The 111519-nt window shown below is 69.9% G+C and carries 116 protein-coding genes, 3 tRNA genes and 1 pseudogene (2 of these 120 running past the window's edge); 35 read left to right on the top strand and 85 right to left on the bottom strand.

Annotation, left to right across the window (positions count from 1 at the left end; translation table 11 throughout):
- The 27 genes from secY to ABD714_RS01095 form a co-directional block, all read right to left on the bottom strand.
- Window positions 1-1240 carry the 5' portion of a preprotein translocase subunit SecY gene (secY, locus tag ABD714_RS01225; RefSeq protein ID WP_344810442.1) on the bottom strand. It extends 68 nt beyond the left edge of the window, so 1240 of the gene's 1308 nt are visible here — the first part of the coding sequence; its start codon is at window positions 1238-1240; its stop codon lies off the left edge, out of view.
- 198 nt (window positions 1241-1438) lie between these two features.
- On the bottom strand, window positions 1439-1879 hold the full coding sequence (rplO, locus tag ABD714_RS01220) for a 50S ribosomal protein L15 (protein ID WP_344810441.1): 441 nt from the start codon (window positions 1877-1879) through the stop codon (window positions 1439-1441).
- A 1-nt stretch (window position 1880) separates the two neighbouring features.
- Window positions 1881-2063 carry a 50S ribosomal protein L30 gene (rpmD, locus tag ABD714_RS01215; protein WP_344810440.1) on the bottom strand — a complete coding sequence of 61 codons (183 nt, stop codon included), beginning with the start codon at window positions 2061-2063 and terminating at the stop codon, window positions 1881-1883.
- Entirely contained in the window at window positions 2063-2662 is a 600-nt protein-coding gene (rpsE, locus tag ABD714_RS01210; protein WP_344810439.1) for a 30S ribosomal protein S5, read from the bottom strand. Before rpsE ends, rpmD begins: the two co-directional genes overlap by 1 nt.
- Window positions 2663-2682: 20 nt before the next feature.
- Window positions 2683-3066 (bottom strand): 50S ribosomal protein L18, encoded by a 384-nt coding sequence (gene rplR, locus ABD714_RS01205; RefSeq protein WP_344810438.1) that lies wholly within the window; start codon window positions 3064-3066, stop codon window positions 2683-2685.
- Between the two features lie 2 nt (window positions 3067-3068).
- Window positions 3069-3611: a 50S ribosomal protein L6 gene (gene rplF / locus ABD714_RS01200; protein WP_344810437.1), complete on the bottom strand. Its 543-nt coding sequence runs from the start codon at window positions 3609-3611 to the stop codon at window positions 3069-3071.
- Between the two features lie 27 nt (window positions 3612-3638).
- The gene (gene rpsH, locus ABD714_RS01195; protein WP_344810436.1) at window positions 3639-4046 is read right to left on the bottom strand and encodes a 30S ribosomal protein S8; all 408 of its coding nucleotides are present in this window, start codon (window positions 4044-4046) and stop codon (window positions 3639-3641) included.
- 254 nt (window positions 4047-4300) lie between these two features.
- Complete coding sequence (locus ABD714_RS01190) at window positions 4301-4486, bottom strand: type Z 30S ribosomal protein S14 (RefSeq protein ID WP_344810435.1); 186 nt, start codon at window positions 4484-4486, stop codon at window positions 4301-4303.
- A 19-nt stretch (window positions 4487-4505) separates the two neighbouring features.
- A complete protein-coding gene (gene rplE, locus ABD714_RS01185) occupies window positions 4506-5132 on the bottom strand; it encodes a 50S ribosomal protein L5 (RefSeq protein ID WP_344810434.1) in 627 nt (208 codons plus the stop codon).
- Window positions 5132-5515, bottom strand: coding sequence for a 50S ribosomal protein L24 (rplX, locus tag ABD714_RS01180; protein WP_344810433.1), 384 nt, complete (start codon window positions 5513-5515; stop codon window positions 5132-5134). The genes rplE and rplX overlap by 1 nt, the downstream gene beginning before the upstream one ends.
- Window positions 5516-5884: a 50S ribosomal protein L14 gene (rplN, locus tag ABD714_RS01175; RefSeq protein ID WP_344810432.1), complete on the bottom strand. Its 369-nt coding sequence runs from the start codon at window positions 5882-5884 to the stop codon at window positions 5516-5518.
- Between the two features lie 56 nt (window positions 5885-5940).
- Complete coding sequence (rpsQ, locus tag ABD714_RS01170; protein WP_344810431.1) at window positions 5941-6234, bottom strand: 30S ribosomal protein S17; 294 nt, start codon at window positions 6232-6234, stop codon at window positions 5941-5943.
- Between the two features lies 1 nt (window position 6235).
- Window positions 6236-6493, bottom strand: a complete 258-nt coding sequence (gene rpmC / locus ABD714_RS01165; RefSeq protein WP_344810430.1) for a 50S ribosomal protein L29 — start codon at window positions 6491-6493, stop codon at window positions 6236-6238.
- The gene (rplP, locus tag ABD714_RS01160; protein WP_344810429.1) at window positions 6493-6912 is read right to left on the bottom strand and encodes a 50S ribosomal protein L16; all 420 of its coding nucleotides are present in this window, start codon (window positions 6910-6912) and stop codon (window positions 6493-6495) included. The genes rpmC and rplP overlap by 1 nt, the downstream gene beginning before the upstream one ends.
- A 3-nt stretch (window positions 6913-6915) precedes the next feature.
- Window positions 6916-7746, bottom strand: a complete 831-nt coding sequence (gene rpsC / locus ABD714_RS01155; protein WP_344810428.1) for a 30S ribosomal protein S3 — start codon at window positions 7744-7746, stop codon at window positions 6916-6918.
- A 2-nt stretch (window positions 7747-7748) separates the two neighbouring features.
- Complete coding sequence (gene rplV / locus ABD714_RS01150) at window positions 7749-8147, bottom strand: 50S ribosomal protein L22 (RefSeq protein ID WP_344810427.1); 399 nt, start codon at window positions 8145-8147, stop codon at window positions 7749-7751.
- 35 nt (window positions 8148-8182) lie between these two features.
- Entirely contained in the window at window positions 8183-8464 is a 282-nt protein-coding gene (gene rpsS / locus ABD714_RS01145; protein ID WP_344810426.1) for a 30S ribosomal protein S19, read from the bottom strand.
- A 17-nt stretch (window positions 8465-8481) separates the two neighbouring features.
- A complete protein-coding gene (rplB, locus tag ABD714_RS01140) occupies window positions 8482-9318 on the bottom strand; it encodes a 50S ribosomal protein L2 (protein WP_344810425.1) in 837 nt (278 codons plus the stop codon).
- 34 nt (window positions 9319-9352) lie between these two features.
- Window positions 9353-9664, bottom strand: coding sequence for a 50S ribosomal protein L23 (gene rplW, locus ABD714_RS01135; protein ID WP_344810424.1), 312 nt, complete (start codon window positions 9662-9664; stop codon window positions 9353-9355).
- Window positions 9661-10392, bottom strand: a complete 732-nt coding sequence (gene rplD / locus ABD714_RS01130) for a 50S ribosomal protein L4 (protein WP_344810423.1) — start codon at window positions 10390-10392, stop codon at window positions 9661-9663. The genes rplW and rplD overlap by 4 nt, the downstream gene beginning before the upstream one ends.
- The gene (rplC, locus tag ABD714_RS01125) at window positions 10389-11048 is read right to left on the bottom strand and encodes a 50S ribosomal protein L3 (RefSeq protein WP_344810422.1); all 660 of its coding nucleotides are present in this window, start codon (window positions 11046-11048) and stop codon (window positions 10389-10391) included. The genes rplD and rplC overlap by 4 nt, the downstream gene beginning before the upstream one ends.
- Window positions 11049-11062: 14 nt before the next feature.
- Window positions 11063-11371, bottom strand: coding sequence for a 30S ribosomal protein S10 (gene rpsJ, locus ABD714_RS01120; RefSeq protein WP_013861994.1), 309 nt, complete (start codon window positions 11369-11371; stop codon window positions 11063-11065).
- Window positions 11372-11703: 332 nt separating this feature from the next.
- Window positions 11704-12471 carry a CDP-alcohol phosphatidyltransferase family protein gene (locus ABD714_RS01115; protein ID WP_344810421.1) on the bottom strand — a complete coding sequence of 256 codons (768 nt, stop codon included), beginning with the start codon at window positions 12469-12471 and terminating at the stop codon, window positions 11704-11706.
- 41 nt (window positions 12472-12512) lie between these two features.
- Window positions 12513-13154, bottom strand: a complete 642-nt coding sequence (locus ABD714_RS01110; protein WP_344810420.1) for a response regulator — start codon at window positions 13152-13154, stop codon at window positions 12513-12515.
- Window positions 13151-14401 (bottom strand): sensor histidine kinase, encoded by a 1251-nt coding sequence (locus tag ABD714_RS01105; protein WP_344810419.1) that lies wholly within the window; start codon window positions 14399-14401, stop codon window positions 13151-13153. Before ABD714_RS01105 ends, ABD714_RS01110 begins: the two co-directional genes overlap by 4 nt.
- A gap of 32 nt (window positions 14402-14433) precedes the next feature.
- Window positions 14434-15237 (bottom strand): ABC transporter permease, encoded by an 804-nt coding sequence (locus ABD714_RS01100; RefSeq protein WP_344810418.1) that lies wholly within the window; start codon window positions 15235-15237, stop codon window positions 14434-14436.
- Window positions 15234-16193 (bottom strand): ABC transporter ATP-binding protein, encoded by a 960-nt coding sequence (locus ABD714_RS01095; protein WP_344810417.1) that lies wholly within the window; start codon window positions 16191-16193, stop codon window positions 15234-15236. Before ABD714_RS01095 ends, ABD714_RS01100 begins: the two co-directional genes overlap by 4 nt.
- 272 nt (window positions 16194-16465) lie before the next feature.
- Here ABD714_RS01095 and ABD714_RS01090 point away from each other — a divergent pair, with 272 nt between their 5' ends.
- Together ABD714_RS01090 and treY are read left to right on the top strand one after the other, a co-directional pair.
- Window positions 16466-17908 carry a gamma-glutamyltransferase gene (locus ABD714_RS01090; RefSeq protein ID WP_344810416.1) on the top strand — a complete coding sequence of 481 codons (1443 nt, stop codon included), beginning with the start codon at window positions 16466-16468 and terminating at the stop codon, window positions 17906-17908.
- Between the two features lie 9 nt (window positions 17909-17917).
- On the top strand, window positions 17918-20164 hold the full coding sequence (gene treY, locus ABD714_RS01085) for a malto-oligosyltrehalose synthase (RefSeq protein WP_344810415.1): 2247 nt from the start codon (window positions 17918-17920) through the stop codon (window positions 20162-20164).
- 41 nt (window positions 20165-20205) lie between these two features.
- Here treY and ABD714_RS01080 read toward each other — a convergent pair whose 3' ends face one another.
- From ABD714_RS01080 to rpsL, 5 genes are all read right to left on the bottom strand, one after another.
- Entirely contained in the window at window positions 20206-20898 is a 693-nt protein-coding gene (locus ABD714_RS01080; RefSeq protein WP_344810414.1) for a GNAT family N-acetyltransferase, read from the bottom strand.
- Window positions 20899-21079: 181 nt separating this feature from the next.
- On the bottom strand, window positions 21080-22273 hold the full coding sequence (tuf, locus tag ABD714_RS01075; RefSeq protein ID WP_344810413.1) for an elongation factor Tu: 1194 nt from the start codon (window positions 22271-22273) through the stop codon (window positions 21080-21082).
- A 147-nt stretch (window positions 22274-22420) separates the two neighbouring features.
- The gene (gene fusA / locus ABD714_RS01070) at window positions 22421-24520 is read right to left on the bottom strand and encodes an elongation factor G (protein WP_344810412.1); all 2100 of its coding nucleotides are present in this window, start codon (window positions 24518-24520) and stop codon (window positions 22421-22423) included.
- Between the two features lie 98 nt (window positions 24521-24618).
- Entirely contained in the window at window positions 24619-25089 is a 471-nt protein-coding gene (rpsG, locus tag ABD714_RS01065) for a 30S ribosomal protein S7 (RefSeq protein ID WP_344810411.1), read from the bottom strand.
- Window positions 25089-25460: a 30S ribosomal protein S12 gene (rpsL, locus tag ABD714_RS01060; RefSeq protein WP_344810410.1), complete on the bottom strand. Its 372-nt coding sequence runs from the start codon at window positions 25458-25460 to the stop codon at window positions 25089-25091. The genes rpsG and rpsL overlap by 1 nt, the downstream gene beginning before the upstream one ends.
- A 325-nt stretch (window positions 25461-25785) precedes the next feature.
- On the opposite strand from rpsL, the gene ABD714_RS01055 reads away from it, so the two are divergent.
- Window positions 25786-26817, top strand: coding sequence for an MsnO8 family LLM class oxidoreductase (locus tag ABD714_RS01055; RefSeq protein WP_344810409.1), 1032 nt, complete (start codon window positions 25786-25788; stop codon window positions 26815-26817).
- A gap of 101 nt (window positions 26818-26918) precedes the next feature.
- Here ABD714_RS01055 and ABD714_RS01050 read toward each other — a convergent pair whose 3' ends face one another.
- Window positions 26919-27782: an aldo/keto reductase gene (locus tag ABD714_RS01050; RefSeq protein ID WP_344810408.1), complete on the bottom strand. Its 864-nt coding sequence runs from the start codon at window positions 27780-27782 to the stop codon at window positions 26919-26921.
- Between the two features lie 112 nt (window positions 27783-27894).
- Between ABD714_RS01050 and ABD714_RS01045 the strand changes: the two genes are divergently transcribed.
- Entirely contained in the window at window positions 27895-29289 is a 1395-nt protein-coding gene (locus ABD714_RS01045) for an ankyrin repeat domain-containing protein (protein ID WP_344810407.1), read from the top strand.
- 1 nt (window position 29290) lies between these two features.
- Here ABD714_RS01045 and ABD714_RS01040 read toward each other — a convergent pair whose 3' ends face one another.
- Window positions 29291-29947, bottom strand: coding sequence for an MOSC domain-containing protein (locus tag ABD714_RS01040; RefSeq protein ID WP_344810406.1), 657 nt, complete (start codon window positions 29945-29947; stop codon window positions 29291-29293).
- An 83-nt stretch (window positions 29948-30030) separates the two neighbouring features.
- Here ABD714_RS01040 and ABD714_RS01035 point away from each other — a divergent pair, with 83 nt between their 5' ends.
- Window positions 30031-30564, top strand: coding sequence for an AAA family ATPase (locus ABD714_RS01035; protein ID WP_344810405.1), 534 nt, complete (start codon window positions 30031-30033; stop codon window positions 30562-30564).
- Between the two features lie 30 nt (window positions 30565-30594).
- On the opposite strand, the gene ABD714_RS01030 is transcribed toward ABD714_RS01035, so the two are convergent.
- The 3 genes from ABD714_RS01030 to rpoB all read right to left on the bottom strand — a co-directional run bounded on the left by ABD714_RS01030 (window position 30595) and on the right by rpoB (window position 38695).
- Window positions 30595-31038, bottom strand: coding sequence for a DUF1579 domain-containing protein (locus ABD714_RS01030; protein ID WP_344810404.1), 444 nt, complete (start codon window positions 31036-31038; stop codon window positions 30595-30597).
- 177 nt (window positions 31039-31215) lie between these two features.
- Window positions 31216-35070 (bottom strand): DNA-directed RNA polymerase subunit beta', encoded by a 3855-nt coding sequence (locus ABD714_RS01025; RefSeq protein ID WP_344810403.1) that lies wholly within the window; start codon window positions 35068-35070, stop codon window positions 31216-31218.
- A gap of 145 nt (window positions 35071-35215) precedes the next feature.
- The gene (gene rpoB, locus ABD714_RS01020; RefSeq protein ID WP_344810402.1) at window positions 35216-38695 is read right to left on the bottom strand and encodes a DNA-directed RNA polymerase subunit beta; all 3480 of its coding nucleotides are present in this window, start codon (window positions 38693-38695) and stop codon (window positions 35216-35218) included.
- A gap of 336 nt (window positions 38696-39031) precedes the next feature.
- On the opposite strand from rpoB, the gene ABD714_RS01015 reads away from it, so the two are divergent.
- The gene (locus ABD714_RS01015; RefSeq protein WP_344810401.1) at window positions 39032-39379 is read left to right on the top strand and encodes an L-rhamnose mutarotase; all 348 of its coding nucleotides are present in this window, start codon (window positions 39032-39034) and stop codon (window positions 39377-39379) included.
- A gap of 176 nt (window positions 39380-39555) precedes the next feature.
- On the opposite strand, the gene rplL is transcribed toward ABD714_RS01015, so the two are convergent.
- On the bottom strand, window positions 39556-39945 hold the full coding sequence (rplL, locus tag ABD714_RS01010; protein ID WP_344810400.1) for a 50S ribosomal protein L7/L12: 390 nt from the start codon (window positions 39943-39945) through the stop codon (window positions 39556-39558).
- 43 nt (window positions 39946-39988) lie between these two features.
- Entirely contained in the window at window positions 39989-40654 is a 666-nt protein-coding gene (rplJ, locus tag ABD714_RS01005) for a 50S ribosomal protein L10 (protein ID WP_344811254.1), read from the bottom strand.
- Window positions 40655-41150: 496 nt separating this feature from the next.
- Here rplJ and ABD714_RS01000 point away from each other — a divergent pair, with 496 nt between their 5' ends.
- The gene (locus ABD714_RS01000; protein ID WP_344810399.1) at window positions 41151-41717 is read left to right on the top strand and encodes a C40 family peptidase; all 567 of its coding nucleotides are present in this window, start codon (window positions 41151-41153) and stop codon (window positions 41715-41717) included.
- A gap of 164 nt (window positions 41718-41881) precedes the next feature.
- On the top strand, window positions 41882-42385 hold the full coding sequence (locus ABD714_RS00995; RefSeq protein WP_344810398.1) for a GNAT family N-acetyltransferase: 504 nt from the start codon (window positions 41882-41884) through the stop codon (window positions 42383-42385).
- A gap of 16 nt (window positions 42386-42401) precedes the next feature.
- On the opposite strand, the gene ABD714_RS00990 is transcribed toward ABD714_RS00995, so the two are convergent.
- From ABD714_RS00990 to ABD714_RS00960, 7 genes are all read right to left on the bottom strand, one after another.
- Window positions 42402-43214 carry a hypothetical protein gene (locus tag ABD714_RS00990; RefSeq protein WP_344810397.1) on the bottom strand — a complete coding sequence of 271 codons (813 nt, stop codon included), beginning with the start codon at window positions 43212-43214 and terminating at the stop codon, window positions 42402-42404.
- Window positions 43215-43272: 58 nt separating this feature from the next.
- Complete coding sequence (rplA, locus tag ABD714_RS00985) at window positions 43273-43974, bottom strand: 50S ribosomal protein L1 (protein WP_344810396.1); 702 nt, start codon at window positions 43972-43974, stop codon at window positions 43273-43275.
- Window positions 43975-44164: 190 nt separating this feature from the next.
- On the bottom strand, window positions 44165-44596 hold the full coding sequence (gene rplK / locus ABD714_RS00980) for a 50S ribosomal protein L11 (RefSeq protein ID WP_344810395.1): 432 nt from the start codon (window positions 44594-44596) through the stop codon (window positions 44165-44167).
- Between the two features lie 142 nt (window positions 44597-44738).
- On the bottom strand, window positions 44739-45659 hold the full coding sequence (nusG, locus tag ABD714_RS00975; RefSeq protein ID WP_344810394.1) for a transcription termination/antitermination protein NusG: 921 nt from the start codon (window positions 45657-45659) through the stop codon (window positions 44739-44741).
- Window positions 45660-45701: 42 nt separating this feature from the next.
- On the bottom strand, window positions 45702-46175 hold the full coding sequence (gene secE, locus ABD714_RS00970) for a preprotein translocase subunit SecE (RefSeq protein ID WP_344810393.1): 474 nt from the start codon (window positions 46173-46175) through the stop codon (window positions 45702-45704).
- 75 nt (window positions 46176-46250) lie between these two features.
- Window positions 46251-46323, bottom strand: a tRNA-Trp gene (locus tag ABD714_RS00965).
- 165 nt (window positions 46324-46488) lie between these two features.
- The gene (locus ABD714_RS00960) at window positions 46489-47766 is read right to left on the bottom strand and encodes an aspartate aminotransferase type Ic (RefSeq protein WP_344810392.1); all 1278 of its coding nucleotides are present in this window, start codon (window positions 47764-47766) and stop codon (window positions 46489-46491) included.
- A 396-nt stretch (window positions 47767-48162) separates the two neighbouring features.
- On the opposite strand from ABD714_RS00960, the gene ABD714_RS00955 reads away from it, so the two are divergent.
- On the top strand, window positions 48163-49662 hold the full coding sequence (locus tag ABD714_RS00955; RefSeq protein ID WP_344810391.1) for a long-chain-fatty-acid--CoA ligase: 1500 nt from the start codon (window positions 48163-48165) through the stop codon (window positions 49660-49662).
- Between the two features lie 114 nt (window positions 49663-49776).
- Here ABD714_RS00955 and ABD714_RS00950 read toward each other — a convergent pair whose 3' ends face one another.
- The 9 genes from ABD714_RS00950 to ABD714_RS00910 form a co-directional block, all read right to left on the bottom strand.
- Window positions 49777-50004, bottom strand: coding sequence for a hypothetical protein (locus tag ABD714_RS00950; protein WP_344810390.1), 228 nt, complete (start codon window positions 50002-50004; stop codon window positions 49777-49779).
- 300 nt (window positions 50005-50304) lie between these two features.
- On the bottom strand, window positions 50305-52077 hold the full coding sequence (treZ, locus tag ABD714_RS00945) for a malto-oligosyltrehalose trehalohydrolase (protein WP_344810389.1): 1773 nt from the start codon (window positions 52075-52077) through the stop codon (window positions 50305-50307).
- Window positions 52074-53144 carry a UDP-N-acetylmuramate dehydrogenase gene (locus tag ABD714_RS00940; RefSeq protein ID WP_344811253.1) on the bottom strand — a complete coding sequence of 357 codons (1071 nt, stop codon included), beginning with the start codon at window positions 53142-53144 and terminating at the stop codon, window positions 52074-52076. The genes treZ and ABD714_RS00940 overlap by 4 nt, the downstream gene beginning before the upstream one ends.
- A gap of 71 nt (window positions 53145-53215) precedes the next feature.
- Window positions 53216-53641 (bottom strand): MaoC/PaaZ C-terminal domain-containing protein, encoded by a 426-nt coding sequence (locus ABD714_RS00935; RefSeq protein ID WP_344810388.1) that lies wholly within the window; start codon window positions 53639-53641, stop codon window positions 53216-53218.
- Window positions 53638-54063 (bottom strand): FAS1-like dehydratase domain-containing protein, encoded by a 426-nt coding sequence (locus ABD714_RS00930; RefSeq protein WP_344810387.1) that lies wholly within the window; start codon window positions 54061-54063, stop codon window positions 53638-53640. Before ABD714_RS00930 ends, ABD714_RS00935 begins: the two co-directional genes overlap by 4 nt.
- Before the next feature lie 266 nt (window positions 54064-54329).
- Window positions 54330-55076, bottom strand: a complete 747-nt coding sequence (locus ABD714_RS00925) for a sirohydrochlorin chelatase (RefSeq protein WP_344810386.1) — start codon at window positions 55074-55076, stop codon at window positions 54330-54332.
- Between the two features lie 52 nt (window positions 55077-55128).
- Window positions 55129-55296, bottom strand: coding sequence for a 50S ribosomal protein L33 (gene rpmG, locus ABD714_RS00920; RefSeq protein WP_344810385.1), 168 nt, complete (start codon window positions 55294-55296; stop codon window positions 55129-55131).
- 31 nt (window positions 55297-55327) lie between these two features.
- Window positions 55328-55403: transfer RNA gene (locus tag ABD714_RS00915), tRNA-Met, on the bottom strand.
- Window positions 55404-55524: 121 nt separating this feature from the next.
- Window positions 55525-55597, bottom strand: a tRNA-Thr gene (locus ABD714_RS00910).
- A gap of 140 nt (window positions 55598-55737) precedes the next feature.
- Between ABD714_RS00910 and ABD714_RS00905 the strand changes: the two genes are divergently transcribed.
- Both ABD714_RS00905 and ABD714_RS00900 read left to right on the top strand, forming a co-directional pair.
- Entirely contained in the window at window positions 55738-55902 is a 165-nt protein-coding gene (locus ABD714_RS00905) for a hypothetical protein (protein ID WP_344810384.1), read from the top strand.
- 41 nt (window positions 55903-55943) lie between these two features.
- On the top strand, window positions 55944-56666 hold the full coding sequence (locus ABD714_RS00900) for a TIGR00266 family protein (protein ID WP_344810383.1): 723 nt from the start codon (window positions 55944-55946) through the stop codon (window positions 56664-56666).
- Window positions 56667-56690: 24 nt separating this feature from the next.
- Here the strand turns inward: ABD714_RS00900 and ABD714_RS00895 are convergent, their stop codons facing one another.
- The 4 genes from ABD714_RS00895 to ABD714_RS00880 all read right to left on the bottom strand — a co-directional run bounded on the left by ABD714_RS00895 (window position 56691) and on the right by ABD714_RS00880 (window position 60578).
- The gene (locus ABD714_RS00895) at window positions 56691-57752 is read right to left on the bottom strand and encodes a glycoside hydrolase family 172 protein (RefSeq protein WP_344810382.1); all 1062 of its coding nucleotides are present in this window, start codon (window positions 57750-57752) and stop codon (window positions 56691-56693) included.
- Window positions 57753-57785: 33 nt separating this feature from the next.
- Window positions 57786-58652, bottom strand: coding sequence for a PrsW family intramembrane metalloprotease (locus ABD714_RS00890; RefSeq protein ID WP_344810381.1), 867 nt, complete (start codon window positions 58650-58652; stop codon window positions 57786-57788).
- Window positions 58653-58741: 89 nt separating this feature from the next.
- Complete coding sequence (locus ABD714_RS00885; protein ID WP_344810380.1) at window positions 58742-59578, bottom strand: alpha/beta hydrolase; 837 nt, start codon at window positions 59576-59578, stop codon at window positions 58742-58744.
- A gap of 139 nt (window positions 59579-59717) precedes the next feature.
- Window positions 59718-60578, bottom strand: coding sequence for an SDR family NAD(P)-dependent oxidoreductase (locus ABD714_RS00880; RefSeq protein WP_344810379.1), 861 nt, complete (start codon window positions 60576-60578; stop codon window positions 59718-59720).
- 134 nt (window positions 60579-60712) lie between these two features.
- Between ABD714_RS00880 and ABD714_RS00875 the strand changes: the two genes are divergently transcribed.
- Window positions 60713-61675: a LysR family transcriptional regulator gene (locus ABD714_RS00875; protein ID WP_344810378.1), complete on the top strand. Its 963-nt coding sequence runs from the start codon at window positions 60713-60715 to the stop codon at window positions 61673-61675.
- A gap of 81 nt (window positions 61676-61756) precedes the next feature.
- Window positions 61757-62770, top strand: a complete 1014-nt coding sequence (locus ABD714_RS00870; protein ID WP_344810377.1) for a TerC family protein — start codon at window positions 61757-61759, stop codon at window positions 62768-62770.
- A gap of 189 nt (window positions 62771-62959) precedes the next feature.
- Here the strand turns inward: ABD714_RS00870 and ABD714_RS00865 are convergent, their stop codons facing one another.
- Both ABD714_RS00865 and ABD714_RS00860 read right to left on the bottom strand, forming a co-directional pair.
- The gene (locus ABD714_RS00865) at window positions 62960-63766 is read right to left on the bottom strand and encodes a hypothetical protein (RefSeq protein ID WP_344810376.1); all 807 of its coding nucleotides are present in this window, start codon (window positions 63764-63766) and stop codon (window positions 62960-62962) included.
- Complete coding sequence (locus ABD714_RS00860; protein WP_344810375.1) at window positions 63763-64266, bottom strand: PPOX class F420-dependent oxidoreductase; 504 nt, start codon at window positions 64264-64266, stop codon at window positions 63763-63765. The genes ABD714_RS00865 and ABD714_RS00860 overlap by 4 nt, the downstream gene beginning before the upstream one ends.
- A 58-nt stretch (window positions 64267-64324) precedes the next feature.
- Here ABD714_RS00860 and ABD714_RS00855 point away from each other — a divergent pair, with 58 nt between their 5' ends.
- Together ABD714_RS00855 and ABD714_RS00850 are read left to right on the top strand one after the other, a co-directional pair.
- Window positions 64325-64795 carry a MarR family transcriptional regulator gene (locus tag ABD714_RS00855; protein ID WP_344810374.1) on the top strand — a complete coding sequence of 157 codons (471 nt, stop codon included), beginning with the start codon at window positions 64325-64327 and terminating at the stop codon, window positions 64793-64795.
- Between the two features lie 43 nt (window positions 64796-64838).
- Window positions 64839-65099 (top strand): hypothetical protein, encoded by a 261-nt coding sequence (locus tag ABD714_RS00850; RefSeq protein WP_344810373.1) that lies wholly within the window; start codon window positions 64839-64841, stop codon window positions 65097-65099.
- Between the two features lie 45 nt (window positions 65100-65144).
- On the opposite strand, the gene ABD714_RS00845 is transcribed toward ABD714_RS00850, so the two are convergent.
- From ABD714_RS00845 to ABD714_RS00820, 6 genes are all read right to left on the bottom strand, one after another.
- Window positions 65145-66044: a TolB family protein gene (locus ABD714_RS00845; protein ID WP_344810372.1), complete on the bottom strand. Its 900-nt coding sequence runs from the start codon at window positions 66042-66044 to the stop codon at window positions 65145-65147.
- A gap of 232 nt (window positions 66045-66276) precedes the next feature.
- On the bottom strand, window positions 66277-67248 hold the full coding sequence (locus tag ABD714_RS00840; protein WP_344810371.1) for a hypothetical protein: 972 nt from the start codon (window positions 67246-67248) through the stop codon (window positions 66277-66279).
- Between the two features lie 117 nt (window positions 67249-67365).
- The gene (locus ABD714_RS00835) at window positions 67366-69693 is read right to left on the bottom strand and encodes a beta-xylosidase/alpha-l-arabinosidase (protein WP_344810370.1); all 2328 of its coding nucleotides are present in this window, start codon (window positions 69691-69693) and stop codon (window positions 67366-67368) included.
- Window positions 69694-69823: 130 nt separating this feature from the next.
- On the bottom strand, window positions 69824-70705 hold the full coding sequence (locus tag ABD714_RS00830; RefSeq protein WP_344810369.1) for a carbohydrate ABC transporter permease: 882 nt from the start codon (window positions 70703-70705) through the stop codon (window positions 69824-69826).
- On the bottom strand, window positions 70705-71601 hold the full coding sequence (locus ABD714_RS00825; protein ID WP_344810368.1) for a carbohydrate ABC transporter permease: 897 nt from the start codon (window positions 71599-71601) through the stop codon (window positions 70705-70707). Before ABD714_RS00825 ends, ABD714_RS00830 begins: the two co-directional genes overlap by 1 nt.
- Before the next feature lie 37 nt (window positions 71602-71638).
- Window positions 71639-72988 (bottom strand): extracellular solute-binding protein, encoded by a 1350-nt coding sequence (locus ABD714_RS00820; protein ID WP_344810367.1) that lies wholly within the window; start codon window positions 72986-72988, stop codon window positions 71639-71641.
- Window positions 72989-73184: 196 nt separating this feature from the next.
- Here ABD714_RS00820 and ABD714_RS00815 point away from each other — a divergent pair, with 196 nt between their 5' ends.
- The 3 genes from ABD714_RS00815 (at window position 73185) to ABD714_RS00805 (ending at window position 76517) form a co-directional block, all read left to right on the top strand.
- A complete protein-coding gene (locus tag ABD714_RS00815; RefSeq protein ID WP_344810366.1) occupies window positions 73185-74213 on the top strand; it encodes a LacI family DNA-binding transcriptional regulator in 1029 nt (342 codons plus the stop codon).
- Window positions 74214-74868: 655 nt separating this feature from the next.
- A complete protein-coding gene (locus ABD714_RS00810) occupies window positions 74869-76074 on the top strand; it encodes a molybdopterin-dependent oxidoreductase (RefSeq protein ID WP_344810365.1) in 1206 nt (401 codons plus the stop codon).
- Window positions 76071-76517 carry a hypothetical protein gene (locus ABD714_RS00805; RefSeq protein ID WP_344810364.1) on the top strand — a complete coding sequence of 149 codons (447 nt, stop codon included), beginning with the start codon at window positions 76071-76073 and terminating at the stop codon, window positions 76515-76517. The genes ABD714_RS00810 and ABD714_RS00805 overlap by 4 nt, the downstream gene beginning before the upstream one ends.
- Here ABD714_RS00805 and ABD714_RS00800 read toward each other — a convergent pair.
- From ABD714_RS00800 to ABD714_RS00790, 3 genes are read right to left on the bottom strand one after another with little or no spacing between them, the layout of a single operon-like run.
- Entirely contained in the window at window positions 76453-77763 is a 1311-nt protein-coding gene (locus ABD714_RS00800; protein WP_344810363.1) for a glycosyltransferase family 87 protein, read from the bottom strand. The genes ABD714_RS00805 and ABD714_RS00800 overlap by 65 nt on opposite strands.
- Window positions 77760-79064, bottom strand: coding sequence for a DUF2064 domain-containing protein (locus tag ABD714_RS00795; RefSeq protein WP_344810362.1), 1305 nt, complete (start codon window positions 79062-79064; stop codon window positions 77760-77762). The genes ABD714_RS00800 and ABD714_RS00795 overlap by 4 nt, the downstream gene beginning before the upstream one ends.
- Before the next feature lie 5 nt (window positions 79065-79069).
- Window positions 79070-79741, bottom strand: a complete 672-nt coding sequence (locus tag ABD714_RS00790) for a glycosyltransferase family 2 protein (RefSeq protein WP_344810361.1) — start codon at window positions 79739-79741, stop codon at window positions 79070-79072.
- A gap of 115 nt (window positions 79742-79856) precedes the next feature.
- Between ABD714_RS00790 and ABD714_RS00785 the strand changes: the two genes are divergently transcribed.
- The 4 genes from ABD714_RS00785 to ABD714_RS00770 all read left to right on the top strand — a co-directional run bounded on the left by ABD714_RS00785 (window position 79857) and on the right by ABD714_RS00770 (window position 83321).
- The gene (locus ABD714_RS00785) at window positions 79857-80561 is read left to right on the top strand and encodes a response regulator transcription factor (protein WP_344810359.1); all 705 of its coding nucleotides are present in this window, start codon (window positions 79857-79859) and stop codon (window positions 80559-80561) included.
- Window positions 80558-81742, top strand: coding sequence for a sensor histidine kinase (locus ABD714_RS00780; RefSeq protein ID WP_344810358.1), 1185 nt, complete (start codon window positions 80558-80560; stop codon window positions 81740-81742). Before ABD714_RS00785 ends, ABD714_RS00780 begins: the two co-directional genes overlap by 4 nt.
- Window positions 81739-82716: an NAD-dependent epimerase/dehydratase family protein gene (locus tag ABD714_RS00775; RefSeq protein ID WP_344810357.1), complete on the top strand. Its 978-nt coding sequence runs from the start codon at window positions 81739-81741 to the stop codon at window positions 82714-82716. The genes ABD714_RS00780 and ABD714_RS00775 overlap by 4 nt, the downstream gene beginning before the upstream one ends.
- Before the next feature lie 65 nt (window positions 82717-82781).
- Window positions 82782-83321, top strand: coding sequence for a dihydrofolate reductase family protein (locus ABD714_RS00770; protein WP_344810356.1), 540 nt, complete (start codon window positions 82782-82784; stop codon window positions 83319-83321).
- 148 nt (window positions 83322-83469) lie between these two features.
- On the opposite strand, the gene ABD714_RS00765 is transcribed toward ABD714_RS00770, so the two are convergent.
- The 4 genes from ABD714_RS00765 to ABD714_RS00750 form a co-directional block, all read right to left on the bottom strand.
- Complete coding sequence (locus tag ABD714_RS00765) at window positions 83470-84363, bottom strand: DUF4352 domain-containing protein (protein ID WP_344810355.1); 894 nt, start codon at window positions 84361-84363, stop codon at window positions 83470-83472.
- A gap of 177 nt (window positions 84364-84540) precedes the next feature.
- The gene (gene denD / locus ABD714_RS00760) at window positions 84541-85518 is read right to left on the bottom strand and encodes a D-erythronate dehydrogenase (protein WP_344810354.1); all 978 of its coding nucleotides are present in this window, start codon (window positions 85516-85518) and stop codon (window positions 84541-84543) included.
- Window positions 85515-87572 carry an NAD(+) synthase gene (locus ABD714_RS00755; RefSeq protein WP_344810353.1) on the bottom strand — a complete coding sequence of 686 codons (2058 nt, stop codon included), beginning with the start codon at window positions 87570-87572 and terminating at the stop codon, window positions 85515-85517. The genes denD and ABD714_RS00755 overlap by 4 nt, the downstream gene beginning before the upstream one ends.
- A gap of 23 nt (window positions 87573-87595) precedes the next feature.
- A complete protein-coding gene (locus ABD714_RS00750) occupies window positions 87596-88015 on the bottom strand; it encodes a prolipoprotein diacylglyceryl transferase (RefSeq protein WP_344810352.1) in 420 nt (139 codons plus the stop codon).
- A 58-nt stretch (window positions 88016-88073) separates the two neighbouring features.
- Between ABD714_RS00750 and ABD714_RS00745 the strand changes: the two genes are divergently transcribed.
- Window positions 88074-88565 carry a metallophosphoesterase family protein gene (locus tag ABD714_RS00745; RefSeq protein WP_344810351.1) on the top strand — a complete coding sequence of 164 codons (492 nt, stop codon included), beginning with the start codon at window positions 88074-88076 and terminating at the stop codon, window positions 88563-88565.
- An 80-nt stretch (window positions 88566-88645) separates the two neighbouring features.
- Here the strand turns inward: ABD714_RS00745 and ABD714_RS00740 are convergent, their stop codons facing one another.
- Entirely contained in the window at window positions 88646-89209 is a 564-nt protein-coding gene (locus ABD714_RS00740; protein ID WP_344810350.1) for a TetR/AcrR family transcriptional regulator, read from the bottom strand.
- A 59-nt stretch (window positions 89210-89268) separates the two neighbouring features.
- On the opposite strand from ABD714_RS00740, the gene ABD714_RS00735 reads away from it, so the two are divergent.
- Complete coding sequence (locus ABD714_RS00735) at window positions 89269-90312, top strand: hypothetical protein (protein ID WP_344810349.1); 1044 nt, start codon at window positions 89269-89271, stop codon at window positions 90310-90312.
- 23 nt (window positions 90313-90335) lie between these two features.
- The gene (locus ABD714_RS00730) at window positions 90336-91793 is read left to right on the top strand and encodes a protein adenylyltransferase SelO (RefSeq protein ID WP_344810348.1); all 1458 of its coding nucleotides are present in this window, start codon (window positions 90336-90338) and stop codon (window positions 91791-91793) included.
- A gap of 40 nt (window positions 91794-91833) precedes the next feature.
- Here ABD714_RS00730 and ABD714_RS00725 read toward each other — a convergent pair whose 3' ends face one another.
- The 3 genes from ABD714_RS00725 to ABD714_RS00715 form a co-directional block, all read right to left on the bottom strand.
- Window positions 91834-92073: a zinc-ribbon domain-containing protein gene (locus ABD714_RS00725; protein WP_344810347.1), complete on the bottom strand. Its 240-nt coding sequence runs from the start codon at window positions 92071-92073 to the stop codon at window positions 91834-91836.
- A gap of 95 nt (window positions 92074-92168) precedes the next feature.
- Window positions 92169-93389, bottom strand: coding sequence for an aminotransferase-like domain-containing protein (locus ABD714_RS00720; RefSeq protein ID WP_344810346.1), 1221 nt, complete (start codon window positions 93387-93389; stop codon window positions 92169-92171).
- Window positions 93386-94048 carry an RraA family protein gene (locus tag ABD714_RS00715; protein WP_344810345.1) on the bottom strand — a complete coding sequence of 221 codons (663 nt, stop codon included), beginning with the start codon at window positions 94046-94048 and terminating at the stop codon, window positions 93386-93388. The genes ABD714_RS00720 and ABD714_RS00715 overlap by 4 nt, the downstream gene beginning before the upstream one ends.
- A 74-nt stretch (window positions 94049-94122) precedes the next feature.
- Between ABD714_RS00715 and ABD714_RS00710 the strand changes: the two genes are divergently transcribed.
- Complete coding sequence (locus ABD714_RS00710) at window positions 94123-94668, top strand: dihydrofolate reductase family protein (protein ID WP_344810344.1); 546 nt, start codon at window positions 94123-94125, stop codon at window positions 94666-94668.
- Between the two features lie 16 nt (window positions 94669-94684).
- On the opposite strand, the gene ABD714_RS00705 is transcribed toward ABD714_RS00710, so the two are convergent.
- The 4 genes from ABD714_RS00705 to ABD714_RS00690 form a co-directional block, all read right to left on the bottom strand.
- Window positions 94685-95389, bottom strand: coding sequence for an Ntn hydrolase family protein (locus ABD714_RS00705; protein WP_344810343.1), 705 nt, complete (start codon window positions 95387-95389; stop codon window positions 94685-94687).
- A gap of 52 nt (window positions 95390-95441) precedes the next feature.
- The gene (locus ABD714_RS00700; RefSeq protein WP_344810342.1) at window positions 95442-96350 is read right to left on the bottom strand and encodes a carbohydrate ABC transporter permease; all 909 of its coding nucleotides are present in this window, start codon (window positions 96348-96350) and stop codon (window positions 95442-95444) included.
- Complete coding sequence (locus ABD714_RS00695) at window positions 96347-97240, bottom strand: carbohydrate ABC transporter permease (RefSeq protein WP_344810341.1); 894 nt, start codon at window positions 97238-97240, stop codon at window positions 96347-96349. The genes ABD714_RS00700 and ABD714_RS00695 overlap by 4 nt, the downstream gene beginning before the upstream one ends.
- 70 nt (window positions 97241-97310) lie before the next feature.
- A complete protein-coding gene (locus ABD714_RS00690) occupies window positions 97311-98618 on the bottom strand; it encodes an ABC transporter substrate-binding protein (RefSeq protein WP_344810340.1) in 1308 nt (435 codons plus the stop codon).
- A gap of 336 nt (window positions 98619-98954) precedes the next feature.
- On the opposite strand from ABD714_RS00690, the gene ABD714_RS00685 reads away from it, so the two are divergent.
- The 6 genes and pseudogenes from ABD714_RS00685 (at window position 98955) to ABD714_RS00660 (ending at window position 104530) form a co-directional block, all read left to right on the top strand.
- Window positions 98955-99410 carry a MarR family winged helix-turn-helix transcriptional regulator gene (locus ABD714_RS00685; protein ID WP_344810339.1) on the top strand — a complete coding sequence of 152 codons (456 nt, stop codon included), beginning with the start codon at window positions 98955-98957 and terminating at the stop codon, window positions 99408-99410.
- Window positions 99411-100152: 742 nt separating this feature from the next.
- Window positions 100153-101031: an HNH endonuclease gene (locus ABD714_RS00680; RefSeq protein WP_344810338.1), complete on the top strand. Its 879-nt coding sequence runs from the start codon at window positions 100153-100155 to the stop codon at window positions 101029-101031.
- A 436-nt stretch (window positions 101032-101467) separates the two neighbouring features.
- Window positions 101468-103123 (top strand): annotated as a pseudogene (locus ABD714_RS00675) (DNA/RNA helicase domain-containing protein).
- Window positions 103120-103473, top strand: coding sequence for a nucleotide pyrophosphohydrolase (locus ABD714_RS00670; protein ID WP_344810337.1), 354 nt, complete (start codon window positions 103120-103122; stop codon window positions 103471-103473). The pseudogene ABD714_RS00675 and the gene ABD714_RS00670 overlap by 4 nt, the downstream one beginning before the upstream one ends.
- Before the next feature lie 212 nt (window positions 103474-103685).
- Complete coding sequence (locus ABD714_RS00665) at window positions 103686-104063, top strand: cupin domain-containing protein (protein WP_344810336.1); 378 nt, start codon at window positions 103686-103688, stop codon at window positions 104061-104063.
- Complete coding sequence (locus tag ABD714_RS00660) at window positions 104060-104530, top strand: MarR family winged helix-turn-helix transcriptional regulator (RefSeq protein WP_344810335.1); 471 nt, start codon at window positions 104060-104062, stop codon at window positions 104528-104530. The genes ABD714_RS00665 and ABD714_RS00660 overlap by 4 nt, the downstream gene beginning before the upstream one ends.
- A 73-nt stretch (window positions 104531-104603) precedes the next feature.
- Here the strand turns inward: ABD714_RS00660 and ABD714_RS00655 are convergent, their stop codons facing one another.
- Window positions 104604-105695, bottom strand: a complete 1092-nt coding sequence (locus ABD714_RS00655) for a mandelate racemase/muconate lactonizing enzyme family protein (protein WP_344810334.1) — start codon at window positions 105693-105695, stop codon at window positions 104604-104606.
- Between the two features lie 88 nt (window positions 105696-105783).
- Window positions 105784-106062: a hypothetical protein gene (locus tag ABD714_RS00650; protein ID WP_344810333.1), complete on the bottom strand. Its 279-nt coding sequence runs from the start codon at window positions 106060-106062 to the stop codon at window positions 105784-105786.
- 42 nt (window positions 106063-106104) lie between these two features.
- On the opposite strand from ABD714_RS00650, the gene ABD714_RS00645 reads away from it, so the two are divergent.
- Window positions 106105-106488, top strand: a complete 384-nt coding sequence (locus ABD714_RS00645) for a hypothetical protein (protein WP_344810332.1) — start codon at window positions 106105-106107, stop codon at window positions 106486-106488.
- Entirely contained in the window at window positions 106485-107387 is a 903-nt protein-coding gene (locus ABD714_RS00640) for an FkbM family methyltransferase (RefSeq protein WP_344810331.1), read from the top strand. The genes ABD714_RS00645 and ABD714_RS00640 overlap by 4 nt, the downstream gene beginning before the upstream one ends.
- Here the strand turns inward: ABD714_RS00640 and ABD714_RS00635 are convergent.
- Window positions 107282-107755, bottom strand: a complete 474-nt coding sequence (locus ABD714_RS00635; protein ID WP_344810330.1) for a DUF309 domain-containing protein — start codon at window positions 107753-107755, stop codon at window positions 107282-107284. The two genes, ABD714_RS00640 and ABD714_RS00635, sit on opposite strands and share 106 nt — an antisense overlap.
- Before the next feature lie 206 nt (window positions 107756-107961).
- Between ABD714_RS00635 and ABD714_RS00630 the strand changes: the two genes are divergently transcribed.
- On the top strand, window positions 107962-111519 hold the 5' portion of the coding sequence (locus ABD714_RS00630; protein WP_344810329.1) for an ATP-binding protein. The gene runs 1980 nt beyond the window's last position; only the first 3558 of its 5538 coding nucleotides appear in the window; its start codon is at window positions 107962-107964; its stop codon lies off the right edge, out of view.

The raw sequence follows: 111519 nt of genomic DNA, 5'->3' as shown, positions 1-111519 counted from the left end.
CCACACCGACGATGATGAGGATAGAGGTTCCGCCGAACGGGAAGTTCTGGTTGGCGTTGAGGAAGATGAAGGCCACCGACGGTAGCAGCGCGATCAGACCCAGGTAGAGCGAACCGGGGAACGTCAACCGCGACAGCACGTACCCGAGGTAGTCCTCGGTCGGCTTCCCGGCCCGAATACCGGGGATGAACCCGCCGTACTTCTTCATGTTGTCCGCGACTTCCTGCGGGTTGAACGTGATCGCCACGTAGAAGTAGCAGAAGAAGACGATCAGCAGGAAGAACGTGATCATGTAGAGCGGGTGGTCACCGCGGACGAAGTAGGTCTGGATCCAGGTGGCCACCTGCGACTCGGGCCGGAACTGCGCGTACAGGGCCGGGATGTAGAGCAGCGAGCTGGCGAAGATGACCGGGATGACGCCGGCCTGGTTGACCTTGATGGGGATGTACGTCGTCGAGCCGCCGAACACCCGCTGGCCGACCATCCGCTTGGCGTACTGCACCGGGATCCGCCGCTGCGACTGCTCGACGAAGATGACACCGGCCATCACGACCAGACCCAGGGCGATCACCAGCAGGAACACGATCCAGCCGTTGGCGCCCGGGCGGGCCACCCGCAGACCCCACAGGGCGCTCGGGAAGGTGGCGGCGATCTGGGTGAAGATCAGCACCGACATGCCGTTGCCGACGCCGCGCTCGGTGATCAGCTCACCGAGCCACATGATGACGCTCGTGCCGGCGGTCATGGTCAGGATCATCACGATGATCGGGAAGATGCTTGTGTCGTGCACCAGGCCGGGACACCCGACGAACAGCTGGTCGTTGACCGCCAGGGTGACGAAGGCCGTGGAGTTGAGCAGGGCCAGCACCAGGGTCAGGTAGCGCGTGTACTGGGTGATCTTCGTCTGACCGGACTGGCCCTCCTTCTTCAGGGCCTCGAGCCGGGGGATCACCACCGTCAGCAGCTGCAGGATGATGCTCGCGGTGATGTAGGGCATGATGCCCAGCGCGAAGATGGCGAGCTGGAGCAGCGCCCCACCGGAGAACAGGTTGATCAGGGAGTACAGACCCTGCTGGTCACCTGACGCGGCCTGGGTCAGACAGAAGTTGACCTGCTGCACGTTGACGTTCGGGGTGGGGATGATCGACCCCAACCGGAACACGGCCAGGATGGCCAGGGTGAAGAAGATCTTCTTCCGCAGGTCCGGAGACCGGAATGCATTGGCGAACGCGGCGAGCACTCCTGCCCTCCCTTTCCTTCAGCTGGTGACCTGACCTGGGCCGCTCGGCGGCGACTGACCGCCTCGTGCGGCTCACGCGCAAGACCGCCTGACTCTATCAAGGGATGTGACGGAATCCGGCATCCCCCGAGAGGGCGAGAGGGCCGCCCGGTCTCCCGGACGGCCCTCTCGGACGCTCAAACGTGCTGCTTCAGACGATCACAGCTCGGTGGTGGACCCACCGGCGGCGGCGATCTTCTCCTTGGCGCTGGCGGAGAACGCGTTCGCGCTCACCTGCACGGCCACGGTGATCTCACCGTTGCCCAGCACCTTGACGGGCTGGCCGCTGCGGACCGCGCCCTTCTCGACCAGATCGGCGACGCCGACGGCGCCACCCTCGGGGAACAGCGCCGAGATCTTGTCCAGGTTCACGATCTGGAACTCGACCCGGAACGGGTTCTTGAAGCCGCGCAGCTTGGGCACCCGCATGTGCAGGGGCATCTGCCCGCCCTCGAAGTTCTCACCGATGTTGTTACGGGCCTTGGAGCCCTTGGTGCCACGACCAGCGGTCTTGCCCTTGGAGCCCTCACCGCGACCCACCCGGGTCTTGGCGGTCTTGGCGCCCGGAGCCGGACGGAGGTGATGAACCTTCAGCGCCATGTCACTCCACCTCCTCGACGGCGACCAGATGGGACACCGTGGAAATCATGCCCCGGATCTCGGGGCGGTCTTCGTGCGCGGCCACGTCGCCGATCCTCTTCAGACCGAGGGTACGGAGCGTGTCGCGCTGGTTCTGCTTGGTGCCGATGCCGGACTTGACCTGGCTGACCTTCAAGCGCGCCATCAGTGCACCGCCTCCTTGCGAGCCCGCAGCAGGGCGGCCGGGGTGACGTCCTCGACGGACTTGCCACGGCGTCCGGCGACCTGCTCCGGCGTCTCGAGGGACTGCAGCGCCACCACCGTGGCGTGCACCACGTTGATCGCGTTCGCCGAGCCCAACGACTTGGCCAGCACGTCGTGCACACCGGCGCACTCCAGCACCGCGCGCGCCGAACCACCGGCGATGACACCGGTACCCGGCGACGCCGGCCGCAGCATGACCACACCGGCCGCCTTCTCGCCCTGCACCGGATGCGGGATCGTTCCCTGGATCCGCGGCACGACGAAGAAGTTCTTCTTGGCCTCCTCGACACCCTTGGCGATCGCCGCGGGCACCTCCTTGGCCTTGCCGTAGCCGACACCCACGGTGCCGTCGCCGTCGCCCACCACGACCAACGCGGTGAAGCTGAACCGACGACCACCCTTCACGACCTTGGCCACCCGGTTGATGGCGACCACCCGCTCGATGTACTGGCTCTTGTCTCCGCCGCCCTGGCCACGACGATCGCCCTGGCCGCGACGGTCGCCACCTGCACCGCCACCGCGGCGCTGGCTTCCACTCATATCGCTCTACCTATCTCTCGTCAGAATCCGAGGCCGCCTTCGCGAGCGCCGTCTGCCAGCGCCGCGATCCGACCGTGGTACTTGTGACCCGCTCGGTCGAAGACGACCTGCTCGACCCCGGCAGCTTTCGCCCGGTTCGCCAGCTCGACACCGACCTGCTTGGCCTTGGCGCTCTTGTCGCCCTCGGCGGCGCGGAGATCTGCCTCCATGGTCGACGCCGAGGCGAGCGTGCGGCCCGCCACGTCGTCGATCACCTGGGCGAAGATGTGCTTCGCCGACTTGGAGACCACCAACCGCGGCCGCTCCGGCGAACCGGAGACCTTCTTGCGAACCCGGACCTGCCGACGCAGCCGTGAGGCCGTCTTGGTTGCCGTGTGCTTCGACTTGGACAGTGAAACGCCCATCGTCACTTACCAGCCTTTCCGACCTTGCGGCGGACGTGCTCGCCCGCGTACCTCACGCCCTTGCCCTTGTAGGGCTCGGGCTTGCGCAGCTTGCGGATGTTGGCCGCAACCTCGCCGACCTGCTGCTTGTCGATCCCCTGGACCGAGAACCGGGTGGGTGCCTCCACGGCGAAGGTGATGCCCTCGGGGGCGTTCACCTTGACCGGGTGCGAGAAGCCCAGCGCGAACTCGAGCTCGGTCGGGCCCTTGGAGATGACGCGGTAACCGACGCCGACGATCTCCAGCTTCTTCTCGTAGCCGGCGGTGACGCCGGTGACCATGTTGGAGACCAGCGTCCGGGTCAGCCCGTGCAGCGACTTGCTCTCCCGCTCGTCGTCCGGACGGTTCACCTGGAGCTCGCCGCTCTCGGCGCGCTCCACGGTGATCGGCTCGGCGACGCGGTGCGACAGGGTGCCCTTGGGGCCCTTCACCGACACCTGCTGGCCCTCGAGGGTGACCTCGACACCGGACGGAACGGCGATCGGCATCTTGCCAATGCGTGACATGTTCTTTCCTCTCTGGTGTCTAGTGCCTCACCAGACGTAGGCGAGGACTTCCCCGCCCACCTTCTGGCCGTGGGCCTGCTTGTCGGTCATCAGACCGGTCGACGTGGAGATGATCGCGATACCGAGACCACCGAGCACCTTGGGCAGGTTGGTCGACTTCGCGTACACCCGCAGACCGGGCTTGGAGATGCGCCGGATGCCGGCGAGCGAGCGCTCGCGGTTCTGCCCGTACTTGAGCGTGATGGACAGCGTCTTGCCGACCTCACCCTCGGCCGGGTCCTTGACGTCCCAGCCGGCGATGTAGCCCTCGGACGTCAGGATCTCGGCGATCCCCACCTTGATCTTGCTGTGCGGCATCACCGCGGTGTCGTGGTACGCCTGGGAGGCGTTCCGCACCCGCGTCAGCATGTCCGCGATCGGATCGGTCATCGTCATTGCTTGATTACTTCTTTCTCGAGCGGTTTCCCTGGGGTTTCATTCCCACGGACCTGCACCGGTTTGAGTCTTGTAGGGCTTCGAGCTGAGGACGGCACCACGGCGTTCGGGTGACCACCCGGCCTGTCGGCGCCGGTCCTCCCCGCCCTGCGAAGGGACGTGGATGGGACTGGCCGTCGGCCGGAGCCTGCGGAGGCCGACCGGTTGTCCCGAGCAGGGCTGGGAGGACCGGCGACGACCCGCAGACGAGAGGGTCACCAGGACGACTTGGTGATGCCCGGCAGCTCGCCCTTGTGCGCCATGTCGCGGAGGCAGATCCGGCAGAGACCGAACTTGCGGTACACCGCCTTGGGCCGGCCGCACTTCTGGCACCGGGTGTAGGCACGGACGCCGAACTTCGGCTTACGGGCCTGCTTGACCTTGAGGGCTGTCTTCGCCATCTATCTCACTTCTCCCGAATCAGTTCTTGCGCGCGGCCCAGGCGGGGCCCTTGGCCTTCGCCTTGGCCGGCTTCGGGTTGTCGTTGAACGGGAAGCCCAGGTGCTTCAGCAGCGCCCGACCCTCGTCGTCGTTGGTCGCCGTGGTGACCACGGTGATGTCCATGCCCCGGCTGCGGTCGATCTTGTCCTGATCGATCTCGTGGAACATGACCTGCTCGTTCAGCCCGAAGGTGTAGTTGCCCAGACCGTCGAACTGGTGGCTGTTCAGCCCGCGGAAGTCACGGATGCGGGGCAGGGCCAGGGCCAGCAGCCGGTCCAGGAACTCCCACATGCGGTCGCCGCGCAGGGTGACGTGCGCACCGATCGGCATGCCCTCCCGCAGCTTGAACTGCGCGATGGACTTGCGGGACCGGGTGACCTGCGGCTTCTGACCGGTGATCGTCGTCAGGTCCTTGACGGCGCCGTCGATCAGCTTGGAGTCCCGGGCCGCCTCGCCCACGCCCATGTTCACCACGATCTTGGTCAGACCGGGGATCTGCATGACGTTGGCGAAACCGAACTCGGTGTTCAGGGCCGGGGCGATCTCGTCGCGGTAGCGCTGCTTGAGCCGCGGCACCGTACGGGTCTCGGAGGTCGTGGCGGTCATCAGATCTCCTCTCCGGTCGCGCGAGCGATCCGGATGCTGCGTTGGCCCTTGTACTCCGAGCCGTCGGGGCGACGCTTGGTCACCTCGACACGGTTGTAGCCGACCCGGGTCACCACGTCGTCGCCGCTGTCGTTCTTGACGAGCAGCTGGACGTTCGACGCGTGGATGGGGGCCTCCGAGGAGACGATCCCGCCCTTGGTCTGACGTCCCTGCGGCTGGGCCGAGGTGTCCTTGAGGTGGCGCTTGACGATGTTCACACCGGACACGGTCACCCGGTGGGACTCAGGGTGCACGGCGAGGATCTCACCGACGAGGCCCTTGTCCTTGCCGGCGATGACCTTCACCCGGTCACCCTTGACGACGTGCAGCTTGTTCTTGGTCATTCAGATCACCTCCGGGGCGAGCGAGATGATGCGCATGAAGCGCTTCTCGCGCAGCTCGCGGCCGACCGGACCGAAGATGCGGGTCCCGCGGGGCTCGCCGTCGGTCTTCAAGATCACCGCGGCGTTCTCGTCGAACTTGATGTACGAACCGTCGGCACGCCGACGCTCCTTGACGGTACGGACGATGACGGCCTTGACCACATCGCCCTTCTTCACGTTCCCGCCGGGGATCGCGTCCTTGACGGTGGCGACGATGACGTCACCGATGCCGGCGTAGCGGCGACCGGAGCCGCCGAGCACCCGGATGCAAAGGATCTCCTTCGCTCCGGTGTTGTCGGCGACCTTGAGCCGCGACTCCTGCTGGATCATCTGTTATCTCCTGGTTGTCTCACCGGTTCCCGGTTCCCCGGGCCTTGCGGAACTGATTACTTGGCCTTCTCGAGGATCTCGATGAGGCGCCAGCGCTTGGTCGCGGACAGCGGTCGGGTCTCCATGATGCGGACCCGGTCACCGACCCCGGCGCTGTTGCTCTCGTCGTGAGCCTTCATCCGGCTGGTCTGGCGCAGCACCTTGCCGTACAGGCGGTGCTTCACCCGGTCCTCGACGGCCACGACGATGGTCTTGTCCATCTTGTCGCTGACCACGTAGCCCTCGCGGACCTTGCGGCGACCACGGGCCGGGTCGTTGACCTCGACGGTCTCGTTCACGCTCTCACTCATCTCAGGCCTCTACCTTCTCCGCCTCGGTGCCCTCGGCGGCGTCCGGGTCGTCCACGATCCCGAGCGCGCGCTCCTGGATGACCGTGTAGATCCGGGCGATGTCCTTACGTACCTCACGGAGCCGCCCGTGCGACTCCAGCTGGCCGGTGGCCGACTGGAAGCGGAGCGTGAACAGCTCCTCCTTCAGCTCGGTCACCTTGCCGTTGAGCTCGGCCCGGCTGAGGCCGCGCAGCTCAGCTGCGGTGGCGCTCTTCGCCATCAGTAGTCTCCTGCTTCACGCTTGATGAACCGTGCCTTCATCGGCAGCTTGTGGATCGCGAGGCGCATGGCCTCGCGCGCGATCTCCTCGCTCACGCCGGAGAGCTCGAAGAGCACCCGGCCCGGCTTGATGTTCGCGATCCACCACTCCGGAGAACCCTTGCCGGAACCCATCCGGGTCTCGGCCGGCTTCTTGGTGAGCGGGCGGTCGGGGTAGACGTTGATCCACACCTTGCCGCCACGCTTCATGTGCCGGGTCATGGCGATACGGGCCGACTCGATCTGACGGTTCGTCAGGTACGAGGCCTCGATCGCCTGGATCCCGAACTCACCGAAAGCGAGTTTGGTGCCGCCCTTGGCCGCACCGGTCCGCTTCGGGTGGTGCTGCTTGCGGAACTTCACCCTGCGGGGAACCAACATGGCTCAGGCCTCCTGTCCTGCGGTCTCGGCGGTGGCCGTCGGCTCCGCGGCCGGAGCCGCGGTCTCGGCCGCACCCTCGGCGCGACGACGACCGCCGCGCTCGGGCCGGTCACCACGGGTCGGGCGGTCGCCCCGGCCGGGACGACCCGGACGGTTGCGGCCACCGGCGGCGCTGCGAGCGGCCTTCTGGGCCGCACGCTCGGCGCGGGTGCCGGCGACGTCACCCTTGTAGATCCAGACCTTCACACCGATCCGGCCGAAGGTCGTCCGCGCCTCGAAGAAGCCGTAGTCGATGTCCGCGCGCAGCGTGTGCAGCGGCACCCGACCCTCGCGGTAGAACTCCGACCGGCTCATCTCGGCGCCACCCAGACGACCCGAGCACTGGATCCGGATGCCCTGGGCACCGGCGCGCATCGCGCTCTGCTGGGCCTTGCGCATGGCCCGCCGGAACTGCACGCGCGAGGCGAGCTGCTCGGCAACACCCTGGGCGACCAGCTGGGAGTCGATCTCGGGGTTCTTGACCTCGAGGATGTTCAGCTGCACCTGCTTGCCGGTGAGCTTCTCCAGCTCGCCGCGGACGCGCTCGGCCTCGGCGCCGTTGCGGCCGATGACGATGCCCGGACGCGCGGTGTAGATGTCGACCCGGACCCGGTCCCGGGTCCGCTCGATCTCGACGCTGGAGATGCCGGCGCGCTCGAGGTTCTTGGTCAGCATCCGACGGATCTTGACGTCCTCGCCCACGTAGGCGCTGTACAGCTTGTCGGCGTACCAACGGCTGCGGTGGTCGGTGGTGATGCCGAGCCGGAAGCCGTTCGGGTTGATCTTCTGACCCATGCTCAGGCCTCCTTGTTCGAGTTCGGCTCGACCACGACGGTGATGTGGCTGGACCGCTTGAGGATCCGGCTGGCGGAGCCCTTGGCGCGCGGACGGATCCGGCGCATGGTCATGCCCTCGTCGACGTATGCCTGCGACACGTACAGGTCGGTCCGCTTCAGGTTGTCGGTGTGCTCGGCGTTGGCGACGGCACTGGCCAGCACCTTGTACACCGGCTCGCTCGCGGCCTGGGGCGCGAACTGCAAGGTGGACAACGCGTCGTCCACCGGCAGCCCACGGACCAGGTCGACCACGCGGCGGGCCTTGGTCGGTGAGACCCGGACCTGACGCGCGATCGCGTACGAACCGGGACGGTCGCCGAGCAACGCCTGGCGGCGGCTGGGACGTGAGTCCTTGCTCATCTGTTTCTGATTCCTTCTCTGCGGCTGCCCCCGCGTCAGCGGCGGCGGGACTTCCGGTCGTCCTTCTCGTGGCCCCGGAAGGTCCGAGTCGGGGCGAACTCGCCGAGCTTGTGACCGACCATCGAGTCGGTGACGAACACCGGGACGTGCTTGCGACCGTCGTGCACCGCGATGGTGTGGCCGATCATGTCGGGCACGATCATCGAGCGGCGCGACCAGGTCTTGATCACGTTCTTGGTTCCCTTGGCGTTCTGCACGTCCACCTTCTTGGCGAGGTGGTCGTCGACGAAGGGCCCCTTCTTCAGGCTCCGTGGCATCTCTTCTGTGCTCCTGCTCAGCGCTTCTTGCCGGACTTGCGGCGACGGATGATCAGGCGACTGCTCGCCTTGTTCTTGTCACGGGTCCGGCCCTCGGGCTGACCCCACGGCGACACCGGGTGACGACCACCAGAGGTCTTGCCCTCACCACCACCGTGCGGGTGGTCGATCGGGTTCATGGCCACACCACGGACGGTCGGGCGCTTGCCCTTCCAGCGGTTGCGGCCGGCCTTGCCCCAGTTGATGTTGGACTGCTCGGCGTTGCCGACCTCGCCGACGGTGGCGCGACAGCGCACGTCGACCAGCCGCATCTCGCCGGACGGCATCCGCAGCGTGGCGTGCGTGCCCTCGCGGGCCACCAGCTGGATGGAGGCGCCGGCCGAACGGGCGAGCTTCGCACCGCCACCGGGACGCAGCTCCACGGCGTGCACCGTGGTGCCGACCGGGATGTTGCGCAGCGGCAGGTTGTTGCCCGCCTTGATGTCGGCACCTTCACCGGCCTCCACGGCTGCGCCCTGGCGCAGACCCTGCGGCGCGATGATGTAGCGCTTCTCGCCGTCGGCGTAGTGCAGCAGCGCGATCCGAGCCGTGCGGTTCGGGTCGTACTCGATGTGCGCGACCTTGGCCGGCACGCCGTCCTTGTCGTAGCGCTTGAAGTCCACCAGCCGGTAGGCCTGCTTGTGACCGCCGCCGACATGCCGGTTGGTGATCTTGCCGGAGTTGTTCCGGCCACCGGTCTTCGGACTCGGGACGAGCAGCGACTTCTCCGGAGTGGACCGGGTCAGCTCGACGAAGTCGGCAACGCTGCTGCCGCGACGGCCCGGCGTTGTCGGCTTGTACTTACGGATACCCATGAGGTCAGATTCCTTTACTGCGTTCGGATCCCGGTCAGCCGACCGGTCCGGAGAAGATGTCGATGCGCTCACCGTCGGCCACGCTCACGATGGCCCGCTTGGTGTCGGGGCGCTTGCCCCAACCCGCCCGGGTCCGCCGCTTCTTGCCCTGCCGGTTGATGGTGTTCACACCCGTGACCTTGACCTTGAAGATCGACTCGACGGCGATCTTGATCTCGGTCTTGTTCGCGTCCGTGGCGACCAGGAACGTGTACTTGTTCTCGTCCAGCAGCGAGTAGCTCTTCTCACTCACCACGGGGGCGAGCAGGACATCGCGGTGGTCACGGATCTTCAGCGCGTTGCTCATCGCAGTTCCTCCCCATCGGTGGCCTCGGACTCGGTGGCGACGGCCTTGGCGGCCTTGCCCTTCGTCGGGCCCGCGATGTACGCGGTCAGGGCCGACGAGGTGAACACCACGTCGTCGTTGACCAGCACGTCGTAGGCGTTCAGCTGGTCGACGGTGATCACGTGGAGGGCCGCCGCGTTGCGGAGGCTGATCCACGCGAGATCCTCGTCCCGGTGCAGCACGACCAGGGTCTTGGTAAGGATCTTGTCCCCACCGAGCGCCTTGGCCACCAGCGACAGCGCGGTCTTGGTGGACGGCACGTCCCCGATCGTCAGGTCGGCGACCACGTGCACCCGGCCGTCACGCGCCCGGTCCGAGAGCGCCCCGCGCAGGGCGGCGGCGATCATCTTCTTGGGCGTGCGCTGGGCGTAGCCCCGCGGCTGCGGGCCGTGGACGACGCCACCACCGGTGTACTGCGGCGCGCGGATCGAGCCCTGCCGGGCGCGACCGGTGCCCTTCTGCCGGTACGGCTTGGCGCCACCGCCGCGGACCTCGGAACGGGTCTTCACGGAGTGGGTGCCCTGCCGGGCCGCGGCCAGCTGCGCCACCACGACCTGGTGGATCAGCGGGATGTTCGCGGTGACGTCGAAGAGCGCGGCCGGCAGCTCGACCGAGCCGCTGGTGCCGCCTTCGGCGTCGATGACGTCGATCTGGCGCGGAGCGCCGTTCTCGGTGACGGACTCGCTCATGCCACCTCTCCCTTCTTGGCGGCGCTGCGCAGCACGATCAGGCCACCCTTGTTGCCGGGCACAGCGCCCTTGACCAGGATCAGGCCGCGCTCGGCGTCGATGCTGTGCACCACCAGGTTCTGCACGGTGACGCGGTCGTGGCCCATCCGGCCGGCCATCTTCAGGCCCTTGAACACGCGACCGGGGGTCGCGCAGCCACCGATGGAACCCGGCGAGCGGTGCTTGCGGTGCACACCGTGGCTGGCCCGCAGACCGTGGAAGCCGTGGCGCTTCATGACGCCGGCGGTGCCCTTGCCCTTGCTCACGCCGGTGACGTCGACGACCTCGGCCGCCTCGAACACCTCGGCGGTGAGCTCCTGGCCCAGGGCGTACTCACTGGCGTCGTTGGTCCGCAGCTCGACCAGGTGCTTGCGCGGGGTCACGTCCGCCTTGGCGAAGTGCCCGGCATCCGGCTTGGTCACCTGCTTGGCCTTGACCGCACCGAAGCCCAGCTGCACGGCGGAGTAGCCGTTCGCCTCGGGGGTGCGGACCTGGGTCACGACGCACGGACCGGCCTGGATCACCGTCACCGGGATCACGCGGTTGTTGTCGTCCCAGAGCTGGGTCATGCCGAGCTTGGTGCCCAGCAGACCCTTCACCTTCTTGTCGTTGCTCATTGTCTCTTCAAACCTCAGAGCTTGATCTCGATGTCGACGCCGGCGGGCAGATCCAGCCGCATCAGCGAGTCGACGGTCTTCGGGGTGGGGTCGATGATGTCGATCAGACGCTTGTGCGTCCGCATCTCGAAGTGCTCCCGGCTGTCCTTGTACTTGTGCGGAGAGCGGATGACGCAGTAGACGTTCTTCTCCGTCGGCAGCGGTACCGGACCGGCCACGCGGGCTCCCGTGCGGGTCACCGTGTCGACGATCTTGCGCGCCGAGGAGTCGATGACCTCGTGGTCATAGGCCTTGAGCCTGATGCGGATCTTTTGTCCCGCCACAGTTAGTCCTTCTCTCGTAACTACCGGTATGTCCGACCCCCGTGGTCGGGCGTGTCGCGCCGACCGGACGCAGTCAGGTCCGAGTCCTGCTTGCTAGGGGCTGTCGCCTGGAGGCCCTCGACCGGGTGGTCGTTGGCCAGACGATGAAGGTCTCGCGGTTCGGCGACCACCGCGCACATCACGAGAGCGATCTCGTCACCTGCACAGGGCACACCCCGGCGACCTCCGTCGGAGCAACCTGACGATTCTTTCACCAGACGCGCGCCAGGGCAAATCGAGGCCGATCGACTCCCGGAGCGCTGTTGTCCGGCTGCCCACCATAGTCGGTCGGCTCAAGGAACCAACCCCGCGGTCGGTTCCTCCCGTCCGTGACGCAGCTGCCAGACCACGTCGCGACCGAAGGACCAGCAGAGCGTGGCCAGGGACACCGCGAGCAGCACCGGGGCCAGCAGCGGGGCGGTTGCGGCCACGCCGGTCAGCTGCAGCGTGAGGGCCGCCAGCAGCGCGACGCCCTGCGTCACCGCCACCACCTTGCGGGAGTAGTGGAAGGGAAGGGGGATCCGCAGCGCCGTGCGGATCCGCCGCGGGGCGATCCAGCCGGCGGCCACGTACGCGTACCGCAGCCCTCCGATGGCCAGCACCCACCACCCCGCGACGCCGAGCACGACCACAGCCAGGCTGAGAGCCAGGTTCAGCACCGAGTCGGTCTCCATGTCGAAGCGGGCCCCGAACGCCGAGGTCTCTCCCCTGGCCCGGGCCACCCGGCCGTCGACCCCGTCCAGGACCCAGCAGGTGGCCCCGACGACGACCATCAGCCCGAGACCGGCGGGGCTGAGCTGGCCGAGGACGGCCTGCAGGGTCAGGCCGATCGCCCAGCAGGTGCCCACCACGCGGGCCAGCGTCACCAAGTTGGCGGCCCCGAACCGGCGCCGGGTCCAGTAGGCCAGGATCACGGCAGCACCGCCGACGTAACCCAGTCCGGCGCCGAAGGCGGGCAGGGGCATCAACAGCCCGACTCCCCCGGCCGCGACCAGACCGGCTCCCTCGACCACGGCACCCGTGGCCAGGGGTTGCCACGGTCGCGGCCCGGCGAGCTTCACGCCCCGATCCTAGGCAGGCGCCGCGATACCCACCGGTGGCGTCAGCCCAGCCAGCCGTTGTCGGTGGCGATCCGGACGGCCTCGGCGCGGGTGCCGGCCCCGAGCTTGCCCATCGCCGACGACAGGTGGTTGCGGACCGTCCCCTCGGACAGGAACAGGCCGCCGGCGATGGCGCTGGTCGACGCCCCCGACGAGGCGGCGACCAGGACCTCCAGCTCGCGCGAGGTCAAGGGTGAGGCGCCGATCGACAGACTCGCCGCCGCCAGGGTCGGGTCGACCACGCGCAGGCCCTGGTGGACCCGACGGATGCCCTCCACCAGCTGCTCGGCGGGGGCGTCCTTGACCATGTAGCCGACGGCCCCCGCCTCCATCGCCCGCCGCAGGTAGCCGGGCCGGCCGAAGGTGGTCAGGATGATCACCCTGGTGCTCGGCACCTCGGCCATGATCGCTGCACAGGCGTCGATGCCGTCGGCGCCGGCCACGTCGGGCGACGGCATCTGGACGTCGAGCAGGACGACCTCAGGGCGGATCTCCCGGACCCGGCGCACGGTCTCGGCCACGTCGCCGGCCTGACCGACGACCGCGATGTCGGGCTCCAGCTGGAGCAGCGCGGAGAGGGCCTGCCGGATCATCGCCTGGTCGTCGGCGAGCAATACGGTGATGGTGGGGTCGGCACCGGTCACGGGGCGGACACCGCCCGGTCCCGGGGACCGTTCTCCCGGTCGGTCTCCACCGGACGGAGGTCGGCCCGGACCACCGTCCCGCCGGTCCCGCCGGACCCCACGTGCAGAGTGCCGCCGGCCGCCTCCACCCGGCTCTGCAGTCCGGCGAGCCCGGAACCCGGTCGGCCGCCCGCGCCCAGTCCGCGACCGTCGTCGCGGATCTCGACGGCCGCGGGTTCGACCACCACGGTGCAGATCCCGGCCCGGCTGTGCCGGACCACGTTGGTGACCGCCTCGCGGACCACGTAGCCCAGCAGCTCGCTCACCCGATCGCCCAGCGCGGGCAGGGCCGACGGCATCCGCGACTCGATCCCGGCCGCCAGCAGCACCGAGCGGGCACTGGCGATCTCGGTGGCCAACCGCACCTCGTGCATCCCCGACGCCGTGGTGCGCACGTCGGCCAGGGCCTGGCGTGACACCTGCTCGATCTCGGCGATCTGGGCCTTCGCCGCTGTCGGGTCGATGTCGACCAGCCGAGCCGCCAGCCCGGCCTTGATGGAGATGGCGGTCAACGAGTGACCGAGGATGTCGTGCAGGTCCCGGCCGATCCGCTCCCGCTCCGCGGCGACGCTGAGGGTGCTGACCCGCTGCTCGGCTCGGTGCAGGCGGCCCTGGGCCGCGCCGGCCTCCATCCCGGCTCCCGCGGCGAGACCCGTGCCGGCCGCGACCACGCTGATGTAGATGGCCGTCTCCCCACCGCCGAAGGGGATGGTGAGCGCGATCAGCAGCCCCAGCACCACGACGGCGATGCGGGACTGGCGCCACGGCAACAGCATCGCCATCATGATCGACACGTACGCCCCGTACCCGACCAACGACCAGCCCCAGGTCGGGTAGCTGGCGATCAGCACCCCGGTGTAGCCGGCGAGGTAGAGCCAGCGGACCCGCAGCGAGCAGTCGGCCACCCAGGCCGTGGCCAGGTAGCCGACGGCGATCAGGAGCACGAGCGCGATCCGCAGGATCAGCTCGGTCGGGGACGGCTCGTCCTCGGTGACGACGGCGAGCGCGAAGAGCAGGAAGACCAGCCCGAAGGCGTAGATCCAGACCCTGTTCTGCGCCGCCCGGCGGAACGTGAACGGTGCCGCCTCGTCCGGCCCGTGATACCGGGCCGGAGCCGCGGTCGGGTCGTCGCAGGCGCCGTCGTAGCCGGGACGGAAGATCGACCAGATCGACTTCCGCTCCGTCGTCCCCGACTCGCGCACCGGCACCGGACCACTCCTTCCTCGACCGCGGCCCGACCTCACCGCTTGCTGCTGGCCGTGGCGCGTCGGAAACCCAGGGCTCCGAGCACCGTAAGTCCGACGACCCACGCGAGCAACACCAGCACACCGGTCCACGGGAACGACGTGTCCGGCAGCATCGGCCACCGGCCGAGCTCGGCGAGCCAGTACGACGGCAGCGCGTGGGCCAGGGCCTGCGCGGCCGGCGGCATCATCTCCATCGGCAACCACAGCCCGCCGAGCATGGCCAGCACCAGCAGCACCAGGGTGGTCACGCCACCGACTGCCTCCGCCTTGACCCACAGCCCGATGACGATGCCGAGGATGGCCAGCGGGATCAGGGCCGCCCACATCAGACCCAGCGAGGCGAGCCAGACGCCGACCGGCAGGCGTACGCCACCGAGGAGGAACCCGGCGGCGAAGACGAGCACGAGCGAGGGCAGCACCAGCACCATGATCACGGCCGCCTTGGCCAGCAGGAACTCCCGCGGCGCCAGCGTGGTGATGCTGAGCTGCCGGAACCAGCCGGAGCGACGCTCGGTGGCCAGCTGGGCTCCCCCGCTCATGGCAGCGCCCAGGGCTCCGTACGCCGCCATCGAGACCATGATCATCGCCGAGACCAGCCCGGCGTCCGGCCCCGCTCCGGCGGTGAAGGTCTGGCTGAACACGACGTAGAGCACCAGCGGCAACCCGACGGCGAACACCACGAAGGCGAAGTTCTTCATCGTCAGCCAGGTGCTGTGCAGGGCGTAGTGCACCGGCGGGGGCCAGCCGACCGGCCGGCGGGGCGTCTCGGTGGCGAGGGTGGCGTCGGTCGTGATCATGTGAGGTCCTCGGGCTGGTCGTGGGTCAGGGTGAGGAAGGCGTCCTCGAGGCTGGCCGACACGATCTCGATGTCGGTGGCTCCGGGGTGCTCGGCGACCAGCGCCCGCAGCGTGCTGTCGGAGTCGGTGGTCCGCAGCATCACCCGGCCGCCGGTCGACTCAGCGGCGATCACCGCCGGCAGCCGGCGGAGCTCGGTGAGATCGACGCCGTGGGCGGCCATGGTGACGGTGCGGTCGGCGACCCGGCTCTTGATCGTGGAAGGGGTGCCGTCGGCGATCAGCCGACCGCGGGCCAGGACCACGATCCGGTCCGCTTCCGCGTCGGCCTCGTCGAGGTAGTGGGTGGCGAACAGGACCGTGCGGCCCCCGGAGATGAACTCCCGCATCGAGGCCCAGAAGGCCCGGCGGATCTCGACGTCCATGCCGACAGTCGGTTCGTCCAGGATGAGCAGCTGCGGATCGGCCATGATCGCCAGCGCGTACCGCAGCCGCTGGGCCTGACCGCCGGACAGCTTCTCGGTCTTGGTCTTCAGGAACGTGCTGAGGTCGGCGCGTTCGATCACCTCGTCCAGGGTCAGCGGATGGGCGTGCAAGCCGTGCATCAGGGCGAGGACGTCCTTGACGGTCGCCTCGTGCAGCAGAGCACCGCCCTGCAGCATGACGCCGACCAGTCCGTCCCGCACCGCCGTGCGCGGCGGCCGGCCGAACACCTCGGCCCGACCGCGGTCCGGGTCGGTCAGACCGGTGATCATCTCGGTGGTGGTGGACTTGCCGGCGCCGTTGGGCCCGAGGACCGCGACGATCTCCCCGGCGGCGATGGCCAGATCGAGACCGTCGACGGCCCGGACCGACCCGTACGCCTTGTGCAGGCCCTCGAGCAGGATGGCAGGGGAGGTGGTCGGCGGCTGGTCGGTCGGCGGTGCCGTGCTGCGGCCGATCGTGGGTGAAGGAGCCATGCCCTGAAGTCTGGTCCGGCGCTCGCCGCTCGACCTCGGCCGAGCGTCACCTCCTCACCATGACAGTCGTCATGCGTTCTGATGGGCCCGCTCGCGACGGCGGCCCGCAGTCACCGGCTCCGTCGTCACTCTTCACGAAGGCAGAAAGCACACCTCCCTTCATCGCTCCTCCGCACGCCGGGCGCGCCGCCTTCCCGCTCCCGGACCTGGGGCCCGCTCGCGACGGCGACGCGCAGTCACCGCCACCACCCTCACGGGCCTAGGGTGATCACGTGACGATCACCGCGGGCGTGGCGGCGGGCCACCAGGCGACGGCGCAGGCCGGCGGCGACATCCTGGCGGCGGGCGGCTCGGCGGCCGACGCGGCGGCGGCCATGGTGCTCACCAGCTGCGCGGCCGAGACGCTGTTCACCGGGCTGGGCGGCGGCGGGTTCGCCATCCACTACGAGGCAGCCACCGGTCAGGTCCGCTGCCTGGACTTCTTCGTGGCCGTTCCCGGGCTGGGCGGCCGGGCACCCGGTCGGGGTCAGCCGATCGAGGTCGTGTTCGTCGGTCAGGCCATCCCCTACGAGATCGGCCCACCCACCGTCGCGGTGCCCGGGATCCCGGCCGGTGTCCTGCACCTGTGGCGCCGCTGGGGTCGACTGCCCTGGGGCGAGGTGGTGGCCCCGGGCCGCCAGGCCTCGCTCGGTTCGGTCTTTCCCAGCACCCACGCCGACCTGCTGCCCAAGGTGTCCCCCGCCTTCCACGTGTCCGACGGGATCGAGGTCTACAGCCGGCCCGACGGGAGCGTCCTGCAAGGGGGCGACCTGGTCGCCCACCCGGCCCACCCGCACGCCTACGACCTGCTGGCCGCCGAGCCCGAGGCCTTCTACCGCGGCGACTACTCCCGGGCGGTGCTGGAGGTCCTGGGCGACTCCTCGGCCATGGAGGCGCGCGACCTGGAGTCGTACGAGGTGATCGAGAGCCGACCGCGCCGGGTCGGCGTGCACGGGTTCGGCGTGCTGGCCCGCGGCAACGACCTGGACGACGTCCTGGGCACCATGCAGGCCGCGGCCGCCGACATGACGGGCGACCCGACCACCTCGCCGGACGCGGCCCGAGCCCTGGTGCAGGCTCTCCGGGCCCCGGACCGGCGGGCCGAGACCACCAACCTGGTCGCCGCCGACGTCGACGGCAACGTGTGTGCCGTGACCACCAGCCTGGGACTCGGGTCCGGCGTCTGGGTGCCGGGCTTCGGTGTCCACCTGAACTCCATGCTCGGGGAGGGTGAGCTGGTCCGCGACGGCGTCGCTCCCGGGATGCGGATGGGGTCGATGATGTCGCCGATGCTGGCCATCGACCCGGGCGGTCGGCCCGTGGTCGCGGCCGGCGCGGCCGGCGGCAGTCGGATCCGGTCGGCGCTGGTGCAGTGCATGCTGCGGATGCTCGAGCACACCCCACCCCAGGCCGCCATCGACGCGCCGCGCCTCAACGCGGTGCCGGGAGCCGTACGGCTGGAGCCCGGCTTCTCCACCGAGGTGCAACGGGCGCTGGCCGCCGACGGGGACGAGGTGGGTGTGGCCGAGACCCTGGACCCCTACTTCGGCGGGGTGTCCGCCCTCAGCTGGCTCGGCGGCGGTGCCGATCCCCGGCGCTCGGGTCAGGTCGAGCTCCATCTGGCCGCCGACCTGCCGGACGCCCCGCCACCCCGGCAGACGGGCGCCGGCGGCTAGCCTTCGGTGGTGACACCGCCCCCCTCCACGTACCGCCTCCAGATCCGCAAGAGCTTCACCTTGGACGACGCTGCCGCCGTCGTCGGCTACCTGCGCGAGCTGGGTGTGGGTGCTGTCTACCTGTCGCCGATCCTGCAGTCCACGACCGGCTCCGACCACGGCTACGACACCACCGACCCGCTCCGCATCGACACCGACCGGGGCGGTGAGACCGGGTGGTCGGCCCTGCTGGCGGCGGCGACCGACGCCGGTCTCCAGGTCGTCGTGGACATCGTCCCCAACCACCTCGGGATCAGCGCGGCGCGGGAGAACCCGTACTGGTGGGACGTGCTCACCCACGGCCGCGAGTCCGCGTACGCCGCCTGGTTCGACATCGACTGGAGCCGTCCGATCACCGTGCCGGTGCTGGGCGACGACGCGGTGCTGAGCGTGGCGGACGGCGAGCTCGCCTACTACGAGCACCGCTTCCCCCTGGCCCCCGGGAGCTGGGCTGCCGGCGACGACCCCGACGCCGTGCACGAGCGGCAGCACTACCGCCTGGTGCACTACTCGCAGGGCGACGCGGAGCTGAGCTACCGCCGGTTCTTCACCGTCACGACCCTGGCCGGGGTCCGGCAGGAGGACCCGGCTGTCTTCGAGGCCACCCATCGTCGGGTCGCGTCCATGATCGCCGAGGGGGTGGCCGGCCTGAGGGTGGATCACCCCGACGGGTTGGTCGACCCGGGTGAGTACCAGGAACGGCTGGCCCGGCTCGCTCCGGACGCCTGGATCACCGTCGAGAAGATCCTGGAGCCGGGTGAGCGGCTGCCCGACTGGCCGGTGGCCGGGACCACCGGCTACGACGCCATGCGGGAGGTCAACGGCGTCTTCGTCGACCTGGCCGGTGAGGCGGCCGCGACGGAGCGCTACCGGCGGCTGACCGGTGACGGGCTGACCAGCACCGAGCACGTGGAGCAGGGCAAGCGGATGATCCTCGACCGGCTGCTGGTCGCCGAGGTCCGCCGGATCGCCGGGTTGGCCCCGGACGTGGCGGACGCGGACGCGGCGATCGCCGAGGTGGCGATCGCGTTCGGCGTCTACCGGTCCTACCTGCCGGACGGTGTGGCGGACCTGGACAAGGCGCTGGTGCTGGCCGAGCAGCGCCGGCCCGAGCTGGCGGCGGCCCTCGCCACGCTGTCACCCCGGTTGCACGACCCGGCCGACGAGCTGGCCCGCCGGTTCCAGCAGCTCAGCGGGGCGACGATGGCCAAGGGCACCGAGGACACCGCCTTCTACCGCTACGCGCGGTTCATCGCCCTGAACGAGGTCGGCGCCAACGCAGGCGAGTTCGGGATCGGCCTCGACGACTTCCACACGCTCCAGCAGGTCCGCCAGCAGAGACAACCACTGTCGATGACCTCGCTGTCCACCCACGACACCAAGCGCGGCGAGGACGTCCGGGCCCGGCTGGCGGTGCTCGCCGAGCTCGGGGAGGAGTGGGAGCGGTTCGCCGCCGCGGTCGTCGCACGGGCGGAGGGCTCGAACGCGGCGTTCGCCTACTTCCTGGCGCAGACCCTGGTGGGGGTCGGAGCGGTCGAGGACCGCGACCGACTGCACGCGTACGCGGAGAAGGCGATGCGGGAGGCCAGCCAGGAGACCCGGTGGACCGCTGTCGACGAGGAGTACGAGCGAGGCGTCCAGGCCCTGATCGACCTCGCGTACGACGACGCGGCCCTCCGGGACGGCTGGGATCGGCTGCTGGCGCTGGTCGAGGAGCCCGGTTGGTCCAACGCGCTCGGTCAGAAGCTGGTGCAGCTCACCATGCCGGGGGTCCCCGACGTCTACCAGGGCACCGAGCTGTGGGAGGACTCGCTGGTCGACCCCGACAACCGGCGGCCTGTCGACTTCGCCGAGCGCCGCCGGCTGCTCGCGTCCCTGACCGGCACGCCCCGGGTCGACGGCTCCGGGGCCGCGAAGCTCTGGGTCACGACCACCGCGCTGCGGTTGCGTCGCGACCGCCCCGAGCTGTTCGGCTCGTACGCACCGGTGCCGGTGACCGGCTCGGGCGCGCAGCACGCGATCGCGTACGACCGGGGTGGTGCCCTGACGGTGGCCACCCGGCTGCCGGTCGGTCTGGCTCGCGCCGGTGGGTGGGGGGACACGGTGCTCGGGCTCGAGGGCGGCTGGACCGATGTGCTCAGCGGTCACGCGTACGACGGTCCGGTCCGGCTCGCCGACCTGCTCGCCAGCCTGCCGGTTGCTCTCCTGGTCCGTTGATCCTTCTCCTGGTCCGTTGATCCAAGGCGCGGGCGCCTGAGCTAGGCGGTCAGCAGCACCGTCGTCTGGGTGCCGACCTCGCGGAAGCCCAGCCGGGCGGCCACGCGCCGGGACGCCCGGTTCTCGGTCCGCACCCGCCACTGCGGTACGAGGCCGGCGTCGAGCGCGTCGTTCGTGGCGATGCCGGCGGCGGTCAGTCCGTGGCCCTGCCGCCGGAACGGAGGCGGGGTGAGGACGCCCAGGTGGGCGACGATGCCCTGCCACTCCTCGTAGCCGGCGCCGGCAGTCGGGCGATCCAGCTCGTCCAGGGTGACCAGCGCCCGGGCCATCCCGGCCAGACCGACCTCCGTCACGTCATCCGGGGGGCAGGACGCCTCGAGGTCGACCACCGCCGCCGGGTCGTCGGTGACGACAGCCGTCTCCAGGTGGGGCCCGGGGACGTAGGTGTCGGTGAACGCCAGGTGTGCCCGGCCCAGCAGACGACCGCCGTGATCGGCGGCCGCGGTCAGCAGCGTCGTCGCCACCCCGGCGTCGTCCTGAGCGAGGGCCGGAGCGAGGCTGTGCGCCCACAGGGGTCCGATCAGCACCCGGTGGTCCCACAGCCGGACGTAGCTGATCACCGAGTCGTCCGTCCGGGTGAGCACGTCGGTCGCGGGGGTGTCGAGGGCGTCATCGGGCAGGCCCAGGATCCTCGCCCAGGCCAACCGGATGATCGCCTCGGTGTTCGGGTCCACCACCCGATCGTAGGTGCCCCACGCGTCCGAGGCCGCCGACCGCTCCCGCCCCGCCAGCGCTCGACTCCGGTCGCCGTCGGACCCGACTGACCCAGGAGCAGGCGGGCGGGGACGCGACAAGGCCCCGCACCGGTGGTGCGGGGCCCTGTCGAACGTGCTTCAGGCTGGGTGCCTGGTCAGATCACTTCAGGATCTTGGTGACCCGGCCGGCGCCGACGGTGCGACCACCCTCGCGGATGGCGAACTTCAGCTCCTCCTCCATGGCGATGGGCTGGATCAGCGACACGGACATGTCCGTGTTGTCGCCCGGCATCACCATGTCGGTGCCCTCGGGGAGGTTCACCACGCCCGTCACGTCCGTGGTCCGGAAGTAGAACTGCGGGCGGTAGTTGTTGAAGAACGGCGTGTGACGGCCGCCCTCCTCCTTGGAGAGGATGTAGACGCGAGCCTCGAACTCGGTGTGCGGGGTAGTCGTGCCCGGCTTGATCACGACCATGCCGCGCTCCACGTCCTCGCGCTTGGTGCCACGGAGCAGCAGGCCGACGTTCTCGCCCGCCTGGCCCTCGTCGAGGAGCTTGCGGAACATCTCGACGCCGGTGACCGTGGTGGTCTGCTTGGCCTCGCGGATGCCGATGATGTCGACGGTCTCGTTGACCTTGACCACGCCACGCTCGATCCGGCCCGTGATGACGGTGCCGCGTCCGGTGATGGTGAAGACGTCCTCCACCGGCATCAAGAACGGCTTGTCGATCTCGCGCACCGGCTGCGGGATGTGGCTGTCGACGGCGTTCATCAGCTCGATGATCGACTCGCCCCACTTCGCGTCGCCGTTGAGGGCCGGGAACGCAGCGACCTGCACGACGGGGATGTCGTCGCCGTCGTACTCGTACTCGCTGAGCAGCTCACGGACCTCGAGCTCGACGAGCTCCAGGATCTCCTCGTCGTCGACCATGTCGCACTTGTTCAGCGCGACGACGATCGCCGGCACACCGACCTGACGGGCCAGCAGCACGTGCTCACGGGTCTGCGGCATCGGACCGTCGGTGGCGGCGACCACGAGGATCGCACCGTCCATCTGGGCCGCACCGGTGATCATGTTCTTGATGTAGTCGGCGTGACCGGGGCAGTCGACGTGCGCGTAGTGGCGCTCCTCGGTCTGGTACTCGACGTGCGCGATCGAGATGGTGATACCTCGCTGCCGCTCCTCGGGCGCCTTGTCGATCTGATCGAAGGCCGAGGCCTCGTTCAGGTCCGGGTACTTGTCGTGCAGCACCTTGGTGATCGCCGCGGTCAGCGTGGTCTTGCCGTGGTCGATGTGCCCGATGGTGCCGATGTTGACGTGCGGCTTAGTCCGCTGGAACTTGGCCTTGGCCACTGAGGCTCCTTCTAGCTTGTTCGCCACGCTGTTGTGCGGGGCGCTTCTTGGGTTGTGTACGGTGTCGGCCGGATTTGGTCCGGCCTAAGTGTTTCCGACGAACCGTTCTAGGTCAAACGGTTCATCGAGGTCCTCACGGACCCGCGATCACTCGCCGCGGGCCTTCTGGATGATCTCTTCGGCGATGCTCTTCGGCGTCTCGGCGTAGGAGTCGAACTCCATCGAGTAGTTCGCCTGACCCGACGTCTTGGAGCGCAGGTCGCCGACGTAGCCGAACATCTCCGACAGCGGCACCAGGGCGTCGATCACCTTGTTGCCGTGCAGGTCGTTCATCGCCTGGATGTGTCCCCGACGACCGTTCAGGTCGCCGATGACCGTGCCCATGTAGTCCTCCGGGGTGGTCACCTCGACCGCCATCACCGGCTCCAGCAGAGCGGGGTCGGCACGACGGGCGGCCTCCTTGAAGACCATCGAGCCGGCGATCCGGAAGGCCAGCTCGGAGGAGTCGACGTCGTGGTACGCGCCGTCCACCAGGGTCACCTTGATGTCCTCGACCGGGTAACCGGCCAGCACGCCGAACTGCATGGCGTCCTGGATGCCCTCGTCCACCGCGGGGATGTACTCCTTGGGGATGCGGCCACCGGTGACGCCGTTGACGAACTCGTAGCCGGTGCCCGCCTCCTGCGGCTCCAGCTTGATGATCACGCGGGCGTACTGACCCGAGCCACCGGACTGCTTCTTGTGGGTGTACTCGACCTTCTCCACGGGCTTGCGGAGGGTCTCGCGGTACGCCACCTGCGGCTTGCCGATGTTGGCCTCGACCCGGAACTCGCGCTTCATCCGGTCGATCAGGACCTCCAGGTGGAGCTCGCCCATGCCGGCGATGATCGTCTGGCCGGTCTCCTCGTCGGTGTGGACCCGGAACGTGGGGTCCTCCTCGGCGAGGCGCTGGATGGCGACACCCAGCTTCTCCTGGTCGGACTTCGTCTTCGGCTCGATGGCCTGCTCGATGACCGGGGCCGGGAAGTCCATCGACTCCAGCACGACCGGGTTGGCCTGGTCGGACAGGGTCTCCCCGGTGGTGGTGTCCTTCAGACCCATCACGGCGACGATCTGACCGGCACCGACGCTGGCGATCTCCTCACGCTTGTTGGCGTGCATCTGGTAGATCTTCCCGATCCGCTCCTTGCGGCCCTTGGTGCTGTTCAGCACCGTGGAGCCGGCCTCGAGCTTGCCCGAGTAGAGCCGGATGTAGGTCAACCGACCCAGGTGGGGATCGGCGGCGATCTTGAAGGCCAGCGCGGAGAACGGGTCGCTGGAGTCCGGGTGACGCTCGACCTTGACGGACTCGTCACCGGGCTTGAAGCCGTCGATGGCGGGCACGTCGACCGGGGACGGCAGGTAGGCGATGACCGCGTCCAGCAGCGGCTGCACACCCTTGTTCTTGAAGGCGCTGCCACAGAGCACGGCGGTGATCTTGCTCGACAGGACGGCCTGGCGGATGGCCGCGACCAGCTGGTCGGGCTTCACGGAGTCCTCGTCGGTGAGGTAGGTCTCCATCAGCTCGTCGTCGTAGTCGGCGACCAGCTCGACCAGCTCGTGGTGGGCCGCCTGGGCCTGCTCGAGCATGTCGGCGGGGATCTCCTCGACGGCGTAGTCGTCGCCGATCGTGGTCTCACCGCGCCAGGTCAGCGCACGCATGTTGACCAGGTCCACGACACCGATGAAGCCGCCCTCGGAACCGATCGGCAGCTGCAGCACCGCCGGCACCGCGTTCAGCCGGTTCTTGATCGTCGACACGCAGAAGTCGAAGCTCGCGCCGGTCCGGTCCAGCTTGTTGACGAAGCAGATCCGCGGCACCTTGTACCGGTCGGCCTGACGCCACACCGTCTGGGACTGGGGCTCGACACCGGCCACACCGTCGAACACCGCGACCGCGCCGTCGAGGACGCGGAGCGAGCGCTCCACCTCGACGGTGAAGTCGACGTGACCGGGGGTGTCGATGATGTTGATCTGGTGGTCTTTCCAGTGACAGGTCGTCGCGGCGGACGTGATCGTGATGCCGCGCTCCTGCTCCTGCTCCATCCAGTCCATCGTGGCCGCACCCTCGTGGACTTCACCGATCTTGTAGTTGATACCGGTGTAGAAGAGGATGCGCTCGGTGGTGGTGGTCTTGCCCGCGTCGATGTGGGCCATGATCCCGATGTTGCGGACGTGGGTCAGGTCGGTCTTGATGTCGACAGCCATGGTGCGGCTTCAACCTCTCCTTGGATCTGAGCGGTGGCTCGATGCCGGATGGATCCGAGCCGGGTGAGCTGGTGCAGCCACCCGGCGTCCGGATGTCGTTACCAGCGGTAGTGGGCGAAGGCCTTGTTGGCTTCGGCCATCTTGTGGGTGTCCTCGCGACGCTTCACCGCGGCCCCCAGGCCGTTCGACGCGTCGAGGATCTCGTTCATCAGGCGCTCGGACATGGTCTTCTCACGCCGCAGCCGCGCGAAGTGGACCAACCAACGCATCGACAAGGTGGTGGCGCGAGCCGGCTTCACCTCGATCGGCACCTGGTAGGTGGCACCACCCACGCGGCGGCTCTTCACCTCCAGGGCGGGCTTGACGTTGTCGAGTGCCCGCTTGAGGGTCTGCACCGGATCGATACCGGTCTTGGTGCGGGTGCCCTCCATGGCGGTGTAGACGATGCCCTGGGCGATGGTCTTCTTGCCGTCGAGCAGGATCTTGCTCACGAGCTGGCTGACCAGCGGCGACCCGTAGACGGGGTCGACCATCACCGGGCGCTTCGGCGCGGGGCCCTTGCGAGGCATTACTTCTCCTTCTTGGCGCCGTAGCGGCTACGGGCCTGCTTGCGGTTCTTGACACCCTGGGTGTCGAGCGAGCCGCGGATGATCTTGTAACGAACACCCGGCAGGTCCTTCACGCGGCCGCCGCGGACGAGCACCATCGAGTGCTCCTGCAGGTTGTGGCCGACGCCGGGGATGTACGCAGTGACCTCGACGGAGGACGACAGGCGAACACGGGCGACCTTGCGCAACGCCGAGTTGGGCTTCTTCGGCGTCGTCGTGTACACCCGGGTGCACACGCCGCGGCGCTGGGGCGAACCCTTGAGCGCGGGCGTCTTGTTCTTGCTCACCTTGTCGGTGCGGCCCTTGCGGACCAGCTGCTGAATCGTGGGCACCGCTTACTGTCTCTTTCTGCTGCGTGGATGGGGTCGTGAACCGGCGTGCTACCGCAGGTCCACAGTGCGACACCACCGCAGAGCCCGAGTGAACGGGTCGACATGGGGGCACGCACCAGAGCCGGGCAAGCCCGGACACAAGCGCCTAGGTTATCTCGTCGGACGCATAGGGTCAAAAGCGGCGAGATGTCCCGCGCACAGTGAATGAGCCTACCCGTTCGGCCAAGGGTGGTCGGGTTCGCGGGCTCCCCGAGCGGGGCTCACCACCGACCAGGACGACCCTCGGGGTGCGGAATGGGGCGGGCGCCGTCCGGGTTGAGTGGAGGTGACCCGACTCTCCGTCCTGGACCTCGTCCCCGTCCGCACCGACCAGACCACGGCCGACGCCATCGCCGCCTCGGTCGCGCTGGCCCGGACCGCCGACGACCTCGGCTTCACCCGCTACTGGGTGGCCGAGCACCACAACATGCCGGCCGTGGCGGCCACCAACCCGCCCGTCCTGGTCGCGGTGCTGGCGGCCGCCACCGCGCGGATCCGCCTCGGCTCCGGCGGGGTGATGCTGCCCAACCACGCTCCGTTGGTGATCGCTGAGCAGTTCGCTCTGCTCGAGGCGGCCTACCCGGACCGGATCGACCTCGGCGTCGGCCGGGCTCCCGGTTCGGACCCGGTGACCAGCCACCTGCTCCGCGCCGGTCGCCAGGACCAGGTCGACACGTTCGCCGACGACCTGACCGCCCTCTCGCTGATGATGCGGCCCGAGGGCGTCCAGCTCTCGCTCGGTGGGCGGTCCTATCCGCTCGCCGCCACGCCGGCCGCGCGCACCGCCCCCCGGGTCTGGCTGCTCGGCTCGTCGATGTACTCCGCCGACCTGGCCGCCGCTCAGGGCCTGCCGTACGTGTTCGCCCACCACTTCGGCGGTGAGCAGACCCTGGCCGCCCTGCAGCGCTACCAGTCGCAGTTCCAGCCGTCGCCCGAGACACCCGAGCCGACCACCATCGCCGTGGTCAACGCGGCGGTCGCGGCCACCCAGGAGGAGGCCGACCGCCTCACCCTGGGCCAACGGCGCTCGATGTGGCGCCTCCGCAGCGGCCAGACCCTGGCCCCGCAGGAGCTGGTCGAGGAGGCCGAGGCGGATCCGCTGCCCGCGGCGGCTCAGCAGGCGGCCGACGACTTCGCCCGTAGCTGGTTCGTGGGCACGCCCGAGTCGGTGGCCGCCGGGGTCACCGCCCTGGCCGCCGAGTTCGGCACCGACGAGGTGATGGTCTCCCCCATCGCCGGCGCCTACCGGGGCACCCCCGCTGACGCCAGCCCGGCCCGCGAGGAGACGCTGCGCCTGCTCGCCAAGGAACTGGTGTGAGCCTCAGACACAGAGCTGCTCGGGTTTGTCGGCTTCGCTCGGTCTAGAGATCGAGCAGAGCCGACAAACCCGAGCAAGCCGGGTTCCCGGGGCTGGACGAGTTACCGCGCGCTGGTGATCTCGGCGTACGTCGCGTCGTCCAGCTCGAGCTCGGCCGCGGCCAGGTTCTCCTCCAGGTGCGCGATCGAGCCGGTGCCCGGGATCGGGAGCATGGCCGGCGAGCGGCGCAGCAGCCAGGCCAGCGCCACCTGGCCCGGGGTCGCACCCAGTCGGGTGGCGGCCTCGTGCACTGGACCGCCGGGGGCGGCCAGCTCGCCGGCGGCGATCGGCGCCCAGGGGATGAACCCGATCCCGTTCTGGGTGCAGTGGTCCAGCACGTCCTCCGACGAGCCGTCGGTCAGGTTGTAGCGGTTCTGCACGGTGGCCACGGTGAAGTGCCGCCCGGCTTCCTCGATGTCGGCCACGGTCACGTTCGACAGCCCCAGCGCTGCCACCTTCCCTTCGGTCTGCAGCTCGGCCAGCACTCCGTACGACTCGGCGGCCGGCACCTGCGGGTCGAGCCGGTGCAGCTGGAGCAGGTCCAGCCGCTCGGTCCGCAGCTTGCGCAGCGCCAGCTCGGCCTGCTGACGCAGGTACTCCGGGCGGCCGACCGGCCGCCAGATGCCGGGTCCCGGACGGACGAGCCCCACCTTCGTGGCGATCCGCAGACCAGGCGCGTACGGGTGGAGCGCCTCGGCGAGGATCTCCTCGGAGACGTTGGGACCATAGGAGTCGGCGGTGTCGATGAGGTCCACCCCGAGCTCGACGGCACGTCGGGCGACCCGCACGGCCAGGGTCCGGTCGGCCGGCTCTCCCCAGATGCCTGGGCCGGTGAGGCGCATGGCGCCGAACCCGAGGCGGTGGACAGGACCGAGGTCACGGATTTCGAACGTGCCGCTCTGCTGAACCGGAGTCGTTGATGTCATGACGGCGACAACCGGGCCTCCGGGGCGGCTATTCCGGTCCACCGCTGCCCTGGTTCTCCAAGGTCGACGGCGACGATGACCCGCCGCCGGGCAAATCGTATACAATCTTCGCGTGCGCCGTTCCCGTTTCGTGCTCGTCGCTGCCGTGACCGCGGTGGCACTGGCCGCCACGGCCTGCGGTCGGGTCGGACCGGCGCCCGGCGCGGTCGAGCCGACACCGGCCACCGCACCGTCCGCCGCGCACGTCCCCACCCCGCCGCTGTCGGCCACCCCGGCGCCGAGGGCGACCGCCCGTTCCACGACCCCGAGGACGACGATGAGCCGGTCCGACGCGACCCGCGCCCTCTTCGCGGCGGCCGCCGACGGTGACGCCTCGGCCGCCCGCGAGGCACTGCGCAACCGGGCTGACCTGAGAGCCCGCGACGAACAGGGTCGGACGCCCCTGGTCGTCGCCACCAAGGCGCAGCGGACCGAGGTGGCGGTGCTGCTCTTGGACGCCGGTGCCGATCCCGACACCAAGGACGACCTGCAGGACTCGGCCTTCCTCTACGCCGGAGCCGAGGGCTACGACGAGATCCTGCGGGCCACCCTGCGCCACGGGGCGGACGTGACGAGCACGAACCGTTTCGGCGGCACCGCCCTGATCCCGGCCAGCGAGCACGGCCACACCGAGACCGTACGGATCTTGATCAACGCCGGCGTGCCGGTGGACCACGTGAACGAGCTCGGCTGGACCGCGATGCTGGAGGCGATCGTGCTCAACGACGGTTCGGCCGACCAGGTGGACGTGGTGCGGCAGCTGATCGGGGCGGGGGCGGACACCTCGATCCGCGACCAGAACGGCCGCACACCGCGATCACTGGCCGCCGCCAAGGGCTACGACGAGATCGTCGACCTGATCGACGACGCGGACGAGATCCGGGACCGCGGTCAGCGCATGATCACCGCCGCCCGAGCCGGCGACGCCGACCGGGTCGAGAAGCTGCTCGACCAGCGCGCGTCGATCGCCGCGCGTGACGACACGAAGGCGACCGCTCTGGTCGCGGCGGCGTACGGGAACCACCTGGAGGTCGCGGAGCTGCTGCTGAAGGCCGGCGCCGACCCGAACGCCAAGGACGAGACGGTCCAGAGCGCCTACCTGATCGCCACCAGTGAGGTCGGCGACGACCCGCGTCTGCTCCGGCTGACCCTGCGTCACGGGGCCGACGTCCACAGCCTGGACAGCTGGAAGGGCACCGGACTCATCCGGGCCGCCGACCGCGGCCACGACCGGATCGTCGGCGTGCTGCTGGGGACCGACGTCGCCGTCGACCACGTCAACCGGATCGGGTACACCGCCCTGCACGAGGCCGTGATCTTGGGCGACGGCGGGCCGTCGCACCAGCGGACGGTCGCGGCCCTGGTGGCCGGCGGAGTCGACCAGACCACCAAGGATCCGAACGGGGACACGGCTCTGGACGTGGCCAGAGCCCGCGGCTACACCAAGATCATCGAGCTGCTGAGCTGACTCAGCGGCGGGCCACCGCGATCTCGGCCTGGGTCTCGGGATCGAGGTCGTCACCCGCCGCCAGCAGACTCCCCAGCAGGTCCCGCTCGGTGGTGAACGCCCGGAACATCAGGCTGACCGTCACCTCGTGGTCGGGACGGTGCAGGACCCGGATGTCGTCGCCGCTGCGGATGGTGCCCGGCGTGACCACCGACAGGTAGGCGCCCGGCCGGGCATCGGCGGTGAACGTCTTCAGCCACCCCCGCTCCCCCACCCACCCACGGAAGGTGGAGCACGGGATCCGGGCCGAGGTCACCTGGAGCACCACCCCGGCGCCGACCTGCCAGCGTTCGCCGATCCGGGCCTCGTTGACGTCCAGGCCCACAGTGGTCAGGTTCTCACCGAAGAACCCGTTCCCCAGCTCGCGGCCGAGCCGGGCCGCCCACCGGTCCAGATCCTCCCGCTGGAAGGCGTAGACCGCCTGGCCGTCTCCACCGTGGTGTTTGACGTCACCGATGAAGTCGCCGACGAGTCCACTACCGAGACCGCCACGTTTGGGGCCGGGGGCCCGGACCTCCACCGGCCCGTTCTGCGGCAGCTTCCCGATGCCGGTGGCCTTGGTCTCCTTGTACGGGTTGGGTTGCGGACGGCCGACGTTCACCGACAGGAGCAGGGGCACCGCGTGAGCCTAGTGGGTGGGATCCGCCGCCGCGAGCGGAAAAGCAGCGGCCCCACCGGCCCGCGTACGGCAGGATCGGGAGCGTGCCGCAACGGGGACGGGTGATCGTGATCACCGGGGCGATGGCCGCCGGCAAGTCGACGGTGGCCGAGCTGCTGGCGCACCGGCTGGAGCGGTCGGTGCACATCCGCGGCGACGTCTTCCGCCGGATGGTGGTGAACGGGCGGGTGGAGATGACTCCCGACGCCGCCCCGGAGGCCATGGCCCAGCTGCACCTGCGCTACGCCCTGGCCGCCCGCACCGCCGACGCGTACGCCCAGGCAGGCTTCGACGCGATCCTGCAGGACGTCATCATCGGCCCGGAGCTGGCCGGTTTCGTGGACCTCATCGCGACCCCGGAGCGGCACCTGGTCGTGCTGTCCCCCAGTGTCAGCGCCCTCGAGTGGCGGGAGCGGCAGCGGGACAAGACCGGCTACCGGCACTTCTCCCCCGGAGCGCTCGACGAGGTGCTGCGTCGCGAGACCGCGCAGATCGGCTACTGGCTGGACTCCTCGGCCCAGACCCCCGACGAGACAGTGGACGACATCCTGGCCCACCTGGACCGCGCCCGGGTCTGACCGTCCTGCCCCCGAGCCGTCGGAGTGGTCTCAGTGACCGCTGAGGGCCCCGTAGCGGCCGCGGAGGAACGGCTGCGGGCCCGAGTCGCCCAGGGTGACGTCGATGGCGTAGGTCAGCACGTCGCCGTCCAGACCGAAGCGGTGCTCGGCCCGCCCGCGCGGGGTCGTCTTGCTCAGCACCAGCTCGCCGTCGCACCAGCCACCGGTGGCCGGCTCGGGAGGTAACGCGTAGCTGTCGAACAGCCACCAGGACACCCCCGCGGCAGGATCGACCAGGAAGACGCCGTGGGCCAGGAACTCCGACCCGTCGTCGCGCACCTGCCGGTAGTCGTTGACCACCGCCGCGCCGCCGATCTCGGCCCGGAAGGTCAACGCCGCCCGCGCGGTCCCGGCCCCACTCCAGGGCGAGGCGGACAGCTCCTCCAGCCCCTGCCAGTGGCCGAACAGCGGCGCGAACACCTCGAGGACTCCCACGGCCTCCACGCTAGCCCGCCCAGCCGCCGAAGGATCTTTTGCACCGAAATCCACACTCCACGTGGATAGCGGTGCAAAAGTCGGAGGATTGAGGGGCCTGGGAACGACGGAGCGGCCGGGACCCGAAGGTCCCGACCGCTCCGGCGATCACGCGATCAGACTGCGCTCAGTGCGAGCTCAGCGGTAGTCGCCGAGGTCGAACTCCTCCAGCGGCACGGCCGCACCGGAGCCGCTGCCGAAGTCGTAGTCGAACTGGTCGTAACCGACCATCGAGTACGCCTGCGCCCGCGCTTCCGCGGTCGGCTCGACCCGGATGTTGCGGTACCGCTCCAGACCGGTGCCGGCTGGGATCAGCTTGCCCAGGATGACGTTCTCCTTCAGACCCCGCAGGCTGTCGGACTTGCCGTGGATGGCCGCGTCCGTCAGCACCTTGGTGGTCTCCTGGAACGACGCCGCGGACAGCCACGACTCGGTGGCCAGCGACGCCTTGGTGATGCCCATCAGCACCGGACGACCCGAGGCGGGGGTGCCGCCCTCGGCGACGACCTGGCGGTTGGCTGCCTCGTACGACAGCCGGTCGACCAGGTCACCGGCGAGCAGGTTGGAGTCGCCCGACTCGATCACCGTCACCCGACGCAGCATCTGCCGGATGATGATCTCGATGTGCTTGTCGTGGATCGGCGCACCCTGGGTCCGGTAGACCGCCTGCACCTCTTCCACCAGGTGCTCCTGCACCCGACGGACACCGAGCACCCGCAGGACGTCCTGCGGATCCGGGGTGCCGGCCGTGAGCTGCTGACCGGCCACGACGCGATCGCCGTCCTCGACCAGCAGACGCGCGCGGCGGCTGACGGTGAACTCCGCCGGCTCCGAGCCGTCGTCCGGCGTGACGATGATCTTCTTCAGCCGGTCCGAGTCCTCGAGCGCGACCCGACCCGCGGCCTCCGAGATCGGCGCCTTGCCCTTGGGCTGACGCGCCTCGAACAGCTCCTGCACACGCGGCAGACCCTGCGTGATGTCGTCACCGGCCACACCACCGGTGTGGAAGGTCCGCATCGTCAGCTGGGTGCCGGGCTCACCGATCGACTGGGCTGCGACGATGCCGACGGCCTCGCCGACGTCGACCAGCTTGCCGGTGGCCAGCGAACGGCCGTAGCACATGGCGCAGGTGCCGGTCACCGCCTCGCAGGTGAGCACGCTGCGCACCTTCACCTGACGGACGCCGGCCGCGGCCAGCACGCCGATGTTGACGTCACCGAGATCGACCCCGGCGGCGAGCAGGACCTCACCGTCGGCCCCGACGACGTCGGTGGCCAGCGTGCGGGCGTAGACGGCGGTCTCGACCCAGTCGTGCAGGGTCAGACCGCCGTCCTCACCCTCGGCGATGATCTTGGTCAGGCCACGCTCGGTGCCGCAGTCCTCCTCGCGGATGATCACGTCCTGGGCCACGTCGACGAGTCGACGGGTCAGGTAGCCCGAGTCGGCGGTCCGCAGCGCGGTGTCGGCCTGGCCCTTACGACCACCGTGGGTGGAGATGAAGTACTCCAGCACCGACAGACCCTCGCGGAAGTTCGACTTGATCGGCCGCGCGATGATCTCGCCCTTCGGGTTCACCACCAGGCCTCGCATGGCGGCGATCTGGCGCATCTGCACCATGTTCCCGCGGGCACCGGAGTGGACCATCATGTAGATCGGGTTGTTCTTGGAGAAGTTGGCCTCCATCGCCGCCCCGAGCCGGCTGGTCGCGTCGGTCCAGATCTCGATGAGCTCCTGGCGACGCTCGTCCTCGGTGATCAGACCCCGCTCGTACTGCTTGTCGATCTTGGCGGCCCGGTCCTCGTAGACGCTGAGGATCTCCGCCTTGTTCGCCGGCGTGCTGACGTCGCCGATGGAGACGGTCACGCCGGAGCGGGTGGCCCAGTGGAAGCCCAGGTCCTTCAGGGCGTCCAGGGTGTGGGCCACGTCGACCTTGGGGTAGCGCTCGGCCAGGTCGTTGACGATCTGACCCAGCTGCTTCTTGCCCACCTCGTAGTCGGCGTACGGGTAGTCGGCCGGCAGCGCCTCGTTGAACAGGGCGCGACCCAGCGTGGTCTCGAGCAGGATGGTCCCGTTCGGGTTCAGCTCGAAACCGGCCGGCGGCACGATGTCGGTCAGCCGCAGCTTGATCCTGGCCTGCGGGCTCAGCTCGCCGCGGTCGAAGGCCATCAGGGCCTCCGCCACCGAGCCGAACAGCCGACCCTCACCTGCGGTGTCGTCGTTCTGCATCGTCAGGTAGTACATCCCGATGATCATGTCCTGGGTGGGCATGGTCACCGGCCGGCCGTCGGCCGGCTTGAGGATGTTGTTCGTCGACAGCATCAGGATCCGGGCCTCGGCCTGCGCCTCCGCGCTCAGCGGCAGGTGCACGGCCATCTGGTCACCGTCGAAGTCCGCGTTGAACGCGGTGCAGACGAGCGGGTGGATCTGGATGGCCTTGCCCTCGATGAGCTGCGGCTCGAACGCCTGGATGCCCAACCGGTGCAGGGTCGGTGCGCGGTTCAGCAGCACCGGGTGCTCGGCGATGACCTCTTCGAGCACGTCCCAGACGACCGGGCGCTGGCGCTCGACCATCCGCTTGGCGGACTTGATGTTCTGCGCGTGGTTGAGGTCGTCCAGCCGCTTCATCACGAACGGCTTGAACAGCTCCAGCGCCATCGCCTTGGGCAGACCGCACTGGTGCAGCTTGAGCTGCGGGCCGACCACGATGACGGAACGGCCGGAGTAGTCGACGCGCTTGCCCAGCAGGTTCTGCCGGAAGCGGCCCTGCTTGCCCTTCAACATGTCCGAGATCGACTTCAGCGGACGGTTGCCCGGACCGGTGACCGGTCGGCCGCGACGGCCGTTGTCGAACAGCGAGTCGACGGCCTCCTGCAGCATCCGCTTCTCGTTGTTCACGATGATCTCGGGCGCGCCGAGGTCGAGCAGCCGCTTCAGCCGGTTGTTCCGGTTGATCACGCGACGGTAGAGGTCGTTCAGGTCCGACGTCGCGAACCGGCCACCGTCGAGCTGCACCATCGGGCGCAGGTCCGGCGGGATCACCGGGACGCACTCCAGCACCATGCCGGACGGGCTGTTCTTCGTGGTCAGGAAGGCGGAGACGACCTTGAGCCGCTTCAGGGCGCGGGTCTTGCGCTGGCCCTTGCCGGTCTGGATGGTCTCCTTCAGCGAGATGGCCTCGGCCTCCAGGTCGAAGGACTCCAGCCGCTTCTTGATCGCGTCGGCGCCCATCGAGCCGGCGAAGTACTTGCCGAACCGGTTCTTCATCTCCCGGTAGAGCACCTCGTCGCCCTCGAGGTCCTGGACCTTGAGGTTCTTGAAGCGGTTCCAGACCGCGTCGAGCCGGTCGAGCTCCCGCTGGGCGCGGTCGCGCAGCTGCTTCGCCTCGCGCTCGGCACCCTCGCGGACCTTGCGCTTGGCGTCGGCCTTGGCACCCTCGGCCTCCAGGGCCGCGGTGTCCTCTTCCAGCTTCTTCATCCGGGTCTCGATGTCGGAGTCCCGACGACCCTCGAGCTGCTTGCGCTCGACGTCGATCTTGGCCTCGAGCGAGGACAGGTCGCGGTGACGCGACTCGTCGTCCACGGAGGTGATCATGTACGCCGCGAAGTAGATGACCTTCTCGAGGTCCTTCGGCGCGATGTCCAGCAGGTAGCCGAGCCGGCTCGGGACACCCTTGAAGTACCAGATGTGGGTGACCGGGGCGGCCAGCTCGATGTGCCCCATCCGCTCGCGGCGGACCTTGGAGCGGGTGACCTCGACGCCACAGCGCTCGCAGATGATGCCCTTGAAGCGCACGCGCTTGTACTTGCCGCAGTAGCACTCCCAGTCCCGGGTGGGACCGAAGATCTTCTCGCAGAACAGACCGTCGCGCTCGGGCTTGAGCGTGCGGTAGTTGATGGTCTCCGGCTTCTTGACCTCACCGTGTGACCACTGACGGATCTCATCTGCCGTCGCCAGGCCGATGCGGATCTCGTCGAAGAAGTTCACGTCGAGCACTTGTTGTCTCTTCTCTTTAGTAACTCGTTTGTTGCCTGTGATGCTGTGGACTGAACTCCCGCTGGACTCCGCCGGACCCGATCGGGGGTCTGGTGGCGGAGCCCCCAGCGGGGGGTACACGGGGGGCAAGGCCCCCCGTGCGTGTTCAGACTTCTTCGACGCCCAACGACTCGCCCGGCCGGCGGGAGAGATCGATGCCGAACTCCTCGCTGGCGCGGTAGTTGTCGTCGTCGGAGTCCCGCAGCTCGACCTCGGTGCCGTCGCTGGACAGCACCTCCACGTTCAGGCAGAGCGACTTCATCTCCTTGACCAGCACCTTGAACGACTCGGGGATGCCGGGCTCGGGGATGTTCTCGCCCTTGACGATGGCCTCGTAGACCTTCACGCGGCCGTGGATGTCGTCGGACTTGATGGTGAGCAGCTCCTGCAGGGCCCAGGCGGCGCCGTACGCCTCCAGTGCCCACACCTCCATCTCACCGAACCGCTGGCCACCGAACTGGGCCTTACCACCCAGGGGCTGCTGCGTGATCATCGAGTACGGACCGGTGGAGCGGGCGTGGATCTTGTCGTCCACCAGGTGGTGCAGCTTCAGCATGTAGATGTAGCCGACACCGACCGGCTTCGGGAACGGCTCACCGGAGCGGCCGTCGAACAGCCGCGCCTTGCCGTCGCCGTCGACCAGCTGGACACCGTCCCGGTTCGGCAGCGTGTTGCCGAGCAGGCCGGTGATCTCGGCCTCGGTCGCGCCGTCGAACACCGGGGTGGCCAGACGCTGGTCGCCCTCGACGTGGCCGAGGTTGATCCCGCGCAGCCGCTCGGCCCACTCGCCCTCGACACCGTCGAGGTCCCAACCGGTCTTCGCCACCCACCCGAGGTGGGTCTCCAGCACCTGACCGACGTTCATCCGGCTCGGCACACCGAGCGGGTTGAGCACGATGTCGACCGGGGTCCCGTCCTCCAGGAACGGCATGTCCTCGATCGGCAGGATCTTGGAGATGACGCCCTTGTTGCCGTGGCGGCCGGCGAGCTTGTCACCGTTGGAGATCTTCCGCTTCTGGGCCACGTAGACGCGGACCAGCTGGTTGACCCCGGGCGCGAGCTCGTCGTCGGAGTCGCGGTCGAAGACCCGGACACCGATGACGGTGCCCGACTCGCCGTGCGGCACCTTCAACGAGGTGTCGCGGACCTCGCGCGCCTTCTCACCGAAGATCGCGCGGAGCAGCCGCTCCTCCGGGGTCAGCTCGGTCTCACCCTTGGGCGTGACCTTGCCGACCAGGATGTCGCCGGTCGAGACCTCGGCGCCGATCCGGATGATGCCGCGCTCGTCGAGATCGGCCAGCATCTCCTCGGAGACGTTCGGGATGTCCCGGGTGATCTCCTCGGCGCCCAGCTTGGTGTCCCGGGCGTCGACCTCGTGCTCCTCGATGTGGATCGAGGTGAGGACGTCGTCCTGGACGAGGCGCTGCGACAGGATGATCGCGTCCTCGTAGTTGTGACCCTCCCACGGCATGAACGCGACCAGCAGGTTGCGGCCGAGGGCCATCTCCGCACCGTCGGTGCAGGGACCGTCGGCGAGCGGCGTGCCCTTCTCGACCCGCTGTCCGACCGAGACCAGCGGACGCTGGTTGATGCAGGTGCCCTGGTTGGAGCGACGGAACTTGGCCAGCCGGTACGTCTTGTACGTGGCGTCGTCCTGGGCCACGTCGATCAGGTCGGCGCTGACCGAGGTCACCACACCGGGCTCGGTCGCGGTGGTCACGTCGCCGGCGTCGACAGCGCCGCGGTACTCCATGCCGGTGCCCACGAACGGGGAGTCCGACCGGAGCAGCGGGACAGCCTGACGCTGCATGTTCGAGCCCATCAGGGCGCGAGACGCGTCGTCGTGCTCGAGGAACGGGATCATGGCCGTGGCCACCGACACCATCTGGCGCGGCGACACGTCCATGTAGGCCACCTCGGAGGCCGGGACCTCGTCGGTCTCGCCGTGCCGCTTGCGGACCAGCACCCGCTCGGTGGCGAAGGTGCCGTCCTCGGTCAGCTTGGCGTTGGCCTGCGCGATGACGTAGCGGTCCTCCTCGTCGGCGGTCAGGTAGTCGACGTCGTCGGTCACCCGACCCTCGGCCACCCGGCGGTACGGCGTCTCGACGAAGCCGAACGCGTTCACCCGGGCGAAGGAGGCGAGCGAGCCGATCAGACCGATGTTCGGGCCTTCCGGCGTCTCGATCGGGCACATCCGGCCGTAGTGGGAGGTGTGCACGTCGCGCACCTCCATGCCGGCGCGGTCACGGGACAGACCGCCCGGGCCGAGGGCGGAGAGACGCCGCTTGTGCGTCAGGCCCGCGACCGGGTTGGTCTGGTCCATGAACTGGCTGAGCTGGCTGGTGCCGAAGAACTCCTTCAGCGCCGCGACCACGGGCCGGATGTTGATCAGGGTCTGCGGCGTGATCGCCTCGACGTCCTGGGTCGTCATCCGGTCGCGCACGACGCGCTCCATCCGGCCGAGACCGGTGCGCAGCTGGTTCTGGATCAGCTCGCCCACGGTCCGCAGCCGGCGGTTGCCGAAGTGGTCGATGTCGTCCTCTTCGACGATCAGCTCGCCGCGCGGGGCCTCGAGGGTCTCGCGACCCTCGTGCAGCGCCACCACGAAGCGGATGGCCGCGACGATGTCCTCGATCGTCAGGACCTGCTTGTCGAAGGGCTCGTCCAGGCCCAGCTTCTTGTTGATCTTGTACCGACCGACCTTGGCCAGGTCGTAGCGCTTGGGGTTGAAGAAGTAGTTCTCCAGCAGCGCCTGCGCGGCCTCGCGGGTGGGCGGTTCTCCCGGGCGCAGCTTGCGGTAGATGTCGAGGAGCGCCTCGTCCTGGGTCGAGGTGTGGTCCTTCTCCAGGGTGAGCCGCATCGACTCGTACTCGCCGAACTCCTCCAGGATCTGGGCGTCGGTCCAGCCCAGGGCCTTGAGCAGCACGGTGACGTTCTGCTTGCGCTTGCGGTCGAGGCGGACGCCGACCATGTCGCGCTTGTCGATCTCGAACTCCAGCCACGCACCGCGGGACGGGATCATCTTGCAGGTGAAGATGTCCTTGTCGGAGGTCTTGTCGGTGGTCTGCTCGAAGTAGACACCCGGGGAACGGACGAGCTGGGACACCACGACCCGCTCGGTGCCGTTGATGACGAACGTGCCCTTGTCGGTCATCAGCGGGAAGTCGCCCATGAAGACCGTCTGGCTCTTGATCTCGCCGGTCTCGTTGTTCATGAACTCGGCGGTGACGAACAGCGGCGCGGCGTAGGTGACGTCGCGGTCCTTGCACTCGTCGACGGAGTTCTTCGGCGGCTCGAAGCGGTGGTCCCGGAAGGACAGCGACATCGTTCCGGAGAAGTCCTCGATCGGCGAGATCTCCTCGAAGATCTCCTCCAGACCGGACTTGGTGTTCACATCCGTCCGACCGTCCGCCAGGGCCAGCTCGACCCGGTCACGCCACGCGGCGTTCCCGACGAGCCAGTCGAAGGAATCGATCTGCAGATCCAGGAGGTCCGGGACCTCCATGGGCTCCGCGATCTTGGCGAAGGAGATGCGACCGGTGGGTGAAACAGCGGGACTATCGAGGGCAGTGCGCGAGGCGGCCAACAGTGGGTCCTTCCGAGACTCGCAGTATCTGGTTGTGGCTCTGCGCATGACAAACGGCCCGTGTCAAATAGAAACGGGTCGTCGAAATGGCTAGGGCAAACCCCTACAGTACTCGGATTGGCGCGCGAGGTCAAGGCTCAAGCGCACGGCGGCGCGGAACAGACAAATTACTTGCTGCTCGGGATGGAAGCATACTCGCCATAGGGCCGTTGACAAGGAGGGATGGGCCCAGGCGCGTCGCTGGCGAGTGACGAGGTCGACCGCTCGCTACGGTGAGGAACCGCACACCCGGCGTCACGAGTGCGCCGGACCATCTCGTCGACAGATAGGTCATCGATGCAACGGATCTGCGAGATCATCCACGTCCACCCCGCGGCCATCGCCGAGTACAAGCGGGTCCACGCCGAGGTGTGGCCGGCGGTGCTGGCCCGCCTCGAGGCCTCGCACATGACCAACTACTCGATCTTCCTGCGCGAGCCCGAGAACCTGCTCGTCGCCTACTACGAGTACACCGGTGACGACCTGGCCGCCGACCAGGCGGCGATCGCGGCGGATCCGGAGACCCGGCGCTGGTGGACCGTGACCGACCCGATGCAGCAGCCGCTGTCCTCGATGCCGGCCACCGAGGGTTCGCAGGCCGGGGGTTGGTGGGCCTCCACCGAGGAGGTCTTCCACCTCGCCTGAGGTGACCCAAGCGACAGGTCCCGCTCGCGTTCCTGCTTCTCGCGCCGGTCGGAAGCCGAGCAGGAGGCATCATCCCGAGCGAGGCACGTCGGAGGGCGCGGAGACGCCAAGGGCGCGGGACCCTGATCGGATCCCGCGCCCTTCGCGGATGTTCGGCAGGTGCCGAGCAGTCGGACCTACTTGACGGTCACCTTGGCGCCGGCGCCCTCGAGGGCCTCCTTGGCCTTGGCGGCGGCCTCCTTGGTCACCTTCTCCAGGACGGCCTTGGGGGCGGCCTCGACCAGCTCCTTGGCCTCCTTGAGACCGAGGCTGGTGAGGGTACGCACCTCCTTGATGACCTGGATCTTCTTCTCGCCGGCAGCCTCGAGGATGACGTCGACCTCGTCGCTCTCCTCCTCGACCGGAGCGGCCTCGCCGCCACCACCGGTGGCAGCGGCGGCCACGGCGACCGGAGCGGCCGCGGTGACGTTGAAGGTCTCCTCGAACTGCTTCACGAACTCGCTGAGCTCGATCAGCGTCAGCTCCTTGAAGGCGTCCAGGAGCTCGTCAGTGCTGAGCTTCGCCATGATTTGGCGTTCCTTTCGTTCTGTTCTGCAGCAGTGCTGCGGACTACTGGTCCGAGGCGGCGTCGGCCGCTTCGGCGGTGGGCTCTGCAGCGGGTGCTGCTGACTCGTTCGCCTCGGCGGCGATCTCGTCGTTGGTGGGCTCCTGGGTCTGCTCGGCCTCCGGTGCTGCACCAGCACCGGCGATGAGCGACGGGTTCTCCTCAGCTGCCTTCTCCAGGGCCGCGAACACACGCGCGGCCTGGGACAGCGGAGCAGCGACGAGCGAGATGGCCTGCTGCAGGACTCCCTGCATGCCACCGGCGACCTTGGCGAGGAGGACCTCACGGGACTCCAGGTCGGCCAGCTTCTTCACTTCGTCGGCGGACAGGGACTTGCCGTCCAGTACGCCACCCTTGATGACCAGAAGCGGGTTCTGCCGGGCGAAGTCACGCAGACCCTTCGCGACGGTGACCGGGTCACCCTCGATGAAGGCGATCGCCGTCGGGCCGACGAGGTGTTCCTCGACGCCCTCGACTCCGGCCTCACGGGCCGCGATCGTGGTCAGCGTGTTCTTCGACACGGCGTAGGTGGCATCGTCACCGAGAGAGCGCCGCAGTTCCTTCAGCGCTTTCACGGTGAGTCCGCGGTACTCGGTCAGCACAGCGCCCTGCGAGCTGGAGAACTTCTCCGCCAGCTCGGTGACCGCGGCTGCCTTGTCCGGCCTCGCCATACGTGTCCTCCACAACGTTCCGACTTCTGACGCGCTACGGGCGTAGCGCTTCCGCGTCTGGCTGGTGTGGTCGGACCCCGGGAAACAGAAATGCCCCGGTGCGCAGGGCACACGGGGCGGCTCCGACGAATTCCAGGGCCGGAGCCCGGACTCGTCGAGGACGATCATGTTCACCTGCGCGGGCCATCCCGTTCGGGAGGTCTTCGGACCGAGCCAGGCTCGGTCGACCAGCGGTCTTCGGTACGCGTCACCTTACGCGACGCACGCCGCTGCGCCCAAATCGCCCGCGGGCGCCGCCGACCGGGGGTGGTCCGGGATCTGTTGACACCCGTGCCGAGACATTCGGGGTGCTCTCGGCCCGCGAGGTCACGCTGATATCACTGAGGATCGTACGTTTCCTGAGTGTTGGCACAGAAGATCTCGACTTGATAACGTGCGGCAGCCGGTCGGGGACCGTGCCGTCAGAAGCCGGTCCGCACGACCTCGAGGGGAACACATGCCCACCACCATCCAGCGTCTCGCCGCCGGTGCCGCCACCCTGGCGCTCGCTTTCGCGACCGTCGCGGGCACGGAGCTCCCGGCGACAGCCGACGCCCGGCCCGCGGCCCCGCTCTCGGCTCTCCCCCAGGGCGGTGTCGTCCGAACCGTCGACACCCTGACCACGGCCACCGTCTCGCTGGGCTCGATGCAGCAGGTCGTCAAGAAGAAGAAGAAGTCGAAGGGGGCCAAGGCGCTCGCCTTCGCGAAACGACAGCTCGGCGACCGCTACCGCTACGGGGGCACCGGCCCGAACGCCTGGGACTGCTCCGGACTGACCCGCGGCGCCTGGAAGCACGCGGGGAAGAAGATCCCGCGCACCTCGCAGGGGCAGTCCCGCCACGGCAAGAAGGTGGCGAAGTCCAAGCTCCGCAAGGGCGATCTCGTCTTCTTCTACTCGGGCCGGAGCCACGTCGGGATCTACGCCGGCAACGGCAAGGTCATCCACGCCTCGCGACCGGGCAAGCCGGTGTCCTACATCAAGATGAAGTACATGCCGTACGCGGGCGCCCGCCGGCCGGCCTGACCCCCTGAACTCGGGGGCGGCGCCCCCCTGAATGCCGCTCACCCCGAGCGCGAGCGTCGTCTCGACCGGCCCCCCATCTTGGTCGAGGCGGCGCTCGCTTCTTTCTCCCGGCGCCGGAAGGTCCGGGCCCGCGGCCGCACCCGCGATCACTAGGCTCGGTCGTCGTGACCGATCCCCAGCTGCCTGCCGGCATCCGCGCCGCGACCCCCGACGACGTGCCGGCCGTCCTCGGGCTGATCCGCGAGCTGGCCGACTACGAGCGCGCGCTGGACCAGGTCCGCGCGACTCCCGACCAGCTGCGAGCCGCGCTCTTCGCTCCCTCCCCGGGGGTCTTCGCCCTGGTCGCTGAGAACGAGGGCGAGGTCGTGGGGTTCGCCCTCTACTTCCTCAGCTTCTCGACCTGGGAGGGCGTGCACGGCATCCACCTCGAGGACCTGTACGTGAGCCCGACCCGGCGCGGCACCGGCGTGGGTGCGGCTCTGCTGGCGTCGCTCGCGGCGATCGCCGTGGCCCGCGGTTACGCCCGGGTCGAGTGGTCGGTGCTGGACTGGAACACCCCGTCGATCGAGTTCTACCGGCGCCTGGGAGCGGTGGCCCTGGACGAGTGGACCGGCTTCCGGCTCAGCGGCGACGCGCTGCTCGCCACCGCAGCCCGCAGCACCGGCTGACGGCGCCCGGGCTCGCCTACTCCGCGAACCGGCTGAGCGCGATGGTGCCGCCGATGGCCAGCACGAACCCGGCCGCCGCGAGGACTTCGCGACCGGGCAGCATGCTGTCGCCGAAGACCAGCAACCCGAGGGCGGACGGGACGATGACCTCGATGACGAAGGTGACGGCGGCCACCACGGTGACCTTCCCCCGCTGCAGCGCCACCCCGAAGAAGCCGACCGCGATCGCTCCGTACGCCGCGACCGCCCACAGCAGGGGGTTGACCAGGAGTCGCAGGTCGATGGCGTCGGCGCCCATCGCCCGGGCGGCGACGGCGACACCGCTGAACCCCAGTCCGGCGGCGACCGCGCAGAGGATGACCGACGAACGGCCCGCCCGGCGGTAGCCCACCAGACCCACCGACAGGGGCACCACCGCCCCCACCAGGATCGCGACGGTCACGGCGCCCCCCGTGACGGTCGCCGCCTCGGCGGCGGCGCTGAGACTGAGCAGCACCAGGCCGAGTCCGAGGACCCCGAGGGCGCCCCAGTCGCGGCCGCCGAGCTTCTCACCGCGCAGAGCGGCGATGATCGCCGTCACCCCGACGCTGGCCGCCACGATGGACTCGACCAGGAACAGGGGCAGCTCGCGCAGGGCGACCACGTTGCCGAGGAACCCGAAACCGTCGAGGGCCAGACCCACCAGGTACGGGAGCTGGGTCACGATGCCGACGACACCACCCACCCCGGCGGCCGCCGCCGCGCGGCGGGCACCGACCGCCTGCAGAACGGTCGCCACCCCGTACGCCAGGCACGCGATGACCGCCGCGATCCAGCTGATCAGGAGCACGGGGTCGAGCCTGGCTTACGGGGTGGTGGTCGAACGAAGCGGGGTCACCGCAGAGAGATCACTCGGACTCGGGCTTGACCTTGTTCGGGTCGACCGGGATGCCCGGGCCCATCGTGGTGGAGATGGTGGCCTTCTTCAGGTACCGACCCTTGGACGCGCTCGGCTTGAGCCGCATCACCTCGTCCAGCGCCGCGAAGTAGTTCTGCGACAGCTGCTCGGTGGTGAAGGACGCCTTGCCCACGATGAAGTGGAGGTTGGCGTGCCGGTCGACGCGGAACTCGATCTTGCCGCCCTTGATGTCGGTCACGGCCTTGGCCACGTCGACGGTCACGGTGCCGGTCTTCGGGTTCGGCATCAGGCCACGCGGGCCGAGGACGCGTCCGAGACGTCCGACCTTGCCCATCAGGTCGGGGGTGGCCACGACGGCGTCGAAGTCCAGGTAGCCGCCGAGCACCTTCTCGATCAGGTCGTCCGAACCCACCTCGTCGGCCCCGGCCGCTTCCGCGGCCGCCGCCCGGTCACCGGTGGCGAACACGACGACCTTGGCGGTCTTGCCGGTACCGTTGGGCAGGTTGACCGTGCCGCGGACCATCTGGTCCGCCTTGCGCGGGTCCACACCGAGTCGGAAGGACACGTCGACGGTCTCGTCGAACTTGACCTTGGTGCCGCTCTTGGCCAGCGTCAGGGCCTCGACCGGGGAGTACAGGTTCTCCTCGTCGATGCTGTCGGCCGCGGACCGGTAGTTCTTGCTGCGCTTCATGCTGCTGGTTCCTTTCACCAGTTCTGGTTCTACGGGCCGCGCGCGGCCCTCCCAGTGTTGATTGCTCGCTAGCGCTCGCTAGCGATTTCTGCTTGTCCCGACTCGTTCGTCGCTCCGGCTGAAACGAAAAGCGTGTTTCATCCGGCCCTCCTGCACGTCATCGGCGCAGAAATCGGGGAAAAGACAACTACTAGTTGGAGACGGTGACGCCCATGGAGCGGGCGGTGCCTTCGACGATCTTCATGGCGGCGTCGACGTCGTTCGCGTTCAGGTCGGGCAGCTTGGTGGTCGCGATCTCGCGCACCTGGTCCCGGGTGATCTTGCCGACCTTGTTGGTCTGCGGCACGCCGGAGCCCTTCTGGATCCCGGCGGCCTTCTTGATGAGCTCCGCGGCCGGCGGGGTCTTGGTGATGAAGGTGAACGAACGGTCCTCGTAGATGGTGATCTCGACGGGGATGACGTTGCCACGCATGGGCTCGGTGGCCGCGTTGTAGGCCTTGCAGAACTCCATGATGTTCACGCCGTGCGGGCCGAGCGCCGTACCGACCGGAGGGGCCGGGGTGGCGGCGCCGGCGTTCAGCGCCACCTTGACGAGGGCTGCGACCTTCTTCTTGGGAGGCATTGCGGTGTGGGTCCTTCTGTGTGGTTCGCGCCGGTCATCCGGCGGAGGTGCGGCGGTCGGACTGGGCTGCCCAACCGGTCAATGGTACGTGAAACCGACCAGTGCTCGTTCCGGCCCTGTTTCGACCGTTCGAGATCTGGGCTCAGACCTTCTGGATCTGGGCGAAGGTCAGGTCGACCGGGGTCTCCCGACCGAGGATCTCGACCAGCGCCTTGAGCCGCTGGGCGTTGGCGTTGATCTCGGTGATGGTGGCGTGCACGCCCGCGAACGGACCGTCCACGACCATGACGGAGTCTCCGGCCTCGAAGTCGGCGACCTCGACCTTCTTCTTGCGCCGAGCCGGGGCGTCGGAGCCGGCGATGGCTGCCGCCGCGATCGACGGGGCGAGCATCTTCTCGACCTCGTCCAGGCTGAGCGGCACAGGCTGGTTGGAGTGCCCCACGAAGCCGGTCACCGACGGCGTGTGCCGGACCGTCGACCAGGACTCGTCGGTCAGATCCATCCGCACCAGCACGTAACCCGGCAGCACGGTCCGCTTGATCTGCTTGCGCTGACCGTTGCGGATCTCGGTGACCTCCTCGGTGGGGACGACGATCTCGAAGATGTAGTCCTCCATGTTGAGGGAGGTGACCCGGTTCTCCAGGTTCTGCAGCACCCGGTTCTCCATCCCGGAGTAGGTGTGCACCACGTACCAGTCGCCGAACTTGCCGTGCAGCTCCTCGTGGAACTTGGCCAGCGCCTCCTCGGCCGGATCGGCCTCGTCGCTGGCGTCACCCTCGTCCTCGTCCTCGACCTCTTCCTCGGGCTCGGGGGCGCCGAGATCGATGTCGAAGTCGTCCTCGGTGGTCTCCTCCTCGGCCGTGGAGCCGCCGAAGTCGAGGTTGATGTCGACGTCGTCCTCGGTGCGGTCAGCGGTGAAGTCGGACCCGAGGTCGATGTCGAAGTCGTCGCTGGTGCCCGCGTCGGCGCCCACGTCGGTCGAGCTCTCCTCCGCCGGGGTGGCAGAGCCCTCCGACTCATCAGCCGCGGACCGCGGCGGTTCGGTCGAATAGGTCTCAGACACGTGTATATCTCCAGTACTTGCTAGGGGTGGTGAGTCAGGTGGTCAGGCGAAGATCCGGAAGATCGCCGCACCGATGCCCAGGTCGAGCAGGCTGACGTACGCGATGATGAACAGGACGAAGATCAGCACGACCACGAAGTAGTTGGCCAGCTGCGGTCCGGTCGGGTAGACCACCTTGCGCAGCTCCGCCACCGACTGCTTGACGAGCGTGATCGGCCCGGTGCGCTGGTGCTCGACGGCGTCCCGCTTCTGCTTCGGGGTGGCCTTGTCCTTCTTCGCTCGGGCAGGTTCGCCGGCGGCAGCGGTCTCGCTCCCGCGGGCCGACCGCGAGGAACGACCAGCCGGGACGAGCTCGCGCTCCCCGCCCTGCTCCCCGTCGCCGTCATCCCCGTCGCCGTCATCCCCAGCGCCGTCGTCCAGCATCTCGCGGTCGTCGGCCGTGGGGTCCACGGGCTCGCCGGGGGTGGCAGAGGTGTCCGGCTCGTCGGCCGGGTCCACCTTGTCACTGTCTGCCACGTCGTCGCCCTTCTCCGGTCATTCGTCTTCGCCCGCCCTCCGGGGCGTCGAGGACGCCCCGGACGGGCGGATCTGCAGGGCAAGAGGGACTTGAACCCCCAACCTTCGGTTTTGGAGACCGATGCTCTGCCAGTTGAGCTATTGCCCTTCGGTGCCGAGCCCTGTCCGCCGGCAGCCCGTCCAACCTAGCGGTCGGGTGCGGGCGCACCAGAGTCGAGGTGACCAGCACCAAGCCCCAGAGTGTAGTCGGCACCGGGGCGAGCGTCGAACCGACGCGGTCGACACCCGCCGCCCGTGGCGGCCACCGTCAGGGTCAGCCGGCGGCCTGCTGCTGTTCCGCGGAGGCGAGCAGCACGCACGTGCACAGACCCTCGATCGCGGCGGCGACGTCGTCCGGCGACGGGAACGTCGGGGCGATCCGGATGTTCCGGTCGCGGGGGTCGCTGCCGTACGGGAAGGCGGCGCCGGCTGCCGTCATCGCGATCCCGGCCTCCTTGGCCAGGGCCACCACCCGGGTCGCACAACCATCCGGGACGTCGAGGCTGATGAAGTAGCCACCCTCGGGCCGAGTCCAGGTCGCCACCTCGTGGTCGCCGAGCCGGGACTGGAGAATCGTCTCCACCTGCGCGAACTTCGGCTCGATGATGGCCCGGTGCTTCCGCATCAGCTCCCGGACACCGTCCGCGCTGCCCAGGTAGCGGGCGTGCCGCAGGTGGTTGACCTTGTCCGGGCCGATCGTCCGCTTGCCGAGGTGCTGCAGGTACCAGGACACGTTCGCCGGCGAACCGGCGAAGAACGACACCCCGGCACCGGCGAAGGTGATCTTCGACGTGGACGCGAACACGAACACCCGGTTCGGGTTGCCGGCCTCGGCCGCCAGACCGAGCACGTCGAGCGCAGGGTGCTCGGCGTCGGTGAGGTGGTGGACGGCGTACGCGTTGTCCCAGAAGATCCGGAAGTCCGGGGCGGCGGTCGGCATCGAGACCAGCTCCCGCGTCACCTCCTCGGTGTAGACCGAACCGGTCGGGTTGGCGTACGTCGGGACGATCCAGATCCCCCGGACGCTGGGGTCGTCGGCCACCCGGCTCCTGATCGCCTCGAGATCGGGACCGTCGGGGCCGAGGGCGACCGGCTCCATGGTGATGCCGAACTGCTCGCACAGGGCGAAGTGGCGGTCGTAACCCGGGACCGGGCAGAGGAAGGTGATGGGCTCCTTCACCCAGGGACCGGCGGAGTCGACGGTGCCCTTGAGCAGGGAGAACACCAGGGTGTCGTGCATGACACCGAGGCTGGCGTTGTCACCGGCGACCAGCTGCGCGACCGGCACGTTGAGCAGCTCGGCGAAGATCTCGCGGATCTCCGGCAGCCCCTGACCGCCGCCGTAGTTGCGGCAGTCGGTGCCGTCCGCCGCCGTGTACTCCCCCGCGCCGGGCAGGGTCAGCAAGGCGTTGGACAGGTCGAGCTGCGCGGGCGCCGGCTTCCCGCGGGTGAGGTCCAGCTTCAGTCCCCGGTCCACCAGCGCGGCGTACGCGGTCGTCTGCTCGCTGTGCAGGGCGGCGAGGGCGTCGGGACTGAGGTCGGACAGGCTCATGGCGGGTTCCTCGATCGGTGGGTGGGCCGGATCTGGCCGTCTCGGAGTCTAGGGGCCCGAGTCCGCCGGGGCCCGGGCCGTCCGCGTCCGGACTGTCTGCGAGGTGCGGAGGCGAGTGATCCCGTCGCGGAGCAGCGAGTGACGACACCACAGCGATGGCGCGGCCGAGCGCGACCCCCCGCACTCCGGCCGCGCCCCACTCGCTGAACGCGACACCTCCCCAGACCCGGGAGGATCAAGTCACCGTGTCCGACCCGGCGAACCAGGATCCGACCACTTCGATGAACGAGTAAGGCCAGCCTAACCTACTCCGGGTGTCTGCGCAACACCCTTCTCCGAGGTCGGATCGGGTGTGAAGCGGCTGCGGAATGTGGTGTGCGCCACTACCGTCTGGTCATGACCTCGAACTCCAACATCGCCTGTTGGCTGAGCGACCACGCCGCCGCGGACCCGTCCCTGCCCGCCATCAAGCAGGGCGAGCACATCCTCACGTACGCCGCCCTGGAGCACGCCGCCGCGCGCTGCGCCGCGGTGCTGGCGGGCCGCGGGGTGACGGCCGGGGACCGGGTCGCGCTGATCATGCCCAACGTCGCCTACTTCCCGGTCGTCTACTACGCGATCCTGCGACTCGGGGCCGTGGTCGTGCCGATGAACCCGCTGCTCAAGGCGGGCGAGATCTCGTACGCCTGGAAGGACGCCGGCGCGCAGGTCGCTGTGGTGTTCGCCCTGTTCGCGGCCGAGGCGGCCAAGGCGGCGGAGGTGACCGGCACCGACGTCGTGGTGGTGACGCCCGGCGAGTTCGAGCAGACCCTGGCCGAGACCCCGCCGCTGGAGGGTGGACCGGCCGTGCGCACCGGCGACGACACCGCGGTCATCCTCTACACCTCCGGCACCACCGGCTCCCCGAAGGGCGCCGAGCTCACCCACGACAACCTGGGCAGCAACGTCCGCACCGACCTGGCCACGCTGATGCCGCTGGCGCCCGGCGACGTCGTGTTCGGTGGTCTGCCCCTGTTCCACTCCTTCGGGCAGACCTGCGGTCTGAACGCGGCCATCGCCGGCGGCGCCTGCCTGACCCTGCTGCCCAAGTTCGACGGCGAGGAGGCGCTGCGGATCGTGGCCGAGGACCGGGTCACCGTGTTCCTGGGCGTCCCGACCATGTACATGGCGCTGCTCGCGGTGCCCGACCCCGGTCGGTTCGACACCAGCCGGCTGAAGGTGGCCGCCTCGGGTGGGGCGTCGCTCCCGGTCGAGGTCCTCTACGAGGTGCAGCGCCGGTTCGGGTTCCAGCTGCTGGAGGGGTACGGCCTGTCCGAGACCTCTCCGATCGCCTCCTTCAACCACCCCGACCGCCCGATCAAGCCGGGATCGGTGGGTGTGCCGATCGACGGGGTGGAGTTCCAGCTCTGGGAACCGGACGACACCGAGGTGGCCGAGGGCGAGATCGGCGAGATCGTCATCCGCGGCGCGAACGTGATGAAGGGGTACTGGAACAACCCAGCAGCCACCGCCGAGGCGATGCGCGGTGGCTGGTTCCACAGCGGCGACCTGGCCACGCGTGACGCCGACGGCTTCTACTTCATCGTCGACCGCGCCAAGGACATGATCATCCGCAACGGGTTGAACGTCTATCCGCGCGAGGTCGAGGAGGTCCTCTACACCCACCCGGCGGTGGCGGAGGCCGCCGTGTTCGGCGTCCCGGACGCCCTGCACGGCGAGGAGATCGCCTGCCTGGTCGCCCTCCGCGAGGGCGCCGAGGCCACCGAGGACGAGATCCGCGACTTCGTCGCCGACAAGATCGCGGCCTACAAGTACCCACGGATCGTGCGGTTCGGACCCGTGCCGAAGGGTCCCACCGGCAAGATCCTGAAGCGCGAGATCACGATCGACGCCTAGCGTCGCACCTGATGGACTGACCGTTCAGCGGGCTCATCCGATCGGACGACAGAGCCAGTCCACTCATCGGGACCTCCTCGGTCGCTCGCGCCGGCGGCTGAGCCGCAGGGGCGCCTACTCGGCGAGCACCATGTAGTCGGTGGCGACCTCGAAGTGGACGATCAGCTCGCTCAGCCGTTCCCAGGCCGCGGCGGTCTCGGGATGCTCCCTGTCGAACCGATCGCTTTCCTCGGCGGAAGCCTGTCCTTCCGCCGGATAGAGGCGATCACGTGCCTCCGGACCGTCGATCTCGAAGATGATCAGGTAGTTGCCAGAGCGCGGACCGCGCTCGCCCTTCAGCACGAGGGTTCGCCATCCCTCCGGCTGGGCCGACGTGACAACCTCCGACGCCGCCTTCTCGAACCGATCTGGGTCCACCCCCGGCTTCAGCTCGATCTCATGGACACCCAGGACACGCGCCATCTTTCCCCCCGAGGTAGACCGACTCCTGATGCTCCCCCGCAGCACTGGTCAGCGCCAGGGACGATCGGGCAGCCGTCCGGGCACGATCCGACGCCGCACGGATCGGGTGCCGCCGAGATTGCGGGGCTGGCTCGTCTCCGTCGACCGGGATCAGCCATGACCACGATCGGCGGCGCCGGCCTAGCCTCGGAGCACCGCGACCGCACTGTGCGGGGCCAGCCAGACCGACTCCGGTCGGAGGGCTGACTCCCCCACCGTCAGCAGCTCCTCGGCCCCACCGGCCAGGGGGACCTCCACCTCGCCGCTGCGGAAGTTCACCACCAGGGCGACCGCGCCGCGCTCCACCAGCAGCCAGCCCTCGTCGTCGTCGGAGGTGGCCGTGCCGCCGTCGAACTGCGGGTCGCAGAAGTCCGGGTAGGTGCGCCGGAGCCGGATCAGGCGCCGGTGCAGGTCGAGCAGGTCGGCGTGCCCGGGCTCGCTCAGCTCGTCCCAGACCAGCTTGGAGCGCTCGAAGGTCGCGAGGTCCTGCGGATCCGGGACCTGCGAGAGGTCCCAGTCCATCTGGGCGAACTCCTCCCGCCGACCGGTGGCCACCTTCTCGCCCAGCTCCGGCTCCGGATGGTCGGTGAAGAACTGCCAGGGGGTCGAGGCCCCCCACTCCTCCCCCATGAAGATCATCGGGGTGAACGGGCTGAGCAGGGTCACGAACGCGGCCAGACCCAGCTGCTGGGCCGACACCTTGCCGGAGAGCCGCTGACCGTCGGCGCGGTTGCCGATCTGGTCGTGGTTGTCGGAGCAGACGACCAGCCGCCAGGTCGGCGTCCGCAGGGTGTCGATCTTGTGCCCGTGGGCACGGCCACGGAAGCTGGAGTGCGTGCCGTCGTGGAAGAACCCGTTCTCGAACACCTTGCCGAGGGCGGCGAGGGAGTCGAAGTCGGCGTAGTAGCCGGTCGTGTCCCCGGTGAGGCTGACGTAGAGGGCGTGGTGGAAGTCGTCGCTCCACTGACCGGTCAGCCCGTAGCCGCCGCCGTCGCGGGTGGTGATCAGCCGGGGGTTGTTCAGGTCCGACTCGGCGATCAACGACAGCGGCCGGTTGAGGAAGGCCGACAGCGCCGCCACCTCCACGGCCAGCTCCTCCAGCAGGTGCGTGGCCCGGGTGTCGGACAGGGCGTGCACCGCATCCAGCCGGAGACCGTCGACGTGGTACTCGCGCAGCCACATCAGCGCGTTGTCGATGATGTAGCGCCGGACCTCGTCGGAGTGCTCGCCGTCCAGGTTGAGCGTCTCGCCCCAGGTGTTCGACGGTCCGTCGGCAATGTAGGGACCGAACTCCGGCAGGTAGTTGCCGCTGGGCCCCAGGTGGTTGTAGACGACGTCCTGGATGACTCCGAGGCCGCGCTGGTGGCAGGCGTCGACGAAGGCCTGGTAGGCCGCCGGACCGCCGTACTCCTCCTGGACCGCCCCCCACAGCACCCCGTCGTAGCCCCAACCGTGCCGGCCGTTGAAGGCGTTGACCGGCATCAGCTCGACCAGGGTGATCCCCAGCTCGACCAGGTGGTCCAGACGCTCGATGGCGGAGAGCAGCGTGCCCTCGGGGGTGAAGGTGCCGACGTGCAGCTCGTAGACGATGCCCCCGGGCAGCTGGCGCCCGGTCCACAGCCGGTCCGACCACCGGTAGGCCTCCGGGTCGAAGGTCCTCGACAGCCCGTGCACCCCGTACGGGGCCTGCCGCGCCCGAGGATCCGGCAGCACCGTCGCGCTGCCGTCGATCCGGTAGCCGTAGTCCAGTGGTCGGTCGCCCGACGGCTCCGCCAGCCCTCCGACGGGTCGCCAGAAGCCGTCGCCGTCGGTCTCCATCGCGATGCGGCGCTCGTCGCCGTCGGCCGGGTCGACGAGCAGCAGCTCGACCTGCTCGGCGGTCGGGGCCCAGAGGGCGAACGGGTCGTTCTTCACAGGGTGCACTCCACGAGGACGGGTTCTTCGACGAGGGTGATGCCGAACCGCTGCCGGACACCGGCCCGGATCTCGCGAGCGAGATCCAGCAGGTCGGCCGCGGAGGCGTCACCTCGATTGGTCAGGGCGAGCGTGTGCTTGGAGGACAACGCTGCCCGTTCGTTCCCGTACCCCTTGTCGAAGCCCGCATGCTGGATCAGCCACGCCGCGCTGGTCTTCACCGTGCCCTCCGGCCCGGGGTAGCGCGGGGCGTCGGGCGGCAGCAGCGCCGCCGCATCGGGCTCCAGAAGCGGGTTGGTGAAGAAGGACCCGGCGCTCCAGGTGTCGGCGTCACCGTCGTCCAGCACCATGCCCTTGCCGGCCCGCAGCTCGAGCACGGCCTGCCGCACGTCGGCCGACGGCACCCGCTTCCCGACCGGCACCCCGAGCGTCCTGGCCAGCTCGGCGTACCGGATCGGGGCCGACAGCGAGCCGAGGACGAGCTGGAACGTCACCTCCAGCACCAGGAAGCGACCACGCTCGGCCTTGAACCGCGAGGTCCGGTAGCCGAAGCCGCAGTCGGCGACGGAGAAGCTCGCCTGCCGTCCCGTCGACCGGTCGAGGGTGCGGACCCGGGCGAGGGTCTGGGAGACCTCGCTGCCGTACGCGCCGACGTTCTGGATCGGGGTGGCGCCGACGAGCCCGGGGATCCCGGACAGCGCCTCGATCCCGCTCCACTCCTGCTCGACCGCCGCGGCCACGAGGGCGTCCCAGTCCTCACCGGCGGCGACCGTCACCGTGGCTCCGCTGCAGTCGGAGACGTCGGCGCTGATCCCTCGGTTGGCGATCTTCACCACGGTGCCGGGGAAGCCGTCGTCGGCGACCAGCACGTTGGAGCCGCCACCGAGCACCAGCACCGGCTCACCGGCGGCGTCGGCCGCCCGCACCGTCTCGACCAGCTCGGTCTCGGTGTCGGCGACGACGACCCGACGGGCCGGACCACCGACGCGCAGCGTCGTCAGGTCGGCCAACCGGTCGCTCGCCGCCGTCTCCGGCGGCGGCGCGCTGGCCAGCGACAAGGACGTGATGTCGCACGACTCGCCGGGAGCCACCGAGAGGTCGGTCACCACAGCGCGGGGGAACGAACCGCCGACCGACGTCACGGTGCGAGGTCGACGACGGCCCGGGCCGCCCCGAGGACCTTGAGGTCGCCGCTGACCGCCTCGATGACGATCGTCACCAGGGCGTCGTCGACGGCCTCGACCACCCCACCGAAGACGAGCTCGGTGCCCTCGGCGTCATCGGGCACGACCACCGGCTTGGTGAACCGGACGAAGTAGGACCGGACTCGCGCCGGGTCGCCGACCCACTCGGTCACCACCCTCAGCGCGCTGCCCATGGTCAGCATCCCGTGCGCGATCACCCCGGGCAGACCGACCTGGTCGGCGTAGAAGGAGGAGTAGTGGATCGGGTTGAAGTCGGTCGACGCGCCGGCGTAGCGGACCAGGGTCTCGCGGGTGAACCGCACCGTGAGACTCGGCAGCCGCGTCCCGACGGTGACGTGGGAGAGATCCGGTGCGCTCATGCGTCCGCCTCGTGGGAGTGGAAGAAGGTCGCCTCGGCGGTGCAGATCAGCTCGCCGTCGACGGTCTCGACCTCGACGGAGGAGGAGATGATGTCGGCTGCGCCGCGGTTGCGCACCTTGTCGATGGTGAGCGTGGCCTGGACGCGGTCGCCGGCCCGCAGCGGGCGGCGGTAGGTGAAGCGCTGGTCCCCGTGCACGATCCGCCGCAGGGCCAGACCGAGCTCGGGATCGTCGAACATCGACTCCCAGGCCGACGAGGAGATCACCGCCACGAAGGTCGGCGGGGCGATCGGTCGCTCGGCGGTGTAGGCCGGGTTGTCTTCCCCGAGGGCACGGGTGAACTCGGCGATCTTGGCGGCCGAGACCTCGTACGGCGGGGTCGGTGGATAGCGACGACCCGCATGGTCGGCGGTGATGGTCATGAGCAGAGCCTCTCGGGAGTGCAGGAGTGTTTCCGCACGACGCGCCCACCTCGACCACCGGCGGACTCCGTCGTGCGGAAACGCGACGAACGAGCGAGACTCGCGGAGCTCAGGACCCCGGAGCGCGGAGCGCGACCATCGAGCAGGGTCATGAGCAGAGCCTCTCGGGAGTGCAGGAGTGTTTCCGCGACGAACGAGCGAGACTCGCGGAGCTCTGGGCCCCGGAGCGCGGGGCGCGACGGTGGGGACGAGGCATGGTGCTCACGCTAGTGGAGGGGACCCGCCGACCTCAGGGCCGTGCGGTAGCGGTCGGCCACGACCGGCGCGAGCAGGGTGCCGAGCGGGTCGACCAGCTGCCAGCCGGCGGCGGCGACGGTCGGGGCGATCGCGTCCAGCAGCAGCCCGGGGGCGACGAACAGCGGGACCACCGTCCCGGGCGGTGAACCGGCGTCGACGAGCTCGGTGAGGACGTCGGTGGCCCGGGGCTCGGTGGTGCCGAACCCCGCACGGACGGGGGCGCCACGGCGGGCTGCGAGGCGGTCGGCCAGACCGGCCACCGCTGCGTTCGCGTCGGGGCGCGAGGATCCGACCGCGTAGAGGAGGACCGGGGCGTCGGGCGCCGTCCCGGCGGCCCTCAGGCGGGCGGCGACGACGTCGGCCAGGTCGTCGTCGGTGCCCAGGATCGGGCTCAGCTCGAGCGTCACCCCGGAGCTCTCGGCGGCCCGGTGAACGGCGTCGGGGACGTCGATCCGCGCGTGGAAGGCGTCGGTGAACAGCAGCGGCACGACCACCGCCCTGGACTCGCCGGCGGCGGCCAGGTCGGCCGCCACGGCGTCCAGATCGGGATCGGTGAGATCCAGGTAGGCGGCCCGGCTCGGCACCCCGGTGAGCGCGGTGACCTCGGCCAGCACCGCCTCGACCCCCTCGGCGACCCGGTGGTGCCGGCTCCCGTGCGCCAGACCGATCAGCACGGGCCGGCCGCCCCACACGTCCGGAGCACCTGCGGGCAGCACGAAACGAGCCGCCGAGGAACTCGGCGGCTCGTCACGGTGGTCACGCGCTGGGTCAGCGGGTTTCGCGGTGGGTGGTGTGCGTGTGGCAACGCGGGCAGAACTTCTTCAGCTCGAGCCGGTCGGGATCGTTCCGCCGGTTCTTCTTGGTGATGTAGTTCCGCTCCTTGCACACGGTGCAGGCCATGGTGGTCTTGGGGCGCACATCCGTGGACTTGGCCATCGTCGTTTCCTTCGGTTTCTGTGGGTGTTCCTGGTAGCGGGAGCGGGACTTGAACCCGCGACACAGCGATTATGAGCCGCTTGCTCTACCGCCTGAGCTATCCCGCCGCAGAACCCTGCTGACGTGACGGCACCCGCCACACCCAGTGTGCCCGCTCGATCAAGGCCGACCACGGCCCCGCCGTACGCACACACCGCCGACGCGCGGTGGCGCCGGAACCTGACTCCGAGCCCCCATGCGGAATCGAACCGCAGACCTTCTCCTTACCATGGAGACGCTCTACCTACTGAGCTATAGGGGCACTCGCACGCCCTGGTTCCCCCAGCGCGCCGACGCAGAAGAATACAGGCCGGGGCCCCCGCACGCGAATCGGCGCCGGTGCACGTCACCCGATCGTGGTGACGCCCTCGACCACCACCCGGTGGGAGCACGTCGTCAGGCGTGCCGACGCGCTCCGCGTCGCCGGAGCCGCACGCCCGGGTCGTCGCCCTCGGGGCCGAGAACGTCGAGCCGTGGGCGGTGGCGGTCGTGACGCTGGTGGAGCGCCCCCTGCCGCGCGGAGCGCCGTCGACGCCTGAGGCGGGGGCCTCGACCGGACCGGGCTGAGCACCGTCGACACCGGTGATGTGCCCCTCTAGCGTGGCTCCATGCAGACGCGCATCGCCGGCACCACCATGCCCATCCTCGAGGTCACCCTGAGCCCGGGCGAGCACCTGATCGCCGAGGGCGGCGACGTGTCCTGGCTGACTCCCGGCTTCGGGATGGAGACGTCCACCCGGTTCGGGTCGGGCGGCAAGGGCGGCTTCCTGTCGGGTCTGAAGCGGGCCCTCGGCGGTGGCCAGCTGTTCCTGACCGACTACACCGCCCCACCCCAGGGCGGCTTCGTCGCCTTCTCCGCCCAGCTGCCGGGGTCGATCCGGGAGCTGCGCATCGACCGAGCGGACAACTTCATGGTCCAGTCCGGCGCGTACATGTGCAGCACTCCGGACGTGGAGATCTCCGTCGGGCTGCAGAAGAAGCTGGGGGCGGGCATCTTCGGCGGGGCGGGCGTGATCTTCCAGCGGCTCTCGGGCGACGGCACCGCCTGGGTGCAGCTGGCCGGGGAGATCGTCGAGTACGACCTCGCAGCGGGCCAGTCGATGCTGATCCACCCCGGCCACCTCGCCCTCTTCCGCGCGGAGATGCCGCTGGAGTTCGCCTCGGTGAAGGGGATCAAGAACAAGTTCTTCGGCGACTCGCTGCTGCTGGCCCAGGTCCAGGGTCCGGGCCACATCTGGCTGCAGTCGATGACGCCGGCCAAGCTGGCCGCCGCGATCGAGCCCTATCTGCCGGAGAAGCCGTCGAGCACCTCGTTCGGCAACGACAGCTGAGTCGGCCCCGCCGCGGCGTACGCGTCAGCAGATCTCCAGCTCGTCGACGGTGGGCGGCGTCGGCCGATCGGCGACCGGCGCGTCCAGGTAGAACACCCCGGTCGAGGCGATGTCGTCACGCAGCGACAGGTAGCGGCCACCGCTGCGCCATCCCAGGGCCTGGATGTCGACGCGCAGACCGGTGGCGAACCGGATCGGGTCGAGCAGGTGCCAGCGGTACAGACCGAAGCGGGTCTGCGAGCTGTAGAGCCCGTCCGGCCGGATCACCTGCGGCAGACCGAGGTAGGGCGTGGTGTAGGTCGTGTAGCCCTGACCGGGGACGTCGAAGTTCCAGGCTCCCCCGACGTAGTCCTCCGTGCCGGTGCCGCAGACGGTCGGGAAGTCGGCGTCGTCGTCGAGGTAGAACTTGATCTCCCCCTCGCCCCACCAACCGGTCGAGTTCGATCCCCACGCGAGGTACGTGCCGACGTACTGGCCAGCCCCCTGCACCCCCGGGATGATCACGTGCGGTTCGGCGTCGCCGAGCGGGTTGCTTCGACGCCACTGCGCGTGCAGGTAGCCGCGGTCGGCGGCGGCGTCGTCCAGCTCGTAGGTGACCTGGTAGTAGATCCGGACGGGGACCGCGGAGACGTTCTCCAGGGTCAGCCGGGCCCCGGTGCGGAAGGGCATCGGCCAGTACGAGTTGAAGCCGCCGTTCGGGTTGACCGCGATCGGCTGCGAGCTGACCTGGGCGAAACGGCCCCAGCCCGAGCAGAAGAAGTCGCCGTACGGGACCTCGATGGCCGGTTCGTCGGCCCCGTCCCAGTACGCCCGCAGCAGCAGGCTCCGCCAGTGGTCGGTGTGGGTGGTCGCCCAGATGTGGGTGATCGTGCCGGCGCCCTCGATGGCGGCGAGCTCGAGGGTCTCCCCGGGTGCGACGTCGAGACTGGGCGACACCTTCCAGCCGGCCCCGAGGTCACGGGCCGCCTCGGCCCCCGTGCCGGCGATCGCCCGCGCTCCCCCGCCGGGCTCTCCGGTGGGGTTCTCGGGACTGATCGAACGCGTCCGCGCTGAGGGCCTGAGCGCGCTGACTGAGGACAGATCCATGATCATCACCCTGCCACGAGACGGGCGTCGGCGTCAGGGGGTGGCGGGATCCACCGCACCGGGCGGGGGGACGTACGGACCGTACGTCCAGGTCGGCGGCTCCTGCTCGCGGTCGGCCGCCCGGCGCGAGCGGTGCACCACGATCAGCAGCCCCGCGAAGCTCACGACGCCGACGACCGTACGGACCAGCCACAGCTCCGAACCGTCCCAGAGGGCGTGCAGAGCCACGGCGGCCGCGAACGTCGCCACGAACAGCCCGACCGCCCGCGCCTTGCGTGCCGCGCTGGGGATCCGCCACAGCGCGGCGGTGGCCACCCCGGTCCAGGCGACGTGACCGGCCGGCGAGAGCAGACCGCGGAGCAGCAGGGTCTGGTCCAGATCGGCCAGCGACCGACTCTGCAGCAGGGCGGAGAACCCGTAGCCCATCGTCTCCAGCGTGGCGAACCCCATCCCCGAGGCGACGCCGATGATCACGCCGGCGGCCGGGTCCCGGCGCCGGGCGAAGAGCAGGATGATCAACGGCACGACCAGCTTGGCGGACTCCTCGATCAGCCCGACCATGATCATCGGCACGGCCCCGAGGCGTTGCAGCGTGTCGTACTCCAGCGTGCCGGCCGCCACCGTCCCGATCACCCCGCCGATCCCGGCCACCGCGGCGATCAGACCGGCGCCGACCTGCGCCCGCCGGGGTCCGGACGCGGCGTAGACCAGGACCGAGGCGGGGACGACCGCGGAACCGAGCAGCAGCAGCGAGGGGACGTACAGCGGGTTCTGGGTGGCCACCAGCGTGCGGAGCACGATCAGGTAGCCGGCCACGCCGCCCAGCAGCACCAGCAGCCAGGCCCAGCGGACCCGGCGCGGGACCCGCCGCGCCGGCGGTGGGGTCGTCGACGTGCTCATCCGGCCGTCCTCCTGGTCCTCGTGGTCGAATCGAGGACGATCATGCCGTGGCCGGGCCCCCGGGGACGCTCGGGTGCCCCGCTGACGGGTCAGTCGCTGGTCTCCTCGGCCGGATCGCTCACCTGCTCCGCCAGCCACTCCAGGGTCAGCTGGGCGACGTCGCGCCAGCCGTGGTCGATGGTGAGCGAGTGCCCGCGACCCTCGAGCTCGCGGTACTCGGTGATCGACGGGTTGTCGGCGTACAGCGCGAACACCGCCTCGGTCACCGAGCGGGGCACCGTGTGGTCCTCGGTGCCCGTGATCAGCAGCAGCGGCCCGCGGGCGGCGTGGTGGGAGTCCACGGCGGCCGGTGAGTCCCTGACGAAGTTGGCGGTGGCGTCCTCGAACAGCGGCCGGCCGGGACCCGGGATCGTCCAGCGCGCGAAGAGCGCGTCGGACTCCTCCTCGGTCAAGGTGTTGCCGAAGCTGTAGTGGAACTGCTTCGAGGTCAGCGACACGGTCCGCTTCTTGTTCGCCGGGTTGCCGAGGACCGGCAGCCCGGACCGGAGCTGGGAGAACGGCAGCACCTTGACGCCCTTGATGGGTGCCGGGTCGATGGCCACGGCCGCGGTGGCGTAGCCGCGGGCGAGGAGCTCCTGGGCGATCAGACCGCCGAAGGAGTGCCCGACGACGATCGGTCTGACCGGCATGGCGTCGATCAGGTCCGCGTAGTGGCGGCAGATCGCCTCGATGCCGACCCCGTCCAACGGGCTCGGATCGTCACGGGTCTGCTGGACGGTGTCGGCGTCGCCGGGCCAGCCCGGGGCCGACGTGACGTAGCCGTGGGTGGCGAACAGCTCCTGCCACGACTCCCACGCGCTGGCGTGGATCCACAGACCGTGGATGAACAGCACCGGGTACGGCCGGCTCTCGACAGGTGGTGGCACGGGTGACTCCTCGGGTTCGGTGGCCACGGAGGTGGCGCGGGTGCGGGTGGGGCGTGCTGGAGGTGAGCGCCGCTGGGGCGCTGGGTGTCGTTTTGCGCGCACCTGCTGCGTGCGGGTGGGCGGCGGCGGGAACCCAGGGCTACAGCGTCTGGACCAGTCCCCCGTCGATCGCGAAGTCGGAGCCGGTGACGTTCCCGGTGCGACCACTGGCCAGGACGAGGACGAGGTCGGCGATCTCCTCCGGGCGGGTGAAGCGCCCGGTGACCGCACCGGCGGCGGCCTGCGCGGCGACCTCGGCCGGGTCGGATCCGACCGCCTCGGCGACGGTCCGGGCGACCCCTGCGTCACCCAGCCAGAGACCGGTCTCGACGGGACCCGGGCTGATGGTGTTCACCCGGATGCCGGCGCGCCCGACCTCCTTCGACAAGGACTTGCAGAAGTTCGTCAGTGCGGCCTTGGCGGCTGAGTAGTCGATGACGAGGGGATCGGGCAGGTAGGCGTTGACGGACGAGATCGTGATGATGCTGCCACCCCCGCGCCGGGTCATCTCGGGGAGCGCGGCCCGGGTGGTGCGGACCGCGGCCATCAAGGTGAGAGCGGTGGAGGCGGCCCAGGCGTCGTCGGTGACGCTGCGGAAGCCGTCCGGACGGGGGGTGACCGCCCCCGCGTTGTTCACCAGGATGTCGACACCTCCCAGCCGGGCCGCCGCCTCCACCAGGGCGATCGGCCCCTCCGGTCCGGCGAGGTCGACGGGGACGAACACCACGCGACCGTGCGTGCCCCTGCGGACGCCGTACGCCTGCCCGTCAGCGCCGTGACCGTCGACCGCTTGACCGTCAGCGCCGTGACCGTCGACCAGGGCGGGCAGGTCCGGCCCGAGCGAGCGGGCACCCGCGACGACGGTGACCCCCTCGGCCACCAGCGCCCGGGTCACGGCGAGACCGATGCCCTTGCTGGCGCCCGTCACCACAGCGATCCTGCCGTTCAGGTCCAGGTCCACAGTCGGTCCTCCTTCTCCCGGCTCGAGCCAACACCTGCGGCGAGCGGGTGTCCAAGACCTTCCTGGTGGACATCGATAACCAAACGGCTCGCCCGGTGCGTCGGCCGTACTAGCGTGCAACCCGGGGAGGCTCGATGGATCTCGATCTGCGACTGGTCAGGTACTTCGTCGCCGTCGCCGAGGAGCTGCACTTCGGTCGGGCTGCGACCCGGCTGTACATCAGCCAGCCGGCGCTCTCCCGCCAGATCAGGAAGCTGGAAGCCGTCGTCGGTGAGGCGCTGCTGGTCCGGGACAGCCGGCACGTCACCCTCACCGCCCGAGGTCAGCAGTTCCTGGAGGACGGGCGCCGGCTGCTGGCCGTGGCCGAGCGGATGAGCCAGCCGCAGGACCGTGACGTGGTGCGCCTCGCCCACATCTTCGAGCTGACCACCAGCCGGGAGGTCGCCGACGCCTACGCCGCCGACCACCCCGACATCCAGGTGGTCGAGCGCTCGATGGACAGCGCCCGCCAGCTCGACGCCCTGCTCGGGCGGCGCCTCGATGTGGCCATCCTCCGGGTGACCAGGCAGATGCTCGCCGGCCACCCCGCCGGTTGGCACCGCCGGTTGCTCCGGCTCGAGCCGATGCGGCTGGTCGGGCGACCCACCGATGACCGCGGAGCGGTGGCCTCGTTGCGTGAGCGCCCGGTCAGGGTGTTCGCCGACGCACAGGGCTCCGGGATGTACAACGCGCACGGCGACTATCTGAGCGCCTTCGAGCGTGACACGGGGATCGCGCTGCGTTGGCTCGGCAACCCGGGCACCTTCAACAACTGCCTGGCCGCCGTGATGCGGTTGCCGGAGCCGGCACTCCTGCTCGACTTCGCCAGCTACACCGACCGGTACGCCGAGGTGGGCCTCCCCGTGTACCGGCCGCTCGAGCACCAGCCGGTCTATCCCTGGTCGATCGCGTGGCGGGACGAGCAGCCGACCGAGCCGGTGGCCGACGTCGTACGCACGGCTCTGGCCCTCTCCCACTCCCGAGGCTGGACGACCGCAGAGGTGGGGGCCGCCCCGCCCTGGTTGCCGCCGGACGACCGAGGCATCGTCACCAGGTGATCACGTGGGCGACGTGGCCGGGCCCGATTGAACGCCTCAGTAAGATCGGGGACCCGCCCGCCACCTCGGAAGGTTCCCCTGATGACCATCACCCCACTCGTCTGGGGCGTGACCATCGCCATCATCATCGCCCTGTTGGCCATCGACCTGATCGTGGCCGCCGTCAAGCCACACCGGGTGGGGTTCAAGGAAGCGACCGCCTGGTCGGTGTTCTACATCGCCGTCGCCATCGGGTTCGGCGTCTGGTTCACCTACACCTTCGGGGGTGAGCTCGGCACGCAGTACTTCGCCGGCTACCTGGTGGAGAAGAGCCTCTCGGTCGACAACCTGTTCGTCTTCGTGATCATCATGACCACGTTCGCCGTGCCGGAGAAGCACCAGCACAAGGTGCTGACCTTCGGCATCGTGCTGGCCCTGATCATGCGGGCCATCTTCATCGCGCTCGGTGCGACGTTGCTGTCGCTGTTCTCGGTGGTCTTCCTGCTCTTCGGCCTGCTGCTGATCTTCACCGCGATCCAGCTCTTCCGGCACCGCGATCAGGACCCCGACATCGAGGACAACGTCGTGGTCAAGGGGGCCCGCCGGCTGCTCCCGGTCACCGACGACTACGTCGAGGGCAAGCTGACGACCAGGATCGACGGCCGCCGGATGGTGACGCCCCTGTTCCTGGTGCTGATCGCCATCGGCAGCATCGACCTGCTGTTCGCGCTCGACTCGATCCCGGCCGTGTTCGGGGTGACCGAGGAACCGTTCATCGTCTTCACCGCGAACGCCTTCGCGCTGCTGGGGCTGCGGGCGCTGTTCTTCCTGGTCCAGGGCCTGCTGGACCGCCTGGTCTACCTGTCGACCGGTCTGTCGCTGATCCTCGCGTTCATCGGCGTGAAGCTGATCCTGCACTGGCTGCACGTGGACATCAACCCGGCGGTGCCGGAGATCCCCACCCTGGTCAGTCTCGGTGTGATCCTCGTCGTGCTCGCGGTCACCACCGTCGCCAGCCTGATCAAGACCCGGAACGACCCGAGCGCCAAGGCACATGCCGGGTCGATCCGGGCGCACAAGCCGAAGCCCTCGGAAGGCTCCGACACCCACCGCTGACGTCGGCGGGCCTTTGCCGCGCGCCTCGACGCAGCCGCACAGCCGCAGCCGCAGCCGCCATTGCTGCACCCGCAGCGCACATTGCTGCACCCGTTGCGCACCGCTGCACCCCCACGCCGCCGGTGCACCGGATACTGCCGGTGCACCGCCGTGCCGCGGGTGCAGCGGCGAGCAAGGGGTGCGGCTGGATCAGGCCAGGCGCTCGGCCAACGTCGACCGGCTGCGGCGACGGGTGATCGCCGTGGCGACGACGACGGCGACGAGACCGATCACGACCGCCACGGTCAGGACGGGCTCGCCGGCGTCCGAGGTGCCCACGATCGCGCCGACCAGTCCCCAGCACACGGCGGCCGCGTACGAGAGCAGCCCACCCGTCCAGGCCAGGATGATCAGCACGGTGCCGAGTGCCCCCGCGAGCGTCGCGACCTGGGCCGCGATGCCGATGGTGCCGGTGATCGGCGCCCCGGACCCGGCGAAGGCGGTGGTCAGGTTGAGCCAGGTGGCCACGCTCAGCCAGCCGGTGTAGAGACCGAGGGTCCACCACAGGAGTCCCCGACCGAGCGGCGGCCACGCGGCGATCCGGGACCGTTCGGCCAGCGCGATCCTCATCGCCCGCACCAGGGCGGCCAGCATGATGACGATGATCACCAGGGTGGACCAGACCGGCTCGAGCTCAGCGGCCAGGATCCAGGCGGAGAAGCCGATGAACACGACGAGCAGCGGCTTGGCCAACCGGTCGATCAGGTCGGCGTCGCTGCGCTTGCGGCGGAGGGCGAGGAAGATCGCGAGCCCTACGCTGACCACCTCGATCAACCCCCAGATGGAGAAGGTGTAGCCGGCGGGGGTGAGGGGCGGCTCCCCGGCGCGGTTCGCGCTGGTGAACGAGCCACCGAGCAGCGCGCTGAACACGGGCGAGACGAACTGGCCGAAGGCGAAGAACAGCATCGCCAGGATCAGGGGCTGGGTGCCGGTTCGTTGCTGGGTCGCGGTGGTCACGAGGTCTCCTGGGTGTGTGGACGTGCAGTGGTGAGGGGCTGTGCGGTGTCGACGGCGTCGGTGGTGTCGTCAATGGTGTCGATGTGGTCGTGCTCGGCGGTGGTGCTGTCGTCGCTGCGCCGGACGGCGTAGACCGCCCAGTCCCGCCCCGCGCGGCGAGCCCGACGCAGGAGGAAGAACCAGGCCAGCCGGTTGGTCGCGGTGATCCGGCGACGTCCGTGCTCGGCCTCGGCGCCGGCCACCCGGGTCGCGACGGCGGTCACGGGAGGTCCCTTGACCTCGCCCCGCAGCGTGCTGGCCGCCAGAGTCACGGTCGGTGTGTGCCGCAGCCGCTTGACCTTGCCGGCCCCGGGATCGGTCATGACGTAGAGGACCGAGCCATCCGTCCCGTAACCCACCGGGGTCGACACGGTGCGGCCGTCGCGTCGGGAGGTCGTCAGCATCACGGCGCGTTGACCGCGCACCGGAGCCCAGACGTCCTCGCTCCTTCGTTCCGCCATGAAACTCAACTTCCTATATGTTTCGGTTACTTAACTACCTGGTTCTACTATAGGCCATGTGGACGACGAGACAAGCGAACCCCGGGCTCGGTGGGCGGTGGAGCCGGAGACGATGGCTCTCCGGGTCCTGCAGACGGCGATGACCGACGCCGAGACGGCGATGGCCCGGCGGATGCATCTGGGACAGACCGACATGGCGGCGATGACCCACCTCGCTTCCGCCCGGCAGCCGGTCGGACCGGGCTGGCTCAGCGGCCGACTGGGGCTGACCCCAGCCGCCGCCACCGAGCTCGTGGACCGGCTGGAGAGGGTCGGTCACCTGACCCGCGAACGCGACCGCACCGACCGGCGCCGGGTGAACCTGATCCCCACCGCCAGCACCCTGAACGAGGTGAACGACCACCTGCGGCCGCTGCTGGACGCCGTCGACGCTGCGGCTCAGGAGTTCAGCGAGGACGAACGGGCCGCGATCCTCAGCTTCCTGGCGCGGGTCAGCGAGATCTACGACGACTTCTCCGACCGGACGTAGCCGCCCCCGAGCCGTGTGATCATGCAGCATGCGGGCAGCGTTCGTGGCGATCACAAGCGTCTTCGGCCTCCTGGCCGCGCTGAGTCTGGTGAAGACGGCGACGGTCGTGCCCGATCAGCCACGTGTGATCCGCTGGCTCTGCGCCGGCGTCGCCTTCGCGTTCATCGCGGTGTTCTGGGAGATCACCCGGCGTCGGTACGTGGCCCGCGGGACGCTGCGGGCCGACCCGGCGTCGGCCGTCCTGGGTATGGCCGCGCTCGCCGTGCTGACCGCGCTGATGATCGTCTTCGCCGTCACCGCCTGAGCATGCCGTGACCGTATGACCCGAGGGCGGGCGTCGGCGGCGACGTCAGCCGATCGGGTAGGCCACGAAGGCGAACCGGCTGCTGTCCGGCGCCCAGCTGTTCACGTTGATCGTCCCCTGCCCACCGAACAGCGGGTACGCCTGCAGCGGCGTCGACCAGTCCGAGGTGGCGACCACCCGGACCTCCACGTCCAGATCGGCCGGATGGCCGAGCGTGCCGGGCGGGAAGGTGATGTAGGACGCGAGCCCCCCGTCCGGGGACAGGTGCGGGAACCAGTCGACGGTGTCGCTGGTGACGAGGCGTTCGACCTCGGCGTCCGCCGTGCCGGCGCCGTCGGTGCCCAGGCCGTCATCGGCGACCCGGGCCAGCTGCGCGTGCCCGGGGGCGTCGGTGAACGCCTCGGTGTTCAGGTGGATCCAGGCCGCGTCAGGTGACCACTCCGGCCCGTCGATGTGCCCGTCACCGGTGTCCACCAGCGTGGTCGGTCCGCCCGGCGCCATGATCGCCAGCCGTCCAGGAGCGGCGAAGTCGGCCAGCCGGACGTACGCGAGGCGGCGCCCGTCCGGCGACACCCCGTGCAGGAAGTGCCAGACCCCCTCGTCGGCGGTGACCCGGTCCACCGGCCCACCCGTCAGCGCGGCCCGGTAGATGTGGCCGTCGTTGGCGGACAGGTAGATGTGACGGCCGTCCGGGTCGAGGACGTGGTCGTTGTTGATCGGCGGCAGGCCCTCGTGGTCGATCCGGACCAGCTCCGATCCCGAGGCGACGTCCAGCCGCCACAGCACCCCGTTGCCGTTGAGCACCAGGGCGGAGCCGTCCAGGCACCAGTTCGGCGCCTCGATCAGCAGCTCGTCGGTGTCCAGCAGCAGCTCGGGCTCGGCCAGCTCGGGGCCACCGACCCAGACCTGCGAGCGCTGACCGGGGGCGAGGGTGCGGTAGCTCACGGAGGACCTTCCAGACGACGGCGGGAGCTCGACCCTAACCGCAGGGAACCGCCGGTGGGTCCGATCGTCCACCGGTCGGCGGTCGCCCTGTCGGCCAGCGGTCGGCCGGTCGGGGTCCTCGTCCCCGACCGGTCGGACCGGGCCTCCCGCCTCTCTGCTCGGGTTTGTCGGCTCTGCTCGGTCTCTAGATCGAGCAGAACCGACGAACCCGAGCAGATCTGGCGCCCCGGGCTCAGGCCCAGCAGAGCCGGGTCAGCAGCACCTCGTCGCTGGGGGCGTCCACCACCACCGTCACGATGCCCGCTCCGGTCAGCACCAGGGTCTCCGGTGTCTGCTGCGGGACGGCCATGGTCGCGGTGGCGACCGGTGTGCCGCCGGCGTCGTACGCGGTGACCTTGGGAGCTGTGGAGAAGTGCACCATCGTCAGCTCGACCTGGCTGAACGGCTGGGCGAAGGTGAGCGTCGAGGTGTGCCACAGGTGCAGCCCGGTCTGTCCCGCCCAGGTCACCACCTCGGTCTGCGGCGGGTTCACGCCGCTGGGGTCGCGGGTCTCGATGGTCACCGGGCCGACGACCCGGGGGTTGGTGTCGGTGCCCACCGTGCCGAAGCTGACGCACTCGGCGACCGGTTGGCAGGTGCGCACCACCAGCCCCTCGATGGTGCCGACCAGCCCACCCTCGCCGCCCTTCTCGGTGGCCTCGAACGCGAACCGGTAGGCCGCCGTCAGCTGTGCTCCGGCCAGCCGGGGATCGGTGGCGCGGACCAGGCGACCACACAGCTTGCCCTCCATCACCCCGCGCTCACCGCACTCCTGACAGCCCTTGAAGGCAGGCTCGCGGTGGGTCCCCTCGTTGGTCATGCCGGAGAGTCGGCCCTGGACGACACCGGCCGACGTCCGCCACACGAAGGTGCCCGCGTGCAGACCGCGAGCCAGCCCGGTGCCGTGCGCGAAGACGGTGGTCAGGTCCTTGACGGAGAAGCGTCCGTCGAAGAGCCGGCCGATCTCGGAGTCGCAGGCGTGCGACCGGATCTCCGCCCGGATCACGTGCTCGCTGGTCAGCGTGACGCAGTCCAGCTTGTCGCACACGTCCCGATCGGCGTCGACGATGATCAACTCACCCTTGACGTCCTTGGACAGCTCGTCCAGACAGAGCACCGCCCGGGCCAGCTCGGCCGGTCGGGCCTCGCACACGCTGAAGGCCATGATCATCTCCCCCTCGCTCCCGGCACCGCACGCCGCGGTCCCGACAACCAGAGGAACGAGCCGGGTCGACCCAGATACGTCGGTCCGCGGCCCCGGCCGGTGGCGGCGACGAGTGCGTCAGCCGAGACGGACCGGGGTGTCCATCACCCGCGCGCCGGTGAGCGTCCGGGTCTGCCCGGCGAGGCGGATCGAGACCGGTCCGGCGACGGTGTCACCGGCGGTGCCGATCCGGAAGGTGATCTCCCCCGGTTCCACGATCCGGGTCAGGTCGCGACCGGTGAAGGAGAGCCGGTCGGTGTGCACGGCGAAGGTGACCGTCGAGGACTCGCCGACGGCCAGCGGGACCCGGGCGAAGCCGACGAGCTGGGTCACCGGCCGGGTCACGCTGGCCACCGGATCGGCCGCATAGAGCTGGACGACCTCGACGCCGTCGCGGCGACCCGTGTTGGTCACCGTCACCCGCAGCTCGACCGTGCCGTCGACGGCGATCTCGTCGTGGTCGGCGGCGAGGTCGGCGTACGCGAAGGTCGTGTAGGAGAGTCCGTGCCCGAAGGGGTACGCCGGGCTGGGGTCGAGGTTGCTGACCCCCTGGCTGTTCTGCCCCAGGGATGGGGCGAGGTACGTGTACGGCGACCCGCCCACGTGCCGCGGGACGCCGACCGGGAGCTTGCCGGTCGGGTTGACCCGGCCGGACAGGACGCCGGCGATCGCCCCGCCGCCCTCCTCCCCCGGGAAGAACGCCTGCACCGCCGCGGCCAGCCGGTCGCGGTAGGGACCGAGGGCGTACGGACGTCCGGAGACCATGATCATCACCGCCGGCGTCCCGGCGGTGAGAACCGCCTCGACCAGCTGCGGCTGACGTCCGGGCAGGGCCAGGTCCTCGGCGTCACAGCCCTCCCCGGAGGTCCCGCCGCCGAACATGCCGGCGCGGTCGCCCACGGCCAGCAGGACCAGGTCGGCCGCCCCGGCCATCTCGACGGCGGCCCCGATGCCGCTGTCGTCACCGCCGGTGACCTCGCACCCGGGCAGGTACGTGATCGCGGCTGTCGGCAGCTCGGTCCGCAGGGCGGTCAGCAGCGAGACCGCCTCGATCCCGATCTGACCGGTCAGCTCCGGGTGCTGCGGGATCACGTGGTTGGGGAAGGAGTAGCAGCCGAAGAAGGCCTGCGGGTCGTCGGCGCAGGGACCGATCACGGCGATCCGGAGCGGGCGATCGGCGGGCAGCGGCAGCACCTGGTCGCGGTTGTCCAGCAGCACCACGCTCTCCTCGGCCAGCCGGCGCGCGATGTCCCGGTTGCCGGCGGAGTCCAGCTCGACCGCGGCTGCGGTCGACTCCGGGGTCCAGTCCGGGTCGAGCAGACCGAGCTCCACCTTCTGGGTGAGCACCCGGCGGACGGAACGGTCGACCAGCGCCGGGTCGACGCGTCCGGCGGCCAGCTCGTCCAGCAGCGGACGCCCGTAGCAGAGCGTGCTCGGCAGCTCCACGTCCAGCCCGGCGGTCAACGCGTACGCAGCCGCCTCGCCCTCCGACTCCGCGATCCGGTGCATCACCTGGAGGAAGGCCACGGCCCCGTAGTCGGAGACCACGGTGCCGGTGAAACCCCACTGGTCGCGCAGCACGCCGGTGAGCAGCGAGCGGTCGGAGGCCACCGGGATGCCGTCGACGTCGGTGTAGGAGTTCATCACGCTGCGGACCCCGGCGTAGCGGACCGCGTGCTCGAACGGTGGCAGGATCACGTCCGCGAGCTCGCGCGGACCCACGCTGACCGGGGCGTGGTTGCGCGCGGCCTTGGAGGCGGCGTAGCCGGCGAAGTGCTTGAGGGTGGCGATGATGCCGTTCTCCTCCAGCCCCCGCACGTACGCCGACCCGACCTGGGAGACGAGATAGGGGTCCTCTCCCATCGTCTCCTCGACCCGTCCCCAGCGATGATCACGGACCACGTCGAGCACCGGGGACAGACCCTGGTGGACCCCGACCGCGGCCATGTCCCGGCCGATGGCCGACGCCATCTCCTGCACCAGCCCGGGGTCGAAGGTGGCCGCCCAAGCCAGTGAGCCCGGGTAGACCGTCGCCTGGTAGGCGGTGAAACCGGTCAGGCACTCCTCGTGCACGACCGCCGGGACACCCAGCCGGGTCGAGGACATCAGCGCGCGCTGGAGCTCGTGCACCCGCGCCACCCCCTCGGCCGCGGTGACCGGGACGGTGCCGAAGACGCGGGTCAGCTGGCCGAGTCCGTCAGCCGTCGCCTCGGCGAACGAGGTGGCCCGGCTGAACACGTTCTGCATCGGGGCGACATCGCCGGTGGCGCCGTCGAAGCCGAGCCAGACGCTGCCCAGCTGGGCCACCCTCTCGGCCAGGGTCATCTCGGCCAGCAGGGCCTCGACCCGTTCCTCGACCGGTCGGGCCGGATCCTGCCAGACGGCGTCGAGTAGGTGTTCGGTCATCGGCGGAGCCTCTCGGGTGTGCAGGAGTGATGGCGGACGACACGCTCCTCCGTCGTCCAGGACTGCGACGAACGAGCGAGCAACAACGGAGCGCACGGCCGCAGAACGCGGAGAGCGACCACAGGCAGAGCTACTTGCCGAAGCCGGCGGTGAGCCCGCTGAGCAGCTGGCGGCGGCCGACGACGTACAGCACGAGGATCGGCACCGTGGACAGCACCACGGCGGCCAGCACGGCAGGGATGTTGGTCTGGTACTCACCCTGGAAGGCCCACAGGGCCAGCGGCATCACCCGCTTGTCCGGGCTCTGGGTCAAGATCAGCGGGAGCAGGAACCCGTTCCAGACGTTCAAGCCGTTGTAGATGGCCACGGTGACGATGGCCGGCCGGGTGAGGGGGAAGGCCAGCCGCCAGGCCATCTGCCAGTCGGAGCACCCGTCCAGCTTCATCGACTCGAACAGCTCCCGCGGGACGTCGCGCAGGAAGCTGGACAGGATCAGCACGGTGAGCGGGATGCCGAAGGCGATGGACGGCAGGATCAGCGCGGCCAGGCTGTCGTACATGCGGAGTCGGATGATGATCAGGTAGATCGGGATGATCGTGGCCTGCAGGGGGATGGCCAGCCCCAGCAGGAAGAGCCCGCGAGTGAACCGGAGGAAGCGGCTGTCGCCGCGCACGATCCCGTACGAGGCCAGGAAGCTGATCAGCACCACCGGCACGACGGCTCCGACCGAGACGATCACCGAGTTGAGGAAGTAGCGGCCGATGCCCTTCTCGACCACCTGGACGTACGGGGTGACGTTCGGCGGAAGCGGAGGGGCCAGCGGGTTGCTGGTGAAGTAGTCGCCCTGGTTCTTGAAGCTGGTCACCACGATGAAGTAGATCGGCAGGATGATGATCGCGAGCCAGACCCACGCCAGCAGCCCACCCAGGTAGTTGCGGTGACCCTTGACCCGGGTGGTCCGGCTGGCCCTGCTCGCGGATGCCGTCGGAGCGGGCACGGTGGCGGCGGTCATCACATGCCCTCCATCTGGCTCGCCGCGCGGTCCCGGCCGCCGAGCCGCTGGATGCCGAGCGTGAGGACCAGACCCAACGCCACCAGGAAGACGCCGATCACGCTGGCCGCGCCCATCTGGTTGGCCTGGAACCCCCGGATGTACATGTCCAGGGCGAGGATGCGGGTCGCGTTGCCGGGCCCACCCTGGGTCAGCACGAAGATCAGGTCGAAGTAGGTCAACGAGCCCACCAGCATCAGCGTCGAGGAGGTGATGATCGTGTACTTCAGCTGGGGCACGGTGATCGAGAAGAACTGGCGGATCCGGCCGGCCCCGTCGATCTGCGCCGCCTCGTAGAGCTGCCCGGGGATCTGCCGGACGCCGCCCTGGTAGATGAGCGTGTGGAAGGGCACGAACTGCCAGGCGATGACGAAGATCACGACCCCGAACGCGAGCCGCGGGTCGCCGAGCCAGTCCTGGGAGAGGATCTCCAGGTGAAGCCCGGCCCCGATCCCGAAGTACGGGTCGAGCAGCGACTTGAAGGCGATGGCCACCGCCGCCGAGGACATCAGCAGCGGCAGGAAGTACAGCACGGCCAGGACGGCGCGGTATCGCTGGCGCCCCGCTACGAAGGTCCCCAACAGCAGGCTGATCGGCGTCTGCACCAGCCAGCTGCAGATCATCACCGCGAAGGTCAGGACGAGCGAGTGGTAGAGACCGGGGTCGGACAGCACCCCGAGCCAGCTGGTCAGTCCGGTGAAGCTGATGGCGCTGATCCCGTCCCAGGAGGTGAAGGAGAGCACCAGCACCCCGATCATCGGGATGAACGCGAAGGCCAGGAACATGACCAGGGCGGGCAGCACCAGGAGGTGGAACCCGGTCGATGCGCGGCTGGACGACGGCGGGGTCGGGGACACCGCCGTCGCCGCCCGCGCAGGCGCGACAGCTACCACCTCACTTGCCGATGGTGGCGTTCATCGCCGAGGCGAACTGGTCCGGGGTGATCTTGGTCAGGAACAGCTGGTCGATGTTGTTCAGCAGGGCCTCCGCCTGGGCCGGGCTGAGCGCCTGGTCCCACGACTGCTGGAAGCTCGGAGCGTTCTTCACCATGTCGAAGGTCATCTGCAGGAACGCGGCGTCCCCGGAGGCGGCGAGCTTGGTCTCCGCCGCCGCCACCACCGGCACCCCGCCGCTGGTCACGAAGGCGTCGACCACCGCGTCGGTCCACAACCCGTCGGTGAAGTAGGCCTTGGCGACGGTCTTCTGCTCGTCGGTGGCCTTGGCCGAGATGGAGAAGTAGTTGGTCGGGTTCCCGACGATGTTCTTCGGATCTCCCTTGCCGCCGGACACGGCCGGGAAGTTCCCGAACTCCAGCGAGCTCGAGACGAACTCGGGCTGGTCGGACTTGATGCCCCCGTAGACCCAGGCGCCCTGGAGCAGCATCGCCGCCTTGCCGGTGTAGAGGAGCGCCTGGTCGGCGTTGTTGTCGGCCGCGATGGAGGAGAAGCCCTTGACGAACCCGCCGGCGTTGACCAGGTCCTGGATCTTGGTACAGGTCTCGATCACGGCCGGGTCGGACCAGGCATCGGCCTCGTTGGCGAAGATCTTGGTGAACACCTCGGGCCCGCCGATCCGGTCGAGGAGGTACTCCAGCCACATCATCGACGTCCACTTCGACTGCCCGGCCAGGGAGAACGCGGCGACGCCCTGCCCCTTGAACACGTCGACCAGCTTCATCACGTCGTCCCAGGTCTTCGGCAGCTGGGCTCCGGCCTTGTCGAACAACGCCTTGTTGTAGTACATGACGATCGGCTGCGTGGTCTGGATCGGCACCGCGTAGATCTTGTCGTCGAAGGTGGCGGCGCCCCAGGTCGACGGCAGCAGCTTCTCCTTGAAGTCGGCGTTCTCGCCCAGCCAGCTGGTGAGGTCCTCGACCTGACCGGCGTCCACGTACGACTTCAGCACCCCGCCGCCCCAACCGAAGATCAGCGTGGGCGCCTGGTTCGCGCCGACCGCGGTCCTGATCTTGGTCTTGTACGGGTCGTTCTGGAAGAAGGTGGCCTCGACGGAACCCTTGCCCATGCCGTTGAAGGCCGTGACGGAGTCCTTGCGGATGGTCTCGTTGGGTTCACCGCTGAGCGCCCACATGGTCGCTCCCCCACCACCACCGGCGGACGCACCGTCGGAGGAGCCACCGCCCGGTTGGGCGGGGCCTGAGGTGCCGCAGCCGGCCAGGCTGACCGCGCCCACGGCAGCGGCGGCCAGGCCGAGGAAGGTGCGGCGGTTGGTACGAGGAAGCGTCATCGGTCCTCCATCAGAACGGCGGGGTGTCGAAACCTTTCGGAGCGGTCCGAAAGTTTTTTGGAAACCTATCGCCGGGGTCGTCGACGGTCAACCCCCAACACCGAACGATCGTGCGTGTGGCTGGCCGACACGGTGGCCGCGACGGCACCTGGACCGCTAGGCTCATCTCGAAACTTTTCGAGAGACGGAGGGACTGGTGAAGAGGAACCGGACGACCCTGGCAGAGGTCGCGGTCGCCGCGGGCGTCTCGGTCGCCACCGTCTCGAAGGTGCTCAACGACCACGCCGACGTCGCCGACGCGACCCGGCGGCGGATCCAGGACGCACTCCGCGAGTCGGGCTACCAGTCGACCCGGCGCGCGCCACGCCTCACCGGCGGCCCCACCGAGCGGCTGATCGAGGTCTCCTTCCCGGAGTGGCAGAACGCGTACGAGTCCGCCGTGCTCGACGGCCTGGCCGGGGCGGCCGAGGCGGAGGGTTACGAGATCGTCATCGGGCCCCGGGCCCGCGACAACCGCGTCCACATCGATCCCGACGAGCTGCGGCGGTCGGGCCGGCTCGGAGCGATCTTCGTGACCGTCGACGCCAGCGACCCGCCGATCAGGGTCCTGTCCGAGGCCGGCTTCCCGGTGGTGGTGATCGACCCCGTCCGGGTCGGCTCCACCCCCTGCGTGACCATCGGGGCGACGAACTTCGCCGGCGGGGTCACCGCGACCGAGCACCTGCTGGCGCTGGGACACCGGCGGATCGCGCATGCGGGCGGGCCCGCCGCGGTCGAGTGCAGCCAGGCTCGCGTGGCCGGCTACCACTCCGCCCTGCGTCAGGCCGGCCTGCCGATCGACGACAGCCTGGTCACCCACTCGCTGTTCACCTACGACGCCGGGCGTGCCGTCGCCGCTCAGCTGCTCGACCGGGACGACCGCCCGACGGCGATCTTCGCCGCGTGCGACGAGGTCGCGCTGGCCATCCTCGAGGAGGCCCGGCAGCGCACCATCCGCGTCCCCGAGGACCTGAGTGTGATCGGCTTCGACGACAGCTTCCTGGCCAGCCGGTCCGCTCCGCCCCTGACCACGGTGGCCCAACCCCTGATCGAGATGGGTCGGTTGGCCGTCCGCTCCCTGCTGCAGCTGGTCTCCGGCGACGTGGTCGGCACCCGGCACCTGGAGCTCGCCACGCACCTGGTGGTCCGGGACTCCACCGCCCCGCTCCCTCCGACGCACGCGTAACCCCCACGCCGGTCCGCCACCCGGTCCCTCCACGCGGTCCCTCCGCGCGTTTCTTCCACAGCGATTGCTCGGGTTCGTCGGCTCTGCTCGGTCTAGAGATCGAGCAGAACCGACCAACCCGAGCAGACCTCGAGTCCTGGGACCGGCATCCGGCCGTCCAAGGGCGTGCCGGACTGCGGGTTTCTGACTCCGCGGCGGCTTCCGGCGCTCCCGGGGCGTGCCGGACTGCCGTTTCTGACTTCCCGGCGGCATCCGGCCGCTCCCGGGGCGTGCCGGACTGCCGTTTCTGACTCGCCGGCGGCATCCGGCCGCTCCCGGGGCGTGCCGGACTGCCGTTTCTGACTCCCCGGCGGCATCCGATCGTCCAAGTGCCCGCCGATCTGCCGTTTCTGGCTCCGCGGCGCCATCCGGCTGCCACGGGCACGCGTAAGGGCGTGCCGCACTGCCGTTTCTGACTTTCCGGCGCCATCCGGCCGCTCCCGGGGGGTGCCCCACTGCCGTTTCTGACTCCCCGGCGGCATCCGGCTGACGGGCACGCGCAGAGGCCCGCCGCACTGCCGTCTCTGGCTCCCCGGGCGCCATCCGGCCGGCCGTCCGGGTCGCCGTAAGGTCCGCGTAATAGGCCGCGCCCAGGACCCGAGCCGAGACTGAGGTCATGCCGACGACAGCTGCCCCGGTCCGTCCGACCTGGTGGCCGAGGTTCACCAGCAGCATCAGGTCCACGGCGCTGACCGCGCGCATCGGCCGAGTGCTCGGCATCGCCTTCGGCGTCTGCTTCTTGACCGGTCTGCTGAGTGCCCTGCAGTACGAGCCGCTGACCTGGCTCCCCTGGCCAGCCAGCCCACCGTGGCTCTACCGGATCACCCAAGGTGTGCACGTCGCCACCGGCACCGCGTGCCTGCCGCTGATCACGATCAAGCTCTGGTCGGTCTACCCCAACCTGTTCCGGTTCCCGCCGGTCCGCTCGCTCCAGCACGGCTTCGAGCGTGGTTCGATCGCTGTGCTCGTGGCCGCCTCGCTGGTGCAGCTGGCGACCGGCTTCTTCAACGCCCTCAACTGGTACCCGTTCGGTTGGGACTTCGTGGTCGTGCACCGCTACCTGGCGTACGTGGTGATCGGTGCGCTGCTGCTGCACATCGGGATCAAGCTGCCCGACATCGTGTACGGCCTGCGAGCGAAGCTGGCCGACGCCGACGTCCTGACCGAGATCCCCTGGGACGAGAACCCCGTCTCGCACAGCATCGCCGGCGACGTGCCGCCGCCGCCCACCCCGGGGCTCAGCCGACGGGGCGTGCTGGCTGCCTCGGGGATCGGCGTCGGGATCGTGGTGGCCACCTCGGTCGGCCAGACTGTGACCCCGCTCGAGCCGATCGGGCTGCTGGCCATCCGGCGCTGGCGGCAGGGTCCGCAACGGGTGCCGGTCAACCGCACCAGCGAGCAGGCCGGCATCAGAGAAGCCGCCACAGCGCCCGACTGGACCCTGCAGGTCACGGGTGCGCAGCCGTACGTGATCACGCTCGCCGATCTCGCCGCGGCCGAGCTCACCGAGGACCGCCTCCCGATCAACTGCGTCGAGGGGTGGAGTGTCGGGGCCACCTGGCGCGGCCTCCGGTTGCTCGACCTGGTCGTCCGGGCCGGCGGTGGGCCCAGGTCGTCGGTGCGGGTGGTGTCGCTGGAGCAGGGCGGCATCTTCACCTCGTCGGTCATCGGCGGCGCCCAGCTCGGCCGGGCGTTGCTGGCCACCCACCTCAACGGTGAACGCCTCGACCTCGACCACGGCTACCCCCTGCGCCTGATCGCGCCCAACCGCGCCGGCGTCCTCAACACCAAGTGGCTGTCCCGGGTGGAGGTCCGGGCATGAAGCGGATCGACGTGATGCTGGTGGCGCGGGTGGCCGCGAGCGCCGGTGGTGTGGTCTTGGGCGTCTACGGCGCGATCCGGTTGCTCACCGACGTGCCCGGAGCGAGCCTGCTCCGCCTCGCGGTCTGGCTGGTCGGCGCCTTGGTGATCAACGACCTGGTGCTGTCCCCGCTGGTGGTCGCCGTCGGCGTGGCCCTGCGTCGCTGGCTGCCCGACAGGGCACGCCGCTACGTCCAGGCGTTCGCCATCATGGCCGCGATGATCACCCTGGTGGCGCTGCCGATGATCTACCTGCAGCGCACCTTCCCGCCGGAGAAGGCGCTGCTGGAGCAGGACTTCGGCGTCAACCTGACCATCCTGCTCGCGCTGGCGGCCGTGATCAGCCTGCTCGGCTACCTACGGGATCGTCGTCGCGCCCGACGGGTGGCAGCGACCGCCGACTGAGCCGGGACCGGCGCAGGACCGCCACGACGACCACCCCGAGTGCCGACCCGTACGCCAGGGCCTGCACCAGCACCGCGTGGTCGAAGACGAACGCGACGTACGCCGCCGCCCACACCGCCAGCCACTCCCATCGGCGGCTCATGATCGTCAGGACGGCCAGCGGCAGTGCGTACCAGGGATAGACCGGCGTCGCCACCAGGAGGCTGGCCCCGAAGAGCCAGCAGCAGGTCACCGGCACCGGCTCCCGACCGGAGCGGAGGAAGGCGACCAGCGCCAGCACGGCGGCGACGAGCAGGGCCACGGTCGGCCGCGCCTCAGCCGGGAGCCAGGCCAGCAACGCGAACCGGCCGCCGCTGTCGTAGCCCTCCTCGTCCAGGTAGCCGGGCAGGTAGCCGAGCACCAGGGTGCCGACGACCAGCACGTGCGGCACGTACCCCGCGACCGTGATCGCCAGCCCGGTGAGGGTGGACCGCCACCGGCCCCGCCGCAGCAGCACGGGGACGAGGAGCAGCGGGACCAGCTTGAGCGAGGCGGCCAGACCCAGGAAGACCCCCGCCCACCAGAGCCGACGGGAGGCGGTGCACCAGACCACACCCAGGACGGCCAGGGCCACCAGGGCGTCGAGGTGGCCCCCGTTGCCGGCCTCGATCATCACCAGCGGGTTCGCTCCGTAGAGCAGGGCCAGTCCGAGGCGGGGACCCACGAAGCGGGCGAGCAGGGCGGTGGTGATCACCACGGCGGCGCTCGCCACCACCCGGAGCCCCGCCAGCCCGAGCGGCGCCGGCAGCACGAACGCCACGGCGGTGAACAGGGCCTGGGCTCCCGGCGGGTAGATCGTGTGCACCCCGGGCCGGTTGATCGCCGGGGGTCGGCCGGACGGGAAGAGCTGGACGTCCCGCAGGAAGGCCAGTGCCTGGTCCAGGGGGACGTAGCGGTAGGGATCGATGCCGGCGAGATGCACCCGCCCGTCCCACACGTAGCGGTAGATGTCGTCGCTGGTCAACGGGAAAACCAGCAGCCCGGTCAGCTGGACGGCCGCCGTGATGATCACCACGGTCGACAGGGACGCGGATGACACGTCCCGCCGGACCCACCAGGCCAGACCGCCGAACACCAGCGCCGCCGCCAGCAGGTGCCAGCCCCACTGCACGTGCGCGGCCATCGAGAACACCAGCACGACGTCGACGACCACCATGATCACCGCCGCGACCACGATCCGCCGCGTCGGCCACTGGATCGCTGTCACGTCGCCGTACGGAGGGTGGCGAAGCTGCGGTGCCCGGCTTCCCAGACCTCGGTGACGATCAGGTCCAGGGACGCGGCGAGCCGGAGCAGGGGGCGCACCCCGATGGCCGCCCACGGCACCGGGTCGGAGCGGCCCTGGCGGTGGCTCAGCACCACAGCGCAGGTGTCGTCACGGTCCGGGTCGCTGTCGAGCTCGCAGATGATCAAGCCACCGGCACCCACGAGCGCGGCGCACCGCTGCAGCAAGCCGGCCACGTCGCCACCGATGCCGATGTTCCCGTCCAGAAACAGGGCGGTCCCCCACCGACCCTCCCCGGCCAGGGGGAGCGCGAGATCCCGCTGCAGCACCTGGCCGCCGGCCCGGCGGCCCGCGGCTACCGCGACCGCTGAGATGTCGATGCCGAGCACGGCGCGACCGGACCGCTGCAGGGCGGAGACCATCCGTCCGGGTCCGCAACCGACGTCCAGGACGGGCGCCTCGCACCGGGCCACCACCATCTGGTCGACGTGGTCGGCGGGCCGACTCCACCGCTCCAGGTCGATCTCCAGGAGCGCGCCGCCAGCTGACCCTGACACCCGCTGGACCGCGACGTCCGCGCCCGCATACAGGTCGTCGAACAGCCGGTCGGCGGCCTGCCGGGGTCGGTCGGCCAGCAGCTGGCGATGACGGCGGGAGAACGTGAGATCGGGCCAACGGTGAGCCACGGAGACGGCGTCGGCCGGTTCGTCCACGTCCCGCAGCGGTGGCAGCAGCGCGACCGCAAGCCCGAGGTCGATCAGCCGGCCGAGCTGCGCCGCGCCGGTGCGGTCGGTGGACATCTCGATGCCGGTGAACACCGCCGACGGGTCCACGTCGCGCAGCCCGATCGCCCAGAACCCGCCGTCCTCGCTCAGTCCCAGCACCGCATCGGCCGATCCCCAGGACGACTCGAGCAGCTCGGGGGTCACCTGCGGGGTGTCCATCCCGATCAGCAGGGTGCGCCGCGTCGGGCCGTCGTCGGCGACGGAGGCGAACGCCGCCGCCAGCCGAGCGGCCAGGTCCCCGGGCTGCTGCCGTACGACCTCCAGTCCGTCCCGCCAGCCGGTGGGGTCGCCCTCGAACACGAGCACCCGCCGCGGGACCCGGCTGGCCCGGACGGCGGCCAGGGTGTCGCTGAGCGCGGCCGCGGCCAGGGTGGCGGTCTCGTCCGGGGTGAACGCGGACTGGAGCCTGGTCTTGGCCCGTCCCGGCAGCGGTTCCTTGGCCAGCACCAGCACCGTGTCGGCCCGGGCCGAGGCCGACGTCGTCTCGGCGTACGGCACCGTGGTCAACCGACCGGCCGGGTCAGAGCGGCCGTCATGTCCCGCACGGCCTGGACGACGCCACGGGGGGTGCCGGTCACCTTGGACCGGCCGCGGCGCAGGTGGTAGTCCACCGGGACCTCTCCGATCCGCCATCCGGCGTCCGCCGCCTTGACCACGGTCTCGGCCGGGTAGCCCGATCGTCGGTCCTGCAGGTCGAGGGCGAGCAACGGCTCGCGCCGGGCGGCCCGCACCGGCCCGAGGTCGGTCAGCCGCACCCCGGTCCGGGCCGCCAGCCGCGCCGCCAGAGCCCGGTTGGCCAGCCGGAGGTGCCACGGCTGGGCGCCGCGACGGACGGGACGACGGGCGCCGACGACCAGGTCCAGTCGACCCTCGCGGAGCGGATCCAGCACCCGGTCCAGCTGGGCGGGATCCAGGGTGCCGTCGGCATCCATCACCACCACGATGTCGGCCCGCGCGGCCAGCAGCCCAGCGTGGCAGGCGCTGCCGTAACCACGCTGCGGGACGTCGACGACGCGGGCCCCGTGGCCCCGACCGACCTGCACTGACCCGTCGGTCGACCCGTTGTCAGCCAGGATGACCGCGATCCCGGGCGGCACCCGCGGCAGCAACCAGCGCAGTCCGGTCACCTCGTCCAAGCAGGGCAGCACCAGCTCGACCTCGGGCGGTTCGTCCATCCCCCGACGGTAGGCCGCGGCGGCAGCCGTCGAGAGGCCGGGACGCTTTCGGTTCGCTTACGGGGCGGCGAGGGCCGGCCGCGCGGAGGTTCGGGGCGGCTTAGAGTCGACCATCATGTCCGGGCGCATCCTGGTCGTCGAGGACGACCCCACCATGGCCGAGGTGCTGGTGGCGTACCTGCGTCGGGCCGGCTACCAGACGGATTGGACCGGGGACGGCAACGAGGCACTCCTGCTCTGGCAACGGCTGCAGCCCGACGTCGTGATCTTGGACCTGATGCTGCCGGGGACCTCCGGCCTGGAGCTCCTCCGCCGCCGACGCATGGACGCCGACCAGGCGGCGGTGATCATCCTGTCCGCCCGGGGAGACGAGGAGGACCGGCTGATCGGTCTGGAGACGGGCGCTGACGATTACGTGGTCAAGCCCTTCTCGCCCCGCGAGGTGGTGCTCCGGGTCGAGGCGCTGCTCCGGCGGGCCGAACGACTCTCCGGTGCTGCGCTGCTGAACCGTCGCCTCCGGGTCGGGGCACTGACCGTCCACCTGGGACCCCGGCGGGCCACGTACGAGGGCCGAGACCTGGCCCTGACCACCCGCGAGTTCGACCTGCTCGCCTTCTTCGCCGCTCACCCGGGTGAGACCTTCAGCAAGGCCGAGCTGCTGCGCCGGGTGTGGGGCTGGGAGTTCGGGGACAACTCCACGGTGACGGTGCACGTCCGCCGGCTGCGCGAGAAGCTGGAGTCCGATCCCTCGGATCCGCAGCTGGTGCTCACTGTCGGCCGTTCGGGCTACCGGATCGCCGGAGAGAACGAGGACCGATGACCGACACCGTGATCATCGTCGGGCTCACGCTCGGCGCCTGCCTGGTCGTGGGGGTCCTGGGCGCCCTGGCCATGCACCGGCTGCGCCGGCGGTCCCTGCGCTACCAGCTCATCATCGCCACGCTGCTGCCCGTGGCGGCGGTCACCGCGACCGTCATCGTGAACGTGTGGCTGATGTTCCTGTCGGCGCACGACTCCACCGTGATCATGATCTCCCTGCTGGTGTCGGTGCTGGTGGCCGTGTTCAGCACCGTCGTGATCATGCGCCGAGTCGGCCGCGGCTCGGCCGAGCTGGGCACCGCCCTGCAACGGATGCGGGCCGACACGACCGGCAGCCCGGCGCCGCCGCCCGCCGACGGCCCCTCGCAGCTGCCGTCGGAGCTCGCCGTCGTGGTCGCCGACCTCGAGCGGACGCGAGTCCTGCTGGCCGAGACCCGCCGCCGCGAGCAGGCCGCCGAGGACGCCCGGCGCGAGCTGGTGCGGTTCATGTCCCACGACCTGCGGACCCCGTTGGCCGGGCTGCGCGCCCTGACCGAGGGACTGGAGGACGGCGTGGTCCACGACGTCCCGCGGGCGCTCGAGCACATGCGGGCCACGATCACCCGGATGACCCACCTGGTCGAGGACCTGTTCGAGCTGTCCCGGGTTCAGGGGGCCCGGCCCGAGCGACCGAGCACGCTGGTGTCGCTGTCGGAGCTGATCGTGGATGTGGGCTCGGAGTCGTCGGCGTTGGCCAGCAGCCGTGGGGTGCTCCTGGACGTCGAGGTTCCCGACGACGACCGGCTGGCGGTGACCGGCTCGGCCGACGACCTGGCCCGTGCGATCGCCAACCTGGTGGGCAATGCCGTCCGTCACACCGGCACGGACCAGGTCGTGCGGCTGCACGGCCAGCGGGCCGACGACGGGCACATCCGGATCGAGGTCAGCGACGGCTGCGGCGGCATCCCGGACGCCAGTCTCGAACGCGTCTTCGACGTGGGCTGGCGGGGCAACGGCGCCCGGACCGGGGACGGCGGCGCCGGGCTGGGTCTGGCCATCGCCCGCGGGGTGGTGGAGTCGCACGCCGGCCGGATCGACGTGGCCAACATCGAGGGCGGGTGCCGGTTCGCGGTCGAGCTGCCGGTGCCGGCCGAGAAGGCCGGCCGCGACGGGGCGTCGCCGCGACCGGAGGCGACCGCATGAGGGTGCTGGTGACCGGGGCCGCGGGCTTCATCGGGCGTTTCGTCGCGGCCCGGATCGCGGCCGCCGGCGACGAGGTCGTGCCCTTCGACCGCGCGACCGACCCGGCGGACGACATCACCGACCTGGTCCGGCTGCGCGCTGCCGCCGTCGGGTGCGAAGCGGTGGTGCACCTCGCGGCGAAGGTGGGCCTCGGTGTCGGGATCGCCGACATCGACGACTACGCCCGACACAACGACCTCGGCACGGCGGTCGTGCTCCGCGCGAGCGCGGAGGCCGGCATCCCGCGTGTGGTCTTCGCCTCCTCCATGGTCGTCTACGGCGAGGGTGCGTACGCCTGCGACCGGCACGGCTCGGTCCGCCCGGCTCCCCGCACCGCGGCGGACCTGGCCCAGGGTGACTTCGAGGTGCACTGTCCGCACTGTGGGGCCGAGCTGCGGCCCGAGCTGGTCACCGAGGACGCCCGGCTGGATCCTCGCAACGCCTACGCCGCCACGAAGGTGCACGGCGAGCACCTGGCCGCGACCTGGGCCCGCGAGACCGACGGGGTCGCGGTGGCCCTGCGGTTCCACAACGTCTACGGAACGGGACTCCCGCGCAACACCCCGTACGCCGGGGTCGCCGCCCTGTTCGCCACGCGACTGGCCGCCGGCGAGGCGGCCCGGGTCTTCGAGGACGGCCGGCAGCGACGCGACTTCGTCCACCTCGACGACGTGGCCCGGGCGGTGGCCGCCGCCGTCCACACTCAGCTGCCGAGCGGGTTGACCGCGCTGAACATCGGCTCGGGCCGCGTCTCCACCATCGGCGACGTCGCCACCGCCCTGACCGAGGCGGTCGATGGCCCGGCCCCGGTGGTCACCGGCGAGTTCCGGCTGGGCGACGTCCGGCACGTCACGGCTGACTCGTCGGCGGCGCGGCGGGTCCTCGGCTGGCGCGCCGAGATCGAGCTCCGCGACGGCGTACGCGATCTGCTCTAGCGCCGACCCGATGAGTTCTGGTCATCGTGGTGGTCCACCCGGGTGACCTCGACGAAAGGACGCCGATGCGCTCCGTGGTGCTCTACACGCTGATGTCCCTGGACGGCGTGGCTCAGTCGCCGGACGACTTCATCCTCGACTGGGACGACCGGCTGGACGCCAACCTGGCCGAGGTGATCGCCGAGCAGGACGCGGTGCTGCTCGGTCGCGGCATGTACGAGGAGTGGGCGGCGTACTGGCCGACCTCCGACGTCGAGCCGTTCGCGTCGTTCATCAACAGCGTGCAGAAGTACGTGGTCGGCTCGCGCGAACCGGCGGCTGACTGGGGACCGCGCACCGTGGTGACCGATGATCTGGCCACGTTCGTCGCCGGCCTGAAGCAGACGGAGGGGTCCAGCATCGGTGTGCACGGCAGCGTCACCCTGGCCCGGTCGATGCTGGCCGCCGACCTGATCGACGAGCTCCGCCTGGTCATCGCGCCGGTCACGGCGGGCTCCGGCCAGCGTCTGTTCGGCGAGACCGACCTGAAGCGGTGGACCCTGCTGGCCAGCGAGGTCTCCCCGGCGGGCGAGCTGGTGCTGCACTACCGGCGGCGTACCGACTGAGCGCCTGCCCGTCGAGTCGGAGCTGTTGGCGTCGTCGCGGGCCGCTGAAGCCGCCTTGTCCTCCCAGTCGGTCCTCTCACTCGACGTCGCAGGAACGGAGAGATCCCCGGCTCGCACGTCGGCGGGCCGGGGATCGTCCACCGTCGGATCAGCCGAGCTGGACCGTCACCGGGCCGTCGAACAGTCCGCCGGCGGTGATCTGGGCCTGCTCCGCGTCCACGCCCTTGGGCAGGTCGAAGACGAACGTGCCCTTGGAGGTGTTGCCGGGGTTGACCTCCTCGAGCAGCGGGTTGTTGTCGGAGACGTAGAGCGACGCCATCTCGTTCACGGAGAACTCGCGACCCTTCGTGTCGGTCACCTTGATGTCACTGCTCGAGAAGTAGTCGGCGCGATCACCGTTGTTCTTGATCTTGACGTCGACGAGCACGAAGTGACCCTGTGCCTTCTCGCTCAGGTACTCGCTGCCCACCCGCTTGCCCCCCTCACGGACCTTGGTGATCGTGACCTTGAAGTCACCGGACTTCACCCCGTCACCGATCCCGGCCACGGTGTCGACCTCGGGTTTCGCGGCCGGCTCGTCCTCCTTCGCCGGCGCCTCGGCGGCCTTGTCGGCCTTGGCCGGCTCCTCGGCCTTCGTCGGCTCCTCGGCCTTCGTCGGCTCCGCTGCCTCGTCCACGCTGGTGTCGGCCTCGGCGGCCGCAGCCGACGCGGCCGGGGCGGGCTGCGAGCCGGCCCCCTGCGAGCCGCCGCCACCGAGTCCGATGATGGTGAACAGGGCCACCGCACCGATCGGGGCGACGAAGCGCTTCTTCTTGAACCACGGGCGCTGCGCCTTGGCCGCAGCCTTGGCGTCGCGGGCCATCGCCGCGGCCTGCTGCGGGGTGAGCGGCTGACCGTTCCACCCGTACGGAGCCTGGCCCTGCGGGCCGGCGGGGGGCTGCTGGTACCCGTAACCGGGCTGAACCTGCGGGGGGAAGGGCGGCTGACCCTGGTGGCCGTACGGCTGCTGACCCTCTGGACCGGAGGGATGGGTGTTGCTCATGGGAACTGGCTCCTGTGGTACGCGCTGCCGGTACTTCTACGAGGTACGCGATCCACACGGCAGCTGTGGTGGTGGGGAGATCCTCATTGATCCACCGCAGGAAGAAATCCGGATCGGCTCAGTCTCACCTCAGCACACCATCAGGATTTTGACGGGTCAAGAACAAAGCCGTGAGCGTCAGCAGTACCGACGCTGGTATGCCGTCAACGTCGTGGCCAGGTCGTCGGCGTCGCGTAGTCCGAGGGAGAGTCCCCGAGCCCCGTCCACGTGGGTCGGCCAGGTGGCGACGATGGCCTGGACAACGCGATCGGGTTCGACCGTCACCGCCCCGAGGCCGCCGTCGGGGGCTGCTGCCCGGAGGACGTCGAGCATCTCGGCGAAGGTGCCCGAGACGCTCGGGAAGGTGACCGTGCGTCGGCCCTCGAGGGTCTCGCCCGGCAGCTCGTGCAGGCTGATCAGGTTGTCGATCACCGACTCCACACTGGCCACGGCCATCACCGTCTCCACCGGGAGCGGCAGCCGGTAGTCCTTTCCCGCCAACGGTTCCCGGAAGATCGCGCTGGCTGCGGACGACGCGGCCGCGTTGGGGGCGCCGGGCCGGATGATCACCGTGGGGAGCCGGGCCGCCCGCCCGTCCAGGTACCCCTTCCGGCTGTAGTCGTTGATCATCAGCTCGAGGATCGCCTTGGTCATCCCGTACGTCGTGGCGGGCTGCACCAGCGAGTCGTCGTGCACCGGATCGCCGCTGGCCGGACCGAAGACGGCCAGCGAGCTGGTGGTGGTCAGCCGGACGGGACGCGGGTGGGCGCGGCAGGCCTCGAGCAGGTGCCGGGCACCGTCCAGGTTCACCCGGAGGGCCAGGTCGAAGTCCTGTTCGCCGTGGCCGCTCACGATCGAAGCCAGATGGAACACAGCGACCGCACCGTCGCCGAGCAGGCTCGCGGCTGTGCCCGGGTCGCCGATGTCACCGCCGACGGTCTCGCAACCGGCGGGCACCTCGGGCAGACGCGCCACGCTGTCGGGCTGGTCGAACAGGACGATCCGGTCGATCGACGCCGGCGCACCGTCCGCGTCGGCGAGCGATCCCCGCTCGCGCAGCGCCTCGGCCAACCGGGACCCGAGGAACCCGGCGCCGCCGGTGATCACGACCTTCATGACTGCTGCCCGTCCTGGGTCGGGATGTTCTGCTCGATGTCGGCCAGCCACACGGCCGCGTTGCCGTCCGACGGCGCGCGCCAGTCTCCCCGCGGGCTCAGCGAGCCCCCGTGCGACACCTTCGGTCCGTTGGGCATCGCGGACCGCTTGAACTGGGCGAAGCCGAAGAAGCGCTTGACGAAGACGAGCAGCCACTCCCGGATGGCGGGGACGTCGTACGCGCGCCGTCGCTCCGGCGGGAAGGCCGGCGGCCAGCTGCCGCCGTCGACGTCCCGCCAGGCGTGGTGCGCCAGGAACGCGATCTTGGACGGCTTGAACCCGAACCGCAGCGTGTAGAAGAGGTTGAAGTCCTGCAGCTCGTACGGCCCCACCGACTTCTCCGTGCTCTGGGGCACCTCGCCGGCCTTGACCGGGATCAGCTCCGGGGAGATCTCGGTGTTCAGGATCGCCAGCAGCACGTCAGCGGTCTCCCCGGCGAACCGGTCCAGCCCGCCGACCCAGCGGATCAGGTGCTGGATCAAGGTCTTGGGCACCCCGCCGTTGACGTTGTAGTGCGACATCTGGTCGCCGACGCCGTACGTGCACCAGCCGAGCGCCAGCTCCGACAGGTCACCGGTGCCGAGCACGATGGCGTTCTGGTGGTTGGCCAGCCGGAAGAGGTAGTCGGTGCGCAGACCGGCCTGGACGTTCTCGAAGGTGACGTCGTACACTTCCTCGCCGCGACCGAACGGGTGATCGAGATCGGTCAGCATCTGGGTCGCCGCCGGCCGGATGTCCAGCTCGTGGGCGCTGATGCCGAGCGAGGTCATCAGCTTCCAGGCGTTGGACTTCGTCGCGTCACCGGTGGCGAAGCCGGGCATCGTGTAGCCGAGGATGTTGGTCCGCGGCAGCCCGAGCAGGTCCATCGCCCGGGCGGCCACGATCAGGGCGTGGGTGGAGTCCAGACCACCGGAGACGCCGATCACCACCTTCTCGGTGTGGATGGCCCGCAGTCGCTGCGCCAGGCCGTCGACCTGGATGTTGTAGGCCTCGTAGCAGTCCTGGGCCAACCGGTCGGGATCGGCCGGCACGAAGGGGAACCGCTCGACCACCCGGCGCAGCCCAAGATCATCGGCGGGCGGAGCGAGGGTGAACTCGATCCGCCGGAACTCCGCGTCCGGGATGGCCACCCGCCGGTTGTCCTCGAAGGTGCCCTGCCGGGCCCGTTCCTGCCGGAGCAGGTCGAGATCGACGTCGGCGATGGTCAGCTGCGGTTCCTCCTCGAAGCGCGCTCCCTGCGCCAGCTCGACGCCGTTCTCGTAGATGCTGGTCTGCCCGTCCCAGGACAGGTCGGTGGTCGACTCCCCCTGGCCGGCGGCGGCGTAGAGGTAGGCGGCCAGACAGCGCATCGACTGCGTCCGGCACAGCGCGCTGCGGGTGTCGGAACGCCCGATGGTGATCGGGCTGCCCGACAGGTTGACCAGGACGGTCGCCCCGGCCAGCGCGAGGCCGCTCGACGGCGGGACGGGCACGAACATGTCCTCGCAGATCTCCACCCCGACAGTCAGCCCGCGGACGTCGGTGGCTTCGAACAGGAGATCGGTGCCGAAGGGGGCCGGCTGACCGGCGACCGTGATCTCCTCGCCGGTGACGCCGTGGCCGGACGCGAACTGCCGTCGCTCGTAGAACTCGCGGTAGGTGGGCAGGTGCACTTTGGGGACGACACCGAGCACGCGCCCGCGGTGGATCACCACGGCGGCGTTGAACAGCCGGGCCCGGTGGCGCAGCGGCGCTCCGACGATGATCACCGGCAGCAGGTCGGTGCTGGCGGCGACGATCTGCTCGAGACCGACCAGAACCGCGTCCAGCAAGGCGTCCTGGCCGAGCAGGTCCTCCACCGCGTACCCGCTGAGGGTGAGCTCGGGGAGCACCGCGACAGCGACACCCTCAGCGGACAACCGCCGGCCCACCTCGATCACGCTGGCGGCGTTGCGGGCCGGATCGGCGACGAAGACGTCGGTGGTGCAAGCCGCCACCCGGGCGAACCCGTGGGCGTACAGGGACGCGAAGGTCATGGCCTCATCCTGCCCGACAGGGGTCAGGCGTCGTCCGGGTCGGGCTTGCTGGCCCCGTCGGTGCTGTCGGCGAACGGCGGCACCTCGCCTGCGCCGGTGGCGTCCTCTCCGATGGCATCGGTGGCGGCGACGCGCTGAACGGCCTCGTGCGCGTCGTCGATGGCGGCCTGGGACCTCTCCAGCAGGGTGCCTTCGGCCTCGATGCCGTCACCGTCAGTGTCCTCGGCGGCGCCGGGGTCCTCGGCGGCGCCGGGGTCCTCGGCGGTGTCAGGGTCCTCGGCGGCGCCGGGGTCCTCGGCGGTGTCAGGGTCCTCGGCGGTGCCGGTGTCGTCGGGGGTGCCGGGGCTCTCGGTGTCCTCGACCGTGGTGTCGTCGGTGGAGGTCTCCTCGACCTCGGCGCCGGTCGTGTCGTCGACCGGTGTGGACTCGTCGTCGGGCGTCATCCGGTCACACTAACCCGCCCCGGCGAGCGCCGATCGGGCGGCGTGGCAGTCTTCGGGGGTGCGCGTCGTCGTGGTCTCCGACACCCATGCCCCGCGGTTCTGGAAGAGCTGCCCGCCGGCGGTGGCGGCCCACCTGGAGGGCGCGGACCTGATCCTGCACGCCGGTGACGTCTGCGTGCCCGGGGTGCTCGACGAGCTGGCGGCGTTCGCTCCAGTACGGGTGGTGCTCGGCAACAACGACGGTCCGGACGTCGCGGCCTGGGGTGCGCCGGAGACCCTCGAGCTCGATCTGGACGGGCTGCGGGTCGGGATGATCCACGACGCCGGCGCGAAGGACGGCCGGCTGGCCCGGATGCACCGCCGCTTCCCCACCGCCCAGCTGGTGATCTTCGGCCACTCCCACATCCCGCTCGACGAGGCCGACGAGCACCTGCGGATCCTCAATCCCGGCTCACCGACCGACAAGCGGCGTCAGCTCTTCCGGACGCTGGCCGAGCTGGTCATCGGCGACGGTCGGCTGGAGTCGGCGCGGATCATCGAGCTGCCCTGATCCCTCGCGCTCGCGCTCGCTCCCCCACCGGAGTTTTGTGCCGCCATCCTCGTCAATTCGTGCTGCCGGCACAAAAGTCGTCAGGCGCGGGGCGGTCCGGACAGGCCCGAGGTCAGGGTGCGCGTCAGCAGTCCGGCGGCTTCGTGCCAGGTGTGGGCGCCCGAGCTGACCACCAGGTGGGCTGCGAACAGCGAGGTCCAGACGAAGGTGCCGACCCAGTCGCCGGGGAGGTCGACGCTCAACGAGCCGTCGGCGTAGCCCCGCGCGATCACCTGCCCCAACAGGTCTTCGTCGCCGGACCAGGTGTCCGGGTCGACCAGCGCGTTGTCGGCGAACACGATCCCGAGCACCGGGCCGAGCTGGATCAGCTCGGCGCACATCCGCAGCAGCGCGTCCCGCCCGGAGCCTTCGGCCGGTCGCGAGCGGACCACCGCCGCGGTGTAGCGGCTCGCGCACTCCGCGTCGACCGCGGCGACCAGCTGGGCGCGGTCGGAGAAGTAGCGGTTGAGGGTGGTCCGACCGACCCCGGCCCGTTGCGCCACGTCGCCGAGCGACGCGGCGTTGTCGGCCGCCCACACCTCGATGGCGGCACCGACGATGTCGCGGCGGGTGCGGTCGGCTTTGGTCGGTCGAGGATCGGGCACGCTCCGATGGTAGCGGGCAGCCCTTGCCTATTCTGGAACATTGCTGTTCCATTATGGGTATGACGAAATCCTCTCGGATCCGCACCTGGTGGCTGGCCCTCTCGCTGCTCGTGCTGGCGCCGATCTGCGCGGAGTACCTGTCCGCGTACGACGACTCCACCGGCCATCCGGCCACGCTGCTCGGGAACCTGATCATCTTCATCCCGCTGTACGGCTGCTCGGCCCTGCTGATCCGCGAGGTCGCCCGCCGGGCTCGGCTGGGCTGGACCGGGATCCTGCTGCTGGCCACCGCTTTCGGACTGGTCGAAGCGGGTCTGATCGACCAGTCGCTGTACAGCCCGGACTACCGGGGCCTGGAGGGCTGGGCCGCCACCTACGCCGCCACGCTGATCGCCCCCTGGGGGATGAGCGCGGTCCACCTGCTCGGCTTCGTCGGCGGGCACGTGATGCTGAGCATCTGCGGCCCGATCGCCCTGGTCGAAGCGTGGCGACCGAACCGGTCCACCGAGCCGTGGCTCCGCCTCCCCGGTCTGGTGATCACTGCCCTCGCGTACGCCGTCGGGTCGGCCCTCGTGCTGTTCTGGCACCTGCAGACCGAGGAGTGGCACGCCGGCCCCGGCCAGCTGACCGGCACGGGCCTCGTCGTGGTCGCCCTGGTCGGGGCCGCGGTGCTGGTGGGACGTCGATCCCGATGCAAGCGGGACGCGTCAGGCCCCGGCCTCGGCCTCACCGCAGCGATCGCCCTCGTCCTGGGCGGGGCCTTCCACTCGATGCCGCAGACCTGGCCGGGCTTCGCCGGATCCGTCGTCCTGCTGGTGATCGCGGGCGTCCTGCTGGACCGCGCCGCCAGCACCCGCCGCTGGAGCGCGACGCACGCCGCGATCGTCGGCGCCACTCCCCTGTTCCTGACCGCCGCCCTCGCTTTCACCTACGACCCGATGATCGGCGAGGTCACGACTCAGGCCAAGTACGCGCACAACGCGGTGATGGTGGCGATCGTGGTGTTGGCGTTGATGGTGGCCGTGCTCAGGCGCTCCGGGCGACAACGGATGAGGTTGTCCCCGACAACGGGGACAACCTCATCCACAAACCGCCACTGGTGAAGGGGGCCACGTAGGCTCGATCGGTGACTGTCACCGCGCCGGAGATCACGCTGGAGAACCGCTTCGCCTCCGAGCTGAGCGAGCTCGCCGTTCCGTGGCGCGCGGCGACGGTGGAGAAGCCCCAGCTCCTGGTCCTCGACGAGCAGCTGGCGTCCGAGCTCGGTCTGGATCCGACGTGGCTCCGGAGCCCGGGAGGTCTCGCTCTGCTGATCGGCAACGAGCTGCCGTCTCACGCAACCTCGGTCGCCCAGGCGTACGCGGGGCATCAGTTCGGGGGCTACAACCCCCGGCTCGGCGACGGTCGAGCGCTGTTGCTGGGCGAGCTGCGCGACCGCCAGGGACGGCTCCAGGACCTGCACCTGAAGGGCTCCGGCCCGACGCCGTTCTCCCGGGGCGGGGACGGGTTCGCGGCGGTCGGGCCGATGCTCCGCGAGTACGTGATCAGCACGGCCATGCACGCCCTGGGGATCCCCACCACCCGCTCCTTGGCGGTGGTCGCGACCGGACGGGGCGTGCAGCGCGAGACGCTCGTTCCCGGCGCGGTGCTGGCCCGGGTGGCCAGCAGCCACCTGCGGGTGGGTTCGTTCCAGTACGCCCGCGCCACCGGGGACCTCGATCTGCTCCGCCGCCTGGCCGACGTCGCGATCGAGCGGCACCATCCGGCCGCCCGCGATTCCGACCACCCGTATCTCGCGTTGTTCGCTGGCGTCGTCGACGCACAGGCGGCGCTGGTGGCGCAGTGGATGCTGGTCGGGTTCGTGCACGGCGTGATGAACACCGACAACATGACGATCTCTGGGGAGACGATCGACTACGGTCCGTGCGCCTTCCTGGACGCCTTCGATCCGACGGCGGTGTTCAGCTCGATCGACCACGGCGGGCGCTACGCGTACGGCCAGCAGCCGGTGGTCGCCGAGTGGAACCTGGCCCGACTGGCGGAGGCGCTGCTGCCGCTGTTCGCCGCCGAGCAGAGTGTTGCCATCACGCTGGCCGAAGAGGCGTTGTCAGTCTTCCGGCGGCGCTACAGCGAGACGTGGACGGACGGCATGCGGGCCAAGCTCGGACTCGACGCCACGTTCGACGAGGCGCGGGTCGGCCCGGTGCTGGACGCGCTCGTCGTGTTGATGCAGACAGAGCGGGTCGACCACACCTCGTTCTTCCGTGGCCTGGCCCGGGTTCTTCGCGGTGACCTCAGCGGCGTGGGCGGGATGGGTGACCGCGACGCCCTGGACAGCTGGCTCTCGCAGTGGCGGGAGCTGGGACCGGACGCCGACGCCATGGACCGGGTGAACCCGCTCTACATCCCCCGCAACCACCTCGTCGAGGAGGCTCTCGACGCGGCCACCTTCGAGGACCTCGACCCGCTGACCCGCCTGCTGGAGGTGCTCCGGGACCCGTGCACCGAGCGGCCCGGGCTGGAGCGCTACACCGAACCGGCGCCGGCGGGCTCCGGTCCGTACCGGACGTTCTGCGGCACCTGAGCAAGGCCGCACGTCCGGTGGCCGGCCCCGTCGGGGACGGTCAGCGCAGCTCGCGGGTGGCCAGCTCGGCCTGCTGCTGCGACAGCTCGCGGCTGCGCGCGCACCAGGTGCAGACGTCGACGTACGTGGTGCCGACGGAGAACAGCGGCACGAAGAACAGGGTGAACCGGCGGCGGCGCCGCAGCACCTGGTGGGCGCCCTCCTGGCCGCAGGTCTCGCACACGTAGCGGACGACGCCGAGGACGTCCTCGGACACCCGGATCCCGAAGATGACGAGCATGATCGAACTCCCTTCGACGTCCGGATCGGTGAGAACGCCCTCTCCGTTGTACCCGCCGCGGCCCAACCCAACCGCGCGAGGGGCTCAACGTCCGTTCAGCCCAGCTCCCGCCTCAGCAACCGACCGAGCGCGGTGATGCCGTGCACCAGCCGCTCGTCGGGCACACCGGAGAAGCTGACTCGGGCGTGGTGCGGCTGGTGGTCGACGGGGAAGAACGTCGCGCCCGGCACGTACGCCACCTTGGCCTCGGGCAGCAGGTTCTCGGCCATGAAGGTGCCGGCGTCGAAGCCCTCGGGGAAGGTCAGCCAGACGAACAGCCCGCCGTCGGGCCGGGTGAAGTCCACGCTCGCGGGGAACACGTCCGCCATGGTGGCCAGCATCAGGTCGCGCTTGTGCCGGTAGACCGGGAGCACGTCAGCGATGTGGGCGTCGATGTCGTACCGCTGGAGGTAGGCCGAGGTGGCCGCCATGTTGAGGGTGCTGTTCTGGGTGTCCGCCGCCAGCTTCAACAGCGCGATCCGCTCCAGGATCTCCGGGCTCGCCGAGGCCCAGCCCAGTCGCAGCCCCGGCGCCAGGATCTTGGAGAAGCTCCCCAGATGCAGCACCCGCCCCTCGGTGTCCAGGCTCTTCAACGTGGGCAGGGACTCCCCGTCGTAGCGCAGCTGCCGGTAGGGGGTGTCCTCCAGCACCAGCACCCCGTACGCGTTGGCCAGCTCGATCAACCGACGTCGACGGGGCAGGCTCATCGTCACCCCGGTCGGGTTGGCGAAGTCCGGGACGACGTAGATCATCTTCGCGTCCGGGTGGGTGGCCAGCACCTCGGCGAGATCGTCGGTGTCGAGCCCGTCGGCGTCGGAACGGACCGGTGCGTAGCGTGGCTCGGTCGGAGCGAACGCGATCAGCGCCCCCAGGAAGGTGGGGTCCTCGGTGATGATCACGTCGCCGGCGTCGATCACCAGCTTCGCGGCCAGGTCGAGACCCTGCTGGCCACCCTGGATGATCAACACGTCGTCAGCGGTCGCCGGCATGCCGTCCCGAGTGAGTCGTTCGGCGACCTGGGCCCGCAGCTGCGGGAGTCCGTTCGAGGCCGTGTACTGCAGTGCCGCTGCGTGGGCCGGCGTCAGCAGGTCCGCGTACACCCGGTGCAGCTCCTCGACCGGGAACAGCGCCGGATCCGGGTAGCCGCCGCCGAAGGAGATGATCTCCGGGTCGGTGCCGTGCCGCAGCAGCTCGCGGATGGCCGACGGCCGCACCCGGCTCATCCGGTTCGCGTAGCCGACGACCGGACGGGTCGCCGACCCGGAGCCGGCGGTCACGAGAAGTTCAGCTTGCTGTCCCGGCCCTCGCGGAGGGCGGCCACGTGCTCGTCGTAGTTCAGGTGATCGAACAGGGACTCGCCACCTTCGATCGCGGCCCGCAGCGCACCCTCACGTTGCTGGATCGCCTCGGCCCCGTCGACGGCCTCGCGCACCTCCGCGTCACTGCCCACCACGAGGCCGTCGTCGTCACCCAGCACCAGATCTCCCGGCCGTACGGTCACGTCGCCGATCAGGATCGGCACCTGGATCACCGGCACCGCCCGGGCCGGGCAGGCGGACGGCGCCACCCCGCGGGCGAACACGGGCAGACCCAGGCCGGCGAGGATCCGGCTGTCCCGGCACCTCCCGTCGATGACGATGCCCGCGACCCCGCGCCGGAGCGCCTCGGTGGCGAACAGCTCGCCGGCCACCGCGTGATCGGGATGGCCGGCGATGACCAGGACGTCTCCGGGCCCGGCCTCGGCCAACCCGGCCAGCACCGGCATCAGGTCCTCCCGCGCGTCGACCGTGAGGGCCCGACCCAGCAGCCGTGCGCCAGGTCGGATCGGTCGCAGCGCCGCGGGCAGCACCCGCAACCACGCGCCGGCGTCCTTGAGCGAGGTGGTGTCGACGGCGGCGAGGCGCTGGATCAGGTCGGCGGAGTCCGAAGAGGGCATGAGGGACAATATCCGCTGACGGCTGGCGACCCTCAGCTGTCGCCAGCTACTGAGCACCACACCGGAGGTCACGGATGGGCACCATCGCCGTACACGAGTTCATCGCCCTCGACGGCGTCTACGAGAACCCCGCTTGGACGTTCGAGTTCGGCTTCGACCCCGGCATGGGTGAGACCCTCGCAGCTGTCACCGGCGGCGCCACCGCCATCCTGCTCGGGCGGACGACGTACGAGATGTTCGCCCCGGCCTGGTCGACCCGTACGGTCGAGGACGACCCGGGGGCGCCGTTCTTCAACGACACCATCAAGTACGTCGTCGGCGCCCAGGAGCCCGCCGTGGAGTGGGGTCCGTCGGTCCGGCTCGGCGCCTACGACGCAGCAGCGATCCAGCGGCTCAAGGACGACACGGACGGCGTCATCTACGTCTCCGGCAGCGGGACCCTGGTCCGGGCGATGCTCGCCGACGGACTGGTCGACCACCTGCACCTGTTCGTGTACCCGATCGCGGTCGGCGCCGGCCAACGGCTCTGGGCCGACGGGGTCGACCCGACGAAGCTCCGGCTTCAGGACAGCCACGTGTACGCCAACGGGGTCGTGCACCTGGACTACGGTCCCGCCTGACCGTCGGTCCTGGTGGTCAGTCCTTCGGGAGCTTGTCCAGCAGGTCGTTCTCGCCCTGCTGCCAGCGCTGCACCCGCTTGCGGACCTTGGCGATGTCCCGCTCGGAGAGCAGTTCCGCCGCCTCGGGGGTGATCCGGTAGACGTCGATCGGACCGCCCACGCTCGGCGAGCTGGTGCGCAGCGCGTCGAGCACCCGCACGGCGACCAGCACGCCGTGGTCGACGTCGCGATGGGTCATCGAGAAGTGCGCCAGCAGGGCCCCCGCCTGCTGGGCCATGCCGGACCCGCTGCCGATGGCGTGGAAGCCGACCTCCTCGTACCGCCCGATCAGTCCGTGCGGGTCGATGTCGACGATGAAGGGGGTGTCACCGGCGTACCCGGCCACCAGCACGTAGGTGGCCGGCGTCGACCCGCCCTGCTTCTCCCCCGGCACCTCGGCGATGAAGCTGTCGTAGTGGTGCCGCAGCAGGGGCACCACGATCTCCTGCACCTCTCGGCTGACGTCCTCGCTGCCGACCAGGATGCCGGGTGCCTTCTCGTCGAAGGCCTTCTCCACCTCCGTCAGGACGGCGCGGGCACCGCTGCCGCCCCAGGCCCCGGTGGCCCCGAACGGGTGCAGCTTCTGCGACGGGTAGCTGAGTCCCCGGGCGCTGTCGGTGATCTGGGAGTCGGCAGCGAGAACGAGTCCGTCCGCGCAGCGAAGGGCGAGTACGACGGTCATGTGAGCCTCCTTTGGCTGACCGCCGACGCTACCTGGCGGCCCGAGCCAGCGATCAGCGGATCCCGCTCCGCGCGAACCCCTGGATGAAGTAGCGCTGGAAGATCAGGAAGATGGCCACCATCGGGGCCACGTCGAGCAGCGCGAACGCCATCGTGCCGCCGTAGTCGGAGCCGAACTGCCCCTGCAGGTAGAGCAGACCGATCGGCAGGGTGAACAGCTCGTTCTGCTTCAGCGCGATCAGTGGCCAGGCGAAGTCGTTCCACGACTGCAGCAGGCTCATGAAGAACAGCACAGCGATCAGCGGCTTGGACAACGGCAGGACGATCCGGCTGAACACCGACCAGTTCCCCGCCCCGTCCAGCCGCGCCGCCTCGATCAGGTCCCGGGGGATGCCGAGGATGAACTGCCGGGCCAGGAAGATCCCGAACGCCGATGCCGCGGACGGCAGGATCACGGCCCAGTAGCTGCCGTACAGACCCATCCCGGTGACCAGCTCGAACAGGGCGACCATGATCACCTGGACCGGCAGCATCATGGTGGACAAGCAGAGCAGGAACAGCACGTTCGAGCCCCGGAACCGCAGGTGGGCGAACGCATACCCCGCCATCAGGTTCACGGTCACGGTGAGCAGCGACACGGTGAGCGAGATGGCCACGGAGTTGCCGAACCAGGTGAGCACCGGGAAGGCGGCGAACACGCGCTCCACGTTGGACAGGGTGAGCTCGCGGGGCCACAGGCGCAGTGTGCCGCCCAGCAGCTCGGCCCGCGACGAGAGCGCCACGACGACCATCCAGTAGAGCGGGAAGAGCAGCACGGCGCACAGGGCCAGGGCGGCGACGAACCGGACGGCTGTCCCGATGCGCTGGCGGCGACGGCGACGCTGGGCCCGCGCACGGTCCGGCGCAGACGTGGGCACCGCCGGGGTGCCGGCAGGGGTGTCGGTGACGATGGGCTGACTCATCCGACCTCGTCCCGGGTCCGGCTGAGCCGCCACTGCACGGCGGTGAAGATCAGCATGATCAACAGCAGGACCAGCCCGAGGGCGGCGGCGTAGCCCTGGTCCCGGGTGACGAACCCGTTGTCGTACGCGTAGGTGACCAGCACCGAGGTGGCGTTCTCCGGTCCCCCACCGGTCATCACGAAGACCAGGTCGAAGACCTGGAAGGAGTAGATCACGTTCATGATCAGCAGGAAGAACGACGCCGGGCCGACCAGCGGGACGGTGAGGAACCGGAAGAGCTGCCAGGTGTTCGCCCCGTCCAGCCGGCCGGCCTCGTAGACGTCGGGGCTCACGCCCTGCAGGGCGGCCAGGTAGATCAGCATGTTGAAGCCGACGCGCCACCACAGCGTCACCAGCACCACGGACGCGAACGCCGCCGCCCCGCCGGACTGCCAGCTCACGCCCGGCAGACCCAGCGAGCGGAACAACAGGTTGATCAGACCACTGTTCTCGTCGAAGATCAACAGCCCCATCAGCGCGGTCGCCACCCCGGAGATGGCCATCGGCAGGATCACCGCCGACCGCAGGACCGGCCGGGCCGGCAGCGCCGAGTTCAGCAGCACCGCCGCCGCCAGGCCGATCCCCATGGACAGCGGGGTGACGAGCACCGTGAACAGCACCGTGTTCACCGCCGAGCGCCAGAACAGCGGGTCGGCGATCAGGCGCACGTAGTTGGCCGCGCCGACGAAGGTCCCCGAACCGAAGCCGTCGGTGCGCTGCAGACTCAGCACCACCGTCCCGGCCAGCGGCACGAACACGAACAGCCCGAGCAGGAGCAGGTTGGGGCTCAGGAACGCGTACGCGGCCACGGACTCCCGGGTCCGGGCCGCGGTCAGTGACCGTACGCTCACGCCGCGGCGCCCACCGGGTCGGCAGCCACAGGACCGGGCATCACCGGGCTGGGGCTCACAGGGCTGGGGTTCACGAGGCGGTGGCGGCGGCGATGCCGTCGGACAGGCCCTTCACCGTGGCGTCGACGTCCTGACCGCCCACGAAGGCCTGCTCCAGCTGGTCCTTCAGCACCGTGATGATCTTGGACATGTTCGGCGAGGCGACCTGACTGGAGTCCTGAGCCTTCACCGTGGAGGCCTGTCCGACGAACACCGGCGACAGCTCCGGCCGGACGGCGAACTCGATGCCCTTCTCGACCAGGTCGGCCCGCGTCGGCAGCAGCGAGGACGATGCGCAGAAGTCGCGCATCGGCCCCTCGGTCGTGACGAAGTCGAGGAACTTGGCGGCCAGCTCCGGCTTGGCGGAGGCCTTGGTGGCGACCAACGCGTTGCCGCCGAAGTCGCCGGCGGAGCGGACCTTGCGCGGGGAGAACGTGGCCCCCCACTCGAAGTCGAGGGTGGACTCGGCGTCCGGGATCAAGAAGGCGCCGCCGAAGGTCATGGCGGCGGTCTGGGCGTACCAGGTGTCCGCGGCGTACGTGGTCGACTTGACCGAGTTGTTCTTCGGCACGAAGTTCTTGGCGAAGAAGCCGGAGGTGAACTCGACCGCCTGGCGCCCCGCGTCGGAGTCGATGGCCGGCGCGATCAGGTCCTCGGCCAGGAAGCGACCATCGGCCTCGAACAACCAGCTGAGCCAGCGGGTGACGCCGTTGCCCTGCCAGTTGTAGGCGAACGGGTACTTGCTGCTGGGCAGGCTCTTGCGCAGGGTCTCGGCGAGGTTCGCGAACTCGTCCCAGGTCCAGGCGTCTTCCAGCGTGGTGGGCACGCTCTTCACCCCGGCCGCGTCGAGGGCGTCCTTGTTGTAGAGGATCACCGAGGTGTCGGTGTGGTGCGGCACGCCGAACGGCTTGCCGCTGTTCTGCACCGCCGCCCACGCCTGCGGGGTGAACCGGTCGGCGAAGTCGCCCGGGAGGTGGCTGCTCAGGTCGAGCAACTGGTCGCGGCCGGCGTACGCGCCGAAGGTGTAGTAGGGGACGCGGAACACGTCGGGCGGGTTGCCGGCCTGCAGCTGGGCGTCGATGTTGGTGAACATCTGCTCGTACGGGACCGCGTTCAGCGTCACCGTGGAACCGGGGTTCGCCGCCTGGAAGCCGTCGATGGCCTTCTTGAAACCGGCCAGCTCGCTGTCGGTGCCCCAGGTGGTGAAGGTCAGCGCACCGCCCTCGCTCGCGCCGCCCGAGTCCGAACCGGCGGTCGAGAAGCCACCGCAGCTCGCGAGGGTCGGGACCGCAGCCGCAGCAGCCGTGGCCGCGAGGAAGTGTCGTCGGGTCAAAGTCATGGTCGATCCCCTGCCGTTTTACGTCATAAACCTGAGTCTCGGTACTTCCTGAGAGTGGGGTGAGTCGGATGCACCCCTCGAATGACCGACCAGGTCGATCGGCCGGCCAGTGGGACGAGCTGGAGCAGGTCTGCCTCGACGGCCATCTCCGTGCGAGAGCGCAGCGGGCCTGACAGGCTCGACGGGACGTACGCCTGGGCCTCGCGGCGTCGCCGGTGGTGCGGTTGGCGACGCAGACCAGCTGGTGGCGCGGAGGTCACGGGTGGGGTCGCCGTAAGATGCGTTCGCCCGCCGCTTCGGACCGTCGGGTGCGAGCGAGAGGGCGACGTAGACGACGTGGACGACATCGCCGACGACGTCGAGCAGGTCCTCCGCGCCGCCCGGGTCTTCGCCGCGGTCACGGCCGAGGCCGTGGCCCAGCTCGGTGACCGGATCACCCTCCCCCAGCTCCGGGTGCTCACCGTGGCAGCCGAGGTCGGCTCGCTCAACAACGCCGACGTGGCCCGTCTCCTGGACGTGCACATCTCCAACGCGAGCCGCCTGTGTGACCGGCTGGTCCGGTCCGGTCTGCTCGATCGGCGCGACTCGGAGATCGACCGACGCCGGGTGGCGCTGACCGTGACGGCTGCCGGGCGGGAGCTGCTGCAGGTCGTGACTGCGCACCGACGGTCGGTCTTCACCCGGGTCCTCGCGGACATGTCGGCCGCAGACCGCGCGGCGCTGGTTCGTGGGCTGTCCGGCTTCGTCGGGTCCGGTGAGCACCAGATCACCGGTGTGCTGGCGGGACCGTGATCTGCGCTGGCGACGAGCCGCGCTTCGCACCTCAGCCGGTCACCGCAGTTGGAACAAATGCTTGCGCTACAGCAACGATTGCCGCAAGATATCTGCCATCGGCGACGGTTCGGCCCGGTCCTGCGGCGGGCCGAGTCGCCGCGGAGGTCGTGGGTTCTCTTCTCTCCCGTCCCGCCGCGGGCCGGGGAACCGAAGGGGGCCGGACCGGCGACGGGGGTAGGTCGGTCCGGCTCCCTCCGGGTCCCTCACCGTGCTGCAGCGAGGGCTCGTGCCCGATCGGGCACAGTGCCTGTCACGGTCTTGCGCCGACGGGCTGCCGGCGTGACCGTGGCCCCCGTGACCAGCCAGGAACGAGCGCGGTCGCGCCGCGCCAGGTCGCGCCAGTGGACGGCCCAGGAGCCGGCGCCAAGGAGTGGAACCAGCCGGAAACGGGCTTCCTGCACCTGGACCGTCGACTCGTGTCCGCCCTGACCAGCGCGACGGGTGGCGGCCTGACCTGGCTCGGCGACGACACCATCGGCTCCGGGCAGGCATCATGCACTTCGACCTGCGGGTCTGGGTCCGATCCGCAAGATCGTCAAGACGGTGGAGGGACAGACGGTCTCGTTGGGGAACGGCTGAAGCGGCGGCCGGTCCTTGGCGGTTTGTGCCGGCCGACCCACCCTTCAGTAGTCCAGCTCCCTCGGCTTTCGGCTGCACTGCGGGCTGGTCAAGGTGTGAGCCGTCTGCCAAGCTCAACGCCATGGATACGGCAGCCGAATTAGTTCTCCGGCACCGGATCATGCACGCCTTGACCCAGGAGACGGCTGCACGCGGGTTCCTCACTCGCGAGCAACTGTCCGGCCTGATGGTCGATGGCGAACGTCGCCGGATCATCGACACCTCGAAGGGCATCTGGAACCCGCGGAATCTTGCCGCGACTCTGTCGGTCGTCTCGTCCCCGGAGGGCCCCTATGACGACCGCGAGCTGGACGGTGCACTCTTCCGGTATGCCTACCGTGCGGGCTCTATCCACGGAGACAACACCAAACTGCGCCGAGCGTACGAGCTCGAGCTACCGATCATCCTGCTGCGGAAGATCAACACCGGAACCTTTGTGCCCGTGTTCCCCGTATACGTGATCGATGACGACACCGCTCGGCACGAGTTCGTACTGTCGCTCGACGAGAGCGTGCGGTTCATGACGAATCCAGACCTGGGTCCTCAGCGCAGCTACGTCGAACAGCTCGTACGGCGACGACTCCATCAGGCGGAGTTCCGCGGTCGCGTCCTTCAGGCGTACGCGACCCAATGCGCGATTTGCAACCTCCGACTGGGGCGGCTGCTTGAAGCCGCCCACATCATCGGCGACGCGGAGACCGACGGCGACCCCGTGGTGCCGAACGGTCTGAGCCTTTGCAAGATCCATCACGCTGCGTACGACGCCGACCTGGTCGGGATCAATCCCGATTTCGTGGTCGAGGTCAACCGCGAACTGCTCGAGACGACCGACGGACCCATGTTGCAGTACGGACTCCAGGCCATGAACGGCCGCGCTCTGACCCTGCCGCAGCGCCGGGTCGATCGACCGGACCGCGAACGCTTGGACGTCCGCTATCGGCAGTTCCGCGCTGCCAGCTGAAGTCTCGGACAGTCGCGCTCTGTGAAGATTCGAGCGCTCGGATGCCCCGGACGGTACGGCCTCGATTCCGACCGTCGAACCACCCCTTCAGACTGCGCACTCTCCTCATCGGCCGCCGCAGCCTGGGATAGGCTCGTCCAGTCATCCGTTCGGCCCGACAGGCGCGCATTGAGCAAGCCTCCACCCGCACGGGAAGTCCTCGTACTTCCTGGGGTTTGTCGTGCCGCTCTACCGTGGGTCGGTTAGCTCAATTCGTGCCAAGACCGCCAACGGGTCGCTCGTGCCCACACTGACCGAACAGTTCCGCCACCAGATCGGGCACCGACCGTCGCCTAGCGAGATCAAGTCCTGGGGGCGGAGTTTGGACGTCCTCGCCACTGATCTGGACGAGGCCGGACTGGCCGAGGTGGAGGTGCTTGTTGAGTACCAGCTGCCAATGACCAGCAAGCGGGTCGATGCAGTGCTTTGCGGTCGGCGCCCGCGAACCCGGCATCCTCAGTATGTTCTGGTAGAGCTCAAGCAGTGGTCTTCGGCTCATCTGCTGCATGACTCTGAAACTGTGTGCGTCCTTGAGGGGCTAGGTGAGCGACTGCACCCCGTCGAACAGGTCCGGCGCTACTGCAGCTATCTAGGCGACTTTGCGGCCGCACTCAGCACATCACCGTCGGCAGTCTGCGGCGTCGCGTACCTGCACAACGCCACGGATGGCGACGTCGGAAGCCTATGGCAACTCGAACCCGACGAGCAGGGTCGCATGTTCACAAGCCAACGCCGTGGCGACTTCCTCCGCTACCTGCAGCACCGACTGGCGCCGGAATCAGGGGCCGATGTCGCAGACCTGTTGCTCTCGTCGGTGATCAGGCCAAGCAAGCAACTGCTGGCGCTCGCTGCCGAGGAGGTGCAGAGTCGGGAGCAGTTTGTCCTGCTGGACGAGCAGCAAGTTGCTCATCAGCTTGTCACGCGCGCGGTCGAGCGCAGCCTTCGGGCCAACACCAAGGAGGTGATCGTCATCTCTGGCGGACCCGGTTCCGGCAAGAGTGTGATCGCTCTCTCCCTTGTCGGCGAGCTGTCACGACAGGGCCGCAGCGTCCTGCACGCCACTGGATCCAGCGCGTTCACGAAGACGCTTCGCCGGGTTGCCGGTCAACGGGCGCCCCGGGTAAAGGAGATGTTCAAGTTCTTCAACCAGTTCGGCGACGCCGAATGGAACAGCCTCGACGTGCTGATCTGCGATGAGGCGCACCGGATTCGGGCGACATCCAGCAACCGCTACACCCCGGCCCGGCTGCGCACCGGCCATCCGCAGGTCGACGAACTGATCGCTGTGGCGCGGGTACCCGTCTTCCTACTCGACGAACACCAGGTCGTGCGACCTGGCGAGATCGGGACCATCGCCGATATCCGAGCAGCGGCCGATCGAGTCGGGCTCACAGTGCGTGAGGTCGATCTCGACGGACAGTTCCGCTGCGGCGGCAGCCGTCTGTACGAGGAGTGGGTGCTCCGTCTCTTGGGCTTGGAGCCGGGCGGACCGTTGCCATGGGAGGGAGACGACACGTTCAGCCTTGGGGTGGCCGAGGAGCCGTCGTTGATGGAGGCGCGGCTGCATCAGATGCTCGACCAGGGATACGGCGCGCGCATCGCGGCCGGCTATTGCTAGCCCTGGAGCGACGCGAAAACAGGGCGTCCCCTGCGGCTTGATGTTCAGATCGGCGACTGGCACAAGCCGTGGAACAACAAGAAGGAGACATCTCATGAGGGCGCTCCTGGCACCCCTTTCTGGGCCTCCGATGCTGCTGGGTTCGGCCAGGTTGGATGTGTCTATACCGCGCAAGGTTTCGAATACGACTACGCCGGCGTGATCATCGGTCCAGATCTGGTCTGGCGGGACGATCGCTGGGTGGCCCAACCAGAGCGAAGCCACGACTCTCAGGTAAAGCGCGCACCTGCCGAAGACTTCGATAGGGCCGTACGTAACACCTACAAAGTCTTATTAACTCGGGGGATGCGAGGAGCATTTATCTACTCCACCGACGCCGAGACTCAGGGCATGTTGCGTAACCTCGTCCCTGATGTCGTGGTGCCGGCACAATGAGCGACCTCACCGCGCTCCGAGACGGGATGAGAGCTTTCACAAAGAACCGAGCTTGGGAGTCTTACCACGACCCGAAGTCGCTGATCCTCGCGCTCGTTGGCGAAGTAGGTGAACTGAGCGAGTTGTTCCAGTGGTTGCCAGCGGACCAGGCTGTCGAGAAGGCAGCCTCGGTCGGACTACGCGACCGCGTCGAGGACGAAATCGCGGACATCCTCCTGTACCTGGTGCGGCTCGCGGATGTCCTTCAGATCGACCTCGCGCAGGTCGGGGAGGCAAAGCTCAGACGAGTCGAGACGAAGTACAACCCAGGCGACCGGCCTGATCGCTATCGCGGGAACCACGAGCGCTGAGCCGATCTCCGGACTGTTCAGCAGAGTCCATCTCGACATCAAGGCGTGACGCTTGACACCGAGCGAGGCTGCGAAAATGCATGGCCGGGAGCGCAGCCGCGACTGAGTTCGTGCCAGGAGCCGAGGAAAATCGTCAATCTAGTTGACGATCTCGACTGTCCTCGGCGAGGATAGTCAACACAATTGACCACCATCGGCTTTCAGGAGCATCCATGCCCGTCATCCACGCCCCGACCGCACCCACCCACACGCTCGCGGGTACCACCTTCACGTCGCTGGCCACCCCGAGCCGCGGCAGCACCTCCGATACGTCTGTCTGGCGAGTGTCCATCGCCCCGGGCACCAAGCCGACCCCACACGCTCTCACCCGCGAGGAGATCTTCGTCGTGCTCACGGGGTCCGCCGACGTGACCATCGACGTCACCCAGGCGTCCGCCGGGGCCGGAGACGCGATCGTCGTGCCACCGGGCGTCCCCTTTTCGCTCGCTAATCCGGGCGACGATCCCCTCGAGCTGTTGTGCTGCCTGCCGGTGGGCGGACAGGCCCGTCTCGACGACGGCACCCTCCTCACCCCGCCGTGGGCCCAGTGAGCCAGGCCGCCGACGACGTCCAGCTGCCTCTGGCCCGGTTGTTCGCCATCGCGTACCGGCAGCTGATCACCGACCTGCACGCGGAGCTTGCGCGTCGGGGCTGGACCGACGTGCGGCCGGCGTACGGGTTCGCGCTGCTCGCCCTACGGGAAGGCCCCCTGTCGAGCAGTGAGCTCGGCGTCCTGATGGGGATGACCAAGCAGGCCGCCAGCAAGCTCGTCGAGGCCCTGCTGGAGGCGGGCTATGCCCGCCGTGGGGAGACGACCGGTGACGGCCGGGTCCGGCCCATCGAGCTGACTGATCATGGCCGTCAGCTTCAGGAAACCGCCGAAGGGATCTACACCGAGCTGGAGAACCGCTGGGCTGACGTCATCGGCGAAGATCGCCTCGCCGCGCTGCGCGCCGACCTGGTGAGCGTCATCAGCGCCGACGACGGTGAGCTGCCGCCCGTCCGCCCACTGTGGTGAGGTGATCGATCTGGCCGACCATTGGTTCTGGCACCCGGCCTCCGCCACCCGCCTCATCGACCCGGCGACGGTGTCACGTTCGCGGAACCGGCAGGCCGAAGCCCGGCCGCTCCGACAGCGTCATCCGCCCGTCCGCGAACACGTGCGCGGAGGTGTCGACCCCATCGGTGACCCCCGGGACACCCTCGACGATCGCGACGTTTCCCAACCCCGCAGCGAGATGGGCCGCGTAGATGGTCTTCAGCGGCCGGCCCCACGCATGGGGCGAGGCGGAGACGCCCAGCTGGACCAGAGTCGGCAGGATCCGACGCCACGGGCTCAGGCCGAAGGACATCACGTCCATCAAGAGCACGTCGAGGTGGCCGCGACCCGCGATCGGGAGCAGGGAGGCGACGTCCGGATCGGTCTCCCCCTCCGCGATCAGGGTCGCCGGGCTGATCGCGTCCAGCTGCGCCCGCAGCTCGGCCAGGTCGTCGGCGTCGTCGGTGAACGGTTCCTCCACCCAGTAGAGACCGACGTCCGCGACGGCCTCCAGATAGCGGCGGATCCCGTCGAGGTCGTAGCCGTCGTTGGCGTCGACCAGGATCTTTGCGGTCGGGAAGGCGTCGCGGACCGCCCGGGTGATCTCGATGTCGCGGCGGTCGCCCGCGGCCCGGTCGAGCCAGCGGTGTCCACGGCCGATCTTGAGCTTGAAGGCGCGATAGCCCAGCGCCGCATCGGCACGGCACTGGTCGAGCAGGACCGCCCCACCCCGGGGATCGTCGTCGGGATCGAGGTCGTCGAAGTAGATCGCTCCGTCGTAGACCTCGACAGTCGTCTCGCCGCGGGAACCGAGCACTGCGTGGACCGGCTGGTCCAGCACCTGGCCCAGCAGATCGTGCAGCGGCACGTCCAGGAAGCCGAGGGCGTCCTCGCGGATCCCCGACTCCGGGTCGATCAGCTCGGACACGGCCCGCCCGACGACGAGCCCGTCCCAGTCCCCGGCCGGTGCCTGCTCCACCAAGCCCCATCCGGTCCTGGCGGTGTCGGTGCGCAGGATGGCCACGCGGGACGTCCCGCCGCTGCCGTGGCTGCTCAGCCGCGCGTTCCGGCCGACGGTGCGTGGATAGCGGGTCGGCAGGTCGACCAGATCGACCCGGGCGATGGTGGGGTCCGACGTCGGCATGAGTCCCATTCTGTCGCCCGTTGTGTCCAGCCCGGTGAGTACCGGCAGCACCTGGGTCACGCCGAGACCATCCAGTCCACCGTCGGCTTCACGCCGTCCCTGCCGCCTTCTTCCTCGGCCACGTCGCGCACATCGGGTTGAAGCCGAACGGCGACATGATCGATCCGGCCGCCCCCGGCCCCCAGACGTTCCTCGCCCCGGAGCGGGTCACCATCCCCACGACCGTACGCTCGGTGAGTGCCGTCAGCATCCTCACCGGCGCTCCCGAGACCGACATCGTGAGCGCCAACCCGGGTCTCCCCGCCGCCGGGTCGCTGCCGCCGTCGGCCCCCACCACGGGGCTGCTCGTGCCCGGGGCCCCACGCACGACCGCACCCTGGAGGTCGGCGACCGGTCCGGCACCACGGTCGTGGAGACGACGGCGCAGATCGCCGAGCAGCTGCGCGGCGGCGGCGTCGGTGGTGAGTCGACCCAGTTCGCGCTCTACCCCGGCGGCACCGCGAGTCCGGACGGACTCACGCTCTGGGTTCTCGGGGATGCCGTGGTGGGCTTGGAGATCCGACGTCTGCGGCCGCCGGCCGACGCCCCGGATGATCTTGGCCCGGCGCCGGCGGTGATCAGCTCCGACCTCGGTCGCGCCCGGCGTCAGGAGCTCTGGTCCGAACGCGGTCTGGTCCTGCACCGACGGGGGGACGAGATCGCCGTGGCCCTCGGGCTGTCGCCGTTCGACCCAGACTCCTGGGAGTCCGGGTCGCTGCGCCGGTGGGGGAGCGAACGGCGGCTCAGCCGGTGACGACAGCGGTGCGGGTCGCCCGCGCCCTCGGCCTGGCGCGCTCGCTGGCCGTCTACTACGGACCGTTCTGGCGGCGCCGCCGCCTGACCCGGTTCTACCGGCAGTTCCTCTCCCCCGGCGACTTGGCCTTCGACGTCGGCGCGCACGTCGGCAACCGGGTGAGCGTCTTCCGCGGACTCGGCGCCCGCGTCGTCGCGGTCGAACCGCAGCCGCACCTGATGACCGTGCTGCGCCTGCTGTACGGCCGGGATGCGCACGTGCGGCTGGAGCAGTGCGGGGTCGCGGCCACGACGGGCACCGGCACGCTGCACCTGAGCGCCCGCACCCCCACCGTGTCCAGCTTCGCCGCCGGCTGGATCGAGGAGGTGGCGGACGACCCGGGTTTCGCCCGGGTGCGGTGGGAGACGGCGCTGTCGGTGCCCCTGGTCACCCTGGACGAGCTGATCGACCGTCACGGCGAGCCGCGGTTCACCAAGATCGACGTGGAGGGCTTCGAGCAGGAGGCGCTGGGCGGTCTCAGCCGGCCTCTGGCCTCGCTGTCCTTCGAGTACCTCCCCGCGGCCGTCGAGCGGGCCGTCGCCTGCGTCGAACGGCTGACCGCGCTCGGTGACTACCGGTTCCGGCGCTCGCGGGTGGAGACGCACAGCTGGTGGGACCCGGACTGGGTGGACGCGCCGACCATGATCAGTCGGCTGCGGACGCTGCCCGACGGTCGCTCCGGCGACGTGTACGCCGTACGGATCGACGGGAGGCCTCCCGACTCGGACCACCTGGCTGCTCGAGCAGCCGTCGGTCAGAGCGGTGGGAGTCCGGGATCCACCGGGGTGTCGGGATCGGCGTCCAGCGCGGCCAGGCGCCCGGTCAGCCAGTCGGTGAGGGCGTCCAGGTCCAGTCCGTAGCGCGGCTGACCCGTGGTCGCGTACGCGCTCAGCCGGCTCAGTGCCCGCTGCCACAGGGTCCGCGCCCCGGAGGCGTTGCCCCGTTCCCGGTGGGTGCTGCCGACGCAGAGCTGGGCCAGTCCCTGCCACAGGTCGCGCTCGGCGTCCGGTGCGTCCTTCCATCTGGCCTCGAACACCTCGTGCGCGGAGAACGGCCGACCCTCGATCAGCAGCGCCCGCGCCCCTTCGATGGTCTCCAGCGGCGGCAGCGGCTCCTCCGACACCGGCTCGACGCCGACGCTCCCGTACGCCAGCGGTCGTCCCAGCCGGTCACGCGGCCGCGCCTGGCGCGCCCGTCCCTGCGGGTCACGATCCCGGCTGGAGTCCATGGTCGCGATGATGCCACCGCGGGTCCCCGCCGACGGCGGCCCGGTCGGTCGTCGGTCCCTCGGCCCTCACCGGCCGACGGCGGACCCGAAACGGACGCCGGCGGACAGCCCCGGCAAGACCCGCAGCGCAAAAGGTGGCAGGCTGCGTCTCTGAGACGCCCGCGCCTCGGGTCTCAACGCCGATGCCCTCCGGAGGTAGACACTCGATGTTCTCGCGCATTGCCATCGTGAACCGTGGCGAAGCCGCCATGCGGCTGATCCACGCGGTGCGAGATCTGAACGCGCAGGCCGGCCCCGACGGCGGCCGGATCGCCACGGTGGCTCTGCACACCGAGGGCGAGCGGCGGGCGATGTTCGTCCGGGAGGCCGACCTCGCGTACGACCTCGGACCGGCCGCCAACCGCCCCTACCTGGACTACGCGGTGCTGGAGCGCGCCCTGGTGGAGACCGGGGCCGACGCGGCATGGGTGGGCTGGGGCTTCGTGGCCGAGGACCCGAACTTCGCCGAGCTCTGCGCCCGCATCGGGGTCACCTTCATCGGTCCGAGCCCCGCAGCCATGCGCAAGCTCGGCGACAAGATCGGCTCCAAGCTGATCGCCGAGGAGGTCGGCGTCCCGGTCGCCCCGTGGAGCGGCGGCGGCGTGGACACCCTCGAGGACGCCACCGCGGCGGCCGCGACGATCGGTTACCCGCTGATGCTCAAGGCGACGGCAGGCGGCGGCGGGCGCGGCATCCGGATGGTCGCCTCCGACGCCGACCTGGCCGACGCGTACGAGCGCACCCGCGACGAGGCCCAGCGCGCCTTCGGCTCCGGGGTCGTGTTCCTGGAGCGCCTGGTCACCGGGGCCCGCCACGTCGAGGTGCAGGTGATCGCCGACGGTCAGGGCACCGCCTGGGCCCTCGGGGTCCGGGACTGCTCCGTCCAGCGCCGCAACCAGAAGGTGGTCGAGGAGTCGTCGTCCCCCGTGCTGTCGCCCAGCCAGGTGGCCGAGCTCAAGGCCTCGGCCGAGCGGCTGGCGCTGGCCGTGAACTACGCCGGCGCCGGCACCGTCGAGTTCCTGTACCACCCGGGCGAGCAGTTCTTCGCCTTCCTCGAGGTCAACACCCGGCTCCAGGTCGAGCACCCGATCACCGAGGCGACCACCGACACCGACCTGGTCAAGCTGCAGCTCCACATCGCCGGCGGCGGCCGGCTGACCGGCGAGCGACCCGTCGAGGTCGGTCACGCCGTCGAGGCCCGACTCAACGCCGAGGACCCGGACCGCGACTTCGCCCCCTCCCCCGGTCGGATCGCGCTGCTCGAACTTCCTTCCGGGCCAGGGATCCGGGTGGACACCGGCGTCGGCGAAGGCGACTCGATCCCGGCCGACTTCGACTCCATGATCGCCAAGATCATCGCCTTCGGCCGGGACCGCGACGAGGCCCTGGCCCGGCTGCGTCGGGCCATGAGCGAGACCACCGTCGTGATCGAGGGTGGAGCCACCAACAAGAGCTTCGTGCTCGACCTGCTGTCCGCCCCGGAGGTCATCGACGGCAGCGCCGACACCGGCTGGATCGACCGGGTCCGCTCGGAGGGCGGTCTGGTGGCGCACCGGCACTCCGGCGTGGCGCTGGTTGCGGCCGGCATCGAGGCGTACGAGACCGAGGAGTCCCTGGAGCGGACCCGGCTGGTGGAGACCGCCCGCGGCGGACGCCCCCAGGTCCAGCACCGCACGGGTCGGGGCATCGACCTCAAGCTGCGCGGCAACGCGTACAAGGTCACGGTGTTCCGCACCGGCCCGCAGCGGTTCCGCGTGGTGGTGGCCAACGGTGCCGACGAGCAGGCGGTCGAGGCCGAGCTGGATCGGCTGGACGCGTACAAGAGCCGGCTGACCGTCGGCGGCAGCACCCACCGTCTGGTCACCGCCACCCACGGCCCGGTCCAGCTGGTCGAGGTCGACGGCGTCACCCACCGGGTGAGCCTGGACGAGGGGGGCGTGCTCCGCTCCCCCGCCCCCGCCCTGGTGGTGGCCACCCCGGTGGTGCTCGGTGACGAGGTGGCGGCCGGCGCCCCGGTGCTGGTGCTGGAGTCGATGAAGATGGAGACGGTGCTCACCGCACCGTTCGCGGGGCGGGTGCGCGAGCTGCTGGTGTCGGCCGGGAGCCAGGTCGAGACCGGCGCCCCGTTGGTCCGGCTGGAGCCGGTGGGCGACGCCGACGAGGCGGCAGCGGCCCCGGAGTCCGCGGCCATCGACCTGGATCTGCCCGGCGACGGGGCACCGTCGTCGGATCCCGAACCGCGGGCCGAGATCCGGCGTCGCGACCTCTACGCGGTGCTCCGCGGCTACGACGTCGACCCCACCGACAACGGCAGCACCCTCAAGGCCTACCTGGCCGACCGGGACCAGCTGGTGGCCGGCGGCCGCTCGCCGCTCGCCGGTGAGCTCGCCCTGCTGGAGGCGTTCGCCGACTTCGCCGACCTGTCCCGCAACCGGCCGGCCGGTGAGGACCTGCACCTGGAGAACCAGGTGCACAGCCCCCGGGAGCACTTCCACACCTACCTGCGCAGCCTGGACCCCGACCGTGGCGCGCTGCCGGACGACTTCCGCGAGAAGCTCCGCCGGGTGCTCCGGCACTACGGGGTGACCGAGCTGGACCACACGCCCGAGCTGGAACGCGCCGTCTTCCGGGTCTTCCTGGCCCAGCAGCGGTGGGCACCGGACCTGCAGCTGTCCACCTCGATCCTGCAGCGCTGGATCGGCGAGCAGCCGCCGGCGCCGGAGCTGGAGCAGACCTACCGCGACGTCCTCGACCGGCTGGTCGCCGCCACCCAGCTCCGGTTCCCGGTCGTCGGTGAGCTGGCCCGCAGCGTGCGGTTCCGCTGGTACGACCAGCCGCTGGTCGACTCCGAGCGCCAGAGCGTGCTGGACAGCGTCGCCGCCGAGCTGGTGACCCTGACCGGGATGCCCGCCGGACCCGAGCGGGACACCAAGATCGACGCCCTGTCGACGATCCCGGAGCCGATCGTGCGGTTCCTGGCCGACCGGATCGACGACGGGACCATCCCCGACGACGAGCCGATGCTCGCGGTGTTGATCAAGCGGCACTACCGCGAGTACGAGCTGCGGGACCTGCACGAGGTCAGCGTGAACGGGCGTCCCCTGGCCGTCGCCGACTACACCACCGACCGGCGGCCGACCCACCTGGTGTCGACGGTCGGCCGGTTCGACGAGCTGGCTCCGGGCAGCGACCTGGTCGCCACCCTGACCGAGCAGATCGCCCAGGCCCCGAGCGGCCACCGCAGCGTGCTGGACCTCTACCTGTCCTGGCCGGAGGCGCCCGAGGACGCCGACCGGGCGGCGGCCCTGCTCCGCGAACGGCTCACCGGTCTGGGGCTGGCCCACGCGGGGAGCCGGTTCAGCATCGCCACCTGCCCCGGCGCCGGACGGCCGATCGGCTACTTCATCTTCCGGCCCGAGGCCGAGGCCACCGACCCCGACCACGCCCTGGTCGAGGACACCCTGGTCCGCGGGGTGCACCCCATGGTCGGGCGCCGCCTCACCCTGGGTCGGCTCCGCGAGTTCGACGTCACCCGGCTGGACGCCCCCGAGGACGTCCTGCTCTACCGCTGCGTCGCGCCGGGCAACGAGGCCGACCAGCGGCTGGTGGCCCTGGCCCAGGTGCGCCAGCTCGCCGTGGTCCGGGACGAGCACGGACAGGTGATCGGTCTGCCCCACGCCGAGCGGGCGATCTCCAACTGCCGCGAGGCGATCCGTCGGGTCCGG

The sequence above is a fragment of the Microlunatus aurantiacus genome (assembly GCF_039536605.1).
Classification (GTDB): Bacteria; Actinomycetota; Actinomycetes; order Propionibacteriales; family Propionibacteriaceae; genus Microlunatus; species Microlunatus aurantiacus.
The sequence above is the reverse complement of the archived record's forward strand: the minus strand, read 5'-3'. Positions and strand labels throughout refer to the sequence as shown.

Coding starts and splice junctions, on each gene's coding strand:
- ABD714_RS00715 (WP_344810345.1), bottom strand. CDS start 94,048: ATGCCCTCTTCGGACTCCGCCGACCTGATCCAGCGCCTCGCCGCCGTC.
- ABD714_RS00830 (WP_344810369.1), bottom strand. CDS start 70,705: ATGACCGCCGCCACCGTGCCCGCTCCGACGGCATCCGCGAGCAGGGCC.
- ABD714_RS01190 (WP_344810435.1), bottom strand. CDS start 4,486: ATGGCGAAGACAGCCCTCAAGGTCAAGCAGGCCCGTAAGCCGAAGTTC.
- rplE (WP_344810434.1), bottom strand. CDS start 5,132: ATGACCGCCACGACCTCCGAGACCCGTACGGTGCCGCGGCTCAAGCAG.
- rplJ (WP_344811254.1), bottom strand. CDS start 40,654: ATGGCGAGGCCGGACAAGGCAGCCGCGGTCACCGAGCTGGCGGAGAAG.
- rpsE (WP_344810439.1), bottom strand. CDS start 2,662: ATGAGTGGAAGCCAGCGCCGCGGTGGCGGTGCAGGTGGCGACCGTCGC.
- rplV (WP_344810427.1), bottom strand. CDS start 8,147: ATGAGCAAGGACTCACGTCCCAGCCGCCGCCAGGCGTTGCTCGGCGAC.
- rpsH (WP_344810436.1), bottom strand. CDS start 4,046: ATGACGATGACCGATCCGATCGCGGACATGCTGACGCGGGTGCGGAAC.
- ABD714_RS00835 (WP_344810370.1), bottom strand. CDS start 69,693: ATGACCGAACACCTACTCGACGCCGTCTGGCAGGATCCGGCCCGACCG.
- ABD714_RS00750 (WP_344810352.1), bottom strand. CDS start 88,015: ATGACGCCCGACGACGAGTCCACACCGGTCGACGACACGACCGGCGCC.
- rpsS (WP_344810426.1), bottom strand. CDS start 8,464: ATGCCACGGAGCCTGAAGAAGGGGCCCTTCGTCGACGACCACCTCGCC.
- rplX (WP_344810433.1), bottom strand. CDS start 5,515: ATGACCAAGAACAAGCTGCACGTCGTCAAGGGTGACCGGGTGAAGGTC.
- rplR (WP_344810438.1), bottom strand. CDS start 3,066: ATGGGCGTTTCACTGTCCAAGTCGAAGCACACGGCAACCAAGACGGCC.
- ABD714_RS01050 (WP_344810408.1), bottom strand. CDS start 27,782: ATGACATCAACGACTCCGGTTCAGCAGAGCGGCACGTTCGAAATCCGT.
- ABD714_RS00890 (WP_344810381.1), bottom strand. CDS start 58,652: ATGAGCACGTCGACGACCCCACCGCCGGCGCGGCGGGTCCCGCGCCGG.
- rplB (WP_344810425.1), bottom strand. CDS start 9,318: ATGGGTATCCGTAAGTACAAGCCGACAACGCCGGGCCGTCGCGGCAGC.
- rplL (WP_344810400.1), bottom strand. CDS start 39,945: ATGGCGAAGCTCAGCACTGACGAGCTCCTGGACGCCTTCAAGGAGCTG.
- ABD714_RS00935 (WP_344810388.1), bottom strand. CDS start 53,641: ATGAGCGCACCGGATCTCTCCCACGTCACCGTCGGGACGCGGCTGCCG.
- ABD714_RS00670 (WP_344810337.1), top strand. CDS start 103,120: ATGAGCGACCTCACCGCGCTCCGAGACGGGATGAGAGCTTTCACAAAG.
- rplP (WP_344810429.1), bottom strand. CDS start 6,912: ATGTTGGTTCCCCGCAGGGTGAAGTTCCGCAAGCAGCACCACCCGAAG.
- ABD714_RS00790 (WP_344810361.1), bottom strand. CDS start 79,741: ATGGACGAACCGCCCGAGGTCGAGCTGGTGCTGCCCTGCTTGGACGAG.
- ABD714_RS00775 (WP_344810357.1), top strand. CDS start 81,739: ATGAGGGTGCTGGTGACCGGGGCCGCGGGCTTCATCGGGCGTTTCGTC.
- rplO (WP_344810441.1), bottom strand. CDS start 1,879: ATGGCGCTGAAGGTTCATCACCTCCGTCCGGCTCCGGGCGCCAAGACC.
- ABD714_RS00840 (WP_344810371.1), bottom strand. CDS start 67,248: ATGGCCTTCAGCGTGTGCGAGGCCCGACCGGCCGAGCTGGCCCGGGCG.
- rplF (WP_344810437.1), bottom strand. CDS start 3,611: ATGTCACGCATTGGCAAGATGCCGATCGCCGTTCCGTCCGGTGTCGAG.
- ABD714_RS00710 (WP_344810344.1), top strand. CDS start 94,123: ATGGGCACCATCGCCGTACACGAGTTCATCGCCCTCGACGGCGTCTAC.
- ABD714_RS01015 (WP_344810401.1), top strand. CDS start 39,032: ATGCAACGGATCTGCGAGATCATCCACGTCCACCCCGCGGCCATCGCC.
- ABD714_RS00665 (WP_344810336.1), top strand. CDS start 103,686: ATGCCCGTCATCCACGCCCCGACCGCACCCACCCACACGCTCGCGGGT.
- rplA (WP_344810396.1), bottom strand. CDS start 43,974: ATGAAGCGCAGCAAGAACTACCGGTCCGCGGCCGACAGCATCGACGAG.
- ABD714_RS00805 (WP_344810364.1), top strand. CDS start 76,071: ATGAAGCGGATCGACGTGATGCTGGTGGCGCGGGTGGCCGCGAGCGCC.
- ABD714_RS00900 (WP_344810383.1), top strand. CDS start 55,944: ATGCAGACGCGCATCGCCGGCACCACCATGCCCATCCTCGAGGTCACC.
- ABD714_RS00635 (WP_344810330.1), bottom strand. CDS start 107,755: ATGGACTCCAGCCGGGATCGTGACCCGCAGGGACGGGCGCGCCAGGCG.
- rplW (WP_344810424.1), bottom strand. CDS start 9,664: ATGAGCAACGCGCTGAAGATCCGTGACCACCGCGATGTCCTGCTCGCC.
- ABD714_RS00725 (WP_344810347.1), bottom strand. CDS start 92,073: ATGCTCGTCATCTTCGGGATCCGGGTGTCCGAGGACGTCCTCGGCGTC.
- rpsQ (WP_344810431.1), bottom strand. CDS start 6,234: ATGAGTGAGAGCGTGAACGAGACCGTCGAGGTCAACGACCCGGCCCGT.
- ABD714_RS00700 (WP_344810342.1), bottom strand. CDS start 96,350: ATGAGTCAGCCCATCGTCACCGACACCCCTGCCGGCACCCCGGCGGTG.
- rplK (WP_344810395.1), bottom strand. CDS start 44,596: ATGCCTCCCAAGAAGAAGGTCGCAGCCCTCGTCAAGGTGGCGCTGAAC.
- ABD714_RS00960 (WP_344810392.1), bottom strand. CDS start 47,766: ATGAGCCTGTCCGACCTCAGTCCCGACGCCCTCGCCGCCCTGCACAGC.
- ABD714_RS00690 (WP_344810340.1), bottom strand. CDS start 98,618: ATGACTTTGACCCGACGACACTTCCTCGCGGCCACGGCTGCTGCGGCT.
- ABD714_RS00735 (WP_344810349.1), top strand. CDS start 89,269: ATGACGAAATCCTCTCGGATCCGCACCTGGTGGCTGGCCCTCTCGCTG.
- ABD714_RS00930 (WP_344810387.1), bottom strand. CDS start 54,063: ATGACCATCACCGCCGACCATGCGGGTCGTCGCTATCCACCGACCCCG.
- ABD714_RS00785 (WP_344810359.1), top strand. CDS start 79,857: ATGTCCGGGCGCATCCTGGTCGTCGAGGACGACCCCACCATGGCCGAG.
- ABD714_RS00680 (WP_344810338.1), top strand. CDS start 100,153: ATGGATACGGCAGCCGAATTAGTTCTCCGGCACCGGATCATGCACGCC.
- ABD714_RS00870 (WP_344810377.1), top strand. CDS start 61,757: ATGACCATCACCCCACTCGTCTGGGGCGTGACCATCGCCATCATCATC.
- rpmC (WP_344810430.1), bottom strand. CDS start 6,493: ATGGCGAAGAGCGCCACCGCAGCTGAGCTGCGCGGCCTCAGCCGGGCC.
- rpsC (WP_344810428.1), bottom strand. CDS start 7,746: ATGGGTCAGAAGATCAACCCGAACGGCTTCCGGCTCGGCATCACCACC.
- ABD714_RS00820 (WP_344810367.1), bottom strand. CDS start 72,988: ATGACGCTTCCTCGTACCAACCGCCGCACCTTCCTCGGCCTGGCCGCC.
- rpmD (WP_344810440.1), bottom strand. CDS start 2,063: ATGGCGCGCTTGAAGGTCAGCCAGGTCAAGTCCGGCATCGGCACCAAG.
- ABD714_RS00860 (WP_344810375.1), bottom strand. CDS start 64,266: ATGGCGGAACGAAGGAGCGAGGACGTCTGGGCTCCGGTGCGCGGTCAA.
- denD (WP_344810354.1), bottom strand. CDS start 85,518: ATGAAGGTCGTGATCACCGGCGGCGCCGGGTTCCTCGGGTCCCGGTTG.
- ABD714_RS00955 (WP_344810391.1), top strand. CDS start 48,163: ATGACCTCGAACTCCAACATCGCCTGTTGGCTGAGCGACCACGCCGCC.
- ABD714_RS01100 (WP_344810418.1), bottom strand. CDS start 15,237: ATGATCACGACCGACGCCACCCTCGCCACCGAGACGCCCCGCCGGCCG.
- ABD714_RS00705 (WP_344810343.1), bottom strand. CDS start 95,389: ATGACCGTCGTACTCGCCCTTCGCTGCGCGGACGGACTCGTTCTCGCT.
- rpmG (WP_344810385.1), bottom strand. CDS start 55,296: ATGGCCAAGTCCACGGATGTGCGCCCCAAGACCACCATGGCCTGCACC.
- ABD714_RS00810 (WP_344810365.1), top strand. CDS start 74,869: ATGCCGACGACAGCTGCCCCGGTCCGTCCGACCTGGTGGCCGAGGTTC.
- fusA (WP_344810412.1), bottom strand. CDS start 24,520: ATGGCTGTCGACATCAAGACCGACCTGACCCACGTCCGCAACATCGGG.
- rplD (WP_344810423.1), bottom strand. CDS start 10,392: ATGAGCGAGTCCGTCACCGAGAACGGCGCTCCGCGCCAGATCGACGTC.
- ABD714_RS00875 (WP_344810378.1), top strand. CDS start 60,713: ATGGATCTCGATCTGCGACTGGTCAGGTACTTCGTCGCCGTCGCCGAG.
- ABD714_RS00895 (WP_344810382.1), bottom strand. CDS start 57,752: ATGGATCTGTCCTCAGTCAGCGCGCTCAGGCCCTCAGCGCGGACGCGT.
- rpsG (WP_344810411.1), bottom strand. CDS start 25,089: ATGCCTCGCAAGGGCCCCGCGCCGAAGCGCCCGGTGATGGTCGACCCC.
- ABD714_RS00755 (WP_344810353.1), bottom strand. CDS start 87,572: ATGACCTTCGCGTCCCTGTACGCCCACGGGTTCGCCCGGGTGGCGGCT.
- rplC (WP_344810422.1), bottom strand. CDS start 11,048: ATGAGCAACGACAAGAAGGTGAAGGGTCTGCTGGGCACCAAGCTCGGC.
- ABD714_RS00770 (WP_344810356.1), top strand. CDS start 82,782: ATGCGCTCCGTGGTGCTCTACACGCTGATGTCCCTGGACGGCGTGGCT.
- rplN (WP_344810432.1), bottom strand. CDS start 5,884: ATGATCCAGCAGGAGTCGCGGCTCAAGGTCGCCGACAACACCGGAGCG.
- ABD714_RS00765 (WP_344810355.1), bottom strand. CDS start 84,363: ATGAGCAACACCCATCCCTCCGGTCCAGAGGGTCAGCAGCCGTACGGC.
- ABD714_RS01000 (WP_344810399.1), top strand. CDS start 41,151: ATGCCCACCACCATCCAGCGTCTCGCCGCCGGTGCCGCCACCCTGGCG.
- ABD714_RS00655 (WP_344810334.1), bottom strand. CDS start 105,695: ATGCCGACGTCGGACCCCACCATCGCCCGGGTCGATCTGGTCGACCTG.
- ABD714_RS00780 (WP_344810358.1), top strand. CDS start 80,558: ATGACCGACACCGTGATCATCGTCGGGCTCACGCTCGGCGCCTGCCTG.
- ABD714_RS01095 (WP_344810417.1), bottom strand. CDS start 16,193: ATGGCTCCTTCACCCACGATCGGCCGCAGCACGGCACCGCCGACCGAC.